This window comes from Simplicispira psychrophila DSM 11588 (assembly GCF_000688255.1).
GTDB classification, from domain to species: domain Bacteria; phylum Pseudomonadota; class Gammaproteobacteria; order Burkholderiales; family Burkholderiaceae_C; genus Simplicispira; species Simplicispira psychrophila.
Genome location: NZ_JHYS01000003.1, coordinates 1 through 115,343 on the forward strand (window position 1 = coordinate 1; position 115,343 = coordinate 115,343).

Annotated in this window: 94 protein-coding genes, 4 tRNA genes and 1 pseudogene (1 of these 99 running past the window's edge); 53 read left to right on the top strand and 46 right to left on the bottom strand. The window is 61.1% G+C overall.

The window, feature by feature from the left end; all coding sequences use genetic code 11:
* Positions 1–276: IS3 family transposase (locus Q390_RS0103860; protein WP_027994889.1), on the bottom strand; the 276-nt coding region annotated here is incomplete at its 3' end.
* Positions 277–389: 113 nt separating this feature from the next.
* Between Q390_RS0103860 and Q390_RS17435 the strand changes: the two genes are divergently transcribed.
* Positions 390–872 (top strand): hypothetical protein, encoded by a 483-nt coding sequence (locus Q390_RS17435; protein ID WP_051603021.1) that lies wholly within the window; start codon positions 390–392, stop codon positions 870–872.
* Between the two features lie 733 nt (positions 873–1,605).
* A complete protein-coding gene (locus tag Q390_RS0103870; protein ID WP_027994890.1) occupies positions 1,606–1,905 on the top strand; it encodes a hypothetical protein in 300 nt (99 codons plus the stop codon).
* A 23-nt stretch (positions 1,906–1,928) separates the two neighbouring features.
* On the opposite strand, the gene Q390_RS0103875 is transcribed toward Q390_RS0103870, so the two are convergent.
* The 6 genes from Q390_RS0103875 to earP all read right to left on the bottom strand — a co-directional run bounded on the left by Q390_RS0103875 (position 1,929) and on the right by earP (position 8,894).
* A tRNA-Thr gene (locus tag Q390_RS0103875) sits at positions 1,929–2,004 on the bottom strand.
* 12 nt (positions 2,005–2,016) lie between these two features.
* On the bottom strand, positions 2,017–3,024 hold the full coding sequence (locus Q390_RS0103880; protein WP_027994891.1) for a class 1 fructose-bisphosphatase: 1,008 nt from the start codon (positions 3,022–3,024) through the stop codon (positions 2,017–2,019).
* An 18-nt stretch (positions 3,025–3,042) separates the two neighbouring features.
* Entirely contained in the window at positions 3,043–5,775 is a 2,733-nt protein-coding gene (gene pepN / locus Q390_RS0103885; RefSeq protein ID WP_027994892.1) for an aminopeptidase N, read from the bottom strand.
* A gap of 8 nt (positions 5,776–5,783) precedes the next feature.
* Positions 5,784–6,888 (bottom strand): peptide chain release factor 2 gene (prfB, locus tag Q390_RS0103890; protein ID WP_156949822.1). Its coding sequence is split into 2 segments (ribosomal slippage): positions 5,784–6,806 and positions 6,808–6,888, totalling 1,104 coding nucleotides; the frame shifts between segments, so codons are not numbered across the junction.
* Between the two features lie 151 nt (positions 6,889–7,039).
* Entirely contained in the window at positions 7,040–7,594 is a 555-nt protein-coding gene (efp, locus tag Q390_RS0103900; protein WP_027994894.1) for an elongation factor P, read from the bottom strand.
* A 139-nt stretch (positions 7,595–7,733) separates the two neighbouring features.
* Positions 7,734–8,894, bottom strand: coding sequence for an elongation factor P maturation arginine rhamnosyltransferase EarP (gene earP / locus Q390_RS0103905; RefSeq protein ID WP_027994895.1), 1,161 nt, complete (start codon positions 8,892–8,894; stop codon positions 7,734–7,736).
* Between the two features lie 55 nt (positions 8,895–8,949).
* On the opposite strand from earP, the gene uvrC reads away from it, so the two are divergent.
* The 8 genes and pseudogenes from uvrC to Q390_RS20275 form a co-directional block, all read left to right on the top strand.
* Positions 8,950–10,926 carry an excinuclease ABC subunit UvrC gene (gene uvrC, locus Q390_RS0103910; protein WP_027994896.1) on the top strand — a complete coding sequence of 659 codons (1,977 nt, stop codon included), beginning with the start codon at positions 8,950–8,952 and terminating at the stop codon, positions 10,924–10,926.
* A 60-nt stretch (positions 10,927–10,986) separates the two neighbouring features.
* Positions 10,987–11,556, top strand: a complete 570-nt coding sequence (gene pgsA, locus Q390_RS0103915) for a CDP-diacylglycerol--glycerol-3-phosphate 3-phosphatidyltransferase (RefSeq protein WP_027994897.1) — start codon at positions 10,987–10,989, stop codon at positions 11,554–11,556.
* Positions 11,557–11,618: 62 nt separating this feature from the next.
* Positions 11,619–12,707 (top strand): tartrate dehydrogenase, encoded by a 1,089-nt coding sequence (locus tag Q390_RS0103920; protein WP_156949823.1) that lies wholly within the window; start codon positions 11,619–11,621, stop codon positions 12,705–12,707.
* A 309-nt stretch (positions 12,708–13,016) separates the two neighbouring features.
* Positions 13,017–13,289 (top strand): HU family DNA-binding protein, encoded by a 273-nt coding sequence (locus Q390_RS0103925; RefSeq protein WP_027994899.1) that lies wholly within the window; start codon positions 13,017–13,019, stop codon positions 13,287–13,289.
* Positions 13,290–13,303: 14 nt separating this feature from the next.
* Positions 13,304–13,379 (top strand) — tRNA-Val (locus Q390_RS0103930).
* Between the two features lie 61 nt (positions 13,380–13,440).
* On the top strand, positions 13,441–15,366 hold the full coding sequence (locus tag Q390_RS0103935; protein ID WP_027994900.1) for a SurA N-terminal domain-containing protein: 1,926 nt from the start codon (positions 13,441–13,443) through the stop codon (positions 15,364–15,366).
* A gap of 50 nt (positions 15,367–15,416) precedes the next feature.
* A tRNA-His gene (locus tag Q390_RS0103940) sits at positions 15,417–15,492 on the top strand.
* A gap of 108 nt (positions 15,493–15,600) precedes the next feature.
* Positions 15,601–16,434: pseudogene (locus Q390_RS20275) on the top strand (IS5 family transposase); the annotation flags it as partial.
* A 27-nt stretch (positions 16,435–16,461) separates the two neighbouring features.
* On the opposite strand, the gene Q390_RS0103955 reads toward Q390_RS20275, so the two are convergent.
* The 6 genes from Q390_RS0103955 to Q390_RS0103980 all read right to left on the bottom strand — a co-directional run bounded on the left by Q390_RS0103955 (position 16,462) and on the right by Q390_RS0103980 (position 21,952).
* Positions 16,462–16,755 carry a DUF2249 domain-containing protein gene (locus Q390_RS0103955; RefSeq protein ID WP_027994903.1) on the bottom strand — a complete coding sequence of 98 codons (294 nt, stop codon included), beginning with the start codon at positions 16,753–16,755 and terminating at the stop codon, positions 16,462–16,464.
* A 75-nt stretch (positions 16,756–16,830) separates the two neighbouring features.
* The gene (locus Q390_RS0103960) at positions 16,831–18,045 is read right to left on the bottom strand and encodes an NnrS family protein (protein ID WP_027994904.1); all 1,215 of its coding nucleotides are present in this window, start codon (positions 18,043–18,045) and stop codon (positions 16,831–16,833) included.
* Positions 18,046–18,230: 185 nt separating this feature from the next.
* Positions 18,231–18,755, bottom strand: coding sequence for a chemotaxis protein CheW (locus Q390_RS0103965; RefSeq protein WP_027994905.1), 525 nt, complete (start codon positions 18,753–18,755; stop codon positions 18,231–18,233).
* Positions 18,756–18,868: 113 nt separating this feature from the next.
* The gene (locus Q390_RS0103970; RefSeq protein WP_027994906.1) at positions 18,869–19,534 is read right to left on the bottom strand and encodes a methionine ABC transporter permease; all 666 of its coding nucleotides are present in this window, start codon (positions 19,532–19,534) and stop codon (positions 18,869–18,871) included.
* Positions 19,527–20,600, bottom strand: a complete 1,074-nt coding sequence (locus Q390_RS0103975) for a methionine ABC transporter ATP-binding protein (RefSeq protein ID WP_027994907.1) — start codon at positions 20,598–20,600, stop codon at positions 19,527–19,529. Before Q390_RS0103975 ends, Q390_RS0103970 begins: the two co-directional genes overlap by 8 nt.
* A gap of 329 nt (positions 20,601–20,929) precedes the next feature.
* Positions 20,930–21,952: a sulfate ABC transporter substrate-binding protein gene (locus tag Q390_RS0103980; protein WP_027994908.1), complete on the bottom strand. Its 1,023-nt coding sequence runs from the start codon at positions 21,950–21,952 to the stop codon at positions 20,930–20,932.
* A gap of 136 nt (positions 21,953–22,088) precedes the next feature.
* On the opposite strand from Q390_RS0103980, the gene Q390_RS0103985 reads away from it, so the two are divergent.
* From Q390_RS0103985 to Q390_RS19005, 13 genes are all read left to right on the top strand, one after another.
* The gene (locus Q390_RS0103985; protein WP_027994909.1) at positions 22,089–22,361 is read left to right on the top strand and encodes an oxidative damage protection protein; all 273 of its coding nucleotides are present in this window, start codon (positions 22,089–22,091) and stop codon (positions 22,359–22,361) included.
* 75 nt (positions 22,362–22,436) lie between these two features.
* The gene (gene mnmC / locus Q390_RS0103990; protein ID WP_027994910.1) at positions 22,437–24,353 is read left to right on the top strand and encodes a bifunctional tRNA (5-methylaminomethyl-2-thiouridine)(34)-methyltransferase MnmC2/FAD-dependent 5-carboxymethylaminomethyl-2-thiouridine(34) oxidoreductase MnmC1; all 1,917 of its coding nucleotides are present in this window, start codon (positions 22,437–22,439) and stop codon (positions 24,351–24,353) included.
* Between the two features lie 154 nt (positions 24,354–24,507).
* Positions 24,508–25,311 (top strand): sulfite exporter TauE/SafE family protein, encoded by an 804-nt coding sequence (locus tag Q390_RS0103995; protein WP_027994911.1) that lies wholly within the window; start codon positions 24,508–24,510, stop codon positions 25,309–25,311.
* A 37-nt stretch (positions 25,312–25,348) separates the two neighbouring features.
* Positions 25,349–27,145 (top strand): nitrite/sulfite reductase, encoded by a 1,797-nt coding sequence (locus Q390_RS0104000; RefSeq protein ID WP_027994912.1) that lies wholly within the window; start codon positions 25,349–25,351, stop codon positions 27,143–27,145.
* A gap of 15 nt (positions 27,146–27,160) precedes the next feature.
* Positions 27,161–27,568: a DUF934 domain-containing protein gene (locus Q390_RS0104005; protein ID WP_027994913.1), complete on the top strand. Its 408-nt coding sequence runs from the start codon at positions 27,161–27,163 to the stop codon at positions 27,566–27,568.
* Positions 27,565–28,197: a phosphoadenosine phosphosulfate reductase domain-containing protein gene (locus Q390_RS0104010; RefSeq protein WP_027994914.1), complete on the top strand. Its 633-nt coding sequence runs from the start codon at positions 27,565–27,567 to the stop codon at positions 28,195–28,197. Before Q390_RS0104005 ends, Q390_RS0104010 begins: the two co-directional genes overlap by 4 nt.
* A gap of 88 nt (positions 28,198–28,285) precedes the next feature.
* Positions 28,286–29,218, top strand: coding sequence for a sulfate adenylyltransferase subunit CysD (gene cysD, locus Q390_RS0104015; protein WP_027994915.1), 933 nt, complete (start codon positions 28,286–28,288; stop codon positions 29,216–29,218).
* Positions 29,218–30,594, top strand: coding sequence for a sulfate adenylyltransferase subunit 1 (locus Q390_RS0104020; RefSeq protein ID WP_037472156.1), 1,377 nt, complete (start codon positions 29,218–29,220; stop codon positions 30,592–30,594). The genes cysD and Q390_RS0104020 overlap by 1 nt, the downstream gene beginning before the upstream one ends.
* A gap of 85 nt (positions 30,595–30,679) precedes the next feature.
* The gene (gene fdxA, locus Q390_RS0104025; protein WP_027994917.1) at positions 30,680–31,009 is read left to right on the top strand and encodes a ferredoxin FdxA; all 330 of its coding nucleotides are present in this window, start codon (positions 30,680–30,682) and stop codon (positions 31,007–31,009) included.
* Between the two features lie 10 nt (positions 31,010–31,019).
* Positions 31,020–32,087, top strand: a complete 1,068-nt coding sequence (locus Q390_RS0104030) for an NAD(P)/FAD-dependent oxidoreductase (protein ID WP_027994918.1) — start codon at positions 31,020–31,022, stop codon at positions 32,085–32,087.
* 206 nt (positions 32,088–32,293) lie between these two features.
* Positions 32,294–35,146 carry a bifunctional diguanylate cyclase/phosphodiesterase gene (locus Q390_RS19000; RefSeq protein WP_051603022.1) on the top strand — a complete coding sequence of 951 codons (2,853 nt, stop codon included), beginning with the start codon at positions 32,294–32,296 and terminating at the stop codon, positions 35,144–35,146.
* A 214-nt stretch (positions 35,147–35,360) separates the two neighbouring features.
* Positions 35,361–36,683 carry a purine-cytosine permease family protein gene (locus Q390_RS0104040; RefSeq protein WP_027994919.1) on the top strand — a complete coding sequence of 441 codons (1,323 nt, stop codon included), beginning with the start codon at positions 35,361–35,363 and terminating at the stop codon, positions 36,681–36,683.
* 125 nt (positions 36,684–36,808) lie between these two features.
* Positions 36,809–38,410: a flagellar assembly protein A gene (locus tag Q390_RS19005; protein ID WP_084153760.1), complete on the top strand. Its 1,602-nt coding sequence runs from the start codon at positions 36,809–36,811 to the stop codon at positions 38,408–38,410.
* Between the two features lie 78 nt (positions 38,411–38,488).
* Here the strand turns inward: Q390_RS19005 and sufT are convergent, their stop codons facing one another.
* The 7 genes from sufT to Q390_RS0104080 all read right to left on the bottom strand — a co-directional run bounded on the left by sufT (position 38,489) and on the right by Q390_RS0104080 (position 45,676).
* Entirely contained in the window at positions 38,489–39,034 is a 546-nt protein-coding gene (sufT, locus tag Q390_RS0104050; protein ID WP_027994921.1) for a putative Fe-S cluster assembly protein SufT, read from the bottom strand.
* Positions 39,034–39,495, bottom strand: a complete 462-nt coding sequence (sufU, locus tag Q390_RS0104055) for a Fe-S cluster assembly sulfur transfer protein SufU (protein WP_027994922.1) — start codon at positions 39,493–39,495, stop codon at positions 39,034–39,036. Before sufU ends, sufT begins: the two co-directional genes overlap by 1 nt.
* A complete protein-coding gene (locus Q390_RS0104060) occupies positions 39,492–40,787 on the bottom strand; it encodes an aminotransferase class V-fold PLP-dependent enzyme (RefSeq protein WP_084153761.1) in 1,296 nt (431 codons plus the stop codon). Before Q390_RS0104060 ends, sufU begins: the two co-directional genes overlap by 4 nt.
* The gene (locus Q390_RS0104065; RefSeq protein WP_027994924.1) at positions 40,780–42,033 is read right to left on the bottom strand and encodes a SufD family Fe-S cluster assembly protein; all 1,254 of its coding nucleotides are present in this window, start codon (positions 42,031–42,033) and stop codon (positions 40,780–40,782) included. Before Q390_RS0104065 ends, Q390_RS0104060 begins: the two co-directional genes overlap by 8 nt.
* A 5-nt stretch (positions 42,034–42,038) precedes the next feature.
* Positions 42,039–42,809: a Fe-S cluster assembly ATPase SufC gene (gene sufC / locus Q390_RS0104070; protein WP_027994925.1), complete on the bottom strand. Its 771-nt coding sequence runs from the start codon at positions 42,807–42,809 to the stop codon at positions 42,039–42,041.
* A gap of 81 nt (positions 42,810–42,890) precedes the next feature.
* The gene (gene sufB, locus Q390_RS0104075; RefSeq protein WP_027994926.1) at positions 42,891–44,345 is read right to left on the bottom strand and encodes a Fe-S cluster assembly protein SufB; all 1,455 of its coding nucleotides are present in this window, start codon (positions 44,343–44,345) and stop codon (positions 42,891–42,893) included.
* A 140-nt stretch (positions 44,346–44,485) separates the two neighbouring features.
* Positions 44,486–45,676, bottom strand: a complete 1,191-nt coding sequence (locus Q390_RS0104080; RefSeq protein WP_027994927.1) for a GNAT family N-acetyltransferase — start codon at positions 45,674–45,676, stop codon at positions 44,486–44,488.
* 89 nt (positions 45,677–45,765) lie between these two features.
* On the opposite strand from Q390_RS0104080, the gene Q390_RS0104085 reads away from it, so the two are divergent.
* On the top strand, positions 45,766–47,433 hold the full coding sequence (locus Q390_RS0104085; RefSeq protein ID WP_027994928.1) for an NAD+ synthase: 1,668 nt from the start codon (positions 45,766–45,768) through the stop codon (positions 47,431–47,433).
* 60 nt (positions 47,434–47,493) lie between these two features.
* Positions 47,494–47,832, top strand: coding sequence for a P-II family nitrogen regulator (locus Q390_RS0104090; protein ID WP_027994929.1), 339 nt, complete (start codon positions 47,494–47,496; stop codon positions 47,830–47,832).
* Between the two features lie 19 nt (positions 47,833–47,851).
* Here the strand turns inward: Q390_RS0104090 and Q390_RS0104095 are convergent, their stop codons facing one another.
* Genes Q390_RS0104095 through Q390_RS0104120 form a run of 6 tightly spaced genes read right to left on the bottom strand, consistent with a single transcriptional unit; the run spans position 47,852 to position 51,306 of the window.
* On the bottom strand, positions 47,852–48,445 hold the full coding sequence (locus Q390_RS0104095; protein ID WP_027994930.1) for an LOG family protein: 594 nt from the start codon (positions 48,443–48,445) through the stop codon (positions 47,852–47,854).
* Positions 48,438–48,848 (bottom strand): diacylglycerol kinase, encoded by a 411-nt coding sequence (locus tag Q390_RS0104100; protein ID WP_027994931.1) that lies wholly within the window; start codon positions 48,846–48,848, stop codon positions 48,438–48,440. Before Q390_RS0104100 ends, Q390_RS0104095 begins: the two co-directional genes overlap by 8 nt.
* 45 nt (positions 48,849–48,893) lie before the next feature.
* Positions 48,894–49,442, bottom strand: coding sequence for an RDD family protein (locus tag Q390_RS0104105; protein ID WP_084153762.1), 549 nt, complete (start codon positions 49,440–49,442; stop codon positions 48,894–48,896).
* Positions 49,443–49,457: 15 nt separating this feature from the next.
* A complete protein-coding gene (locus tag Q390_RS0104110) occupies positions 49,458–50,276 on the bottom strand; it encodes a DUF3106 domain-containing protein (protein ID WP_027994933.1) in 819 nt (272 codons plus the stop codon).
* Positions 50,277–50,293: 17 nt separating this feature from the next.
* Positions 50,294–50,740 carry a DUF3619 family protein gene (locus Q390_RS0104115; protein WP_027994934.1) on the bottom strand — a complete coding sequence of 149 codons (447 nt, stop codon included), beginning with the start codon at positions 50,738–50,740 and terminating at the stop codon, positions 50,294–50,296.
* Positions 50,737–51,306 carry an RNA polymerase sigma factor gene (locus Q390_RS0104120; RefSeq protein ID WP_027994935.1) on the bottom strand — a complete coding sequence of 190 codons (570 nt, stop codon included), beginning with the start codon at positions 51,304–51,306 and terminating at the stop codon, positions 50,737–50,739. Before Q390_RS0104120 ends, Q390_RS0104115 begins: the two co-directional genes overlap by 4 nt.
* A 252-nt stretch (positions 51,307–51,558) precedes the next feature.
* Here Q390_RS0104120 and Q390_RS0104125 point away from each other — a divergent pair, with 252 nt between their 5' ends.
* The 6 genes from Q390_RS0104125 (at position 51,559) to Q390_RS0104155 (ending at position 59,121) form a co-directional block, all read left to right on the top strand.
* Positions 51,559–53,346, top strand: coding sequence for an acetolactate synthase 3 catalytic subunit (locus Q390_RS0104125; RefSeq protein WP_027994936.1), 1,788 nt, complete (start codon positions 51,559–51,561; stop codon positions 53,344–53,346).
* Positions 53,347–53,477: 131 nt separating this feature from the next.
* A complete protein-coding gene (gene ilvN, locus Q390_RS0104130; RefSeq protein WP_027994937.1) occupies positions 53,478–53,969 on the top strand; it encodes an acetolactate synthase small subunit in 492 nt (163 codons plus the stop codon).
* A 34-nt stretch (positions 53,970–54,003) separates the two neighbouring features.
* The gene (gene ilvC / locus Q390_RS0104135; protein ID WP_281174774.1) at positions 54,004–55,038 is read left to right on the top strand and encodes a ketol-acid reductoisomerase; all 1,035 of its coding nucleotides are present in this window, start codon (positions 54,004–54,006) and stop codon (positions 55,036–55,038) included.
* A gap of 201 nt (positions 55,039–55,239) precedes the next feature.
* A complete protein-coding gene (pssA, locus tag Q390_RS0104140) occupies positions 55,240–56,076 on the top strand; it encodes a CDP-diacylglycerol--serine O-phosphatidyltransferase (protein WP_027994939.1) in 837 nt (278 codons plus the stop codon).
* A gap of 211 nt (positions 56,077–56,287) precedes the next feature.
* Entirely contained in the window at positions 56,288–57,826 is a 1,539-nt protein-coding gene (locus Q390_RS0104145) for a 2-isopropylmalate synthase (protein ID WP_027994940.1), read from the top strand.
* 143 nt (positions 57,827–57,969) lie between these two features.
* A complete protein-coding gene (locus Q390_RS0104155; RefSeq protein ID WP_027994941.1) occupies positions 57,970–59,121 on the top strand; it encodes a serine hydrolase in 1,152 nt (383 codons plus the stop codon).
* A gap of 91 nt (positions 59,122–59,212) precedes the next feature.
* Here Q390_RS0104155 and Q390_RS0104160 read toward each other — a convergent pair whose 3' ends face one another.
* The 6 genes from Q390_RS0104160 to Q390_RS0104185 all read right to left on the bottom strand — a co-directional run bounded on the left by Q390_RS0104160 (position 59,213) and on the right by Q390_RS0104185 (position 65,866).
* Positions 59,213–60,004, bottom strand: a complete 792-nt coding sequence (locus Q390_RS0104160; RefSeq protein WP_027994942.1) for an IclR family transcriptional regulator — start codon at positions 60,002–60,004, stop codon at positions 59,213–59,215.
* Between the two features lie 55 nt (positions 60,005–60,059).
* Positions 60,060–60,815 (bottom strand): arginyltransferase, encoded by a 756-nt coding sequence (locus Q390_RS0104165; RefSeq protein ID WP_027994943.1) that lies wholly within the window; start codon positions 60,813–60,815, stop codon positions 60,060–60,062.
* Positions 60,812–61,567 carry a leucyl/phenylalanyl-tRNA--protein transferase gene (aat, locus tag Q390_RS0104170; RefSeq protein WP_027994944.1) on the bottom strand — a complete coding sequence of 252 codons (756 nt, stop codon included), beginning with the start codon at positions 61,565–61,567 and terminating at the stop codon, positions 60,812–60,814. The genes Q390_RS0104165 and aat overlap by 4 nt, the downstream gene beginning before the upstream one ends.
* A gap of 123 nt (positions 61,568–61,690) precedes the next feature.
* A tRNA-Arg gene (locus Q390_RS0104175) sits at positions 61,691–61,767 on the bottom strand.
* Positions 61,768–61,917: 150 nt separating this feature from the next.
* Complete coding sequence (locus tag Q390_RS0104180) at positions 61,918–63,801, bottom strand: M14 family metallopeptidase (protein ID WP_051603023.1); 1,884 nt, start codon at positions 63,799–63,801, stop codon at positions 61,918–61,920.
* A gap of 295 nt (positions 63,802–64,096) precedes the next feature.
* Positions 64,097–65,866: a DEAD/DEAH box helicase gene (locus Q390_RS0104185; protein WP_027994946.1), complete on the bottom strand. Its 1,770-nt coding sequence runs from the start codon at positions 65,864–65,866 to the stop codon at positions 64,097–64,099.
* A 252-nt stretch (positions 65,867–66,118) separates the two neighbouring features.
* Between Q390_RS0104185 and ettA the strand changes: the two genes are divergently transcribed.
* Positions 66,119–67,780: an energy-dependent translational throttle protein EttA gene (gene ettA / locus Q390_RS0104190; protein WP_027994947.1), complete on the top strand. Its 1,662-nt coding sequence runs from the start codon at positions 66,119–66,121 to the stop codon at positions 67,778–67,780.
* Between the two features lie 40 nt (positions 67,781–67,820).
* Positions 67,821–70,202, top strand: coding sequence for a DUF1631 family protein (locus Q390_RS17455; RefSeq protein WP_084153763.1), 2,382 nt, complete (start codon positions 67,821–67,823; stop codon positions 70,200–70,202).
* Between the two features lie 19 nt (positions 70,203–70,221).
* Here Q390_RS17455 and Q390_RS17460 read toward each other — a convergent pair whose 3' ends face one another.
* The 7 genes from Q390_RS17460 to Q390_RS0104230 all read right to left on the bottom strand — a co-directional run bounded on the left by Q390_RS17460 (position 70,222) and on the right by Q390_RS0104230 (position 77,163).
* A complete protein-coding gene (locus Q390_RS17460; RefSeq protein ID WP_037472160.1) occupies positions 70,222–71,565 on the bottom strand; it encodes a TAXI family TRAP transporter solute-binding subunit in 1,344 nt (447 codons plus the stop codon).
* A gap of 28 nt (positions 71,566–71,593) precedes the next feature.
* Positions 71,594–72,601 carry a P1 family peptidase gene (locus tag Q390_RS0104205; protein WP_027994948.1) on the bottom strand — a complete coding sequence of 336 codons (1,008 nt, stop codon included), beginning with the start codon at positions 72,599–72,601 and terminating at the stop codon, positions 71,594–71,596.
* Between the two features lie 37 nt (positions 72,602–72,638).
* Positions 72,639–73,169 carry a DUF411 domain-containing protein gene (locus Q390_RS0104210; RefSeq protein ID WP_084153764.1) on the bottom strand — a complete coding sequence of 177 codons (531 nt, stop codon included), beginning with the start codon at positions 73,167–73,169 and terminating at the stop codon, positions 72,639–72,641.
* A 42-nt stretch (positions 73,170–73,211) separates the two neighbouring features.
* Positions 73,212–73,379, bottom strand: coding sequence for a plastocyanin/azurin family copper-binding protein (locus tag Q390_RS20605; RefSeq protein WP_342666078.1), 168 nt, complete (start codon positions 73,377–73,379; stop codon positions 73,212–73,214).
* Positions 73,380–73,685: 306 nt separating this feature from the next.
* A complete protein-coding gene (locus Q390_RS0104220; RefSeq protein ID WP_027994950.1) occupies positions 73,686–74,114 on the bottom strand; it encodes a hypothetical protein in 429 nt (142 codons plus the stop codon).
* Positions 74,115–74,164: 50 nt separating this feature from the next.
* Entirely contained in the window at positions 74,165–74,821 is a 657-nt protein-coding gene (locus Q390_RS0104225; RefSeq protein ID WP_027994951.1) for a YitT family protein, read from the bottom strand.
* Between the two features lie 194 nt (positions 74,822–75,015).
* The gene (locus Q390_RS0104230) at positions 75,016–77,163 is read right to left on the bottom strand and encodes a heavy metal translocating P-type ATPase (protein ID WP_027994952.1); all 2,148 of its coding nucleotides are present in this window, start codon (positions 77,161–77,163) and stop codon (positions 75,016–75,018) included.
* A gap of 77 nt (positions 77,164–77,240) precedes the next feature.
* Here Q390_RS0104230 and Q390_RS0104235 point away from each other — a divergent pair, with 77 nt between their 5' ends.
* The 4 genes from Q390_RS0104235 to Q390_RS0104250 all read left to right on the top strand — a co-directional run bounded on the left by Q390_RS0104235 (position 77,241) and on the right by Q390_RS0104250 (position 80,269).
* Positions 77,241–77,702, top strand: coding sequence for a Cd(II)/Pb(II)-responsive transcriptional regulator (locus tag Q390_RS0104235; RefSeq protein ID WP_027994953.1), 462 nt, complete (start codon positions 77,241–77,243; stop codon positions 77,700–77,702).
* Positions 77,703–77,785: 83 nt separating this feature from the next.
* Complete coding sequence (locus Q390_RS0104240; RefSeq protein ID WP_027994954.1) at positions 77,786–78,586, top strand: MlaE family ABC transporter permease; 801 nt, start codon at positions 77,786–77,788, stop codon at positions 78,584–78,586.
* Positions 78,587–78,590: 4 nt separating this feature from the next.
* A complete protein-coding gene (locus tag Q390_RS0104245) occupies positions 78,591–79,589 on the top strand; it encodes an MlaD family protein (RefSeq protein ID WP_027994955.1) in 999 nt (332 codons plus the stop codon).
* Positions 79,586–80,269 (top strand): hypothetical protein, encoded by a 684-nt coding sequence (locus Q390_RS0104250; RefSeq protein ID WP_245606862.1) that lies wholly within the window; start codon positions 79,586–79,588, stop codon positions 80,267–80,269. Before Q390_RS0104245 ends, Q390_RS0104250 begins: the two co-directional genes overlap by 4 nt.
* 31 nt (positions 80,270–80,300) lie before the next feature.
* Here the strand turns inward: Q390_RS0104250 and Q390_RS19860 are convergent, their stop codons facing one another.
* Positions 80,301–80,495, bottom strand: coding sequence for a hypothetical protein (locus tag Q390_RS19860; RefSeq protein ID WP_156949824.1), 195 nt, complete (start codon positions 80,493–80,495; stop codon positions 80,301–80,303).
* Between the two features lie 214 nt (positions 80,496–80,709).
* Here Q390_RS19860 and Q390_RS17470 point away from each other — a divergent pair, with 214 nt between their 5' ends.
* Together Q390_RS17470 and Q390_RS17475 are read left to right on the top strand one after the other, a co-directional pair.
* Positions 80,710–82,122, top strand: a complete 1,413-nt coding sequence (locus tag Q390_RS17470; RefSeq protein WP_051603024.1) for a DUF2868 domain-containing protein — start codon at positions 80,710–80,712, stop codon at positions 82,120–82,122.
* The gene (locus Q390_RS17475) at positions 82,106–83,524 is read left to right on the top strand and encodes a GTPase/DUF3482 domain-containing protein (protein WP_037472162.1); all 1,419 of its coding nucleotides are present in this window, start codon (positions 82,106–82,108) and stop codon (positions 83,522–83,524) included. The genes Q390_RS17470 and Q390_RS17475 overlap by 17 nt, the downstream gene beginning before the upstream one ends.
* A gap of 128 nt (positions 83,525–83,652) precedes the next feature.
* On the opposite strand, the gene Q390_RS20100 is transcribed toward Q390_RS17475, so the two are convergent.
* Positions 83,653–84,156: a phasin family protein gene (locus Q390_RS20100; protein ID WP_037472164.1), complete on the bottom strand. Its 504-nt coding sequence runs from the start codon at positions 84,154–84,156 to the stop codon at positions 83,653–83,655.
* A 599-nt stretch (positions 84,157–84,755) separates the two neighbouring features.
* Here Q390_RS20100 and Q390_RS0104275 point away from each other — a divergent pair.
* Complete coding sequence (locus tag Q390_RS0104275; protein ID WP_027994958.1) at positions 84,756–88,232, top strand: PAS domain-containing protein; 3,477 nt, start codon at positions 84,756–84,758, stop codon at positions 88,230–88,232.
* A 142-nt stretch (positions 88,233–88,374) separates the two neighbouring features.
* Here Q390_RS0104275 and Q390_RS0104280 read toward each other — a convergent pair whose 3' ends face one another.
* The gene (locus tag Q390_RS0104280) at positions 88,375–89,463 is read right to left on the bottom strand and encodes an AI-2E family transporter (RefSeq protein WP_027994959.1); all 1,089 of its coding nucleotides are present in this window, start codon (positions 89,461–89,463) and stop codon (positions 88,375–88,377) included.
* A 243-nt stretch (positions 89,464–89,706) separates the two neighbouring features.
* Between Q390_RS0104280 and Q390_RS0104285 the strand changes: the two genes are divergently transcribed.
* The 5 genes from Q390_RS0104285 to Q390_RS17480 all read left to right on the top strand — a co-directional run bounded on the left by Q390_RS0104285 (position 89,707) and on the right by Q390_RS17480 (position 97,296).
* Positions 89,707–92,583: a 2-oxoglutarate dehydrogenase E1 component gene (locus tag Q390_RS0104285; RefSeq protein WP_027994960.1), complete on the top strand. Its 2,877-nt coding sequence runs from the start codon at positions 89,707–89,709 to the stop codon at positions 92,581–92,583.
* A 48-nt stretch (positions 92,584–92,631) separates the two neighbouring features.
* Positions 92,632–93,900 carry a 2-oxoglutarate dehydrogenase complex dihydrolipoyllysine-residue succinyltransferase gene (gene odhB / locus Q390_RS0104290; RefSeq protein WP_027994961.1) on the top strand — a complete coding sequence of 423 codons (1,269 nt, stop codon included), beginning with the start codon at positions 92,632–92,634 and terminating at the stop codon, positions 93,898–93,900.
* Positions 93,901–94,002: 102 nt separating this feature from the next.
* Positions 94,003–95,430 (top strand): dihydrolipoyl dehydrogenase, encoded by a 1,428-nt coding sequence (gene lpdA, locus Q390_RS0104295; RefSeq protein WP_027994962.1) that lies wholly within the window; start codon positions 94,003–94,005, stop codon positions 95,428–95,430.
* A gap of 91 nt (positions 95,431–95,521) precedes the next feature.
* Positions 95,522–96,625, top strand: a complete 1,104-nt coding sequence (zapE, locus tag Q390_RS0104300) for a cell division protein ZapE (RefSeq protein WP_027994963.1) — start codon at positions 95,522–95,524, stop codon at positions 96,623–96,625.
* On the top strand, positions 96,622–97,296 hold the full coding sequence (locus Q390_RS17480; RefSeq protein ID WP_051603025.1) for a hypothetical protein: 675 nt from the start codon (positions 96,622–96,624) through the stop codon (positions 97,294–97,296). Before zapE ends, Q390_RS17480 begins: the two co-directional genes overlap by 4 nt.
* Positions 97,297–97,302: 6 nt before the next feature.
* On the opposite strand, the gene Q390_RS0104310 is transcribed toward Q390_RS17480, so the two are convergent.
* Positions 97,303–98,103: a PP2C family protein-serine/threonine phosphatase gene (locus Q390_RS0104310; RefSeq protein WP_027994964.1), complete on the bottom strand. Its 801-nt coding sequence runs from the start codon at positions 98,101–98,103 to the stop codon at positions 97,303–97,305.
* A gap of 171 nt (positions 98,104–98,274) precedes the next feature.
* On the opposite strand from Q390_RS0104310, the gene yoaA reads away from it, so the two are divergent.
* Positions 98,275–100,341 (top strand): DNA repair helicase YoaA, encoded by a 2,067-nt coding sequence (yoaA, locus tag Q390_RS17485; RefSeq protein ID WP_037472167.1) that lies wholly within the window; start codon positions 98,275–98,277, stop codon positions 100,339–100,341.
* On the opposite strand, the gene Q390_RS0104320 is transcribed toward yoaA, so the two are convergent.
* Positions 100,304–101,104, bottom strand: a complete 801-nt coding sequence (locus tag Q390_RS0104320) for an outer membrane protein assembly factor BamD (protein ID WP_027994965.1) — start codon at positions 101,102–101,104, stop codon at positions 100,304–100,306. The two genes, yoaA and Q390_RS0104320, sit on opposite strands and share 38 nt — an antisense overlap.
* Positions 101,105–101,202: 98 nt before the next feature.
* Here Q390_RS0104320 and dnaE point away from each other — a divergent pair, with 98 nt between their 5' ends.
* The 4 genes from dnaE (at position 101,203) to sbcB (ending at position 109,222) form a co-directional block, all read left to right on the top strand.
* Positions 101,203–104,715 (top strand): DNA polymerase III subunit alpha, encoded by a 3,513-nt coding sequence (gene dnaE / locus Q390_RS0104325; protein WP_027994966.1) that lies wholly within the window; start codon positions 101,203–101,205, stop codon positions 104,713–104,715.
* An 83-nt stretch (positions 104,716–104,798) separates the two neighbouring features.
* Positions 104,799–105,170: an ATP-dependent Clp protease adapter ClpS gene (gene clpS, locus Q390_RS0104330; RefSeq protein WP_027994967.1), complete on the top strand. Its 372-nt coding sequence runs from the start codon at positions 104,799–104,801 to the stop codon at positions 105,168–105,170.
* A gap of 57 nt (positions 105,171–105,227) precedes the next feature.
* Complete coding sequence (gene clpA, locus Q390_RS0104335; RefSeq protein ID WP_027994968.1) at positions 105,228–107,582, top strand: ATP-dependent Clp protease ATP-binding subunit ClpA; 2,355 nt, start codon at positions 105,228–105,230, stop codon at positions 107,580–107,582.
* A 194-nt stretch (positions 107,583–107,776) separates the two neighbouring features.
* A complete protein-coding gene (sbcB, locus tag Q390_RS0104340) occupies positions 107,777–109,222 on the top strand; it encodes an exodeoxyribonuclease I (protein ID WP_027994969.1) in 1,446 nt (481 codons plus the stop codon).
* 18 nt (positions 109,223–109,240) lie between these two features.
* On the opposite strand, the gene Q390_RS0104345 is transcribed toward sbcB, so the two are convergent.
* On the bottom strand, positions 109,241–110,140 hold the full coding sequence (locus Q390_RS0104345; protein ID WP_027994970.1) for a CoA transferase: 900 nt from the start codon (positions 110,138–110,140) through the stop codon (positions 109,241–109,243).
* Between the two features lie 119 nt (positions 110,141–110,259).
* The gene (locus tag Q390_RS0104350) at positions 110,260–111,456 is read right to left on the bottom strand and encodes an amino acid aminotransferase (RefSeq protein ID WP_027994971.1); all 1,197 of its coding nucleotides are present in this window, start codon (positions 111,454–111,456) and stop codon (positions 110,260–110,262) included.
* Between the two features lie 115 nt (positions 111,457–111,571).
* On the opposite strand from Q390_RS0104350, the gene uvrB reads away from it, so the two are divergent.
* From uvrB to Q390_RS0104365, 3 genes are all read left to right on the top strand, one after another.
* The gene (gene uvrB / locus Q390_RS0104355) at positions 111,572–113,692 is read left to right on the top strand and encodes an excinuclease ABC subunit UvrB (RefSeq protein ID WP_027994972.1); all 2,121 of its coding nucleotides are present in this window, start codon (positions 111,572–111,574) and stop codon (positions 113,690–113,692) included.
* Positions 113,693–113,948: 256 nt separating this feature from the next.
* Positions 113,949–114,485, top strand: coding sequence for a Fe-S cluster assembly transcriptional regulator IscR (iscR, locus tag Q390_RS0104360; RefSeq protein WP_027994973.1), 537 nt, complete (start codon positions 113,949–113,951; stop codon positions 114,483–114,485).
* Between the two features lie 96 nt (positions 114,486–114,581).
* On the top strand, positions 114,582–115,343 hold the 5' portion of the coding sequence (locus Q390_RS0104365) for an IscS subfamily cysteine desulfurase (RefSeq protein WP_027994974.1). Its footprint extends 459 nt past the window's final position; the window shows 762 of its 1,221 coding nt (coding positions 1–762); the start codon lies at positions 114,582–114,584; the stop codon falls past the right edge of the window.

A 115,343-nucleotide genomic window follows, 5' to 3' on the forward strand; every position in this document is an offset into this window, starting at 1 on the left:
GGCCGATGCTTTTTTTAAGATATCGACGTCGCCGCGCAGTTGCTTGTTCTCGGCTTCAAGCTGGCGGATGCGTTGCTGCTCAGCGCTGAGCGGCTTGCCGATACCGGGGCGACCTGCAGCCTCTTCATCAGCCTGGGCTAGCCATCGCCGAACGGCCGTCTCGCCAAGCTTCATGTCGCGGCAGACATCGCCGACGCTCAAGCCCTGCACACGAATCATCTGCACGACCTGCAGCTTGAACTCCGCGTTGAATGTCCTTCGTTTTCTCTTGCTCATATTCCTCGTCCAGGTGGGTTGCACCTATCGAGGTGTCCAGGGAAATTAGACCAGCACATGGTGACCACCTAGCGCGAAGCACTGGCAACACGCTGGCCGCCGCGTTTGGCTCCATGAACTTTGCCGACTTGGCAGGCCATGCCAAGCGAGTGATTGACCGACAGACACGCCAGCGCGAAGCCGTGGCACGGTTTGGCAGTGAGGCGGCTATGTGGGCTGACCAAGCAACGGAGCTGTTTTGCATCGACGCGCTGATTGACTTGGAGCCGAGCGGGATGTTCGACGAGTACGACGGCGACGATGTTGTCAAAGCGTTTGAAGCGCACGCCACCTTGCGCCCTCACACGCTGGCCGACTGCTTGCACGAGCTGGGTTACTGGAGCGCCCTCTACACCCAGCGCAGCGCATGGCCCGACGCTGGCGACGGCTTGCCACAGACCCGCACCCGTGAGGATTACTTGCGCCGCTGCCTGTCCGTGCTGCGCCCCAAGAGCCGCGACGATGCCAAGGCGGTGCTGCGCCACATTGCAGATGACCGCGATTCATTCGGCAACGAGGAGGTCACAGATGCCATTCTGGAAAACCTGATCGGTTGACCCACCCAGCACCACCACCCAGCCCGGCCACTGCGCCGGGTTTTTTGTTGCTGGCGCAGGACGACACGCACGCCCACCGAGATGCCCTGAACATTCAGGACACCGCCGCCGTCCAACCAAAACCAACACCGCGTAGGTTTTCAAATGCGGGATGTTCCCGCAATTGGCCAGCCTCTACGCCCACCGAATGGAAGGGGCCAGAACCGACCTGACCCCCAAGTCGCCCGGCCAAAGATGATCCAGTTTTGGAGCATCACCCAAGGCAGCTAGATGCAGCGAAGAATTCAACCGGCTGAAAACTGAGCCGGTTGATGGCGGCATCCAGCGCGGCAGGCGTAACAGGGCGCTGTAACAGCGTGCGTAACAGCAGAACTGGTTACCAAGGGCGCGGTTACCAGACTGGTTACCAAGGAATCAGCGGTTTCCAAGAGGCAGGTTTCCAAGGGTGTTTCCACGGAAAGCGTCACCCAGTCGCTGTAAACAAGGCACTGGTTAGCGCCGGGGTTAGTGCGCAATCAGGCGGTACGCACTGCCCGGTACGCAAACTGGTACGCACGGAAAGCCCCCAAGAAGACCCGCCTGCGCCAGACGCTGAATGCGCTGCTGCCCTCCTCAGAAAACCTCAGATTGCCAGCCGAGCGAACAGGCCGGCCCTGTTATGAAATGTCATGGTTCAAGGGGGCACTGGCGACCCGTTGACGGACTTAGTAAAACTTAGCACTGCAAGCTGGATTTGAAATCCGAATGGGCTGCTGGTGCTGCTGGTGCTGCTGGTGCGCCCGTCATCACATCCGAAAAAGGAAAGCGCACCAAAACGCGACAAGCCAAGGCGCTGCTGCTGCTGCTGGCCTGCACCCGATGGCCGAGACTTTCCGCAGCAGTACGCCCGCGCACGCGAGGCGGGCAGTGGATGGCGGGCAACAATCCCGCCGCCACTGGCGCGCACGACCAGAAAACCAGCGCTGTATTTAGACAAGTTGCCTACAGATTGCCTACAGACGACCAAAAGCAAAAAACCCCGCTACCAGATTGATAGCGAGGTTTCCTTTGCTGTATTGGTGCCGGAGAGATGAATCGAACACCCGACCTTCTCATTACGAATGAGCTGCTCTACCGACTGAGCTACACCGGCGTAAGCTTTAAATTATAGCTCGGAATGGTAGCTTGTCACGCGCTCAACTTCATTTTTTGAGCCTAGGATGACGCTGACGCGCTCGTGCAGCTGGCCCGGCTGGATGTCCAGGATGCGTTGCTTGCCATTGGTGGCGGCGCCGCCGGCTTGTTCTACCAGCCAGCCCATGGGGTTGGCTTCGTACATCAGGCGCAGTTTGCCGGGCTTGTTTGGCTCGCGTTTGTCCCAGGGGTACATGAAGATGCCGCCGCGCGTCAGGATGCGGTGCACGTCGGCCACCATGCTGGCCACCCAGCGCATGTTGAAGTTCTTGCCGCGCGGGCCTTCTACGCCTTGCAGGCATTCATCGACATAGCGCTTGATGGGGGCATCCCAGTGGCGCATATTGCTCATATTGATGGCGAATTCTTTGGTGTCTTCGGGAATGCGCACATTTTCTTGCGTCAAGATGAACGAACCCTGCTCGCGGTCCAGCGTGAACATAGCCACGCCGTCGCCCACGGTGAGCACCAGCGTGGTTTGCGGGCCATAGACGCAGTAGCCGGCAGCGACCTGCTGGTGACCGGCTTGCAGAAAATCGCCGGCTTCCACACCACGGTCGCCTTCGGGCTTTTTCAGCACGCTGAAGATGGTGCCGATGCTGACGTTGACGTCGATGTTGCTGGAGCCGTCCAGGGGATCGAACAGCAGTAGGTATTCACCCTGCGGATAGCGGTTGGGTACGACGTAGATGCCGTCCATTTCTTCCGATGCCATGGCCGCCAGGTGGCCGCCCCATTCGTTGGCTTCGATCAGCACCTCGTTGGCGATGATGTCGAGCTTTTTCTGAATTTCACCCTGGACGTTTTCGCTGTCCGCGCTGCCCAGCACGCCACCCAGTGCGCCCTTGTTGACGGCGTGGCTGATGCTTTTGCAGGCGCGTGCCACCACTTCGAGCAGTAGGCGCAGTTGTCCGGGGATGAGGCCGTCCACACGTTGTTGTTCGACCAGGTAGCGGGTCAGGCTGATTCTTTTTGCCATGAAAATTCTCTTTCTTTCTTATGGGGCTGATGAAGCCAAGGCGCGGGTCACCACCTCGCGCACGTCGTTGCTTAGATCGGAGCGGGTAGCGATGCGGCCGATAGCTTCGTGTGCGGCAGTGCGCCACGGCTCGGCCAATTTTTGCCACCGGTCCAGGGCGCGCGCCAAGCGCGCGGCGACTTGCGGGTTGATGGCGTCCAGTTCGATCACCCGGTCGCTCCAGAACACGTAGCCAGCAGCATCGCTGCGGTGGAAAGCGCCGGGGTTGGCGCTGCAGTAGCTGAAGATGACGCTGCGCGCGCGGTTGGGGTTTTTCAGCGAAAAGTCCGGGTGCTGCATCAGCTGCTTGACCAGCGGCAGTACGTGGCCGTTTCGGTCAGGCGCACCGGCTTGCAGGGCAAACCATTTGTCCAATACCAAAGGCTCGTCCTTGAACAGCGCATAAAAACGCGCCAGCGCGGGTGCAGCCAAGTCGTGGCCGCTGCCGACCAAGGCACTGAGGGCGCCCATGCGATCGGTCATGTTGCCGGCGTCCTTGAAGCGCTGTAGCGCCTTGCCCGGCCAGACGCTGTCGCCACTGCGCTGCGCTGCGAGGCACAACATGGACAGTGCCAGACCGCTCAGGGCGCGTCGCCCAGCCGAGATGGCGTCGGGTTGGTAGCTGCCGCTGTCCTGGTGCTGCTCGAAAGCCCATTGCCAGTCTGTCTGCAAGGCCAGTGCCAGTTGCGCGCGCATGTGCTCGCGCACGCCGTGCACGCGCTGTGGATTGACCACCTCAAGCTGCTCGGCGATATAGGTTTCGGACGGCAGTGTCAGCAGCAGCTCTTTGTAGGACGCGTCCAGCGCCGGGTCGCGCAGCACGTTGCGCAGCGCTTGCAGCACTGGCTCTGACAAGAATTTATGCTCAAAAGCGCCTGTAACGCTTATGGGGTCTGTGGTATTGGCTATATTTTTAATAGCGCAACGCAGCAGCAGGCGCTGACCGGCTTCCCAGCGGTTGAAGGCGTCGCTGTCGTGCGCCAGCAGCGTCAGCAGGTCGGCGTCGCTGTAATCGATGTCCAGCACCACCGGGGCACTGAAGCCGCGCAGCAGTGACGGCACCGGCGCGCTGTCTACATTGACAAAGCGCAGGGTCTGGCTGGATTCGGACAGCACCACTGTACGGCTGGTGGCGCCCGGAGTGTCTTCTCCATCGAACTGCAAGGGCAGGGCGTGGCCGTCCTGCGTCAACAGGCCAAGTTCGACCGGAATGACGAACGGCTCTTTCACCGGCTGGCCGGGCGTGGCCGCGCAGCTTTGCGTCAGTGTCAGGGTGTAGCTGCGCGTCACCGCGTCGTAATGGCCAGTGGCGTGCACGCGTGGCGTGCCAGCCTGAGCGTACCAGCGCTTGAAAGGCTCTAGGCGACTGGTCAGTTCACTGTCGGGGTTGGCGTCAGCAATGGCCTGCGCAAAGTCATCGCAGGTTACTGCATGACCGTCGTGGCGCTCAAAGTACAGCTTCATGCCAAGCGCAAAGCCATCGCGCCCGACCAGGGTGTGCATCATGCGCACCACTTCGGCCCCTTTTTCGTAAATGGTGACGGTGTAGAAATTGTTGATTTCAACGTAGTGGTCGGGGCGCACCGGGTGTGCCATCGGGCCGGCGTCTTCGGGGAACTGGGCGGTGCGCAGCACGCGCACGTCCTCGATGCGCTTGACGGCGCGCGCCGATGCGCTGCCGGCCATGTCCATGCTGAATTCCTGGTCGCGGAAAACCGTCAGGCCTTCTTTCAGGCTCAGCTGGAACCAGTCGCGGCAGGTGATGCGGTTGCCGGTCCAGTTGTGGAAATATTCGTGGCCGACGACCGATTCGATGTTGGCGTAATCGACATCGGTGGCCGTGGCGGGGCTGGCCAGTACGTACTTGGTGTTGAAGACGTTCAGACCCTTGTTTTCCATTGCACCCATGTTGAAGTCGCTGGTGGCGACGATCATGAAGCGCTCCAAGTCGAGCGTCAGGCCAAAACGCGCCTCGTCCCAGGCAATGCTGGCCATGAGTGAGTGCATCGCGTGTTCGGTCTTGCCTAGGTCCCCCGGGCGCACGTAGACCTGCAGCAAGTGCGGATTGCCAGCGCGCGAGGTGATGCGTTGCTCGCGTGCCACCAGCTTGCCGGCCACCAGCGCAAACAGGTAGCTGGGTTTTTTGTGTGGATCGACCCACTTGGCAAAGTGACGGCCCGCATCCAGATCGCCGTGATCAACCAAATTACCGTTGGAAAGCAGCACCGGGTACAGCGCCTTGTCAGCACGCAGCACCACGCTGTAGCTGGCCATGACGTCGGGTCGGTCAAGAAAATAGGTGATGCGGCGAAACCCTTGGGCTTCACACTGCGTGAAAAAGGTGCCCTGGCTGACGTACAAGCCCGACAGCTGGGTGTTCTTGAGGGGGGCACAGGTGGTGAAGATTTCCAAGTCAAAGGGTGCATCGCCCTCGGGCAGGTTTTCTAGCACCAGTTGGTCACCGTCCATCTTGAACGAGGTGCCCGCGCCGTTGACCAGTACGCGTGAGAGGTTGAGCTCTTCGCCGTCCAGGCGCAGCGCCTGCGGCGCCACGTCCGGGTTGCGGCGCAGGCGCATCTTGTTGAGCACCCGTGTTTTGGCCGGGTCAAGGTCAAACGCCAGGTCCACAGTGTCGATCCACCAGGCCGGAGCCCGGTAGTCGCCGCGCTGGATCGCGGTGGCAGCAGCCTGCCCGTCACGCATTGGCAACATGGTTTTCCTTAAATGCCTTGCTTGAGCGAGGCTTCGATGAAGGCGTCGAGATCGCCGTCCAGCACTTTTTGTGTGGCCGAGATTTCAACGTTCGTGCGCAAGTCCTTGATGCGGCTGTTGTCCAGCACATACGAGCGGATCTGGTGTCCCCAGCCGACATCGGTCTTGGTGTCTTCGAGTTTTTGCGCTTCTTCCTGGCGCTTGCGCATCTCAAAGTCATACAGCTTGGAGCGCAGGCGCTGCCAAGCGATGTCGCGGTTGCCGTGCTGGCTGCGGCCGTCTTGGCACTGCACCACGATACCGGTCGGCATGTGCGTCAGCCGCACTGCCGAATCGGTCTTGTTGATGTGCTGGCCGCCGGCGCCCGAAGCGCGGTAGGTGTCGGTGCGCACGTCGGACGGGTTGATGTCGATCTGAATCGAGTCGTCAATATCGGGGTAGACAAATACGCTGGCAAAACTGGTATGGCGCCCGCCCGAGCTGTCAAACGGCGATTTGCGCACCAAGCGGTGTACGCCGGTTTCGGTGCGCAGCAGGCCATAGGCGTACTCGCCCTCAATGTGGATCGTCGCGCCCTTGATGCCGGCCACGTCGCCCGCCGTCTCATCGTCCACGCTGGTCTTGAAACCCTTGCGCTCGGCGTAACGCAAATATTGGCGCAGCAACATGCTGGCCCAGTCGCAGGCTTCGGTGCCGCCGGCGCCGGCCTGGATGTCCAGATAACAGTTGAGCGGATCGGCCTCGTGGCGGAACATGCGGCGAAACTCCAGCTCTTCGATCTGGGGCTGCAGCTTGGTGGCCTCTTTGGCAATGGCCAGCAGGTCGGCATCGTTGCCTTCTTCCGCGCTCATTTCGTAGAGCTCGGTGTTGTCGGCCAACTCGCGCGTCAGGTGCTGGAGTGTCAGCACGACGTTATCGAGTGATTTTTTTTCTTTGCCCAGCTCTTGGGCCTTTTTGGGATCGTTCCAGACCGCTGGGTCTTCGAGCGAGGCGTTTACCGTGCGCAGGCGTTCAAATTTAGCATCGTAGTCAAAGATACCCCCGTAACTCTTGCGTGCGCTCGGACAGGTCGATGAGGGTGTTGCCGATTTGGTTGATGTGTTCTGCGTCCATGGTGTTGTCCTGTGGGTAGATGGAAATAAAGGCGGATTTTCTCATGGGATGCGCTGGACAACATGCAGGCACTCCGGCATAAAAAAAGGCTTCCCGAAGGAAGCCTTTTTTGCCTGATGGCTGCGCGGTGGGCTGCGCCGCCCCACCGGCATTACACGCGCTTGCGGTATTCGCCGGTGCGGGTGTCGATTTCGATCTTGTCGCCTTGCGCGACGAACAACGGCACGGGCACTTCAAAGCCGGTAGCGATTTTGGCAGGCTTCAAAACCTTGCCGGAGGTGTCGCCCTTGACGGCTGGCTCGGTCCAGGTGATTTCGCGCTCGACGTTGGTGGGCAGTTCGACGGAGATGGCCTTGCCGTCGTAGAACACCACTTCCAGAGTCATGCCATCTTCAAGGTAGTTCAGCGCATCGCCCATATTGCTGGCTTCGACTTCGTACTGGTTGTACTCGGTGTCCATGCAGACATACATCGGGTCGGCAAAGTAGGAGTAAGTGCAATCCTTTTTGTCCAGGATCACGTTGTCGATTTTGTCGTCGGCCTTATAGACGTTTTCGGTGCCGAAGTTGCCGATCAGGCTCTTGAGCTTCATGCGCACGGTAGCTGCACCGCGGCCGCCGCGGGCGTATTCGGTCTTGAGGACGACCATAGGGTCTTTGCCGTGCATGATGACGTTACCGGCGCGGATTTCTTGAGCGATTTTCATAGCATGTTTGCCTGTGGTGAAGCCGCTCAATGCAGGGACGGGCAGCTGTTGGGCGACCACGCCGATGCATGTTCCGCGGCGAGGATGCGCAGTGCCAGTACAAAGATCTGACCGGCAGTTTTGCGCAAAGCCTGAGATTTTAGCGTTTTCCCAGGCAAAACCCGAGTAGTTGTGTCAACAAGTCGTTTTGTGTCCAGAGTTGTGCGCGTGCACGGCGCACGCAGTCGCCCCATGCACGCAGTGTGTCCTGGTCCAAGACGGGCAGGCGTGCGGTGCTGATGCCATTCCAGACGGCATGGAATTGGCGCAGCGAAGGGGGGGCTTGCAGCCAATCCAGAAAGGCGTGCAGCTTGGCGTGGTGTGCGTTGTCATGCTGTGGGTAGATGTGCCACACCAACGGCTTGCCGGCCCACAGCGCCCGCACCAGGGAGTCTTCGCCGCGCACCAGGTTAAGGTCGCAGGCCCACAGCAGCTCGTCAAACGCGCTTTGCGTGCACGGCTCCAAGTATGAAAAAGAGAGCTGACTGCGCACGTCCAGTAAGGGCTTGAGGCCATTTTTATACTCAATCTCGTGTTCTATGCCGTCCCAGGCGCTACGCACCGCTGCCGCCGCCCGGCCCGGTGTCACCAGCAGCTGCGTTGGCGCGCTGGCATGGGCGCATTGCGCCAGCAACTGCGCCAGTGCCGGCGGCTCGTAGCAAAACAGAGAGATCCAGCGCTCCCCCGATGTGGGGTTTACGCCAGTGCCTGCTTGGTGCGCATTGCGCCAGGCAGCAATGTCAAAGCGGGTCTGGCGTGTTTGTAAATCCGGCTCGCGCAGCACACCACCAGTGGCCGGGGTGAAGCCGGGGTAAAAAAACCACTTGATCCAGCCCGCTGCCGGGCCGTGCTGCACCGGCGAGGGCAGGGCGTGGCAGCGCTCGACATAGCGTTCTGCAGACAAGTATTCGAGGTTGATCCATACGGGTTTTTGGCCTCTAACGCTTGCCTGGTGTGCGCAAATAGCTATTGTTTCAGGAGTTATTTCGCAACCGAAGGCTTCGATCAGCACATCTGTGGGCGCGGCGTGTGCTGGCAGAGTGCTGCCCCAAGGCCACACCTGCACGCCAGCGCAGCCGTGGGGCGCCATCCATTGCAAGGCGCTGGTGTCGTCGATCCACAGGCGCACGCACTGGCCGCGCTGCGCCAAGTCGCAGGCCAGGCGCCAGCACACGCCGATGTCGCCAAAGTTGTCGATCACTTGGCAGAAGATGTCCCATTGCAGGGTAGGTGTGGGTATAGGAATGAGTGCGGCAGTCATGGCGCGCATTGTCCCCGGCGTGCCATGTGCTGGCCGGAATTTGCACAATAGCGCCATGTCCCTAATGCATTCTCCCGAACTGCTGGCGCAGGTCGCCGCGCTGCCGCCCTTGCCCGGTGTGTACCGTTATTTCGACGTCCAAGACGCGCTCTTGTACGTGGGCAAGGCGCTGAACCTCAAGCGCCGCGTATCGAGCTATTTTCAGAAAAACCATGGCGGTACGCGCACCGGCCACATGGTCAGCAAAATTGTGCGGCTGGAGACCACGGTGGTGCGCTCGGAGGCCGAGGCGCTGCTGCTGGAGAACAATCTCATCAAGTCGCTGCAGCCCAAATACAACATCTTGTTTCGCGATGACAAGAGCTATCCGTACCTGAAGATCACCGGCGTGGCCGCCAAAGACGGCACCGGGGATGCGCCTGCCCAGGCTTTTGCACGCCTGTCCTATTACCGTGGCAGCATCGATAAAAAGCACCGCTACTTTGGCCCGTATCCCACCGCCTGGGCGATCAAGGAAACCATCTTGTTGCTGCAGAAGGTGTTTCGCCTGCGCACCTGTGAAGACACGGTGTTTGTCAACCGCACGCGCCCATGTCTGCTGTACCAGATCAAGCGCTGCACCGCGCCGTGCGTCGGCTTGATCTCGCGCGAGGCTTATGCGCAGGCCGTGGCACACGCCGAGGCGCTACTGCGCGGTGATACGCAAGAGCTGCTGGAGCAATTGCAACTGCGCATGATGGCGTACGCTGACCAACTTGAATTCGAGCAAGCCGCCGAACTGCGCAACCAGATGACGGCCTTGTCGCGCGTGCTGCACCAGCAGTCGATTGAAACGGTGTCTGACAAGGACGTGGACATCTTGGCCGTCAAAGTGCAGGGCGGGCGTGCCTGCGTCAATCTGGCCATGGTGCGTGGGGGTCGCCACGTAGGGGATCGCGCCTACTTTCCGGCGCATGTCGAGGACGCGGCAGCGGTGTTTGTGCCCGAAGGCGCAGCGGATACGCCGGAGGGGGTAGGGACGGAAGTTGAAGCCACACCAGCGCGCAGTGTCGAGTCGCTGGTGCTGCACGCCTTTATCGCTCAGCACTACATCGCTGTGCCGGTGCCGCCGACGCTGGTGGTGAGCGTGCCGGTGGATGCTGCGTTGCTGGATGCGCTGAGTGAGCAAAGCGGTGTGCGCATCCACAGCGTGCACCAGCCGCGTGAGCAGCGCCGCGCCTGGCTGGATATGGCGCTCACCAACGCCAGTCTGCAACTGGCGCGTTTGCTGGCCGAAGAAGGCTCGCAGCAGGCGCGCACGCGTGCTTTGGCGCAGGCGCTGGACTTGCCGCAAGAAGACCTGGAGGCGCTGCGCATTGAATGCTTTGATGTTTCACACACCGCTGGCGAGGCCACACAGGCATCGTGTGTGGTGTTTGCGCAGCACAAGCTGCAGAGCAGCCAGTACCGGCGCTACAACATCGCAGGCATTACCGGCGGCGACGATTACGCCGCTATGCGCCAGGTGCTCCAGCGCCGCTACAGCAAGCTGGCTGAGGCGCAGCGGGAGGCCGGCGGTGCCGAGTTGCCTTCGGGCCAGGCGCGTCTGCCGGATCTGGTGTTGATCGATGGCGGTAAAGGCCAGGTCAGCATGGCGCGCGAGGTATTCACGGCGCTCGGGCTGGATATCGCGCACATCGTCGGCGTGCAAAAGGGCGAGGGCCGAAAGGTCGGCCTGGAAGATCTGGTGTTTGCCGACGGACGCGAGAAAGTCGCGCTGGGCAAAGATTCAGCCGCACTGATGCTGGTAGCGCAGATCCGCGACGAGGCACACCGCTTTGCCATCACCGGGATGCGGGCGCAGCGTGCCAAGGTACGCGTGGGCGGTGGTCAACTCGAAGAAATCGCCGGCGTTGGGCCGAAGAAACGTGCGCGCCTGCTGCAACGCTTTGGTGGCGTGCGCGGTGTGGCTTCGGCCAGCGTCGAGGATCTGATCACGGTGGAAGGCATTTCGCGCGATCTGGCCGAGGCCATTTACCGCGCGTTACGCTGAACCGCCTGCGCCAAGTCCGACCGCCTTCTGGCCCTTGTATGGCGTGACACAATCGCCGCCATGTTCTGGACCATTCCCACCATCATGACTTGGACGCGCATTGTCGCGATACCTTTGATCGTCGGGGTGTTCTACACACCCATCGCGCCAGAGATGCAAAACCTCATCGCCACGGTGATGTTCGTGGTGTTTGCGGCCACCGATTGGCTCGATGGCTTCCTCGCGCGCAAGCTAAACCAGACGTCGTCTTTTGGTGCTTTTCTGGACCCGGTGGCCGACAAATTTCTGGTCTGTGCTTCGTTGCTGGTGCTGGTCCACCTGCAGCGTGCCGATGTGTTTGTGGCGCTGATCATCATCGGGCGCGAGATTGCCATCTCGGCGCTGCGCGAATGGATGGCACAAATTGGCGCCAGTAGGAGCGTTGCCGTCCACATGATCGGCAAGCTCAAGACCACGGTGCAGATGATGGCGATGCCATTTCTGCTGTACGACGGACGGCTGTTTGACGTCATCGATACCGGCGTCTGGGGGACTTGGCTGATCTGGATCGCCGCCGTGCTCACGGTGTGGTCGATGGTCTATTACCTGCAAAAGGCAATACCCGAGATCCGGGCTCGCGTCAAACACTGAATGGGGTATTAAAAGACGCTCTGACGTCCGTAACATAAGCAGTTATAGCTATCAATAAAGGAATAAACGTGGTGCATCGTATTGCTGTGATTGCCGGAGACGGGATTGGCCAGGAAGTCATGCCCGAGGGCCTGCGCGTACTCGACGCTGTGGCGCGCAAGTTCAATATTGACTTGCACTTCGATCACTTTGATTTTTCTAGCTGGGACTATTTCGAGCGCCACGGCAAGATGCTGCCGGACGACTGGAAAGCACAAATCAGTGGTCATGATGCGATCTACTTTGGCGCCGTCGGCTGGCCTGAAAAAATTGCCGATCACGTCTCGCTGTGGGGTTCGCTGCTGCTGTTTCGGCGCGAATTTGACCAGTATGTGAACCTGCGCCCGGCGCGCCTGATGCCGGGCATCATCGCCCCGGTAGTGCGGCGCGACGGCAGCGCACGCCAGCCCGGCGAGATCGACATGCTCATCGTGCGCGAGAACACCGAAGGTGAATATTCCAGTATTGGCGGGCGCATGTACGAGGGCACGGCGCGCGAGATCGTCATGCAGGAGACGGTGATGAGCCGCCACGGCGTGGATCGCGTGCTGAAATTTGCCTTTGACCTGGCCCAGTCGCGCCCGAAAAAGCACTTGACCAGCGCCACCAAGTCCAACGGTATCGCCATCACCATGCCGTACTGGGACGAGCGCGTTGCTGAAATGGCCAAGAGCTATCCTGACGTGCGCGTGGACAAATTCCACATTGACATCCTGACGGCGCACTTTGTCCAACGCCCGGACCAGTTCGATGTCGTCGTCGCCAGTAATCTGTTTGGCGACATCCTGAGCGACCTGGGCCCGGCGTGCACCGGCACCATCGGCATCGCCCCCAGCGCCAACCTGAATCCGCAGCGCGACTTTCCCTCGTTGTTTGAACCGGTGCATGGTTCAGCCCCCGACATTGCCGGGCGCAGCATCGCCAACCCGATTGGCCAGATCTGGAGCGGTGCCTTGATGCTGGACTTTCTGGGTTACCGCGCTGCCCACGACGCCGTGCTGGCGGCCATTGAAACCGTACTCGATCCGCACAGCGGCGGTCCGCGCACGCCGGATCTGGGCGGCACTGCAACGACGCAGGATGTGGGTCTGGCAATTGTTCAGGCGCTGTGAGCGCATAAACCAAGTGGCGGGTTTGGCGGCTGTCAACTGGGATGGCGAATTTGCAGCGGTTGTGAGACAAAAGCTGTGGCCAGTGCTGGCCAAGGTTGATTTTGCGACTAGAATTGAAGGCGACGCTGCTGCAAGGCAGCGACCCATATTGACACGTTGAATGTCGATGGCTTTAATCTGAATACGCGTCCATTGACGTGTATCCTCCACTCTTAAACACCCTGTCACCGCTTTCCAGAGCGCAGTCAGCTGTGTCAGAGTCAGATGGTCAAGGGACATTCCATCAACTCCGATACCGAGAGGTTTCTTGTGAACAAAACCGAACTCATTGAGCACATTGCGAACAACGCCGACATGCCCAAGGCCGCCGCTGCCCGCGCGCTGGAAGCCACGATCGATGCGGTTAAGAAGACGCTGAAAAAAGGCGGTACAGTGTCGCTCGTCGGTTTCGGTACCTTTGCCGTAGGCAAACGCGCAGCACGCACCGGCCGCAATCCACGCACCGGCACTGCGATTAACATCAAGGCTGCTAAAGTGCCAAAATTTCGTCCAGGCAAGGCATTGAAAGATGCCTTGAACTGACAGTCAGTCAGGTAGGGTCCTTAGCTCAGTTGGTAGAGCGGCTCCTTTACACGGAGTAGGTCGGCGGTTCGAGACCGTCAGGACCCACCACCACCACCGAACAAAGGCGAACGAAAGTTCGCCTTTTGTTTTTGTCTCTGAAAGATTGAACATGTTTGAATCCATCCGCAAGCACTCCAGAGTCGTGATGCTCTTTCTGTTCTTGTTGATCATTCCCTCCTTCGTGCTGGTTGGCATCAATTCCAGCTATTTTTCAGGTGGCAGCCCCGTGGTGGCGCGGGTGGATGGCCATGACATCACCCAGGCAGATTGGGACAGCACGCATCGGACAGAGTCCGACCGGATCCGGGCACAGCAGCCGGCGATCGATGCCAAGTTGCTCGATTCGCCTAGCGCGCGTTATGCCACGCTGGAGCGTATGGTCCGTGATCGTGTTCTACAGGTGGCTGCTAAAAAAATGCACCTGATCACCAGCGATGCCAAATTGGCCAGCAGCTTGCAGGAAATTCCGCAAATTGCTGCGCTGCGGCGCGCGGACGGTACGCTCGACGCAGACGCCTACCGCGCCTTGGTCGGTACTCAAGGCATGACGCCCGAGGGTTTTGAGTCCAGCATGCGCCGGGATATGGCCGTCAACCAAGTCATGGGGGCTGTTATTGGCACCTCTTTTGCCACCAATGCCCAAGCTAACGTATCGCTCGATCCCTTGTTCCAGCGACGTGACATCCAGGTTGTTCGCTTCCAACCAAAAGATTTTTCCAGCCAAGTCCAGCCCACAGATGCAGAGTTGCAGGCATATTATCAACAACATCCGGCGCTGTTTCAGCAGGCGGAGCAGGCCAGCGTGGACTATGTCGTGCTTGATCTGGAGGGCGTTCGTGCAGGCATTACGTTAAATGAAGATGATTTGCGCACGTACTACAAAGAAAATGTCGCCCGTTTGGCCGGCAAAGAAGAGCGCCGCGCCAGCCATATTCTGATCGCCGTACCGCAGGGTGCCTCAGCGCCAGAGCGTGAAAAGGCCAAGGAACGCGCCACGCAATTACTGGAACAAGTGCGCAAGACACCGCCCAGTTTTGCCGAGGAGGCAAAAAAATCATCTGATGACACAAGTTCTGCTAATCAAGGTGGTGATCTGGGCTTTTTTGCCCGCGGTTCCATGGTCAAGCCCTTTGAGGAGGCGGCCTTTGCCCTCAAGAAGGGCGAGATCAGTGACTTGGTTGAGAGCGATTTTGGTTACCACATCCTTTTGCTGACCGACATCAAGACACCGCGTCAGCCCAGCTTTGAAGAATTGCGTCCGTCGATCGAGGTTGAACTTAAGCAGCAGCAGGCACAGCGCAAATATGCTGAGGTGGCCGAGGCCTTCACCAACGATGTCTATGAGCAGTCCGACAGTCTGCAGCCAGTGGCAGAAAAGCTCAAACTCAAGTTGCAAACTGCCAAGAGTGTGACGCGCACCCCTGCACCGGGTGCATCAGGCCCATTGGCCAATGAAAAATTCTTGCAAGCACTTTTCTCAGCCGATTCGCTGGAGCACAAACGCAACACTGAAGCGATAGAAATTGGCACCCACCAGATGGTGGCCGGACGCGTCACGCAATACATCCCAGCACGTACGCTGGCGTTTGATGAAGTGCATGCGCAGGTTAGCCAACTGTATGTGGGCGAAAAATCTGCCGAACTGGCAGGTAAGGAAGGCGAAGCCAAGCTTGCCGCCTGGATCGCCAAACCCGATAGCGCCACAGGTCTTTCAGCTTCCGTGCTCATCTCCCGCGATCAGCCGCAAAACCAGCCCCGTGCCGTGGTGGAGGCCGTCTTGCGTGCAAAGACGGATACATTGCCGGCGTGGGCTGGGGTGAGTCTGGGCTTGCAAGGCTATGCAATTGCCAAAATCAACCAAGTGATACCGGGCGCGGCTCCCGACGCCAAAGTTGCCGCACAACGCCACCAGCAATATCTGCAGTGGTTGTCTAACGCTGAAGGGTTGGCTTACTATGAAATGCTCAAAGACCGCTACAAAGTGCAGATCAAAGTCGCGCGGCCTACAGCAACCCCAGAAATGGTAGAAAAGTAATGCGATCTTATAAAAATCGCCTTTTTAATAGGCTATAATTTGAAGCTACGGTGGCTGTAGCTCAGTTGGTAGAGTCCAGGATTGTGATTCCTGTTGTCGTGGGTTCGAGCCCCATCAGCCACCCCAAGCACAGTAACGAAACCCTGCTATTTAAAAGATAGCAGGGTTTTTTGTTTTTTGCTGCCTGTAGGCAAGCTGTAGGCAACTTGCCTAAGAATTTGTCCGTAAATTAAAATCACTCCCGAGCCGAGCCGGCCCGGCGCCGGAGCGACAGATGACCAAGACCCATGCCATTCATGGGAAGTCACGGACGAGTTCTGGGAGAGGGTGGAGAAATTGGTGCCCGAGCGCGTACGCGATCCCCTCAAGCAATACCTGCGCAGCGCAGGTGCGGGGCACCCGCCCAAGCCGGCCCGACTGGTTTTTGAGGCCATCGTTTATGTGCTCAGAACAGGCTGCCAGTGGAAGGCACTGCCCTTTGAGTGCTTTGGCAGCGCCAATGCAGTGCATAGCAAATTCATGCAATGGTCCAGGGCTGGTTTCTTCGCGGCACTATGCAAGGCCGGCTTTACCGAGTATGACGAGCTCGAAGGCATTGCCTGGCGCTGGCACAGCATCGATGGAGCGATGTTCAAGGCGCCTTTGGCGCAGGAGGCCGTCGGATCCAATCCGACGGATCGGGGAAAAAATGGCAGCCAACGCCATCTTCTGGTGGACGGGCCTGGCGTCCGGTCGTCGCTGGTAGTCACAGGAGCCAACGCACACGATGTGACGCAGAGGGAGGCGGTGCTGGATGCCATCGTTGTTAAACGCCCCTCTCCCAAGCAGCGCCGCTCCAAACATTTATGTGCCGATGCGGGTTACCGGGGCAAAGGTGCCATGACCGTAATCTTGGCGCATGGCTACATCCCGCATGTGCTCAGCCGTAAAAGCGAGGCAGAGCAAAAGAAGCGTGATGCCACGAAGAAGGCCCGGCGTTGGGTCGTACAAGCGTGTCGCGGCTGGTTCAACAGGTTCAGCAAGCTGCTGGTGCGCTACGAGAAGCTGGAGCACACCTTCCTGGCTCTTTGCTGCTTAGGAAGCGTAAACAGATTCTCAGCCGCCGCAGGCACCGCCCGAGCAGCACGAGCCGCTCGACTCAGGTTTCTCGAGTTTGCTGATCAGCACGCGCCACTGGCTTGGGCCTTGTTCCAGATACGCCCACTGAAACTGGCCTGGCGAGCGTGAATCGAGTTGGCGGCGCAGCGGTTGTGGATCGTGGTCATTGACGATTTGCAGTGCCTGACCAGGCAGCAGATCGTCAAAACTGCCAAAAATTTTGGAATGACGCTCGGAGGGGGCGATTTGGCGCACGTCGATGTCGATGACGGAAGAAGCGGTAGAACCCATGACAAGACCTTTCTGAGGGGAGGTGAAAAATGCGAATAACGAAAACGATATAGGCGAGAAGCGATCAGGTGCTGCTCAGCCGTCCTTGCCGTCGGCGCGCGTCTGCAGCAGCCATGGTGTATAGATGATCAGGTAAATGGCAAAGGCCAGCGACCAAGCCAGCGCCGCCCACACCAGTGCAGCGGCATACCACTGCGGTGCGGCGATCGGGACCAGTACCCGCAGCAGTGCCGCGCTCATCACCAGTACATAGGCCAGCACTTCGGGCTGGGATACCTGCAGTGCGCGTCCGGTGTGGCCCCGCGCGGTGCGGGTGAGCATGCCGATGATCAGGCCGCCGGTAGTACCCACGGCCAGTGCATGGACTGCTGGCGACACTGCCACCCAGCCCCATTGGGCCAAGGCCAGCAGGGCAAAGCCCACCACGATCCAGGCGTAGGCCAGGTGCAGAATCCACAAGATGGGACGGTTGCGTGTGGCCCAAGGATGCCATTGTGCCAAGCGCACGGCGTGCAGCACGGCCGCCAGCGCGCAGGCCACCAGCGTCACTGGACCGGGCGGTGCCAGCACCCATAGTGCCAATGCCAATGCCGTCACTGCCAAGGTGGTCAACTCGCTCCAGCGTGGGATCTTGATCTTCAATCCCGGATTCACGCTCATGGTAAAGGCCGGTACCACGCGTCCAGCCATCACGCATTCGATCATCACGATCATCGCCAGACCAGCGTACAGCGCCTGCACTGGCGCGATAGGGAGGACGCCCAGCACACTCAGGTGAAATGCCAGATTAGCGCAGCCTAGCAGCAGCAGCACACCGATCAAGGGCAGGTTGCGGCGGTTTTTGGCGCGCAGCAGGACGCGCAGCAAGATCACCGCCACCGCCGGCAGCAGCACGACATCTAGCGCGGCATACACCACATAGGGTCCGGTCAACCCGGCGATCCGGGCTGCGGCCCATAGCACGAACAGCACACCCAGTGGGGTGCCACGCGGCGTCGCCAGTCCCGTCCAGGCTTTTACCGCCGTGAGCAAAAAACCCGCAATGACACCAGCAGCGAAGCCAAACAACATTTCATGGGCATGCCACAGCAAAGGCGTCACCGGCAGTTGCAGAGGGATCCAGCCTAGAAAAATAGCAATCCACAGGGGCACGGTCAGACAAGCCACCAGTGCGGTGCCAATATAAAAAGGTCGAAAGCCCAAGCGCAGAACGGGCCAGTTTTTCAGCGCTGCGGGGGGGGTAGAGGCCGCCTTGACAGAAGGCGCTATGGGCAATTCGGAGGATTTCATTCGTTATGTCTCACGGGCATGGCGATTTATAACATTCATTCTAAATGAATATTAAATCTCGGCCCAAGCTGTAGCAAAAAAACAGACACAACTGGCATTGGCAACATGTCCACGCTGCAACAACAGACGCTGCGCTGTTTAACGCGTGAACGTCGGTATCCCCAGCAGCGTTAGCGCCTTGCTTTTTATTGCCGGGTGATTTGTGCCAACAAGCCCATTTCGGTGCTGTCCAGGAGAGACTCGATATCCATCATGATCAACATGCGTTCACCCAGGCGGGCAATGCCGGTGACAAAGGCGGCATCAAGTTGGGATTGAAACTGGGGCGCTGGCTTGATGGCGTCGCTTGTCAGGGCTACCACGTCGGCCACCGCATCTACCACCACGCCCATCACCGTACCGCGCACATTGAGGATGATGACTACGGTGAAATCGGTGTAGTCGGCTTTGGCGCATTGCAGCTTCAAGCGCAGGTCAATGATGGGAACAATGACGCCTCGCAGATCAATGATGCCCTTGATAAAACTGGGGGCCTGCGCCATACGGGTGGGCTGCTCGTAGGAGCGGATTTCCTGCACCTTCAGGATATCAATACCGTATTCTTCCTGGCCCAATTGGAGCGTCAGATATTCAGCTGCAGGCGCCTTTTTGGCTGTCGCTGCCTTGGTCGCGGCAGGCTGGAGGGCGTCGTTGGAATTGTCAGAATGCATCGTATCGGTCTCTTTCCTTGCGTCAATTCAAGCCATCTTACGGCTTGCAATGCGAGCCACCACCCACAGGGGTATCAGCGTTGGCGTTTCGTTTTGTCACATCCGGCGCCGCCTCAACGGTGGCTCAGGCGGCGCACGGCCCAGTCGCCCAGGCTTTGGATGGCCTGAACAAAAAAGATCAGTAGGACCACCACCGCCAGCATGACATCGGGCAAAAAGCGCTGATAACCATAGCGAATGCCCAAATCTCCCAGCCCGCCGCCGCCGACGGCGCCGGCCATGGCGGAGTAACCGGTCAGGCTGACAAAGCTGATGGTCAGGCCCGCCACAATGCCTGGCATGGCCTCGGGCAGCAGCACCTTCCAGACAATCTGGCTGGTGGTCGCGCCCATCGCCTGCGCCGCCTCAACCAAGCCGTTATCGACCTCGCGCAGCGCAGTTTCGACCAGACGCGCGATGAAGGGCGCGGCCGCCAGGGTCAAGGGCACCACGGCCGCCGCCGTACCAATCGACGAGCCGACAATCAAGCGTGTCAGCGGAATGATGGCCACCAGCAAGATGATGAAGGGCGTGGAGCGCGCAGCATTGACGATCCAGCCGACGGTCTTGTTCAGCGAACCGTTCTCCAGCACACCGCCCCGGTCGGTCAGGCGCAAGAACACGCCCAGTGGAATGCCGATGAATGCCCCTACCACGCCTGAGATACCGACCATCACCACGGTTTCCCACAGCGAAGTGGCAAACAGCTCCAGCATCATTTCTGAAAAATTCTCAAACATCGCCCATTCCCTGCGTTGTTGGCACGTCGCCAGTTTTCACCACCTCGACCTGCACACCCTGGCTGCGCAAATAGCCAATGGCGCGGTGGATCTGTGCGCTGGCACCGCTGGCAAACACCGCCAGCGAGCCAAACGTCTGGCCTTGAATCTCGTCGATCTGGCCGTGCAAGATGCTCAAGTCCAGCCCCAGCTCACGGATCAGGTGCGACAAGATGGGCTGGTACGCGCTCTCGCCGGCATACGACAAGCGCAGCAATTGGCCGCTGGCGCCGCCTAACTGGGCTGCCAGCGCCTGCACCCGCGTCAGGACACTGGCCGGCAGTTCCTGCGGCACGATCTCGTCGATCAGGCTTTTGGTGATCGCCTGCTGTGGGCGGGTAAACACCTCCAGCACCGCGCCCATTTCGACAATGCGCCCACCGTCAATCACCGCGACGCGGTCGGCCACGTCCTTGATGACTTGCATCTGGTGCGTGATTAGCACCACCGTCAGACCCATCTCGCGGTTCACCTTGCGCAGTAAAGCCAGAATCGAGCGCGTGGTTTCCGGGTCCAGCGCTGACGTTGCTTCGTCCGACAGCAGCACCTTGGGGTGGCTGGCGAGCGCCCGCGCGATGCCGACGCGCTGCTTTTGCCCGCCACTGATCTGTGCTGGATAGCGCTTGGCGAGTGCTGTCAGGCCGACCAGTTCGAGCAGTGGCTCGATACGCTGGCGGATGGCGTCTTTGGACAGGCCGGCCAGCTCCAGCGGCAGCGCGGCGTTGTCAAACACCGTGCGCGACGACAGCAAATTGAAGTGCTGAAACACCATGCCAATGTCACGCCGCGCGGCGCGCAAATCAGCATCTCCCAGTTGTGTCAGGTCGCGGCCATTGACGATGACAGCACCTTGGGTAGGGCGGTTGAGCAGGTTGATGGTGCGCACCAGCGAGCTTTTACCGGCGCCGCTTTTGCCGATGATGCCGAACACCTCGCCCGGTTGGATATGCAGGTCGATGCCGCGCAGCGCCTCGACCGGGCCGTGTGCGCCCTGGTAAATCTGGGAAAGTCCCCGAATCTCGATCATGGAAAAAAGGGGCCGTTACACGCTGGCTGCGCTGCCCCGGCCGGTCTGAAAAAGAGTGAAGAAAGGACAGAAAGAAAAGTCCATTTGCGCTGCACGCTAGACGGGGCGCCGCTTGAAACTATTATTTCAATAGCTAAAAGCGTACGTCCCTGTTGCGTTACAGGCTGATTTGGCCTTGATTATGACGCAGCACAGTAATGCCCGTACGGCCTGCGCGGCGCATACGGATCGAGCCTAGGCGCCAAGCAGCGGCTGTCACCACCAGAACGCGCTGGTGCGGAGTTAGCAGCGCTGCAGTTGGTGAGCGGCGCGTACCGCCAGATGGAGTGTTATTTTTTGGCATAGATCTGGTCAAAAAATCCGTGGTCACCAAAATGTGCTTTGCTCACGTGGGCCCAGCCGCCAAAGGCTTCAGCGATGGTGAACAGCTTGAGCTGGGGAAACTGCGCCGCGTATTTCGCCTGGGCCTTGGCACCAGTGGGCCGGTAATAGTTGCGTCCAGCAATGTCCTGCCCTTCGTCGGAATACAAATACTCCAAGTACGCCTGCGCCACCTTGCGCGTACCCTTTTTATCGACGTTCTTATCAACCAGCGCCACCGTGGGCTCGGCCAGGATGCTCAGAGACGGCACAACGATCTCGAACTTGTCGGCGCCAAACTCCTTCAGTGCCAGAAACGCCTCGTTCTCCCAGGCCAGCAGCACATCGCCCATGGCGCGCTGCGCAAAGGTGACTGTTGAGCCGCGCGCCCCGGTGTCCAGCACCGGCACGTTCTGGTACAGGCGGGCGACAAAGTTTTTGGCCGCCGCCTCGCCGCCGCCCTTGCGCTTGCCGTATTCCCAGGCGGCCAGGTAATTCCACTGCGCCCCGGCAGAGGTCTTGGGGTTGGGTGTGATCACCGCCACGCCGGGCTTGATCAAATCGTCCCAGTCCCTGATGCCTTTGGGATTGCCCTTGCGCACCAAAAAAATGATGGTCGAGGTATAGGGCGCGGCATTGTGTGGCAGGCGTTTTTGCCAGTCTGGTGCCACCAGACCACCGTTTTTTACCAGCGCATCGATGTCGGGCGCCAAGCCCAGCGTCACGACATCGGCGCTGATGCCGTCGATGACCGAACGGGCCTGTTTGCCCGAGCCGCCATGCGACTGCTGGATGGTCACGTCCTGCCCGTTCGTGGCCTTCCAGTGGCGTGCAAACGCCTGGTTGAACTGCACATACAGCTCGCGTGTCGGGTCGTAAGAGACATTGAGCAAGGTCACACCTTGCGCAAACGACGGCAATGTGCTCAGGGCCAAGCTGGCAGCCAGAGCTGAGGCCAAAGGAAACTTGATAAAGTGACGGCGAAGTTGCATGGGGTGCTTTCTGAAATAAAAAACGGTGTCAATCACCGCTGCAATGCATTCTGAAAGCCACTTATTAAAACTGGAACGAATAAGAATTTACTTCTTAATATTCAAATCCATATAAAACCACCTTACAAGGATTTTCATGGCACGTACTGTCCACTGCATCAAACTCAACAAAGACGCTGAGGGCCTCGACTTTGCGCCTTACCCAGGCGAACTGGGTAAACGCCTGTGGGAAAACGTCAGCAAGGAAGCCTGGGCCGCCTGGCTCAAGCACCAGACCATGCTGGTCAACGAAAACCGCTTGAACCTCGCTGATGCCCGCGCGCGCCAGTACTTGGCACGCCAGATGGAGCAGCACTTCTTTGGCGGCGGCGCCGACGCTGTGCAGGGTTACGTACCGCCCAGCGCCTGAGCGCACACGGGGCACACTTATCCCTCCAGGGCGCCTCTTGCGGCGCCTTTTTTATTGCTTTTTTCTTTTACCTCCATGGCCGAGCACATTCAATGGTTAGACGACGGTACGCCTTACAGCCCGCGTTTTGGCGACCGCTACCACAGCGAAGACGGTGGTTTGGCGCAGGCGCAGCAGGCATTTCTGCATGGCTGCGGTCTACCGGCGGCGTGGGCAGGCCAGCCGCAGTGGCGCATTCTGGAGACCGGTTTTGGCCTGGGACTGAATTTTTTGGTCACCTGGGCAGCCTGGCGCGCCGATCCGCAGCGCTGCCGGATGCTGCACTTTGTCTCGCTCGAAGCCTGGCCGGTGGCGCCGGCCGACCTGCTGCGCGCCGCTCGGCAATACCCTGATCTGCTGCCGCTGGCGCAGGAACTGCACGACCAATTTTGGGGATTGCTGCCCGGCGTGCACCGCCTGAGTTTCGACAATGGACAAGTACTGCTGACGTTGTGCATTGGTGATGCGCAGACGCTGCTGCGCCAGCAGGATTGGACGGCCGACAGCGTCTACCTGGATGTTTTCAGCCCCGAGCGCAACCCGGATCTGTGGAGCCTGCACACCTTGAAAGCGGTTGCACGCTGCTGCCGCCGTGGCACCCACCTTGCGACCTCGACAGTCGCAGGGGCGGTACGCGATGCGTTGGCGCAGTGCGGTTTTGAAGTGCACACGGTGCCCGGTGTGGCGCCCCAACGCGACCGCCTGCAGGTCATGTTCAACCCGCGCTGGGAGTTGCGCAAACCGCGCGCCGCCATGGCGCCCGCCACGCCCAGGCGCTGTATCGTCATCGGTGGCGGGCTGGCGGGTGCGGCTACGGCGGCCAGCCTAGCGCGGCGCGGCTGGCAGGTGCAGGTGCTGGACACTGCCGCCGCTCCAGCCAGTGGTGCCTCGGGTCTGCCGGTGGGCCTGTTTGCACCGCACTTATCGCCCGATGACAACGTGTTCTCGCGGGTCTCGCGCAGCGGCGTGCGCGCCATGCTGCAGCAGTGCGCAGCATTGCTGCACAGCGGCGTGGATTGGTGCCCCAGTGGCGTGCTGGAGCGCCGGTCGCCAGACCGCCTGGGCGTACCTGCCGACTGGGACAGTGGCCCTGGTGCGGACTGGTGCGGTTTGGCCAGCGCAGCGGTATTGCACGCCGCCGGCCTGCCGAGCGGCACCAGTGCCTGCTGGCACGCCCGCGCCGGTTGGCTGCGCCCGGCACGGCTGGTGGCGGCGCTGCTGGCGCACCCCGGTATTACCTGGTGCCCGAACGCCTGTGTCGCGCAACTCCAGCGCGCAGCTCCGGACGCTGAGCACACGGGCGACACTTGGACCGTGTGGCAGGCGCTGGACGCTCCAGGGCACCTGCTGGCTGAAGCTGAACTGGTGGTGCTGGCCGCTGGTCCGGCCTGCAATGCGCTGCTGGCGGGACTGGCAACGCCCCCTTTGCCGCTGCAGTCGGTGCGCGGTCAGTTGTCATGGGGTCTGCAGGACACCCAAGCCACGGGCTTGCCGCCGTTTCCGGTCAATGGCAGTGGCGCACTGGTGTCCCATGTACCCTTTGGCGGTGGCCACGCTTGGCACATGGGCTCGACCTTTGAGCGCGATGTGGAGCATCTGCCCCTCAGCCACGCCGAAGCCGCTGCCGCCCACGCCAGTAATTGGCAACATCTGCAGGCGCTGCTGCCCGGCACCGCACCCACGCTGCAAGCGGCGTTTGACCCAGCGGCGCCGGCCGATGCGCAGCGCGTGCAGGCCTGGGCCAGCGTGCGTTGCACCGCACACGACCGCCTGCCCATCGTTGGCCCCATCCAGGCAACGGCACTGCCCGGTCTGTGGGTCTGCACCGCCATGGGCGCGCGTGGCCTGACGCGTGCGGTGTTGTGCGGCGAATTGCTGGCGGCTCAGTTGCACGATGAGCCGCTGCCGCTGGAAGCCAAGCTGGCGCGGGCGATGTCTCCTGCAAGGCGTTAAAAAGCGCCGGGCAGTGCTCTCTTTTTAGAAATCCTGCCCCTGCGTTGCTTGTCCATAGCCCTGGCTACTGTTGTTTTAAATATATGCTTATTGGAATAAAGGAAGCATAAAAAAATCGTTTGTTTTTATAAGCGGCGCTTTTACATTCGCCGCTATGCCTGATTTCGCGTTCATCCTTGCCGGCTTCGCTGTTGGCCTTACTGTTGGTCTGACCGGTGTCGGTGGGGGCTCGCTGATGACGCCGGTGCTGATTTTTTTCTTTGGCGTCAAGCCGCACTTGGCGATTGGCACCGATTTGCTGTTTGCCGCGTTTACCAAGTTGGGCGGCACGGTCAGTCTGGCGCGCCAGCGCATCGTGCCGTGGCGCGTGGTCGGTTTGTTGTGCGCGGGTAGCATTCCGGCGGCGCTGGGTGCGCTGTGGTTGCTGCACCGCTTGGGCCCGGCGACGGCGCAGGTACAGCATTTGATGACCAGCACGCTGGGTTTTGCCCTGCTGCTGACAGCCGCTGCCATGGCTTACAAGGTGTTGGTGTTTTCGCCGCTGCGCCAAGCAGCTGAACTGGCGGCACGCAACTCCAATGCCGCCCACGCCACCCAGCCGCGCCACTGGAGTCTGCCGGTGCTGCTGGGCGCGGTGATTGGCACCTTGGTGACTTTTACCTCGGTCGGCGCGGGTGCGATTGGCGTGACGGTGCTGCTGCTGGTGTTTCCGCACCTGCCGCTGCCGCGCATCATCGCCGCCGATATTGCCTACGCCGTACCGCTGACGCTGGTGGCCGGCATGGGCCATGCCTCGCTCGGCTCGGTCGATTGGCCGCTGCTGGCGCAATTGCTGGCCGGCTCGCTGCCCGGTATCTGGATTGGCTCGCGCCTGATGTCGCGCACGCCGGAGCGCTTGATCCGCTCGGCGCTGTCGCTGCTGCTGGCTTGGGCCGGCGCCAAGCTGGTGCTGATTTGAATTTGTGGTTTTTTGAATTTGAGATGGGGGTTTCCTGATGTACCAATACACCGACTTCGACAAGCAATTTGTCCAGCTGCGCGCGGCGCAGTTTCGCGACCAGCTGGAGCGCTGGGAACGCGGTGAGCTGACGGACGAACAGCTCTTGCCGCTGCGCCTGCAAAACGGCTGGTACATCCAGCGCTATGCCCCTATGGCACGCATTGCCGTGCCTTATGGAGAAATCAGCAGCACGCAACTGCGCACACTGGCACACATTGCACGCGACTACGACCAACCTGCGCCCGAGTTGCTGGCGCACGCCCAGGCCACGCAAAACGCGCTGCAAGACGCCCAGCCCGGTGCGACGCTGGCGGCACCGCCGCTGCGCTACGGCTACGGCCACTTCACCACGCGCACCAATGTGCAGTTCAACTGGATTCCGCTGGGCCGCGCCGCCGATGTGATGGATCTGTTGGCCAGCGTGGGTATGCACGGCATCCAGACCAGCGGCAACGACATCCGCAACATCACCTGCGACGCGCTCGAAGGCATTGCCGAAGACAGCATCGTGGACTGCCGCCCGTTTGCTGAAATCACGCGCCAGTGGAGCTCGCTGCACCCTGAATTCACCTACCTGCCGCGCAAGTTCAAAATTGCCTTCAACGGCGCCAAAGAAGACCGCGCTGCCATCGGCTGGTATGACATCGGCCTGCAAGCACGCCGCGCCGACGACGGCAGTGTCGGCTTCACCATGAAGGTCGGCGGCGGCATGGGCCGCACGCCCATCATCGGCAGCGTGATCCGCGAATTTTTGCCATGGGATCAGTTGCTGAACTACATCGAAGCCGTGGTGCGCACCTACAACAGCTACGGCCGACGCGACAACAAGTGGAAGGCGCGCGTCAAAATTTTGGTCAAGAGCGAAGGACAGAAATTTATCGATGCTGTCGAGAAGGAATACCGCGACATCGTCGAGCTGGACGGCGCCCCGCACACCATCACCCAGGCCGAGTTCGACCGCGTCAGCAGCCACTTTGTCGTGCCTGAACTGAAGGCCGCCGACCTGCCCTCCAAGGTCAGTCCGCAAGGCCAGCTGTACCAGCGCTGGTTGCAGCAAAACGTGCGGGGCCACCAGTTGCCCGGCCTCAAGACCGTCACCCTGTCGTTCAAGCGCCCGGGGTTTGCCACGGGTGATGCCGACGCCGATACCCTGCATGCCCTGGCGCAACTGGCCGAGCAATTCTCTGCGTCCGAAGCGCGCCTGACACACGAGCAGAACCTGCTGCTGCCCTGGGTGCACGCCAGTGACCTGCCGGCACTCTACGAAGCCGCCCGCGCGCTGGGCTTGGCGCAGCCCAACATTGGCCTGCTGACCGACATGATCATCTGCCCCGGCGGCGATTTTTGCTCGCTGGCCAATGCCCGTTCACTGCACATTGGCGCCGCCGTGACCGAGCGCTACCAAGACCTGGACGAGTTGTTTGACCTCGGTCCCATCGACCTGCACATGAGCGGCTGCATCAACTCCTGCGGCCACCACCACAGTGGCCACATCGGCATTTTGGGCGTGGATAAAGACGGCAAGGAGTGGTACCAGATCACACTGGGCGGCTCGGATGGCAGCCATCTGTCCGGTCCGGCGATTGGCGGCAAAGTGGTCGGCCCGTCGTTCACAGCTGCCGAAATACCCGACGTGATCGAAGCGCTGTTGGGCACCTTCCGTGCGCTGCGCAAGCCGGGCGAGTTTTTCATTGATGCGTTGCGCCGCCTCGGCCATGACCCTTTCAAGCAGGCTGCCCATAGCGCCCGCCGCCCCAAGGCCGACCAAGAAGTCCTGGCTGAACAAGACTAAGAGCGATTAAATACCATGAAAATAATAGCTGCCAGCGCTGTATCCACGGGGCTTGACACCGAAAACACCCTGCAAATTACCAACGACGCCGAGCTGGCCGAACTGGCCGCCAACGGCGCGCTCGACGGCGTGCAGCGCGTGGAACTGCAGTTTCCCAAATTCACCGATGGCCGCGCCTACAGCCAGGCGCTGCTGCTGCGCCGGCGCTACCGCTTCAGCGGCGACATCCGCGCCACGGGCGATGTGCTGATCGACCAGTTGGTGCACATGCACCGCAGCGGCTTTACCAGCGCTGTACTGGCCGAGGGTGTGGATGCGGCCGCCGCCGAGCGCCAGTTTGAGCGCTTTGCCGGCTTCTATCAGGGCGATGTGCTGGAGCCGCGCCCGCTGTTTGCCCGCGATGCGGCACTGGAATCGGCATGAGCACCGCACACACGCTCGACCTCGCGCACGTCAACGCCACGCTCGGGCGCGACGCGCCCGGCCTCGTCGCCTGGGCGCTCGGCCTGGGCGAGCGCTCCATCGTCACCACCAACTTCCGCCCCTTCGAGGCGGTGATCCTGCACTTGGTCACGCAGGTGCAACCCGACGTGCCGGTGGTCTGGATGGACAACGGCTACAACACCGCAGCCACCTACCGCTTTGCCGACGAGGTGACGCAGCAGCTCGGGCTGAACCTGCAAATTTACCTGCCGCGCCGCTCACGTGCACACCGCGAAGCCGTGCACGGGCTCACCCCCGCGCTGGATGACCCGCGCCACGCAGCTTTCACCGCAGAAGTGAAGCTCGAACCCTTCACCCGCGCGCTGCGCGAGACGGCGCCTAAGGTGTGGTTCACCGCACTGCGCGCCACCGACACCGCCGTGCGCGCGCAGATGGACCCCGTGGGCATCAACCCCGACGGCCTCATCAAGGTGGCACCGCTGCTGCACTGGTCGTCCAAAGACCTGCACGAATACTGCGTGCGGCACGGCCTGCCGAACAACTTCGACTACATCGACCCCACCAAGGGCGAAGACAACCGCGAGTGCGGCCTGCACTTGGCGCACTGAACCCGCCGACCCATTTGCAAACATCAAAAACAATAGCTGCTAACGCTTTACCCATATGCGCTGCAGCCCCATTTGATAGGAAAAACGCATGAACGCCCGCACCGATCCCTCCGCGCTGAGCGCCCTCAGCAACCGCCACCTCGATGCGCTGGAAGAAGAAACCATCTTCATCCTGCGCGAAGTGGCCGCCGCTTTTGAGCGCCCGACGCTGCTGTTCTCGGGCGGCAAAGACTCGCTGGTGATGCTGAAATGTGCTGAAAAAGCCTTTGGCGCTGGGCGCATTCCGTACCCGCTGTTGATGATTGACACCGGCCACAACTTCACCGAAGTCACCGATTTCCGCGACTTTCGCGCCAACGAGCTGGGCGCGGAACTGATTGTGCGCAGCGTCGAAGACTCGATGGCGCGCGGCACGGTGCGCTTGGCCCATCCCGGCGAATCGCGCAACGTGCACCAGTCAGTGACGCTGCTGGAAGCGATTGAAGAATTCCGTTTTGACGCGCTGATTGGCGGCGCGCGGCGTGACGAAGAAAAGGCCCGCGCCAAAGAGCGCATTTTTTCGCACCGCGACAGCTTCGGCCAATGGCAACCCAAAGACCAGCGCCCCGAGCTGTGGACGCTGTTCAATCACCGCCTGCAACCGGGCGAGCATTTCCGCGTCTTTCCGATCAGCAACTGGACGGAATTGGACGTGTGGCAGTACATCGAGCGCGAGCAGATTGCGCTGCCGTCGCTGTACTACACGCACAAGCGCGACATCGTCGAGCGCAAGGGTTTGCTGGTGCCGGTGACGCCGCTGACGCCGCCGCGCGCCGGCGAAACGGTTGAACAGCGCGACGTGCGCTTTCGCACCGTCGGTGATGTGACCTGCACCTGCCCGGTGGCCAGCCTGGCCGCCACTGCCGCCGACATCGTGCTGGAAACCCTGAGCGTGGACGTGAGCGAACGCGGCGCCACCCGCATGGACGACAAAACCTCTGACGCCTCAATGGAAAAGCGCAAGAAAGACGGGTACTTCTGATGACAACGACTACTGAATTGATAGCTGCCAGCGTAGATGCAGCAAGCGCTACAGGCAAAAATGACCATTTTTCTGCGCTGCGCTTCATCACCTGCGGCAGTGTGGACGATGGCAAAAGCACGCTGATTGGCCGCTTGCTGGTCGATAGCAAGGCGGTGCTGCAAGACCACCTGGCAGGCGTGCAGCGCGCCGGCGAGACCGATCTGGCGCTGCTCACTGACGGCCTGAGCGCCGAGCGCGAGCAGGGCATCACCATCGACGTGGCCTACCGCTACTTCGCCACCGAGTCGCGCAAATTCATCATTGGCGACGCACCCGGCCACGCGCAGTACACGCGCAACATGGTGACGGCGGCGTCGCAGGCCGATGCCGCCGTGGTGCTGGTAGACGCCACCAAGCTCGACTGGAAAAACCCGCAATTGGCGCTGCTGGAGCAAACCCGCCGCCACAGCCTGCTGGTGCATTTGCTGCGTGTGCCGTCGCTGGTGTTTGCCGTCAACAAGTTGGACGCGGTGGAGAACCCTGAGTTGGCGTGGCAACACATCAGCGCCGCGCTGGCGCAGTTTGCCCAAGACGCCGGCATTGCCGTGCGCGCCACGGTGCCGGTGTCGGCGCTGAAGGGGTGGAACGTCGTTACGCCGCGCCCCGATTGGTGCGGTTATGCCGGCCCCAGCCTGCTGCAATGGCTGGAGCAGCTACCGACCATCGCCAGCGAGCGTGATCTGCCGTTGGCGTTTCCGGTGCAGTGGGTCGAAAAATTTGCGTCCTCTGCCGATACCTCGCAAGGCCGGCGCGTGTTCTGGGGCCGTGTCGCTACCGGCACGGTGGCCGTGGGCGCTGCGGTGCAGATTTTCCCCAGCGGCCAAACGGCCAGCGTGGCGCAAGTGTTAGACCATGCGCGCCGCCCCGGCACGGTCGCCGCCGGTCAAAGCGCCGGCTTGGTACTGGATAAAGAGGTCGATGTCTCGCGTGGTGACTGGATCGTGGCGACGGCATCGGCCAGCGCTGCGGTCGTGGCTGATGATGACTTTGACACCCCTGTCGCCAGCACCAGCGCCTGGCCGGCGCAGCGCGAAATCTCCGCCACGGTGGCGTGGATGGACGACGAGCCGCTGGTGGTGGGCCGCGTGTATTGGGTGCTGCATGGTCATCGCTGGGTTAAGACCAAGGTGCAGCGGGTGCTGCACCGGCTCAACGTCCACACCTTGGCTGAAGAGGATGCCGACACGCTGGCGGCCAATGCCATCGGCCAAGTGCAACTGCTGCTGCAAGAGGCGTTGCCGACGGCGCCATTTGCCCAGTCGCGCGTGCTGGGGTCGCTGATCCTGGTGGACACCGCCAGCCACCGCACCGCTGCGGCAGTGCTGGTGCAATAGTGGGGTGCTTTGGGGGAATGCGCGCCAAGCCCTTGGTGCAAACCCTTAAAATTTCATCTTTCCCACGTCTCTTCAGAAAAACGCCATGACACACGTAGTCTCCGAAAACTGCATCAAATGCAAATACACCGATTGTGTGGACGTGTGTCCCGTCGATTGCTTTGTCGAAGGCCCGAACATGCTCGTCATCAATCCCGATGAGTGCATCGACTGCGCCGTGTGCGTGCCCGAGTGCCCGGCCAACGCCATTTTTGCTGAAGAAGACCTGCCGCCCACCGAGCTGGCCTTCATCAAGATCAACGCCGATCTGACCAACGCCAAGGGATGGAAAGTCATCACCAAACGCAAGACTGCCTTGGCCGATGCCGATGAATGGAACGGCCAACCCGGCAAGGTCAAAGACCTGCAACGTTGAGTCTGGGCTGATGACCGCGGCCCCCGCCTCGCCTTCAGCAGTTGCTGATGTCGTCGTCATTGGCGCGGGCCCGGTCGGCCTGTTCCAGGTCTTTCAATTGGGCCTGCAGGGGCTGCGCGTCCACCTTATCGATGCACTGGCGCATCCTGGAGGGCAGTGCGCCGAGCTGTACGGCGATAAACCTCTCTACGATATTCCCGGCCTGGCGGTATGCACCGGATACGAGCTGGTGCAGCGCCTGCTGCAGCAGATCGCGCCGTTTGCGCCGCACTGGCACCTGGGCCAGCAAGTGGCGCAACTGACAGCGCAGCCCGATGGCAGTTTTCTGGTCGTGACCAGCGCGGGGACGCCACTGCGCGCACGCGCGGTGTGTATCGCCGCCGGTGTTGGCGCGTTTGTGCCGCGTGCGCTCAAAGTGCCTGGCTTGGAGGCCTTTGCCGGCACACAACTGCTCTACCACTGGGATGGGCAAGATGCGCCGGCGCGCCTCGCCGGTCAGCAGGTCGTGGTGCATGGCGGCGACGCCCCGGCTGTGGCGCAAGTGCTGGCCTGCGCCAGCGCTGCGCAACCGCCAGCGAGCTTGACGCTGCAGCACCGGCGCGACGTTTTTGACGCTCCGCCCGAGCAACTGGCGCAGTTGCACGACTTGCGCAGCGCCGGACGCGTACAGATTGCCGTCGGCCAAATCAGCGCCGTGGAGCAGGTGGGCGAGCGCCTGACGGCCCTGCAACTGCTGGTTTCCGATGGCAGCACACAACGCTTGCCGCTGGATCTGCTGCTGGTGCGCCTGGGTCTGTCGCCGCGGCTGGGCGCGCTGACCGATTGGGGTCTGGCGCTGGAGCGCAAACAACTGGTGGTGGACACGGCCACCTTCGCTACCAGCGTGCCGGGTGTCCACGCCGTGGGCGACATTGCCACCTATCCCGGCAAGCGCCGCCTCATCGTCTGCGGCTTTCACGAAGCCACCTTGGCCGCTTTTGCCATCGCCGAGCGCTTGGCCGGACATCCCCTGCCGCTCGAATACACCACCAGCAGTAGCCGTTTGCAGCAGCGTCTGGGCGTGTCGGCAGCGTCCTGAGCACCTGTCTGCCGTAGTGCTCCTGAAATAAGAGCTGCTATCGCTGGTGCAATAAGCCTTTCAGGGTTTTTTGTCTCTTGGGGCGGAATCGTCCTGAAAGCTCGCTTCTTGCTTGGCGCGCCTGATGGCTGTCTTTTTTGTTCAGCCAAGACCCTATTCATCACACTAGAATCCCTCTGTTTTACATTTTGAAATAACCCTCCCGCATGCGCTTGTCTGCCAACGAAACCACGATGCCGCGGCTCCACCTGATTGGCACGCTGGTATTGATACTGGTAGTGACACTGGCCATGACGGGATTTTTTTCATGGCAGAACGAGCAGGAGCAAGGCCACGCCTTCAAACGCGTCGCGCAGTTGCTGACACAGCAGCAAAAAGAACGCCTGACAGCGGAAATGCGCTCCGCCCTGGACTATGTTGATTTTGTCCACCAGCGCACCGAAGATGTCCTGCGCAGCCGGGTGATCGAGCAAGTCGATGTGGCGCTCGACATGGCGCAGGCGATCCATGCGCGTGAATCGGGACGTCGGCCAGCGGCCGAGGTGAAACAACTCATCATGGAAGCCTTGCGTCCGGTGCAGTTTTTCGACGGCCGGGGCTACCTCTTCATTGATGATATGCAAGGCCAGTTCGTGCTGCTGCCGACGGCGCCGCAATACGAAGGGCGCAGTGGCATTGACAACCAGGACGACCAAGGCACCTACATCATGCGCGGGCTGATCGCGGCCGCACACCAACCGCCGGGCGAATCATTTTTTCGCTACCGCTGGTATCGGCCAGACAACCCGCTGCAAATGGCCGAAAAATTGGCTTATGTACGCCACTTTGCTCCCTACGACTGGCTGATTGGCAGCGGCGATTACGTCTATGAATGGGAGACTCGGCAAAAGAATGAAGCCATGCAGCGCCTGCGGGCACTGCGCTTTGGCGACAGCGGTACGGTCGGCCTGATAGCGCCCGATGGGCGCTCACTGCTCAGCCCCAACGATATTGCCATTGAAGGGCTGCTGCCCGAAAAAATGCCCCCGCTGCAACGGGCCGCCCTGGACAAAATCCGTACCACCGCCCTGGCTGGAGGCGGTTTTGTCGAATATGAATGGCCCCGGGTAGGCCACCAAGACGGCCAGCAAGACCAGTTGCTGGGCCGCAAGACGGCGCTGGTCAGCGTCTACGGGCCGTGGAATTGGGTGCTGGTGACCGCGATGTTCAACGACGAGTTGCAATCAACGCTGCGCACTGAAACCCAGGCATACAGCCAGGGCAGTACGCAGCGGCGGCTGCAATTGGCGCTGCTGCTGTGCGGAGCGCTGGCGCTGGGCGTGATCGGCTCGTTTGGCTTTTCACGCTGGTCGCGCCATTTGTTCATGCGCTACCACCGCGAACTGGCTGCTGCAAACGCCAACCTGCGCGTGGCAGCCATTGCCTTTGAGTCGCAAGAGGGCATGTGCGTCACCGACCCCCAGGGTGTCATCCTGCGCGTCAACCAGTCGTTTACCCGCATCACCGGTTACAGCGCTGAAGAGGCCGTTGGCCAGACGCCTGCGCTGCTGAAATCGGGCCGGCACGATGCGCCTTTCTACGATTGCATGCACAGTGTGCTTGCCAGCACCGGTGTTTGGCAGGGCGAAATCTGGAACCGCCGCAAGGACGGCTCGGTATTTCCCGAATGGCTCACCATCACTGCCGTCAAAACCGAAGTCGGCGTTATCTCGCACTTTGTCAGCACCCTGATCGACATCACCCAGCGCAAGGAAGACGAAGAAAAAATTCGCTATCTGGCGTATTACGACCTCCTGACCCTGCTGCCCAACCGCCGTCTGCTGATGGATCGCCTGCAGCGTGCGTTGGCCACCAGCCGGCGCACACAGTACCTGGGTGCGCTGATGTTCATTGACCTGGACAATTTCAAGTTGGTCAACGACAGCCTGGGCCACGACAAGGGCGATCTGCTGCTGCATGAGATGGCACAGCGCCTGTCCGCCGCCGTACGTGAAATCGACACCGTGGCCCGGCTGGGCGGCGACGAGTTCGTGGTGGTGCTGGAAAACCTGAATACGCAAGTGCGCAAAGCCGCCCGCCAAGCCGAAGATATTGCTGAAAAAATACGCTCGGCCCTGGCCCAGCCGATGCTGCTGGCAGAGCAGTCGATACAAAGCTCTTGCAGCATTGGCGTGGTGCTGTTCACCGACGCCCACGCCAGCGCTGACGACCTGATGAAACACGCTGACCTGGCCATGTACCAGGCCAAGGAAGCCGGGCGCAACACCGTGCGCTTTTTTGACCCGCAAATGCATGCTGCCGTGCTCCATCGCGTAGCCCTGGAACAAGACCTGCGCACCGCGCTGCAGGACGGCCATCTGGTGCTTTTCTACCAGGTCCAAGTAGATGCGCTGGGTCACTGCGTGGGTGTCGAAGCGCTGGTGCGTTGGCGCCACCCGCAGCGCGGCCTGGTCTCGCCTGGGGAATTCATTCCTCTGGCCGAAGAGTGCGGACTGATTCTGCCGCTGGGCCAGTGGGTGCTGCACAGCGCCTGCGAGCAACTGGCACGCTGGGCCCACGAGCCCGCGCATACGCACCTGACGGTGGCCGTCAACGTCAGCGGCCGGCAGATGATTCAGAGCGACTTTGTGGCCCAAGTGCTGCAAACGCTGGCACGCACCGGCGCCCCGGCGCAGCGCCTGAAGCTGGAGTTGACCGAGAGTCTGCTGCTGGACAACCCGCAAGACGCCATCACCAAGATGAGCGAATTGAAAGCGAACGGCGTCGGTTTTTCGCTGGATGATTTCGGTACCGGTTATTCGTCGCTGGCCTACCTGCGCCAGTTGCCGCTGGACCAGATCAAGATTGACCAAAGTTTTGTGCACAACCTGGTGTCTGATCCGCGCGCCATGGCCATCGTGCGCACGATCGTCACCCTGGCCGATAACCTGGACCTGAGCGTGATTGCCGAAGGCGTGGAAACCGAGGCACAGCGCCAAAGCTTGGCAACCCATGGCTGCCATGCCTATCAAGGCTATCTATTTGGCCGGCCGGTGCCGATAGAAGAACTGATTTTGTAAAACATGGGCCTGCACCTGAGCGATTTCCGCGTGGAGATGGGCGTTGCCAGGGGATGGCAAGGGCGGACAGGATGGAAGACCGCGGCAACAATCCTTTTTTGATAGCTGGAAGCGCTTTATGCATAAGGGTTGCAGGTGTTTTTGACTCGAAAATTCAAGTGGCAAGTGAGCGCCCCCCTGCCTTCTACAATCACGTCCTGTCCGAAGGCATTGCATGACACCTCCTACCACCGCCGCCAACCAAGCCCTGACCCCGATTGCGCCCGAGCAGCGCGTCTTCCAGTGGCACGACCATGCCTCGCTGTGGTTCAGCCTGGGTGTGGGTCTGCTGGTGATGCAGGTGGGTGCTTACCTGATCCCGGCGATGGGCACGCAGGACGCACTGCTGGCCATTGTCTGCGGCTCCCTGCTGGGCGCAGCGCTGCTCGGCTGGGTGGCCAAAATCGGCTGCGACAGTGGCTTGGCCAGCGCCGGCCTGATGCACGCGGTGTATGGCAGCTCGTTTGCGCGCCTGCCGATCGTGCTCAACATCGTGCAGCTGCTGGGCTGGGGCACGTTTGAACTGGTGGTGATGCGCGACGCCACCGTGGCCATCGGTCGCCAGTCAGGCAGCATGGTGGACAGCTATTGGCCGCTACTGGCGACGCTGCTGTGGGGCGGCGTCATCACGCTGCTGATCAGCGGCTCCATGGTGCAACTGGTGCGCCGCATCATTGCGCGCGTGGCACTGCCGTTGGTGGTGCTGTCGCTGCTGTGGCTGTCGTGGCAATTTTTGTCGCTGGCACAAGTGCAGGGTTTAACTGAAATCTGGCAACGGCGCGGTGCAGGCGGTATGGGCGTGATGCCGGCGCTCGACCTGGTGATTGCCATGCCCATGTCCTGGCTGCCGCTGGTGGCCGACTACGCACGCCACGGCGTCAGCGGCAAATCGGCATTTCGTGGCACCTGGGCCGGTTTTGCCCTGGCCAATATCTGGTGTTATGCCCTGGGTGTGCTGGTCGCTCTGGTGCTGCCCAGCCAGGATCTGGTGACCGCCCTGCTGCTGGCGCAAGGTGGGCTGATTGCGCTGTCGCTCATCCTGATCGACGAAGTGGACAACGCTTATGGCGACGCCTATTCAGGTGCCGTCTCGGCCCACGCCCTGCAGCCGCGCTGGAGCGTGCGTCGCTGGGGCGTGGGGATCGCGGTGCTGTGCACGTTGCTGGCGCTGGTGCTGCCAATGCACAGCCTAGAGCCCTTTCTGATGCTGCTCAGTTCCATCTTCCTGCCGCTGTTTGGCGTCATCCTCGGGCGTCTGGCCTTTGCCGCCCCCGGTACGGTGCTGTTGAACCCAGTGCACGCAGCACGCCCTGTGCATGTGGCTCCTATCGCCCTGTGGTTGGCAGGCATTGGCTTTTACCATTTGGTGCCGACATTCGCCCCTGCGCTGGGCGCGGCCTTGCCGACGCTGGCGTTGTGCTTTGTGCTCGCCTATGTCAGCCGGCCGCGTACCCAGGTGGATGCCGCAGCGCTGACCAGCCACAGCCGGCAGACCTAAAAAATACCGCAGCCGACGGGCGACAAGACGGCAAATCTATTCGATGAATTGATGTATTCACGGTCATGGCAGGGCGCAAGAATGCTATGGTGACTTTCATTTCAAAATAAGAAGGACTTCAGGTCATGGAGCTTGCAGGAATGAGTTTGGTGGAGACAGATGGCCACATTTTTTTACAAGTCCAGCCGCAGGAAAAACGCCCGCCAGTGGATGCAGTCATGCTGCATACCTTGCTCACCGAGCAGGGTTATGGCGACTGCGCCTTGGACGAAGCAGCTATTACGGCAGCAGTCACCGATTGCAATACCCTGACGGAGCTTTTTTCAGTCCCTGTGGCGCAGCGGTGCAATGCTGCCATTGAGATTAATGTGTCCCGCGACGAGATGGTCGCCCATCTCACTTTGGTGGCCGCGCAGGGGGGCAAAGCCGCCACGCTGGGCGACATCCTTCAGGCGCTGAGCGATGCCGGGGTGGTTTTTGGTGTCAACGATCAAGCCCTGTTGCACGCCAGCGAATCCGGTGTGGGCCACCAAATTGTGATTGCCGAGGCCAAAAAACCTGAAAATGGACAAAACAGCCTGTTTGAAGCGCTGATTGAAAATCCGCCCAACCGAGCTCCGCTGGTCGATGAGAACGGTTTCATCGATTACCGCGAGCGTGGCGCCATCCAGACCGTCCAGCCCGACACCCCCTTGATGCGCCGCATTCCGGCGACGCCAGGAATGGACGGATGCACTGTTCGAGGGCGCATTCTGTCGCCCCGTCCAGGGCGAGACGTGCTTTTTGCCAAAAATCTGGCGGGTACCCAAATCGATCCCAACGACCCCGGCGTGCTGCTGGCAGCGGTGGCCGGGCAGGCAGTGCAGGTAGCCGATGGAATGATCGTCGAGCCGGTCCTGAAAGTGGCCGAGGTCAACATGGCTTCGGGCAATATCCACTTTGATGGCAGCGTGCATATCAAGGGCGATGTGCTCCAGGGCCTGTTGGTCAAAGCCACTGGCGACATCGTGATCCGCGGCATGGTCGATGGTGGCCGGCTGGAGGCGGGCGGCAATATCACCATTGCCGGGGGCGTTATTGCCCATGCCAGCGTGCATGCCGCCGGCTCGGTCAGTGCCCGTTTTGCGCAAGGGGTGAAAATTTCTGCCGGCACCGTCATTGAACTGCACGACATGGCACTTGATTGCCAGCTGGATGCACTCAACCAGATTCTCATCGGCACGCAAAAACCAGGGCGCGGGCGCCTGGTAGGCGGCACCGCCACCGCCATGATGCTGCTGCGGGTACCCATCCTGGGTTCTACCACCAGCCCCATCACCAAAGTCGTGCTGGGCGCCAATCCGGAACTGGACGCGAAATACGTTGCCCTGCAAGAATGTCTGCTCAAGCAAAAGCAGGCGGAAGAAAGCCTGGATCAGCTGGAAAAACAGGTCGCCGCCGCCGGCGATCCGACAGGCATGTTGCCGCGCATCAAACAGTCCAGACAACGTGCGCTGCAGGAGTGGGGGAAATTGCTGGCCGAGCGCAAAGAACTGGAAGCACAAATCGCCGCCGAAGAAACCGCCCGGCTGGAAATTAGTACTTCCGTGGACGGTGCCGTCGATATGTTGATTGACAAACAGCTGGTGCGCTTGCGCACCGAATATGGCGCTGGTGTATTTTCCAAAAACCCTGTCGGCCACATTGTGTTCACCGATGCCAAAGAGGCGAGCGTGCGCGTCGGCTAAGAAGGACAGATTTTCCGTCAATCCACCCCTCCTCCAGAACACGCCCACCAGACAGATCAATTTTTGGTGGTGGCGCGGCTATAAGCCGAGTGTCAGCTGTGCGGCTTCGGACATGCGCGAGCGATCCCAAGGTGGATCAAACACCAGATTGACGGTGATTTCGCCCACCAGCGGCAGGGCCAGCACTTTGTCGCAGACCTCTTCGGCAATCGATTCGCCCATGCCGCAGCCCGGTGCCGTCAGCGACATGTCGATCAGTACATGCATCTTTCCATCGTCCATGGCTTCCAGCTCGCAGCCGTAGATCAGCCCGAGTTCAACGATGTTCACCGGGATTTCCGGGTCATAGCAGGTGGCCAGGGTTTGCCAGAGGAGGTCTTTCAGGTCTTTCAACTCGATCTTGTCCGGCAGCACCACGCTGGCCGGGGGCGTTTTGCCGATGGCGGCGGCGTCGGCCCCTTTGAGACGCACCAGTTGCCCATGGACCACCAGCGTGAACGAGGAACCCAGCGCCTGCGTGAGCTGCGCCAGGGTGCCGGCGCGCAGTTCCATCAGTGAGCCGTCGGGAATGCATTCGACCTGTACCGTGTGCTGCACCAGCACGTCTTCGCGGTGGCGTTTCATCATGGCGTGTTCCCCGTTGGCGCGTCGGCCGGCGCTGTATCGGCCAGGGCGTGGCTGAGGGCATGCCAGCCCAGCAGCGCGCACTTGATGCGGCTGGGGTAGCGGCGCACGCCGGTCAGGCTGATGAGTTTGCCCAGATAAGCGTCGTCCGGCTCGGTCTGGCCGGTCAGCACGGCGCGAAAGTGCTGTTGCAAATTTTCCGCGTCGGCGACGGCATGGCCTTTGACGGCCTCGCTCATCATCGATGCCGAGGCGATGCAGATGGCGCAGCCCTGGCCGCTGAAGCGGATGTCGTGCACCTGGCCGTGCTGCACGTCCAGCTCGACACGCAGATCGTCGCCGCACTGCGGGTTGGTGCCGCGCGCCTGGTGCGTTGGGGCGGTTAGGTGGCCAAAGTTGCGCGGCGCGCGTTTGTGTTCCACCACTACTTCTTGGTAAAGATCGTTTTCTGCGCTGCTCATTGCAATACCTCCAGGGCGCGTGCCACGCCGGCCAGCAGGCGCTCGACCTCGGCGTGGCTGTTGTAGAGCGCAAAGGACGCGCGTGTCGTCGGCCCCAGGCCCAGGTGATCCAGCAGCGGCTGCGCACAGTGGTGGCCGGTGCGCACGGCAATGCCTTGCTCGTCAAGCAGGGTGCCGATGTCGTGCGGGTGCGCGTTATGCGCGACAAACGACACGATGGCCGAGTCGTTGGCCTGCGGCGACAGCACCGTGATGCCATCGATGGCGGCCAGGCCGCTGGCGGCATGGGCGCGCAGCGCGCTGACGTGGGCGTCGATGGCGCTGCGCCCGGTGTGCTCGATAAACGCCGCCGCCGCCGCCATGCCGATGGCGCCGGCGACATTCGGTGTGCCGCCTTCGAGGCGGCTGGGCAGGGCGGCAAATTGGGCGTCGGCATACGTCACCCACTCGACCATGTCGCCGCCGTAGCGCAGCGGTGCCAGGCGCTCCAGCGCGGCGCGCCGGCCGACCAAGGCGCCGGTGCCCATGGGGCCGTACATCTTGTGACCCGAGAAGGCCATGAAGTCGCAGTCCAGCGCCGACAGCGCGGGCACGGCGTGCGCCATGGCCTGCGCCGCGTCGAGCACGGTCAGCGCGCCGGCCTGTGCGGCCAGCGCCAGCAGGGCGGCATAGGGCGGCGTCTCGCCGATGGCGTTGGAACAGGCGGTGACGGCCAACAGCCGCGTGCGCGGCGTCAGCAGAGCCTGCAGGTCTTGCGGGTGCAAACGACCTTGGGCATCGGGCAGCAGCACGCGCAGCGTGGCGCCGCTGCGCCGCGCCGCCTGTTGCCAAGGCACCAAGTTGGCGTGGTGCTCCAGACCGCTGACGATGATCTCGTCGCCCGGCTGCAGCACGGCGCCGCCAAGCTGCGGGGCCGACAGCCCGTGCGCCACCAAGTTCAGTGACTCGGTGGTGCCCGAGGTGAACACCAGTTCGTGCCCAGCGTTCGCACCGACAAAGCGTTTCAGATCGCTGCGCGCCTGCTCGAAGGCGTCGGTGGCACGCTGGCTCAGGCGGTGCACGCCGCGGTGGATGTTGGCGCGGTCATGCTCTTCAAAGCGGCGCATGGCCTCCAGCACTGGTAGCGGCAGTTGCGTGGTAGCGGCGTTGTCCAGATAGGCCAGAGGATGGCCGTGGATGCGCTGCACCAATATCGGAAACAGCGCGCGCACGGAGGCTGGCAGATCGGTGCTGGTGCCCGTATCGGTGCCCGAGCCAGCGTCCAGCGTGGGTGCCAAAGGGGTGTCAAACATGGTGTACCTCCTGTGCATTCGCCAAGTGCTGCGCCATGGCGTGCGCCAGCTGGCCGTCCGCCATCAGCGTGGCGACCAGTTCGGGGTCGTCAAAGCCGCGCTCCAGCAGGGCAGTGGCCATGCCCTGCACGATCAGGCTGCGTGCGCTGTCCTCGTCCAGGCCACGCTGGCGGGCATAGAACAGCGCGTCTGCGGGCAGGGCGCCCCAGGTAGCGCCGTGCGCGGCTTGCACGTTGTCGTGGTGGATCTCTAGGTGCGGGCGCAGCACCAAGCGCGGCTGGCCGGTCAGCGGGATGCCGTGCAGGCGCTGGTGCACGTCGGCTGCATCGGCGCCTGCAGCGATGTGGCTGTGCGCGTTGGCCACGGCGTGCGCCTTGCCGCTGGCCAGCACCAGCATTTCGACGTGGCTGCGGCTGTGGGCGGCGTGGTGTGTGGTGTGGACTTGCTGCTCCAGCGCCGCATCGGCTGCCAGCAGCAGACCGGCGGTGCGCGCGCTGGCGTGCGCGCCTTGCAGGTCGATGGCGCTGCGCTGCAGGTGGTAGGCACTGCCCGAGGCAATCAGCGCCTGGGCGTAGTGCGCGCGCCGGCCCAGTTGCGCATGTACCTGGTGGGCTACTTGGTCGTGCGGCCCAGGTGCCACTTGGCGCAGATGTTGCAGCACGGCGCCTTGGCCCAGGCGCAGGTGGATTTGCAGGTTTTGCGTGACGCCGTGCGTGCAGGACAGGCTGCTGCGCTCATGCGTCTCCAGCAGCACGCAGCGCACGCCGTCGGCCAGCTCCAGCACTAAGAGCGGCGCTTCGACGCTGGCCGTGGGCTGGTGGCGCAGTTGCAGCCAGACGGTGGGCGCTTGGCTGGCGCCGGCTGTGCCAGCAGTGATGTGCAGGCGCAGGCCTTGCTGGCACAGCGCGCGGTGCGCCCAGCCAAAGGGTGCGGCGTCGCCCGCGCCGGGCAGTGGCAGGCCGGCGAACAGCTCGGCGCGCTGCTGCGGATCGCTGGCGTCGAGCCAGCGTGCGGTGATGTGGCTCGGGTCGGTGTGGCTGACCGGGTGCAGCGTCCAGCCCGCGCCTTGCAGCGGCGAGGCGTCACACGGCGGTGCAGTCGGTGCAGTCAGCGCGTCGGTGCTGCCCATCCAGCTGGCCAGTGGTGGCGGCCGTAGATGGCGGAAGGATTCGTTGCGTGCCGCTATCCAGCCATGCTGGTGCAGGTGGTCGCGGGCGGCCAGGATGTCGGCGCGTGCGGTGTCCATGGTGTTCAAGCCTCCACCGGTTCGGTGCTGCGGGCAAAGCCGGTGCGGGCGATGTGCCGCGCCAGTGTGATATCACCGGTCTCGGCAATACAGCCTTGGTCTAGCCGCAGCACGGCATCGGGTTGCAGCAACTCAATCAGTTGCAGGTAGTGCGAGACGATGACAAAGGCCGTGCCCTGGGCGCGCAACTGCTGCACCAGCGCCACGACAGCGTGCACGCCATCGACGTCCATGCCCGAGTCGATCTCGTCCAGCAGCGCCAAGCGCGGTTGCAGTAGCGCCAGTTGCAGCAATTCGTTGCGCTTGCGCTCGCCGCCGGAAAAGCCTTCATTCACCGGGCGGCTCAACATGGCTTCGGGCAGGCCCAGCTGGCGCGCTGCTGTGCGCGCCTGGCCAAGAAAGTCGAAGGCATCCAGCGGTTCCTGGTCGCGTGCCTGGCGCACGGCATTCAGGGCCGTGCGGATGAACAAGTTGTTTTTCACGCCGGCAATGTCGGGTGGCGACTGGAAGGACAAAAACAGGCCGGCGCGGGCACGCTCCTGCACGTTCATGGCCAGCAGGTCTTGCCCGGCAAAAGTTGCCTGGCCGCTGGTGACGTGGTAGCTGGGGTGGCCGGCCAGCGTCAGGGCGAGCGTGCTTTTGCCACTGCCGTTGGCGCCCATCAGCACCACCAGGGCGCCGGGCGCCACGTCGAGCGACACCGACTTGAGTACGTGGTGGTCGCCCACTTGAACGCGCAGGTCGCGCACTTGCAGCAAGGCAGTGGAAGTGGTCATGGAGAGTCCTTTTTAATTTTGATAGCTAATAGCGCTGGTGGAATAAGGGCTAGAGGCACTTTTTGTATAAAAACGAGTGACTCAACCCACCGCGCCTTCCAGCGACACCGCCAGCAAGGCCTTGGCCTCCAGGGCAAATTCCATCGGCAGCTCTTCCAGCACCGCTTGGCAAAAGCCGCCGACGATCAGCGCCGTCGCCTCTTCGGGGTCGATGCCGCGCTGCTGGCAATAAAACAACCGCTCCTCAGAGATGCGCGTGGTGGTGGCTTCATGCTCGACCACGGCGCTGTGGCAGGCGGTGTCGATGTACGGGTAGGTGTGGGCGCCGCAGTGCGGGCCGATCAACAGCGAGTCGCACTGCGTGTGGTTGTGCGCATGGGCGGCACCGGGCGACATGCGCACCAGGCCGCGGTAGCTGTTTTGCGCATGGCCGGCGCTGATGCCCTTGGCCACGATGCGGCTCTTGGTGTTACGCCCCAGGTGGATCATCTTGGTGCCGGTGTCGGCCTGCTGGAAGTGGTTGGAGACGGCGATGGAATAAAACTCGCCGCTCGATTCGTCGCCGCGCAGCACCACGCTGGGGTATTTCCAGGTGATGGCAGAGCCGGTCTCGATCTGCGTCCAGGCAATGCGGGAGCGCTTGCCGGCGCACAGGCCGCGCTTGGTGACAAAGTTGTAGATGCCGCCCACGCCGTTTTCGTCGCCGGGGTACCAGTTCTGCACGGTGGAATACTTGATGTAAGCATCGTCCAGCGCCACCAGCTCGACCACGGCGGCGTGCAGTTGGTGCTCGTCGCGCTGCGGCGCGGTGCAGCCTTCCAAGTAGCTCACATGGCTACCTTCTTCGGCAATGATCAGCGTGCGCTCGAACTGCCCGGTGCCCTTGGCGTTGATGCGAAAGTACGATGACAGCTCCATCGGGCAACGCACGCCTTTGGGGATGTAGACAAACGAGCCATCTGAAAACACCGCCGAATTAAGCGCCGCGTAGTAGTTGTCGCCCTGCGGCACCACGGTGCCCAGGTAGCGCTCGATCAGCTCGGGGTGGTGTTCGACGGCGTGCGAGAACGAGCAAAAAATCACGCCGACCTTGGCCAGCTGTTCACGGAAGGTGGTGCCGACCGACACCGAATCAAACACCGCATCCACCGCCACGCCGGCCAGCTTGGCGCGCTCGTGCAGCGGCACGCCGAGCTTTTCGTAGGTTTCCAGCAGTTTCGGATCCACCTCGGCCAAGCTCTTCGGGCCATCTTTGTGCGATTTGGGGGCGGAGTAATAACTCAGCGCTTGCAGATCAATGGGCGCAATCTTCAGTTGCCCCCAGTGCGGCTGCTCCATCGTCTGCCAACGCGCAAAGGCTGCCAGACGCCACTGCAGCAAAAAATCGGGCTCACGCTTGATGCGCGAAATGGCGCGGATGGTGTCCTCGTTCAAGCCGGGCGGCAGCGATTCGGATTCAATATCGGTGACAAAGCCGTGCTGATAAGGGCGCTCCAGCGCCTGGGTCAGAGGGGCTTCTTGTTCAATGCTGGACATGGCGCGTCTCCGGGGGAGGAGTAAAGATCATCGGGGGCCTCCTGCGTGGGTCTTAATAGATTCATACGATATGCATCTTTAAAGACGGCTGCAAAGTGGGACGCTGGTGTCCGCGCTGTCGGCAAGGGTATGGCGGTGATTCAGGGTTGGCGAAACGGGCTGCGCGACTGCAGTTCGTCCAAGTACTGCGCTACCCCTTCGCCTTCACGTTCCAGAAAGCGGTCCACCGCATCGGCAAACGCCGGGTGCGCCAGCCAGTGCGCGCTGTGGGCCTGCACCGGCAGCAGGGCGCGTGCCATTTTGTGCTCGCCCTGTGCGCCGCCCTCAAAGCGCTGCACGCCGTGCGCGATGCACCATTCCAGTGGCTGGTAATAGCAGGCTTCAAAGTGCAGGCAGTCCACGCGCTCCAGCGCGCCCCAGTAGCGGCCATAGGCTGTCAGGGGATAGAAATTTTGGTCTTTTTGGCCTCTAGCCCTTATGGGGTCTGCGCTGACAGCTATCAAGCTACTAGCGATGGGGCGGCCTTGGCGCTCGGCGATGAACAGCACCCAGTGCTCCGGCATGTCGCTTTCCATCTGCGCAAAGAAATTACGCGTCAGGTAGGGCGGGTTGCCGTGTTCCAGATAGGTGCGTTCGTAGCAGCGGTAGAAAAAATCCCAGTCAGAGGGCGCGATGTCGTGGCCGCGCGCCCAGCGGAAGGTCACGCCGGCTTCGGCGACACGGCGGCGTTCCTGGCGGATTTTCTTGCGCTTCTCCTGGTTCAGGCTGCCCAAAAAACCATCAAAGTCAGCGTACGGCGCATTGTTCCAATGGAATTGCACTGTGTGGCGCAGCATCAGCCCGGCGCTGGCGCAGGCGGCCATGTCCTCGTCGCTGGCAAACAGCACATGCAACGACGACACACTGGCCTCCTCGCACCACGCACGCAGCGCCTGCACCAAAGCCGCGCGCGCTGGCGCATCCCGTGCCATCAGGCGCGTGCCGGGCACGGGAGTGAAGGGCACCGCGACTACCGCCTTGGGGTAATAGTGCAGGCCGTGCTCGGCATAGGCGCGCGCCCAAGCCCAGTCAAACACGTACTCGCCATACGAATGCTCTTTCAGGTACAGCGGACAGGCGGCGATCAGCGTGTCACCCTGCCATAGCGTGAAAAAGCGCGCTGTCCAGCCGGTGGCAGGGGTGGCGCTGCCACTGTCCTGCAATGCCGCCAAATAGGCGTGGCGCATGAATGGCGTCGGCTGCGACTGGCACGCCAGCAGGGCGTTCCAAGCCTGCGCGTCCACGCCCTGCAGAGAATCGAACACGCGGGTGATAATCGCTGCCTCAGCCACGTGGCCTCCTGTCGCTGTCGCCCGCCCTCGGGCAGCGCCCAGTCGGCAAGGCGTTCTTCCATCCGGCGACAAGGGCCGTTTTCCATTCCATGACGCTCTCCATTTGCACTGCGCAGCTTAATTTTGTTGTGGGCGATCTGCCCGGGAATACGCACCAAATCATTGCCGCCGCCCACGAGGCCCATGCCGCCGGCGCGCAATTGCTGCTGACGCCCGAATTGGCCCTGTGCGGTTATGCGGCCGAAGACCTGTTCTTGCGCCCGGCTTTTTTGGCGGCCTGTGATGATGCCGTGAAAGCCGTGGCTGCTGCGTGTGCAGGGTTGAACGACCTGGCCGTGGTGCTGGGTCATCCCCAGCGTGGCGCGGCGCGCGCCGATGGCACGGTGCCGTGCTTCAACGCTGCCAGCGTATTGCGCCATGGCATGGTTGAGCAGACCTATGCCAAACACGCGCTGCCCGACTATGGGGTGTTTGACGAGACACGCTACTTCACCCCTCCTACGCCCGGCCAGTCGCCCTGTGTGTTTGAGGTTGGCGGTGTGCGCGTCGGCCTGCTGATTTGTGAAGATGCGTGGCTGGAAGCGCCAGCGCAGGCCAGTGCGCGGGCCGGCGCCCAGTTGCTGGCGGTCATCAATGCCTCGCCGTTCCATGCGGGCAAGGCTACCGAACGCGAGCAAACCATGCGCGCGCGGGTGCAGCAAACCGGCTTGCCGCTGGTGTACGCGCACTTGGTGGGCGGGCAGGATGAGCTGGTGTTTGATGGCCGCTCGTTTGCCTTGAATGCCGATGGCTCGCTGGCCGGCCGGGCGCCCGGATTTGTAGAAAAACTGGTGTTTACCCAAGTCACACAAGCGCTATCAGCTATTAAAATAGAAGCAGAAATCGCTCCCGAAGCCACGCCCGAAGCCGAGTTGTGGGAGGCACTGGTGCTGGCGGTGCGCGACTATGTTGGCAAAAACGGTTTTCCGGGCGCGCTGCTGGGCCTGTCGGGCGGTATGGACTCTGCCTTGGTATTGGCAATTGCTGTCGATGCGCTGGGTGCGAACAAAGTGCGTGCGGTGATGATGCCATCGCCCTACACCGCAGACATCAGCGGCATTGATGCGCGCGACATGGCGGCGCGTATGCATGTGCGCTGCGACGAAATCGCCATTGCGCCCACATTCGAGGCTTTCAAGTCAGCGCTGGCCCCCGACTTTGCTGGCCGCGCCGAAGACACCACCGAAGAAAACCTCCAAGCGCGCATTCGCGGCACGCTGCTGATGGCGCTGTCGAATAAATTTGGATCGGTGGTTCTGACCACCGGCAACAAGAGCGAGCTGGCGACGGGCTACTGCACGCTGTACGGCGACATGGCCGGTGGTTTTGCTGTCATCAAGGATGTGCTGAAAACCACGGTGTATGCCCTGGCGCGCTGGCGCAATGCGCACGACCCGTATGGCACCGGGCTGAACCCGATTCCTGAGCGCATCATCACGCGCCCACCCAGCGCCGAACTGCGCCCGGACCAGACCGACCAGGACAGCCTGCCGGCCTATGAGGTACTGGATGCCATCGTGGTGCGCTATATGGAAAACAACGAATCCATTGCGTCGCTGATCGCTGATGGTTTTGCCGCAGCCGATGTCGAGCGTGTCACGCGCCTCATCCAGATCAACGAATACAAGCGCCGCCAGGCCCCGCTAGGTCCGCGTTTGACGCGGCGCAGCTTTGGCAAGGATTGGCGCTATCCGGTGACCAATCGTTTTCGGGCCTAAGAACTTAGTGTTCTTGCTGTCTGTCCGTACTGTTTTTTTGTTATTCCCAGGAGTTTCCCCATGAAAATGATCACCGCCGTCATCAAGCCTTTCAAGCTCGAAGAAGTCCGCGAGGCCTTGGCCGATTGCGGCGTCACCGGCCTGACGGTCACTGAAGTCAAGGGTTTTGGTCGACAAAAAGGCCATACCGAGCTGTACCGCGGCGCCGAATACGTGGTGGATTTTTTGCCCAAAGTGAAAATTGAAGTCGTGGTCAAGACCGAAGACCTGGATCGCTGCGTCGATGCCATCGTCAATGTGGCGCGCACCGGCAAAATTGGCGACGGCAAGATTTTCATCACTGCCATCGAGCGCGTGGTGCGTATCCGCACGGGTGACCTCGACGAAGCCGCTATCTAAAACGCAATGGGTTGAGTGGTCAGATTACCGTGCGCAGCGCCGGCTGCGTTACTGCCGTAGCGGCAGCTTGTACCAGCCGGGGCAGCAGGGTGTCGATGTCGGTACTGGTCTCCATCAGGCCCATTTGCCATTCGCTCATGAAGCCGCCCGCCACGCTGCTACGCAAAAATTCGAGCATGGCGTCGTAATAGCCGGCGATATTGAGCAGCCCGATGGGCTTGTCGTGGTAGCCCAGCTGGCGCCAGGTCCAGACTTCAAACAGTTCTTCAAACGTGCCAATGCCGCCGGGCAGGGCCAGAAAAACGTTGCTGCGTTCGGCCATCATGGCTTTGCGCTCGTGCATGGTCTGCACGATGTGCAATTCGTCGCAGGCCGTGCGTGCATGCTCCTTGTCTACCAGTGTCTGTGGAATCACGCCCACCACGCGCCCACCGGCGGCTTGGGTCGCGTCGGCGACGATGCCCATCAGGCCACTGCGTCCGCCGCCATACACCAGTTGGCCGCCACGCTCGCCAATCCAGGCGCCCACGGCGCGGGCAGCGTCGGCAAACAGCGGATTTTCTCCGGGGCGTGAGCCGCAATAGACGCAGATGGAAAAACTCGGATCAGCCATGAAAAAACCTTTGAAAAAGCGCTGCGGCCCAAATGCCGGCGCACAACAACACACTGAGCAAGACGGCGGCGCTGCCCATGTCCTTGGCCTGCTTGGACAGCGGGTGCCACTCTGGACCGATGCGATCAATCACCGCTTCGATGCCGCTGTTGAGTAGTTCTACCACCATCAGCAACACCACCGAGCCGCCGAGCAGCGCCACTTCAATCCAGCTCTGGCCTAGCCATAACGACAGCGGCAGCAGTATCAAGGCGGCCAGGGCTTCCTGGCGGAAGGCGGTCTCACCCCAGCCGGCGCGCAGTCCGTCGAGAGAGTAGCGTGTGGCATGCCATACACGGTGCAGGCCGGTACGGCTTTTTTGTGCGTTGACGGGTTCGTGGGCGGGAGTCGATGGCAAGGGCATGGGGAAGGCATTTTGATGGACAAGGCGCCGCCGACGGCACTATCGCTATTTTTTGGCGGGTTCGAAATGTACCAGTCGGGTGCCCGCCCATGCGTCATGCCAGAACTGCTGCTGTGGATGAAAGCGGCTCAAAAGTGCCCACACCGCCACCCAGCCGATCAGCAGGACGGTAATTTCTGGTGCGGAGAGCGAGAATGGCGCCATGGCGACCAGCGGTGGCAAGAACCACAGCCAGCTCAGCATATAGCGCCCCAGCGCACGCGCTTGCGTTACCGGTTGGCCGGTGGCATCCACCACGCGCATGTGCCAAGTCTTCATCGCCAAAGTCTGGCCCTTGGCCCAGAACCAGGTGAAATAAATGCCAAACACGACAAACAGAAAGGCCTGTAGCGCATGGCGGTTGTCCATGGCGTTGCGGGTCTGACTCAGGGTGCCAAACAGATAGCCGGCAACAAACACCACGCCAAACATCAGGATGCCTTCGTACAACCAGCAGGCCATCCGGCGCGTCAGGCGCGGCGCTTGCAGCGGGCTAGGACAGGGAGCGACGTCAGGTGGGGATGCAGGCAAGGGATGCAGGGTAGAGGCAGGCATGCAGCAGAGGGAGGATCAGTGGGAATACTGGGCTGCAGCGTCTGGAGACATCGGTACCGCAGTCTCAGTGGAGGGCGTCAGGGGGGGCAGAGGGATTGGCACAGCCACCGGGACAATGACCGGCGCGGTTTCTACTACAGCCACTGGCTTTGTCTCGGTAGCGGTCGGAGTAACCCAATCTGCTGTAGCCGGAATTTTGGGTGGGTTGGCCGGGTTGTTGGCGGCAGCAGTCGCTGCCGGCACTTTGGCCAGTTTGCGCGTTGCGACGGGGCGCACAGCCGTGGCAGCGCCCATGGAGCGGCGTGTCGCGGCGGCGGCCAGACGATTTTTTTCTTCGGCGCTCAAGGCTTGATAAGCCTCCCATTGGGCACGTTTGCTGTCGGCGGAGAGTTTGCTGGTGACAGCGTAATTGAACCGCGCCTGGCTGCGCTGCTGGGCGCTGAGGCTGGCCCATTCAGACATGCGGGCGTGCAGCCGTTCCTGTTCTGTGGGCGGTAGCGCGGGGAAATTTTTAGCAAGAGCCAGCCAGCGACGCTTTTGCAGCTCGCTCAGAATGGCCCAGCGTGGTGCCAGGGGTTGCAACGCTATTTTTTGTGCCGCATCGAGTTGCTCCCAAGCCGGCCCAGGGGTTGGCGTGGGGTTTTTTTCTGACTGCAGGTGATGGCTGTGTGCAGTTGAGGAGGCGGCAAATGCCTCTGCTGGTACCACCGTGCCGGGCGCCATCCGCCCTTGTTGCCACACCTGAAAACCACCAAAGGTCAAGGCGCCCAGCAAGGCCAACGCCAGCACGAAGGCTGGCGTTGTACGGCGGGCGTCAGGGGAAGATGCGTACATGTAGGCGTGAAAGAAGCTTAGTTGCTTTGTGTTGCGCCGATTTTAAGAAATTGCGCAAATCCCGGATCGGCATAGGCGGCGGGCGGCAAATCATCGGTGAGCAGGGCAGCGTCCACTTCAGCCACTTCCGTCGTGCCGTGTTCATCTTGTGACAAATTGATCACCACCAAACCAGCCACCAAGGCCAGCACCGGCACTGCAGACAGCAGGGCGCGCCACCAGTTGCCACCCTCGCTACCCCACCAGCCCAGAGCGGCACTGGAGCCAGACTGGGCTACGACAGGGGCGGTGTGGGGTACGAGCAAGGTTCTTTTGCGTTTTGCCACGGCTTGGACGCGCGTGGCGCGCAGACGCTCGGAAATGTCATAAGGCAATGTGCCTGTGCCTTCAGTCAGGCGTGCAGTGATGCGGCGCGCAAAGCGTTCAGCAGCTACTTCAGGGGAGGGCAGATGCGAGGTGTTCATAGTTCAATTCCTTTGGCCTTGAGTGCTTTGCTCAGGGCCTGAACGGCACGAAAGCAGTGGGTTTTGACGCTGCCTTCAGAGCAGCCCATGGCGGCGGCCGTTTCAGCGACATCCATCTCCTCCCAATAACGCATCAAAAACGCCTCTCGTTGACGAGCTGGCAGCTGTTGGATCTCTATTTCAATATCGCGCAGTGTTTGGCCGCGCCGCGCCAGATCTTCAGCGCTTTGGGCGCGTTCGCCATTGTCGGGGCCGGCCCAGGCTTCCAGCAGGTCAAATTCGCCACCTTCGTCGCCTGGTTTTTCAAAATCGCTCAGATGCGAGAACAGTGCATTGTGCGTTTTCTGGCGCCGAAACCAGTCCAGCGTGCAGTTGGACAGGATGCGATGGAACAGCATCGGCAATTCGTTGGCGGGTTTGTCGCCGTAATGCTCGGACAGCTTCATCATGCTGTCTTGCACGATGTCCAGGGCCGATTCCTCATTGCGTACGTGGTAGAGCGAACGCTTGAAGGCGCGTTTTTCTACGCTTTTGAGGAAATCGGAGAGTTCTTGTTCAGAAGCCAAAAGTGTTCAGGCTGAAAGGAGGGCGGGCGTGGGCGCTGGATTATGGCATTGGATCAATTTTTTTCAATTAGGCGCAATTCCCTGATGGTGCGGTGCAATAATGGCGCCTGCAATTTAAAGGCAAACGGGTCACGGTCCGGCGCAGTCATCTTCTCGCCCATGTCCTTGGCCTCAAGTTCCGAGCCGGCTTCACGAGAGTCAGCGCAAGGGGCACCGAAGGTTTTTCGTTAGAGAAAATCACAAAGGTTCATCATGGAAATCAACAGGGCTGAAAACGCCTTAGCAGCGGCAGCCGCCGCAGCACAAAACCCCCCCGAATCCCAAGAGCTCATGGGCGCTGAAATTCTCGTCAAAGCCTTGCAGGCTGAAGGCGTGCAATACATCTGGGGCTATCCCGGCGGCGCGGTTCTCTACATTTACGATGCCCTGTACAAGCAGGACACCATGCAGCATGTGCTGGTGCGCCACGAGCAGGCTGCCGTGCACGCCGCCGATGGCTATGCGCGCGCCACGGGCGAGGTCGGTGTGGCCCTGGTCACTTCCGGCCCCGGCGTGACCAACGCCGTCACCGGCATTGCCACTGCCTACATGGACAGCATCCCGATGGTGATCATCACCGGCCAGGTGCCTACGGCGGCGATTGGTCTGGATGCCTTCCAAGAGTGCGACACCGTCGGCATCACCCGCCCCATCGTCAAGCACAACTTCCTCGTCAAAGACCCGCGCGACTTGGCGATGACGCTGAAAAAGGCTTTTCATATCGCCCGCACTGGCCGTCCCGGCCCGGTGGTGGTCGATATTCCGAAGGATGTGTCCTTCCAAAAAGCGACCTACACCGGCTACCCCAAGAGCGTTGAAATGCGTTCGTACAACCCCGTGCGCAAAGGCCACGGTGGGCAAATTCGCAAGGCCCTGCAATTGTTGTTGACCGCCAAGCGTCCGTTCATCTACACCGGCGGCGGTGTGTTGCTGGGCAATGCCACTGAAGAGTTGCGCACGCTGGTCAACATGCTCGGCTACCCCATCACCAATACGCTGATGGGTTTGGGCGCCTTCCCGGCCAGTGACCGCAAATACCTCGGTATGCCGGGGATGCACGGCACGGTCGAGGCCAATAACGCCATGCAGCACTGCGATGTGCTGCTGGCCGTCGGCGCGCGTTTTGACGACCGCGTGATTGGCAACCCCAAGCACTTTGCACAAAACGACCGCAAGATCATCCACGTCGATATTGACCCGTCCAGCATCTCCAAGCGCGTCAAGGTCGATATCCCGATCGTTGGCGACGTCAAAGACGTGCTGACCGAACTGATTTCGATGATCCGCGAGACCACCACCCGCGCCGACGCCGGTGCTCTGGCGGCGTGGTGGGACACGATTGAAGGCTGGCGCCAGCGCGACTGCCTCAAATACGACATGGGCAGCTCCGACGTCATCAAGCCGCAATACGTGGTCGAGACGCTGTGGAACATGACCAAGGACGCTGACGCTTACGTCACCTCCGACGTGGGCCAGCACCAGATGTGGGCGGCGCAGTACTACCGCTTTGACGAGCCACGCCGCTGGATCAACTCCGGCGGTTTGGGCACCATGGGCGTGGGCGTGCCTTACGCCATGGGCATCAAGCTGGCCAAGCCGGACTCCGAAGTGTTCTGTATCACCGGCGAAGGCTCGGTGCAGATGAACATCCAGGAGTTGTCCACCTGCTTGCAATACAACACGCCGATCAAGATTTGCGCGCTGAACAACCGCTATCTGGGCATGGTGCGCCAGTGGCAAGAGATCGAATACTCGGGCCGCTACAGCCACAGCTACATGGATGCGCTGCCCAACTTCGTCAAACTGGCCGAGGCGTATGGCCACGTCGGTATGCTGATCGAACGTCCACAAGACGTGGAGCCGGCACTGCGCGAAGCCCGCAAGCTCAAAGATCGCACCGTGTTCATGGACTTCCGCACCGACCCGACCGAAAACGTGTTCCCGATGATTCAGGCTGGTAAGGGTCTGACGGAAATGCTGCTGGGCTCGGAAGACCTTTAATTTAGGTAAAATCGGCCTCTAGCCCTTGCTAGTCAAGCGCTAGCAGCTATTATTTTTGACGAATCTATTGCCTGCCAAACCCGCGCATTACCGTGTGCAGGCGAGGGCAGCGAAATGAGGAATCTGCACTTATGAAACATATCATTGCTGTCTTGCTAGAAAACGAAGCCGGTGCGCTCTCGCGCGTGGTCGGGCTGTTCTCAGCGCGGGGCTACAACATTGAATCGCTCACCGTAGCGCCGACCGAAGATCCTTCGCTGTCGCGCATGACGATCCAAACCACCGGCTCAGACGAAGTGATTGAGCAAATCACCAAGCACCTGAACCGCCTGATTGAAGTGGTCAAGGTGGTGGACCTGACCGAAGGCGCCTACACCGAGCGCGAGCTGATGATGGTGAAAGTGCGCGCCGTTGGCAAAGAGCGCGAAGAAATGAAGCGCATGGCCGACATTTTCCGGGGCCGCATCATCGACGTCACCGACAAGAGCTACACCATCGAACTGACTGGCGACCAAGTCAAAAACGACGCTTTTTTGCAGGCGCTGGATCGCACCGCCATTCTGGAAACCGTGCGTACCGGCGCCAGTGGGATCGGTCGCGGCGAACGCGTGCTGCGCGTGTAAGACAATCCAAGCTTTTTATCCCAACCAACAACGCATACGCACTGGAGCAAAAATGAAAGTTTTCTACGACAAAGACTGTGACCTGAGCCTGATCAAGGGCAAGACTGTCGCCATCATTGGCTACGGCAGCCAAGGCCATGCACACGCGCAAAACCTGAACGAAAGCGGCGTCAAGGTCGTAGTCGGTCTGCGCAAGGGTGGCGCATCGTGGGACAAGGTCGCCAAAGCGGGCTTGAACGTGATGGAAGTGGACGAGGCCGTCAAAGCCGCCGACCTGGTCATGATGCTGTTGCCTGATGAGAACATCCCTGAGGTCTACAACAACAACGTCGCCCCGAACATGAAGCAAGGCGCCACGCTGGCCTTTGCCCACGGTTTTAACGTGCACTACAACCAAGTCATCCCGCGCGCTGACTTGGATGTGGTGATGGTTGCTCCTAAAGGCCCAGGCCACACCGTGCGCTCGGAATACCTCAAAGGCGGCGGTGTGCCCACTTTGATCGCTGTCTACCAAGACAAGTCCGGCAAAGCGCGTGACTTGGCCCTGTCCTACGCTTCGGCCAACGGCGGCGGCAAAGGCGGCATCATCGAAACCGACTTCAAAGAAGAAACCGAAACCGATCTGTTCGGCGAGCAAGCCGTGCTGTGCGGCGGTGCGGTCGAACTGGTGAAGATGGGTTTTGAAACCCTGACCGAAGCCGGCTACGCCCCCGAAATGGCCTACTTCGAGTGCTTGCACGAGCTGAAGTTGATCGTTGACCTGATGTATGAAGGCGGCATCGCCAACATGAACTACTCGATCTCGAACAACGCCGAGTACGGCGAGTACGTGACCGGTACCGAAGTCATCAACGAGCAGTCGCGCGCCGCCATGCGCAATGCCTTGAAGCGCATCCAGTCCGGTGAATACGCCAAGATGTTCATCCAGGAAGGTAAGACCAATTATCCGAGCATGACGGCCCGCCGCCGCATGAACGCTGACCACGCCATCGAAAAAGTCGGCGGCCAGCTGCGCTCCATGATGCCTTGGATCAGCAAGAATAAGCTGGTCGACCAGACCCGCAATTGATAGCACTGCCACGCGGCAGCCGCTCTTGTAAAGGCCACTTCGGTGGCCTTTGTTTTTTTGCGCCAGCGCTTTTGTTTTCTGCGAACGCCGGCTCCGGGCTGTTTCTGCGTACAGCTACACTTGAGCAGTGTATAAAATCGTAAAACACTATCGTTTTAATAGCTGCAAGCGCATACTGGATATGCGCTGGAGGTCCATTTGATGCATGACGGCAACGATTTCCGCCAAGACTCCGGCGTGGTGTTGCGCAAGCGCCGCAAGGGCATTTATATCTTGCCCAATCTGTTCACGCTGGCAGCGTTGTTCGGTGGTTTTTATTCTGTGGTGATGGCCATGAATGGGCGTTTTGATCTGGCCGCCATTGGGGTTTTTTGCGCCATGGTGCTCGACAGCCTAGATGGCCGCGTCGCGCGTATGACCAATACCCAAAGTGCGTTTGGTGAGCAGATGGATTCGCTCTCGGACATGGTGTCTTTTGGTGCTGCACCGGCGCTGATCGCTTATGAGTGGTCGCTCAAAGGCTTGGGTCGCTGGGGCTGGATTGCCGCTTTTGTGTATTGCGCTTGCGCTGCGCTGCGCTTGGCCCGCTTTAACGTCAATACCAGCGTGGTGGACAAGCGTTACTTTCAGGGCTTGCCATCGCCGGCTGCTGCGGCTCTGGTGGCCGGCTTCATCTGGTTGATGACGGAGCTGGGCGTGCATCGCGGCATGGATGCGTATTGGCTGAGCTGGGGACAAATCACCTGGATCATGTTTGGCTTTACGCTGTATGCGGGCCTGACGATGGTGACCAACGTGCCTTTTTATAGCTTCAAAGACGTGCAAATGAAAAAAAGCGTGCCTTTTGTCGTCATCGTGCTGATTGCGCTGGCCATTGCCATCATCAACATCCACCCGCCTATCGTGCTGTTCGGCATTTTTGTGCTGTATGGTTTGAGCGGCTATGCGGTCTATGCCTGGCGCAAGGCCAAAGGCCAGCACAGCAGTGTGATCAGCATTTCTACTGATGAGCCCGACGAGCGTGGTCTTCATAAATAGCATCGACGCGTCCCTTGGAGCTGTGCTACATTGCACGACATGAAAATGTTTGCCCTGGCCCTACTGCTACCCCCTCACGGGCGGAGACATTAGGGCGCGCGCGCACTCTTTTCCTCAAAGGCCCGTATGCACCCGCAACGGGCCTTTTTGTTTGGGAAACCGAAATTTTCACGTTGCAGGCACACCGTAATCAGGAATCAGGAGTAAAGACATGGCTGACCAATTGATCATTTTTGACACCACCTTGCGTGACGGCGAGCAGTCGCCCGGCGCTTCCATGACCAAGGATGAGAAACTGCGCATTGCCCGCCAGTTGGAGCGTCTCAAGGTGGACGTGATCGAAGCCGGATTTGCCGCCAGTTCGAATGGGGACTTCGATGCCGTGCAGTTGATCGCCAATTCGATCAAGGACGCGACCATCTGCTCGCTTTCGCGCGCGAACGACCGCGATATTTCCCGGGCGGCCGAAGCCTTGAAAGGTGCCAACCGCGCACGCATCCACACCTTCATTGCCACCTCAGCGCTGCACATGGAGAAAAAACTGCGCATGTCACCCGAGCAGGTGCTGGAGCAGGCCAAACAGTCGGTGCGCTTTGCTCGCAATTTGTGCGCTGACATTGAGTTCAGCCCAGAAGACGGCTATCGCAGCGATATGGACTTTTTGTGCCGTGTGATTGAGGCGGTAATTAACGAAGGCGCCACCACCATCAATGTGCCCGATACCGTCGGTTACGCCATTCCTGAGTTGTACGGCAATTTCATCAAAACACTGCGCGAGCGTGTGCCCAACAGTGACAAGGCGATCTGGTCGGTGCATTGCCACAACGACCTGGGCATGGCGGTGGCGAACTCGTTGGCTGGTGTGAAGATCGGTGGCGCGCGGCAGATCGAGTGCACCATCAATGGCCTGGGCGAGCGCGCGGGCAACTGCGCCCTGGAAGAAGTCGTCATGGCGGTCAAGACGCGGCGTGATTATTTCAATTTGGATCTGAACATTGATGCACAGCACATCCTTGCCGCCAGCCGCATGGTCAGCCAAATCACCGGTTTTGTGGTGCAGCCCAACAAGGCTGTGGTCGGTGCCAATGCTTTCGCCCACGCCAGTGGCATTCACCAGGATGGTGTGCTCAAGGCGCGCGATACCTACGAAATCATGCGCGCTGAGGACGTTGGCTGGAGCGCCAACAAGATCGTGCTGGGCAAACTGAGCGGTCGCAACGCCTTTAAGCAGCGCTTGCAAGAGTTGGGTGTCAGTTTGGAGAGCGAAGTCGAAACCAATGCCGCGTTTGCCCGTTTCAAGGAGCTGGCTGACCGTAAAAGCGAGATTTTTGACGAAGACATTCTGGCGTTGGTTAATGATGAGAGCTTGGCCAATGTGCAAGAACAATACGGCTTTGTGTCGTTGGTGCAGCACAGCGAAACTGGCGAACGGCCTTACGCGCGCGTGGTGTTTACCGTCGATGGCAAAGAAGTGACCAGCGAGGCCGAAGGCAATGGCCCGGTGGACGCATCGCTCAAGGCGATTGAGGCGCACGCCCAAAGTGGTGCCGAGATGGTGCTGTATTCGGTCAACGCCATCAGTGGCTCCACTGAAAGTCAGGGCGAAGTCACGGTACGTTTACAAAACAGCGGCCGGGTTGTCAATGGTGTGGGCGCAGATCCGGACATTGTGGTCGCATCTGCCAAAGCCTATCTCCATGCACTGAACAAGCTGCACAGCAAGGCCGAGCGGGTGGCTGCCCAGGGCTGAATTGTGTCGAAAAAGTGACTGCAGGAAGAGTAGCCAACTTATAATCTCACCTAGATTATGGAAGAGTCGCGCAAGTTGTTGATCTTGCGCGATTTTTTCACTTTGCTACACTGGCAGACAATTTTTCGTTTGGAGATATTTTGATGCATCGCCCTTCCCGGACTGCGTTACGCTCGTTTTTTAAGGTGCTGAGCGTGGTGGCTCTGGGCGTTGCCCTGGCTGCACCAGGCGCCCACGCCGCAGAGCGCAAAAAATCACCTGTCAAAAAGCATCAGGTCAGTTCGGTCAGTGTCAAGCGCTCGACGTCGCGCGCTGCGCCGCGTAAAGTTGTTACTCGTGCCAAGGTGGCACGTGCTGCTTCAGTGTCGATTGCCAAGGGCGGGCGTGCTGTTCCCTCTTCAGCGGTCAAGGTGTCACGTGCTACGGCAGCTTCTGTTCGTGCTCCGATACGTGCGGTTTATGACGCCCCCGCTAAACTGTCGTTTGGCGAAATGGCCGGGCTGCACGCACTGAGCGATCCGTTAGACCTCAAGTCCAGCGTGGCCCTGATCATCGATCAGGATACGAAAGAGATCTTGCTGAGTAAAAACGACCATGCGGTGTTGCCCATTGCATCGCTCACCAAACTGATGACAGGCCACCTCATCAGCAAGGCGCGTCTGCCCATGGATGAGCCCATCACCATCACGCAGGACGATGTGGATACCGAAAAGGGCAGCCGCTCACGCCTGATGGTGGGTACCACTTTGACCCGGCGCGAAATGCTGCATCTGGCACTGATGTCGAGCGAAAACCGCGCTGCCAATGCGCTGGGTCGCACTTACCCTGGTGGTCTAGTTGCCTTTGTGGCGCAAATGAATGCTACAGCGCGTACGTTGGGGATGGTCGATACGCGCTACGTCGAACCCACCGGGTTGTCCAGCAAGAACCAGTCTAGCGCACGAGATCTGGCTATTTTGGTCAACGTGGCACACAGCGATCCGGTGCTGCGCGAGTTCTCCACGTCACCCGGCTATGAGGTGGCCGTCGGCAAACGTACCTTGCAATACAACAACACCAACCGCTTGGTCCGCAGTCCATCTTGGGATATTGGCTTGCAAAAAACCGGCTATATCTCAGAGGCTGGGCGTTGCTTGGTGATGCAAACGCAAATTGCTGGGCGCAAGCTGATCATGGTGTTCCTAGATTCGGCTGGAAAATTCAGCCGTCTGGCTGATGCCGAACGGGTGCGCCACTGGGTTGAATCCAAGCCGGCGCTGCGCTCTGCAGCGCCACAGATAGCGGCTGCCCGTTGATGGGCCACTCTGATCACCCATCGATTTGTATCCCAGTGGGCGACGCGCACTGACAGGCCTGTGCTTGGTATGGCAGGGCGTGCACCTATTCTCAGAAGCTGGCTGGCGTGCCCTTGTAGCCCAGGGCCACTGAAATGCCATTGGCCGTAGACTGCAATTTGGGCAACCACTCTTCTTCGAGCCGACTGGCCGGCGCTGAAATGGACAAACCGGCTACCAGTTTGCCTTGGTCGTCATACACGCCGGCAGCAATGCAGCGCACTCCCAATTCCAGTTCTTCGTTATCGCGGGCCACGCCGTATTGCCGTGCCTTGGCCAGTTCACGTTCCAGGGTCAGTAGTTGCGTGATGCTGTTACGCGTCTGTCCGGGCAAGCCGGTGCGCGTGGCGTAAGCACGCACGCGCTGTGGATCGTCTGCCGCCAAAAACAATTTTCCAGTGGAGGTCAGATGCAGTGGCGCCCGGCCACCAATGGCGCGTACGACCTGCATCCCTGAGCGCTCGCTGTACGCGCGTTCTACATAGATGATCTCATCGCCCTGGCGCATGCTCAGATTGACGGGTTGCTGTATCAGTTTGTGCAGGTCGCGCATGGGCACCAGCGCAGCATCACGCACGTTCAAACGCCCTTTAACCAAGTTACCCAGTTCCAGCAACCGCATGCCCAGCCGGTAGCTGCCGGATTCTGGCCGGTCAACAAACCGTCCTGTGGCCAAATCGTTGAGGATGCGGTGGGTGGTCGAAGGGTGTAGTCCTGTTTTTTCGCTGATTTCTTTCAGGGAAATGGCTTCTTCGCGCGAGGCGAGAACATCGATCAGCGCAAACATGCGTTCGATCACCTGAACACTGGGCTTGACGGGTATTGCAGGATCGATTTTTTTCATGGTAGCAAACTCTTGGAAGGAGTCGTGAATTTTACCATGTGAAATTGAATGGCGCTCAGACTGCGTCTTTGTGCCGTTCCATACGTTGCCACTGCTCTTGCACGCGGACTTCGTGGGGTAAAAAAAGTGCCTTGTAGTTCATTTTGCTGCTGGCCTCAATCCAGTAACCCAGGTACACATGGGCCAGTTCCATCTGACGTGCCTGTTCGATTTGCCACAGTACGTTATAGGTGCCATAGCTGCAGTTGGCCTCGGGTTCGTAAAACGTGTAAACCGCTGACAGACCATCATCAAGCACATCCAGAATTGACACCATCTTGAGCGTGCCATCGGCGCTGTGGCCATTGGGCTGGCGAAACTCCACCAGACGCGAATCGACGCGGCTTTGCAATAAAAATTGCGTGTATTGGTCCACGCTGTCGTGGTCCATGCCGCCACCGGCATGGCGGCCGCTCTGGTAGCGCAGATAAAGCTGGTAATGCTCGGGCACAAAGCTTGGATGCAGCACGCGCGTTTGCAGGTCGGCATGGCGCTTGCCGGCACGGCGTTGGCTGCGGTCAGGCACAAATTCCTGCGCCAGCACGCGCAGGGGTGTGCAGGCTTGGCAACCGTCGCAGTACGGGCGATACGTGAAAAGGCCGCTGCGCCGAAATCCCTGTGCGACCAAGGCGGAGTAAGCCTCGCTGCGCACCAGGTGGGCGGGTGTGGCGACTTGTGAGCGTGCTTGCCGATCGGGCAAATAGCTGCAGGCATACGCCGCTGTGGCGTAGAACTGCAATGTTTGAAAAGGAAGCTCGTGGAGTTGCGTCATGGCGTCAGTGCCGCAGAGGGCACCAGCTCGTTCCAAAGCAGGGAATCAAAACTCCAGTCGATGCTCGGTTGGGTGTGGGCTTGTTGCAAGTGTTGCAGAAACTGTGCGCGGGCAATTTCATGGGCACCGAGGGAGGCCAGGTGCGGCGTGTTTTGCTGACAATCGATGAGTGCTACGCCCCCACGCCGGCACAGGCATACCAAGGCAGCGAGGGCGATTTTGGAGGCATCGGTGGTGTGTGCAAACATCGATTCGCCAAAAACGGCGTGTCCCAAGCTGACGCAATAGAGGCCACCTGCCAGTTTGTCATCGATCCATGTTTCCACACTGTGGGCGTGGCCGGCAGCATGGAAAGCTTCATAAGCCGCCACCATTTCGGGCAGGATCCAGGTGCCGTGCTGGTTGTGGCGAACGGCATTGGCACAGGCATGCATGACAGCGCCAAAGCCATGGTCGATGCGAATCTCGCAGCGTGGATTGGCGCGGAATTTTTGCAAGGTCTTGCGCAGGGAGTGGTGCAAACGAAAGGTGCCGGGTTGCAACACCATGCGTGGGTCGGGGGACCACCACAATACCGGCTGGCCCGCGCTGAACCACGGAAAAGTACCCTGGCGATAGGCACTGAGCAGATGTGCTACATCCAGTACGCCGCCGGCGGCCAGCAGGCCGGGTGCCGGAGCGTCTCTTCCCCAGGCATGGTGGGGTGGAGGAAATGGATCTTGTGGCTCCAGCCAGGGCAGGGTAGAGGACATCGGGCAATGGTGTGATGGGGCGACTTTGATTGTCGCAGCAGTTCACTATTTTTGCGCCAGTACCTGTACCAGGTAGATGCGCCTCCCGCAATTGCCAAGGCCTTCAGCTAGGAGGCTGGACGATGGCGCGGCGTGAGGGACTCGAACCCCCGACAGCCCGGGTAGAAGCCGGGTACTCTATCCAGCTGAGTTAACGCCGCGAGCCGCTGATTCTAAGGGCTATTGGCCGGAGTTTTGGATGCTGGCGCCGCTGGCGCCGTTCCATGCTGCCAGGTCACCGCAGCATGGATTGATTCAACTATTAAAATAATAGCTGTTAGCGCTTGATGGTTAAGCGTTTGAGGCTATTTTCATTCACTTTCTTCAAAGACCAGGGCCGGGGTGGACATGATGCGGGCGGTGTCGGAGAGATCACCAATCAGCCGGTTGGCAAAGTAGCTGCTTTGCGTGTCTGGCTCCAGAGCGGCGACGACCAGCGCGGCCAGGGGCTGGTTCATGGGCACGTAGTAGCTGCCTGCCGTGACGTCGATGGCGCTGCGCACCAGGGCCACTTGCACCCGCTGCGGACTGGTCTGGCCATTCAAGGTGGCGAGCGCTTCTTGGGGGGTGGGCGCAGAGTTGCCGGTCTGGTGGTATGTATCGGCCAGCAAGGAGCCTTGTTCGGCCACCCGCAGCACCTGGACGCCCAGCAGTTTGAGCCGCTCGATGGCGGTTTCGGCGCTTGCCGCCAGCCAGTAGCCGCAAGGGCGTGGGCGCGATACCAGCGTGCGCAGCTTGAGCGAGGAATTCCAGTCCACTTGCACCGTTTTGTCGGCGCCTGTATCGGGATCGAGCATCGTGATGTCATGCTGCTCGGGTGTACTGCCCGCTTCGACGATGACCTGATCGCGGCAGGCTTGGGCGCTGATATCGCGCACCACGAATGAGCGCACTTGTTCGAGGCTTTCTGCCCGCTCCACGCTGCTGTGCAATGCGCTGGTGATGGCGGTGACGTGGGTGTGTACGCGGCGCTGGATGTGGGTATGACCCAGACCGATGCCGCGCGATTCGACAACCAGGCTGACCGCGTTTTTCAGGCCGTTCACGTTGCGTGCGCTGTCAACTTGTGCGTCTCCCATGGACAGCTGTACATCATTGGGTTCGTTGGAGAGGGTGTAGAGCCACTCGCTGGTGAGGTTTTGTTCCTTGAGCGCTTTCACCATCGGCTGGTGGTACCACTCCTTGGATGCCTTGGTGATGAAGGGCTGTATGTTGGCGGGGGTGGCGTATTCCAGCAAGGCGTCGTAGTACTGCAACGCCTTGAATTTTTCCAGATACGGTCCAGCCACGGTGAATTCATGGGCGTCCAGTACCAGGATGGGACGGTAATTGCGCACCAGAACCGCCAGCGCGCGTGCCTCCGGGGTGTTCAGTACCAAGTGGTCGCGGTCCATGTCGATGCCGTTCGCTGTCGCACGGGTCCCCACTTCTGCGCCGTCGGGGTTGGCGCGCGGCACGACGATGACGTTGAGGCGCTCCAGCAGAGGTTCGAGCAGGCCCTGGGCAAGTTCTTGCGCCACCACCAGCAAAGCTTCGCTGCTGGCGGGTTCATCGCCATGCTGCTGGCCTATCAGTACCACGGTTGGGCGATGGGTGGCGTCCAGGCTGTCGGGATTGATGTCTTGGGCGCGTGTCACCACCAGCGCCTCGATAGGTGTGCCTTGCTGTGAGTGTCCCAGTTCCAGTAGTGTGGCTTTCGTGCCCTTGGGTGAGGGCGCGTTGGTCAGGTTGCGCAGCCATTGATCGAGTTCAGCGTTGGTCGTGAAAGCGCGTCGATCCGTGGCCAGTCCCGGCGTGGCATAGCGCGTGCCGGGGTCTGGAAACCGTGCTGCTACTGCGCCGCTGTAAGGCAGTTCACCAATCTCGCGGATCTGCACGGGTGCGGTCACGGCGCCGGATGGAATTTCTGGCGTGGGTGCCGGTGCGGGTGTGAGCGTTGGCGTGGTGACGACGCCGGCTAGCGCTGGAGCGGTCCACGGGGGTACGCCGCCGATCGGGCGTTGCTTGGGTGGCATGGGCGCCTTGGCCGCCGACCAGGGAGGCAAAGGGGTACTGCCGCAGGCGGACAGCAGTGCTGCGGTGGCCACTACCGCTGCAAGATGCCAGCCATGGCTGTGTGATGCAGACGGTAAAGCAGCCAGTGCAGCGGGTCGGCAGGCGCGAAATGCTGCGCCAAAGTACGAAGGCAGGGTCATGGGTGTGATCGGCGGGGGGAGCTGAAGGGGCGGAGCGAGGGGGCTTGTCGGCACACGGGGAATGCAATGGTAGCGGGCTCTGCCACAGCGTGCGTGGCCGCACGTCTGACTTCAGCATGCCCGACGTGCGACTGGATCGATATAGTCCGTTACTGGGGTTGATTGATATTAAATAGATAGCGGATTACGCTTGACCCATAAGGGCTACAAGCCATTTAAATAAAAAAATACCAGGCGCTGTCAGGGGCCTGGTATTTTTGCGAAAACTGGCTAGGCAGTGCGCGGGTGCAGGGCCTTAACGGCTGAACGAACCACCGCGTGAACCGCCAGGACCACGCGATCCGCCGCCATATCCACCGCCGCCGCCACTATTACCACCGCCGCCGCCACCGCCACCGCCACTGCGGAAGCCGCCGCCGCGGCGACCGCGTTCGGCCATGCTGTCCACGCTGGTGCGCATCGGGTCGGGCTGGCCGGAGGGGCCGGAGCCGCGGCTGGATGGCATGCTGTGGCCGCCATGGGTGCCCAAATGGGCGTTATCCCGTGCCGGTTGGGCGTCGTTGAAGCGATTGACACCGGCGCCAGCAGGGCGGCCACCACGTGCCGGACCCTGGCTGCGAGGAGCGCCAGCACCCTGGCCTGGGCCGCCACGCGGTGCACTGCTGCGTGCGCCACCGCCGCCGCCACCACCACGGGGGCCATTACCGCCACCGCCAATACTGCTACGGGGGGCATTGCCGCCACCGCTGCCAGGGCGTGCGCCGCGCTCGCCCGGTGCGCCCTTGCCAGCGCGCATACGTTCCATCATCTCGCCGCGTGCCGCCTTGGCCGCTGCCTGCATCACGTCGCGGCTCGGAGGCTTGCCGGCACCGCCCCAGATGGTCTGGCGACCCATGGCGATAGGCTCGGCTTTTTCGCCGTCTTCCGGGCCGAAGCCGTCAATCATTTGTACTGGAATCGTCTGCTTGGTGAAGCGTTCGATGTCCATCATGAAGCCCTCTTCGTCCAGGCAGACCAGGCTCACGGCTTCGCCGCTGGCGCCGGCGCGGCCGGTGCGGCCAATGCGGTGCACGTAGTCTTCGGAAACGTTGGGGATTTCGTAATTGACGACGTGCGGCAGCTCATCGATGTCGATGCCGCGTGCGGCAATGTCAGTCGCCACCAGCGCGCGCACGTCGCCGCTCTTGAAGCCGGCCAGTGCCTGCGTGCGGGCGCTTTGGCTCTTGTTGCCGTGCAGCGCCATGGCTTGCACGCCGTTCTTGGTCAGAAACTCCGCCACGTTGTTGGCGCCGAACTTGGTGCGCGTGAACACCAGTACCTGGCTCCAGTTGTGCTCCTGGATGATGTGCAGCAGCACTTGTTTTTTCTTGCCACGACCGACCGGGTGGATCACCTGGCTGATGCGCTGCACGGTGGTGTTGCTGGGCGTGACCTGGATGCTTTGCGGGTTCTTCAGCAGCGTGGCGGCCAGGTCGCGAATCTCGTCGCTGAAGGTGGCGGAGAACAGCAGACTTTGCTTGTCCTTGGGCACCAGCGCGAGGATTTTCTTCACGTCATGGATGAAACCCATGTCGAGCATGCGATCGGCTTCGTCCAGTACCAGTACTTGCACTGTGGACAAGTCCAGAAAGCCCTGTTGTTGCAGGTCGAGCAGGCGGCCGGGGGTTGCGACCAGAATGTCCACGCCGCGCTTGATGCGGTCGATCTGTGGGTTCATGCCGACGCCGCCAAACACCACGGTGGAGTTCAGGTCGAGGTACTTGCCGTACTGGCGCACCGACTCTTCGACCTGGGCTGCCAGCTCGCGTGTCGGGGTCAGCACTAGGGCGCGCAGGCCCTTGCCGCCAAATTTGTTTTTAGGCGCAGCTTCCAGCGACAGGCGGTGCAGCAGCGGCAGCGTGAAAGCGGCTGTTTTACCCGTGCCAGTCTGTGCGCCGGCGAGCAAATCCTGACCCGCCAGTACGGCTGGAATGGCCTGTGCCTGAATGGGTGTAGGAGTGTCGTAGCCTTGCTCGTGCACGGCCTTCATGATGGCCGGAGCCAGGTTCAGTTCGTCAAATGTCATGTGTGAAGTGCGCCCATCCGGGCGCTGGGTGTCGGCCTGTCGAGGCAACCCGTGTTGGGTTGCCGAGCCAGTGTCAGGCAGATCTGGTTCAAATGAGGGAGACCGCAATGTGTTTTGCATCGTCCCCAGCAGAGAGCTGTATTGCGCACAACTGGAGTGCGCAACAGGGGATATTGTCGCATGAGTCGATAATCGGGGTTTGCACGCGCAGCTGCGCGCCTGTTTTTGCTTTTTGAGGTTTGACTACTACCGATGGCCCAATACGTCTATTCCATGAACCGCGTCAGCAAGACGGTGCCCCCGAAGCGCCAGCTCTTGAAAGACATTTCGCTCTCGTTTTTTCCGGGTGCCAAGATCGGCGTGCTGGGCCTCAATGGCTCGGGCAAGTCCACGCTGCTCAAGATCATGGCTGGGGTCGATAAAGAGTTTGAGGGCGAAGCACTGCCCATGCCGGGGCTGACCATCGGTTACCTGGAGCAGGAACCCAAGCTGAACGACGAGCACACGGTGCGCGAGTCGGTGGAAGAATCGATGGGCGCGGTGTTTGCCGCCAAGGCGCGTCTGGAAGAGGTGTACATCGCCTACGGTGAGGAAGACGCCGACTTTGATGCGCTCGCCGCCGAACAGGCCCAGTTGGAAGCCATCATCGCCACCGCTGGCACCGACTCCGAGCACCAGTTAGAGATCGCTGCCGACGCACTGCGCCTGCCGCCATGGGACGCCAAGATCGGTCTGCTGTCCGGTGGTGAAAAACGCCGCGTGGCGCTGTGCCGCCTGCTGTTGTCCAAGCCCGACATGCTGCTGCTCGACGAGCCGACCAACCACCTGGACGCCGAGTCGGTCGAGTGGCTGGAAGTGTTTCTCAAGCGCTTTGTCGGTACTGTGGTGGCCATTACCCACGACCGTTATTTCCTCGACAACGCCGCTGAATGGATTCTGGAAATGGACCGCGGTCGCGGCATTCCATGGAAGGGCAACTACAGCACTTGGCTGGAGCAAAAGGGTGAGCGCCTGGCGCAAGAGCAAAAGGGCGAAGAAGCCCATGCCAAGGCCCTGAAGAAAGAGCTGGAGTGGTCGCGCCAGAACCCCAAGGCGCGCCAGGCCAAGAGCAAGTCGCGCCTCGCCCGCTTTGAAGAGTTGAGCGACATGGAATACCAGAAGCGCAACGAAACGCTGGAAATCTTCATCCCCGTGGCCGAGCGTCTGGGCCAGCAGGTGTTTGAGTTCCACAACGTCAGCAAGTCGTTTGGCGACCGGATGTTGATCGACAACCTGAGCTTCACCATTCCGGCTGGTGCCATCGTCGGCATCATCGGCCCCAACGGCGCCGGTAAATCGACGCTGTTCAAGCTGCTGGCCGGCAAAGAGCAGCCCGACAGCGGTACGGTAGTAATCGGCTCCACGGTCAATATGGCCTTTGTCGATCAGCACCGCGACGTGCTGGCGAACGAAAAAACGGTGTGGGAAGACGTCTCCGGTGGCCTAGACATCCTGAACGTCGGCAAATTCCAGATGGCCAGCCGCGCTTATTGCGGGCGCTTCAACTTCAACGGCGCCGACCAGCAAAAGCGTGTCGGCAGCCTGTCGGGTGGTGAGCGGGGGCGCTTGCATTTGGCCAAGACCTTGATTGCCGGCGGCAATGTACTGCTGCTGGATGAGCCGTCGAACGATCTGGACGTGGAAACCCTGCGTGCCCTGGAAGATGCGCTGCTCGAGTTTGCCGGCAGCGTGCTGGTCATCAGCCACGACCGCTGGTTCCTCGACCGTATTGCCACGCACATCCTGGCCGCCGAAGGCGACAGCCAGTGGACGTTCTTTGATGGCAACTACCAGGAGTACGAAGCTGACAAGAAGAAGCGCTTGGGTGAGGATGGCGCGCGGCCACACCGTATGCGCTTCAAGGCACTCAAGTAAATTTGGCGACTCACCGCTCTTTGCCTGGAGTCGCTTCACCATGTCGCCATCTGCGCCTGTTGTAAGAAACGTCTTTCGCGCCTGTGTCGTTACCGCCGTGCGCGAGAGCGAGGTCCTGATGGTGCAACTGATCGAAGCCACGCGCACTGCCTTGATCAGCGAAGAAGCGGAGACACGCAACGTCGTGCAGCGCGACACCGCCAGCGACGCGCTGCGCCTGCTCGGCCAACATGAGGTCGGGCTGGTCAAGGCCTACCCCATGGCCCTGCTGGAAATTTTTGCCGAAGGGCCGGTCAGCACCAAAACCCGCCAGACCGACCCCACCGGCATGGATTTTGGTGAGCTGTCGCTGGTGGATGACGCCCAGGTGCAGGCGCAGGTGGAGTTGTCGCGCGCGCAGCAAGTGGCGTTGCACGCGACCGACGTTTCACTGACCGAACTCAATGCTCTGGTCAGTTCCGCCCAAGGCTTGCAGCGCGTGCAGCCTGAACGCAACCCTCTGCGTCCTGAAAATTACATCCGCGCATTGCAGCAAGTAGTGACAGAAACCGGCGTGCCGACGCCGGTGCGCGAGGCCTGGATGCAGCACATGCGCGCGCTGCTGGGGCCGCAATTGATAACGGTGTACCAACGCGCCGCACAAGAATTGCGCGAGCATGGCATTGAACCTGTCGGTTATGGCGTGGTGCCGCTGGCTGGTGCAGGTGGGCGCTCGGGATCGCCTGCAGAGGCGGCCAGTTACGGCGGTGCTTACGCCGACAGTGTGCAGGGCAGCTATGGCCCAGGGCATGGGCCCGGGTATGGCGCACTGCCCGTGTATGGGCGTGCAGGTGGGGCGAGCAACTGGACCGGTGATCCTGGGATGGACGCAGGCGTGCAAGAGGCGCTGCTCACGGTTGACATCCTGCGCCAGATGCTGGCGGGCGGTGGTGATCCTTATGACACGGCGCGCAGCGGGCAGGTCACCAGTGGGCCGTTGCCTGTCGGAGCGCGTTCTTCGGTCTGGGCCACTCCCTACGGCGCAATACCCAGCGCACATGTCGGCCAAGTGGGCGGGCATTACCCCGTGGCCGTGGCCGAGGCGCTGGAAGACATTAACCACTTGGAGCGGCTGGTCGGGCGTCTGGCCCAGACCCAGCCCGAGCAGGTCTCGCGCAGCGCCTTGCTGGGAGCGCAGCGCAGCATCTATGGCGCCCTTTACGCGGGCGCAGCAGAGTCGTCGTCTGCCGCAGGGGCGGAAGTGGTGGCGCGGATGGTGGAGAACATTGCGCAAGACTCACGTCTGCTGCCGCCAGTGCAGCGTGCCGTGCAAGATCTGGAGCCGGCGATTTGCCAGCTGGTGCGCCATGACCCACGTTTTTTCAGCGACAGCAACCATCCGGCGCGCCGTTTGCTCGATGAGCTGACGCAGCGCAGCCTAGCGTTCACGGCAGAGGACGCGCCGGGCTTTAGCCGCTTCATGCGCCTGACCAACGAGGTGGTCAGCCACTTGACGGGTCTTGAAATCACCAGCGCTGCGCCGTTTGAAGCCGTACTCAAGGCCTTGCAGACAGCCTGGGCTGCGCAAGAAAAAAAACTCCAGGCCCTGCGCCAGGCACAAGAAGAACAACTGCTGCAGACCGAGCAGCGCCAGATGCTGGCCGAGAAAATTGCCACTGGTATTCGCGCCTTGGCTGGCGTGGCGCAGGTGCCGCCCGATGTGATGGACTTTGCCGCCGGCCCCTGGGCCGATGTGGTAGCACTGGCACAGACCAGCGATGTCGGCAAAAGCATGGACGACCCGGGCGGTTATGTCGCCCTGGTGTCCGATTTGTTCTGGAGCGTGCAGCCCGACCTAGCGCGTGCCGACCCGGCGCGGCTCAAAGCCCTGATTCCGGTGTTGCTGGAAACCTTGCGCACCGGGCTGCATAGCATCGACTACCCGCAAGCCGGTAGCAGTGCTTTTTTGGCCCGCCTAGTGGCTTTGCACCGGCCTCTGCTGGCAGCGCCAGAGAAACCCCGGGCCGCACCGCCATCCGCAGCCCCCGCAGCGCCGATATCCGCACAGCCGCAGCCGCTGGCAGTCGCCGCCATGCCCATGCCTATGCCGGTCGATGGGGTGCTGGCGCCGGAGCAGCAGCTTCCCGAGATGGAGACAAAATTTGTCGTCGGCGCGTGGATTGAGTTGACCACCAACCGCCGCAAAGTGCGCACGCAGTTGACGTGGGCCAGCCCGCACCACACGCTGTTTTTATTCACCGCTGCTGATGGCAGCACCCAGTCCATGACGCGGCGCATGCGCGACAAGCTGGCGGCTGAAGGCACGCTGCGCGTGATCTCGGCCCAGCCGGTGGTGGCGCGCGCGATCGACGCGTTGGGTGCATCGACCCAGGCGACTTCGTCCACTGGATCCAAGCGGCGCGCTCCGCCGACGAACGACTGAAGACGCTGCAAAACTTTGCTCAGCGCGTGCCTGGCGCGCCTTTGTCTGGCAAGAATTTTTGCCGGACCAGCTCAATCTGGTTGCGCAGCGCATACAGCTCGTCGGCATACGATAGCGGCACACTCACTTTTTCGACCTGGGCTTGCAGCGTATCAAGCGCTTGCAACAGCGCCGACGTCGGCAGATGCTGCGATTGCCTATCGCGCTCAATATCGCGCAGCCGCCCATACCAGCGAAACACCCGCGAGCGCACACGAAACTGGTAGAGCGGCGGCACGATGCGCGACAGCGGCAGCATCACTGCGACCAGCAGACCCAGCACCAGCGCCATGCGCTGTACCAGATTGGCCAGCCAAAACGGCATGTAGCGCTGCAGCAGCGGCACCGGTTCGTTGATGGCACGCTCAGCCTCGGCGGCAATCGGTAGTTCGGTGTGGTGCGTATTGGGGAATTCGCGGGCCCGGTTGAACCAGCCGGCGCCGCTGTGCAGCTTCTGGGCGTTTTGGGCCAGCAACTGCAGCAGCGCCGGATGGGTGCCTTCCCGTGCCAGCAAGGCGGTGGTTGGGGCGATCAGCCGCACGTCTTGCGCTGGCAGATTGCCAGCCAGATCGACCACACCGCGCGGCAGCGTCACCGGGGTAAGAAAGGCAAAGCGCCGGCCATAGGCTTCGTGCTGGGGAAAATCCATCAGGCCCACGCCTGGCGTCTGCAGCAGCATCTGCACCATCGATGACTCGGGCGCCGAGGCAAACACCAGCGCGTCCAGCTGGCCCGCCAGAAAGGCGACAGTGGCCGGTGTCTGCTCCAGTTGAGACAGCTGCAGCTCGTTGGTTTCGATGTGGTTGGCGTCCAGCAGCTTCGCCATCAACGTGGGCACGCCACTGCCCACGGTGCCGACATTCACCCGCAGTCCGCGCAGTTGCGGCAAGGCGTCCAGCACGCCCGAGGGACGGCGTTGGTGCAGTGCCTTGGTGTGATAAAAAATCCATACCGGCTCGACAAACAGACTGCCCAGTGAGGTCAGTTTCTCCTGGTCGGCGGCTTGCAGCTCCGAAGTTCCGCCTTGGACAAACGCCACATCAGCGCGGCCGTCGCGCAGCAATTGCAGGTTGGCTGAAGAGCCTTCGCTGGGCAGCAGTTGCACCTCGATGCCCTCAGTCGCCAGCACTTGCTGGTAGTGCCGGCCAAACGCCTCATAGGCACTTTGCGCCGGCCCGGTGGCCAGCGTTACTTGTTGGGGTGGTGTCGGGTTGAGCCACCAGTACGCCAAGGCCAGCAGCCCCACCGCCAGCAAAGCCAGCGGACCGGCGGACACCAGCAAGTCGCGCAGTGACAGCAGGGAGCTGCGAAAAGCCTGGGCCATCGGAGTTTCAGGGGGTGATCAAGGCAGATCAGGTCAGATCGACCATCGCCGGCAAGACCAGGCCTTCAGCCGTGGTGATCGTGCGTGCGGCCTGCACCGCGCGCAGCGTGGCGCGGGCGGTGGCCTCAGCTGCCATGGTGGCCAGGAGCAACATGCCGGGGTGTTGGCCCGACGCGCCGGTGCCGAGCGTGAACAGCGTGTCGCCATCGAGCTGCGTGTGTACCGGGTTGATGGCGCGCGCCAGGCCATCGTGGGCCGCCACCGCCAAGCGTTGTGCCTGCGTTTTGCTGATGACAGCATCGGTGGCAATCACACCAATGGTGGTGTTGGTGCCCGGCAGCACCGATTGGGCCAGCTCGCCGCGCAGCAGGGCGCGCCGGGTATCGAGCAAGTGCAAGCCGTCGGCGGTGCGTGCGCCGGCCACCACCTGCCCGCTGTCCGGATCCAGCACATCGCCGACGGCATTGCAGGCAATCAGCGCGCCGACCGTGACACCACCGACCGTGACCGAGGCCGTGCCGACGCCGCCTTTCATGGCGCGCACCATGCCAAACAGCTTGCCGACGCTGGCCCCGGCGCCGGCGCCGACATTGCCCTCGGCCGGGTCGGCGCTCGACGCGGCGGCGCAGGCAGCGTAGCCCGCAGCAGCGTCCGGGCGCACGCGCATGTCGCCGACCAGCAGATCAAACAGCACCGCCGCCGGCACCAGCGGCAGCCGGCCTACGCCGACGTCCAGCCCCACGCCTTGTTGTTCCAACCAGCGCATGGCGCCGGTCGCCGCCTCCAGCCCCCAGGCGCTGCCACCGGCGAGCACGATGGCGTGCACTTTTTCTACCAAGTTACAGGGGTCGAGCAGATCGGTCTCGCGCGTACCGGGCGCGGCGCCGCGCACATCGACACCGCCCACCGCGCCAGCGCGCGCCATGACCACGGTGCAGCCGGTGGGACGCCGGTTGTCGGTGCAGTGGCCGACTTCAATGCCGGCCACGCGGGTGATGCTGCCAGCGTCGCTGGCGGAAGGGGGGAGAGCGGACATGCGGCCGATTATGGTGCTCGGCAGAGGTGTCCGGGTGTCAGCTGGCGCTTTGGGTGCGGTAGCTTTTGAAGACGCGGGTGCCGCCGCCATGCGCCACCAGCAGCACGTCGTAAGGGTCGCGGCGGTTGCCGTAGACCGGGCCATCCATGCCGGGCGAACCGACCGGCATTCCCGGTACCGCCAACCCCAGCGCCTTGGGTTTTTGCTGCAGCAGGGCGCGCACATCGCTGGCCGGGACATGGCCCTCGATCAGGTAGCCACCGACCAGGGCGGTATGGCAGGAACCGAGCTTTTGCGGCAGCCCCAGCTGGGCGCGCACGCCGTTGTTGCCGGTGTCGTGCACGGTGAAGCTGAAACCATTGGCCTGCATGTGCTCCATCCAGTCGTGGCAGCAGCCGCAGCTGGGGTCTTTCCATATCTCGACTGGGGTGGCGGTGGCGGCACGCACCAGGCGCGGCGCGACCAGTGCGGCGCCCAGCAGTGCCAGGGCGGCCAGCGCATGGCGCCGGTGCAGCAGGCTGTGCGTTGCAGTCTGGGGATGCGGTCGAGTGGCGGTAGTGGTGTGCATGGTAAATTTTGTTGTACAGAAAGAAAAAGGGACGAAGAGGTGTTAGTGGCCGCTGGCGAGCACGGTGATACTGCCGGTCATGCCCGCTTGGTAGTGGCCGGGGATCAGGCAGGCAAAGTCAAACTGGCCGGCTCGCTTGAAGTTCCACACCATATCGCCCTGGCAGCCGGGTAACACATGCGCCATGTGCAGTGCATCGTCGTGTGCCATGCCGGGGTGTATTGCTGCATTTTTTGGGCGTGTGCCTGGAGCGTGGCTGGTGTGCCCAGCACGATCTCGTGCATGGCTTGTCCTTGGTTGACGACGTGCAGGCGCACGGTTTCGTCCATCTGAACTTGGATGGTGTGGCCTATTTTGGTGGCCAAAAGCGGTGCTAACGCTTGCCAGTAAAGCGCAAGCAGCTATTAATTTAATATTTTTCATGGCAAAAAATTCAGAAGGCGTGCGCACGGTGCGCACTGAGTGTGCGTCTGGCTCTGGCCAAACGCGACGGCCTCGCAGGAGGCAAACCAGTGCTCAGGCGATGGGCGGTTTGATGGCCAGTGCTGCCGGTGCGCTGGCAAACCGCGTGGCTGTGCGGGCTGTTTTTTCGCTGGTGGGGTGCGCGCTGTAGGCATACAGTGCGGGCGGTGCCAGCATCGCCGCATGGCACCCCGCGCAGGTGGTGCAATCCGGTTGACCTGTGTGGTCGGCATGGCCCGCGCATCCGGGGCTGCCAGTGTCTGGGCCGGCATTGTCGGCGTTATCGGGCAGAGGAGGCCGTGCGCCGTGATCGTGCGCTGCGCTGCCCGTGGCGCCCACCAAGAGCGGCGCTGGCGCTGGCTGCGCCGTGTGCTGCATTGCCGGAGTCGGCAGACTGGGCAGCGGCCCCGACGCCATGGCGCTGCCCATCAGGCTGCGCAAAAGCAGCAGGACGATAAACAGCACAGAAACAAGGCGATGCATAGGAGGTTGAGGTGCGCGCTGTGCTGAAAAGGTTCCGCAGGACAAGCCGCTCAGGTGGACATATACCGTCCGGGCCGGTGGTTCATGGTCAGCACCAGGTTCAGCGCCACGGCGCCGACGATGGACCACAGCACGCGCAGCGGCTCCACGGTCCAGAGCGCCAGCAGCACGATGGCGCAGTCCACGGCCATTTGCACCTTGCCGGCGCGCCAGCCGTAACGCTCTTGCAGGTATAGCGCCAAAATGCCCACGCCGCCCAGGCTGCAGCGGTGGCGAAACAGCACCAGAAAGCCGGTGCCAGTGATAAAGCCACCGGCAATGGCGGCGTACAGCGGCTGGATTTGCGCAAACTGCAAAAACTGCGACTGCAGCTCGGTCAGCAGCGACAACAGCAGCACGGCCATGAAAGTTTTGAGGGTGAAGGCCCGCCCCAGCTTGCGCAGCGCCAGCCAGTAAAACGGCAGATTGAGGACAAAAAATAGCTTGCCAAAACCGATGCCGGTGCCGTAGTGCAGCAAGAAAGCCAGCCCCGCCGTGCCGCCGGTCAGCAAACCCGCGCTGGTGAAAAACGCCACGCCGACCGAGATTAGCAGCACGCCGGTGCATACCGCGATGGCATCTTCCGTCAGGGTGTGGGGCAGGGCGGTGGCGCCAGAAGGTGCAGGAGGGGCGGCAGGGGCAGCGAGCGCGGCAGACGGGCTGGTCATAGAAAAATGACTCCGGGGTAAGGAGGTAGGGTGGTTGGGGGCGCAGCCACGGGGATGAGTGGATGCTCCTCAATGAATAGCTGATAGCGCTTTATATATAAGCGTTTGAGGCTGTTTTGGCTTGAAATTGATCAGGAAAAACACCGCGCGCCAGTGTAATCGGCGCCAGAGGCTGCAAGGCCGATGGGGGCATGTCAGCGTGGTGGCTGTTGTGGCTGTGGTAACCGCAGCATCCGCAGTCCGTTGGCCACTACCAGCAAGCTGGCGCCCATGTCGGCAAACACCGCCATCCACATGGTGGCCTGTCCGGCCAGTGCCAAGCCAAAGAACACCAGTTTGATACCCAATGCCAGCGTGATGTTTTGCAGCAGTATGGCGTGCGTGCGCCGTGACAGGCGCACTGTTTCGGCGATGCGGCGCAGGTCGTCGTTCATGATCACCACGTCGGCGGTTTCCAGTGCCACATCGGTGCCGGTGCCGCCCATGGCAAAGCCGATGTCGGCCTGGGCCAGTGCCGGGGCGTCGTTGATGCCGTCGCCGACCATGGCCGCCATACCGTATTTCTTTTGCAGTGCGGCGATGGCGACCAGCTTGTCGGTGGGCAGCAAACTGGCCTGCACTTCGTCGATACCGGCCGCACGCGCTGCGGCCTGGGCGGGCGCAGCGTGGTCGCCGCTGAGCAGGGCGGTGGCGATGCCCAGCGCATGCAGTTCAGCCACGGCCTGGGTCGCCTCGGGGCGCACGGTGTCGGCTACGGCAAAGGCGGCGCGCACGGCGTGCTCGTCGGCCAGCAGCGTCACGCTGTGGCCTTGGGCTTCGTAGGCGGCGGCGCAGTCTTCGGCGGCGGGCGTCCACAGGCCGCGCTCCTGCATCAAGCGGCGGTTGCCCAGTTGCCAGGTGGCGCCGGCAATGCGCGCCTGCACGCCGCGCCCGGGCAGGACGCTGAAGTCGTGTACCTCCAGCACCGGGCCGGGTGCTCTCAGCGTGGCAGGCGCCAGCCCGGCGGCCACGGCGCCTGAGACGGGGTGGTCAGATCGACCGGCCAGCGCGGCGGCGACGGCGTACACCTGCGTATCGGTTGCGGCGGCATGGCCCGCATCGGCGCCAGCGCCCCTGCCCGTGGGCTCGATCAGCCGCTGCCCGACCAACACCGGGCGCCCGCAGGTCACGGTGCCGGTCTTGTCCAGCGCCACGACACGGATCTCGCGTGCCTGCTCCAACCACTGGCCGCCCTTGATGACGATGCCGCGCCGCGCTGCTGCCGCCAGCGCGCTGACCACCGTCACCGGTGTGGACAGCACCAGAGCGCACGGGCAGGCAATCACCAGCAGCACCAGCGCGCGGTACAGGGCGTCCATCCAGGTCCACGGCAGCAGCAGCGGGGCGCCCAGGGCGACCAGCAGCGCTAGCACAAACACCGCCGGCGTGTAGATGGCGGCAAAGCGGTTCACCAGACGCTGCGTCGGCGCGCGCACCGCTTGGGCTTGTTCGACGGCGTGGATGATGCGGTCCAGCGTGGTCTGGCCGGCAGCCGCAGTGACGCGCAATTGCAGCTCCGATTGGGCGTTGAGCGTGCCGGCGTACAGCACGTCGCCCGGCGCCTTGTCCACGGCGCGGCTCTCGCCGCTGACACTAGACTCGTCCACGGCACTGTGGCCGGCGGTGACCACGCCGTCCAGCGGCACGCGGCCACCGGGGCGGACACGCAGTGTGCTGCCTAGCGCGATCTGCGCTACCGGTGCGCTGCGCCACTGACCCTGCGGGGTTTGTTCATCGGCCTGGTCGGGGGTCAGCGCCAGCAGGGCGCCAATGGCGTTGCGCGCACGGCCTACGGCGCCTTCTTCGATGCGTTCGGCCAGCGCATACAGCGCCATCACCATTGCGGCTTCAGGCCATTGGCCGATGGCAAAGGCGCCGGTGACGGCGACCGCCATCAGCGCGTTCACACCCAATTGCCCGCGCAGTAGCGCGCGCACGCCACTGCGGTAAATGCCCAGGCCGGCCAGCACGATCGCTACCGCCGCCAGCGCCATGCCCGCGCCATGCCACAGCGGCATATCGGGTCCGAGCAGGTGTAATAGTTCAGCGCCGGTGGCCGCCAGCAGGGCGGTGGCAATACGGGCCGGACTGGGCAGGTGGCTGTGGTCGTGGCCGGCGTGGTCATCGTGGCTATCGTGATCGTCGTGGCTATCGTGGTCTTTGGCTGCCGCTGCACTGGCGGGGTCCGGGCTGTCGGGCGCAGCGCAGCTGCTGTCTGCGCCGCAGCATGAAATGTTCAGGCGCGGGCCGCTGTGTGCCGGTGCGCGGGCGCTGTGCTCAGGGTGGGCGAGGGGATTTGACATACATATTCCGGTAAAAAAGCAGACATTGATCCGCCATGCCATGATTGGAATCCTTAAAGTCACTTGAAGGTCAAGCCATGGCCCATGAAATCCCTGCATGGCGCATTGGTGATGCTGCGCGGCGCTCGGGTGTGAACGCCGCCAACATCCGCTATTACGAGAAAGAAATGCTGCTCAAGCCTTGTAGTAGAAGCGCTAATAGCTATCGTTTATATAGCGATGAGGATATCCACCGGCTGCGCTTCATTCGCCTGTGCCGGGCCATGGACATGTCGCTGGACGAGGTGCGCACCCTGCTGGCGCTAAACAGCGACTTGCCGGCGGATGTACACACTGCCTGCCACACGCTGGACCAGCACCTGGAGCATGTGCGCGCGCGCTTGCAAGAATTGCAGGCCCTGGAGCAGGATTTGCGTGCGCTGCGCAGCCGCTGCGATGGCACGGATGACCATTGCCACGTCATTGACGCTTTGCACGCGCAGGCAGATGCGCAGACGGACGCGCTAGAGCGCACGGGCGGAGCCAAACGCCACGTATGACTTACTATTAAAATAGTAGCTATAAGCGCAATGCAGTAAAGCGTTTATGGCTGTTTTGACCATAATTTTAGTATGATGCGTCCATGATTTCGCACCTGTCCGAATCTTCAGTGCCCGAGCGCGTGTGGCACACGGCACAGCGTTGGGCGCTGGCCTGGGGCCGCATCATTTACCTGGGTGCGGTGGTGCTGGTGCTGGTGTTGTCGCCATCCAGTTACAGCCGCATGGCGCGGCGCAGTCTGACGCGCCACATCTACCACGACACGGCGCCCAATCTGCTGGGCTTTACGGTGCTGGCAGCGCTGCTGTGTCTGGTCATCACGCACATCGTCGTCGTCACGGCGCTGAGCTACGGCCTGTCGCGCTATGCGCTGGAGATGGTGATCCGTGTGTTGGTGCTCGAACTGATTCCCCTCACCGCCACACTGTTTGTGGCTATGCGCTGCACCATTCCCCATGGCGCGCAGCTGGCGCAATTGCGCCAGTCCGGGCACCTGGCCGCACTGCGCCGCCAGGGGGGCGATCCGGTACGCATGGAGTTGCTGCCGCGCGTGGTAGCCGGCGTGTTTGCCAGCATTACGCTGGCGGCGTTGTCGTGCGTGGTGGCGCTGGTGATGGCGTATCTGAGCGTGTATGGCTTCAATCTGGCCGGCTTGCCGTCGTACACGCGCATGTTCGGCCATGTGTTTGCCCCGGCGGTGACACTGGTGTTTGCACTCAAAACCCTGTTTTCCAGCTTGGCCGTGGCCCTGATTCCGACCACGGCGGGCTTGTACGACACCGGCGAGCGTATGCAGCCCGACTCCGAACTCGGTGGCTTGGCGCGCATGTTTGCCGTGCTGCTGTTGATCGAAGTGGTTTCCCTTGTCGGCAATTACTATTGATGCCATGACCGATCCTGCTTCCCTGGCCTCTGCCTCGCCTGACCCGTCGGCACCGCCGCTGGAAACGCTGCGCCCGGTGGCCCATCTGCACCTCAAAGCCACAGCGCTGTTGCTGTTCACGCTGACGCTGATTCTCGGCTCGGCCCTGTACCTGCTCTATGCGCGCGGTGCCTTTGAGCCGACGCAAACGCTGGTGCTGACCGCCGACGACTCGGAGGGCGTGGTGGTCGGCATGGACATGACCTTTTCCGGCTTTCCGATTGGCCGTGTGCGCCGCATCGAGCTGACCGATGACGGTAACGCCCGCATCATCGTGGACGTGCCGCGCAAAGACGCACACTGGCTGCGCCAGTCCAGCATCTTCACGTTGGTGCGCGGCATCGTCGGCGGTACCAACATCCGCGCTTACAGCGGCATGCTGGCGGATCCGCAGTTGCCCGCAGGGGCGGTGCGCCCGGTGCTGCGCGGCGATGCCACGGCGGACATCCCGGTACTGATGGCCTCGGCGCGCGAGCTGCTCACCCACCTGAACGCCCTTACCGGGGAGGACTCGGCGCTGGGCACGAGCATGGCCAATGTGCAGGTGCTGACTGAGCGCCTGAAAACCCCCGGCGGCGTGCTGCAAGTACTGATGGGCAGTGACGTCGATGCCAAAAAACTGGTCGCCACGCTGGACCGCGCCAACGCCTTGCTGGCGCGCCTTGACGGGATGGCCGCCAAGGCCGATACGCAGGTGTTTGGCCCCGGCGGCGTGATGCCCGAGGTGCGCGCCACGGTGGTGCAACTCAATGGTCTACTGGCTGATACGCGCGGCAGCCTGAAAAAAGTCGATGCCGTACTGGCCGAAGCACAAGCCGTGGGTGCCAACGTGCGCGAGGGTACCGCCGATCTGGGCGGCCTGCGCGCCGAGGTCGAAAGCAACCTGGTCAAGATCGAAAGCCTGATCAACGACCTCAACCGCAAGTGGCCATTTGCCCGCGACCGTGCGGTGATGCTGCCATGAAGCTGCTTGAAAAGGTGCGTATGAAGCTGCTGGGCGCCGCGTTGGGCGGGGGGCTGGGGCTGCTCGGCTGCTCCAGCCAGCCGCCGGTGCCGGACTGGCAGATGACGGCCCACGACTCGGCACAGCGTGCGGTGGTGGCCTTGTTGCAGGGCAACCCCCGCTTAGAAAAACTCGAATTTGACCGCGCGCGCGCCGCCACGGCGCGCACCGGCGATCCGGCACTGCTGGCACGTATTGAGCTGCTGCGCTGCGCCGCGCAGGTGGCCAGTTTGGATATTGAACCGTGTGCGGCTTTTGAAGCCCTGCGGTTAGATGCTGCTGCTGCAGAAAAAGCCTATGCCGATTACCTGCTGGGCCGCGTGGAGGCCACCCAACTGGTATGGCTGCCGGCTGCCCAACAACGCGTGGCCACATCCGCCAACCCCGCCGCCGCGCTGCAAGCGGTTTCCGATCCGCTCTCGCGTCTGGTGGCTGCCGCCGTGCTGCTGCAAACGGGGCGTGCCGACCCGGCTGTCATGGCGCTGGCCACCGACACTGCCTCTGTCCAAGGCTGGAGCCGGCCTTTGCTGGCCTGGTTATTGGTGCAGATGCGGCGTGCTGAAGCAGCGGGCGAGCCGTCTGAAGCTGCCCGTCTGCAGCGGCGCATCGCTATTGTTGAGTCGGCTGGGACCGCACCTTGAAGGCGCCCGCACCAGCCAGTAGCCACTGCAGTCAGTTAAAAATGCCGCCGGCAAACCAAGGTTCAAAATCGCTGAGAACGCGTGTCAGCGCATCGGCAGAATTTGCTGTGGTGTCGGGCAACATGAGCAGCACGGTGGCCATGACTGCCAAGGCTACCGTCGCCGCAAAAGCAGCCAGCGCGCGCGCAGGGTGTGTTTTTCTCGGAGGAAGGGTACGGCGTTTCATGGCGAAATCTCCTGTCAATACACAGTGGACGCGGTCGGTGCCTTGGATCAGTCGCTGGCGCGCGGACGACAGGGCAGTGGATAGCTGTCATCAGAGCATCCAGCGGCCGTTGTGTCTGTCAGACAGCAGCGCCTTGCAACCCATGCAACACTTTTTTCATGGCACTTGCACCGTTCGCTCATATGTCTTTCTTTTGTCCTGCTAAAGGTGCGTTGTGACTGCCGCCGTCGCCAAAACAGCGTTGACCCAGGTCTGGATGGCGCTGGCCGTGCGCGAGATCGAGCGCACCGGGCCGCTGGACGACGCCCATGCGATGGCCGAGGCCGTGCGCCTGCACGCCAACCCGCAAGAGCGCCTGGGCGAGCGCGCTTGGCTGCTGGGCCAGCGTCTGGGGCTGGAGGTGCAGCTGGCCCATTGGCGTGACGCGTCCTGGCTGCTGGGGGCGGCTTTGACCGTGGCCGTGCTGCTGCTGGCCAATGGCATCGTGTTTGCCATGCTGAGCGACGCGCGCACCATCAATGCCGGCAGTGCCTTCGTTGCGGCGCTGGGCGTGCACGCGCTGACCTTGTTGCTGTGGCTGGCAGGACTGCTGCTGGTAGGGCAGCTGCCGGGCGCCGGTACCCGCCTGTCGCTGGGCCGGCTGCTGCTGCAGTTGCTGGCGCGCTGGCCGCTGGCGCAGCGCCCCCATGCGCTGGCGCTGGTGGCGGCGGCGAACCAGTTGCTGCGTTCGTCGCGCCTGGCGCCGTGGGCGTTCGGGCTGGTCAGCCACTTGGTCTGGACGGCCTCGTTTGTACTGGTGTTGCTGGGGCTGCTGCTGGCTTTTGCCTTTCGCCAATACCAGCTGACCTGGGAGAGCACCATCCTCAGTCCGGCATTTTTTGAGACCTTTGTGCAGGCCACCGGCTGGTTGCCGCGCTGGCTGGGTTTTGCCGTGCCGGAAGGCCTGGCTTCCCTCAGTGCCTATGCCGTCCCGGGGCCACTGACCATCCCGGCCCGCACTGGTGCGCTGTGGCTGATGGGCTGCGTGCTGGTGTATGGCTTGCTGCCGCGCCTGTTGTGCGCGGCTCTGTGTGCAGCGGTATGGCAGCGGCGCAAAGGCCGTCTTGCACTGGACACGGCTGACCCCTATTTCAGGCAGTTGCTGGCGCGTTTTGATGCTTTGCAGCCGTCCTGCATTACAGATCTGGAGCACGCCCAGCCCCGTTCTGCGCCTACACCGGTACTGCCTGCCGGAACCTACCAGCCGGTGTGGGCGGTGGTGGGATTTGAGTTGGCACAGGCACCCGACTGGCCGCCGCAGCTGCTGGCCGAGCCGGCTGCGCTGATCGAGCGCATTGCCGGCAGCATCGAAGAGCGCAGCACTGTGCTGGCCGCCCTGGCGCAACTGCGCCCGCAGGCGCTGGTGCTGGTATGCAACGCCGCCACCACCTCGGACCGGGGCACGGAGCGGTTTTTGCGCGACGCCTGCCGCCATGCCGAGCACTGTGCGTTGTGGCTGGACAGTGCCACGCCGCCCCCGCGCTGGCACGATTGGCTCGACGCCCTGGACTGGCCGCAACTGGCCCGTGTGCACCACCTCACCGAAGCCCAAGCCTGGGCTGAAAAACACCATGGCCATACCGATTGACATTGCCGTGGTGGGACATACCAATGTCGGCAAGACCTCGCTGCTGCGCACGTTGGTACGCCAGCGTGATTTTGGTGTGGTGTCGGACCGCCCCGGCACTACGCGCCATGTGGAAAGCATCGAGCTGAAAATCGATGGCGCCAGTGCCGTGCGCTACCACGACACGCCGGGCCTGGAAGACTCTGCCGCGCTGCTGCAATACCTGAAAATGCTGGCGCCCGAGGCCACGCCGGTGGAGCGCGTGCGCGCTTTTTTGCGTGGCCCCGAGGCGCAGGCGGCGTTCGAACAAGAGGCCAAGGTGCTGCGCAAATTGCTGGAATGTGATGCCGCCATCTACGTCATCGACTGCCGCGAAGCGGTGCTGCCCAAATACCGCTATGAGATTGAAATTTTGTCGGCCTGCGCCAAGCCGGTGATGCCGGTGCTGAACTTCAGCCAAGGCGCTGTCAGTCATGCACAAGCATGGCGCGACACCCTGACCGCCTATCACCTGCATACCTGCGTGCAGTTCGATGCCGTAGCACCTTTCATGGGTGCCGAGCGCCAGTTGTATGAAGATCTGGGCGTGCTGCTGCGCGAGCGCCGGCCCCAGCTGCAGGACATCATGGAGCACTTGGACTGGCAAGGCTTGGAGCGCCGCCGCGCCGCCAGTCAGCTGGTCGCTAGTTTGCTGGTCAGCGCTGCCGCCATGCGCCGTGCTATTTCGCCTGCCGATCTGGCTGAGCCGGCGCGCAAGGCAGCGCTGCTGCGCCACTTCAAAAAAGACCTGGCTGCCCAAGTGGCGGCGTGCGTGCAAGACCTGCTGGCGGTGTATGGCTTTCGTGCCGGCGATGCTGAAGTCGATTTGGCACCGTGGGCCGATGGGCGCTGGGAGGCCGACCTGTTCAGCGCTCAAACTCTCAAAGACGCCAGCCAGAAGCTGGGCACCGGTGCCGCCGTGGGCGCGGCGGTGGGTTTGATGGCCGATGTGGCGCTGGCCGGGCTGTCGCTGGGCGCCGCGACAGCGCTCGGCGCTGCCGTGGGGGGACTGGCCAGCCAGGGCTGGAGCCAGGTGCCGCGCAAAATCGCCAACCGCGTGCGCGGCATTGAAGAACTGACCTTGGAAAATGAGGTGCTGTTGGCGTTGGCGGGCAGCATGGTCAGGCTGTTGGCCGCACTGGAGCAGCGTGGCCATGCGGCGTGGGCCAAAGTACAGGTGGCATCAGCCCCGGCCGAAGAAGGCGACAACGCCAGCCTGCATGGGCTGGTCGCCAGTCTGGCAGCCGCACGCAGCTATTCGCAATGGGAGATGGTACCCGGCAGCCAAGCCAGCGCTGATGCCCGTCGCACTGCCCTGGTAGAGCGCACCGCGCAACGCCTGCGAACTGCAGCAGAGCAGCCAAAACTTCTTCAAGAAACGTGACCCGGTTCCAAGACCCCGCTTTGATGTCACCAAGGCTTCGAACAAAAATACCTATCAAATATGCCTATAACCTTTTAGATATAAGCGCTTCATGCTATTTTATAAATAGCGTTTGCGTGCTGGTTGTTTCAGGGCTGGTGGGGGTGTTCGTGCGCCCCGTCAACAAAGAAACTGCTCGCCAGCGGTGGCATGGTCGCCTGAACCACTTCCTGGATTGAACTGACACTGGAACGGTTTTCGTTGTTGAACATGTGGCAGATGCTGTTCATCATTTCGGCTTGCGCCTGGAAGGTGGCGGCTGCCAGTTGGTTCCAGTATTTTTGAACTCCTTCCATATCCACGCGCAGGGGGGTTGACAGCAGGGCCATCAAATCGGCCGTTGGTTCGGGGCTGCGCAATTGCTGCGTGGCAGTGGCATGGTGTGCCGACGCCTGGTGCGCTGCCTCCTGCTGGATTTTTCGCATGGATTCAACCCCGCGAAATACGGCGCTTGCGCATTCGGTGGCCAAGGCGAGTTGCTGGCGCTGCAAGTCGGCCAAATGGCTCCACGGCAAGGCGCCAGAGGTCGATTTTTCGGTTGTCTGTTGTAGAGCCGAGGCAGAGCCGGGAGCGCTGGCGGACTGTGGATGCATTGGTACTTCCAGTAGATGGGATGGGCCTTGCGAATGGAGTAAATTTTCTTGTTGGTGCGATGGCTGGTGTGTGCTGGATGGGGTTTTACTGAAACGGGGCTTGGCATGGTTCATGGGAGCATCCTTTGGAGGGAGAGGGGTGAAGCAACCGACAGCGTTTAACCCGCTTGACAGGCTCTGTACCACGAAGTCGTCGCCAGAGGCGGGGCGTGACTGTTTCTTGACAACTTTGGCAATCGACCATGGTGTATCCATCTTCTTGCGCTGAGGCTGTGCCATCAAGGGCTCAACCTGTAAAGAACTCAACATGTCTTGACAGCGGCTATAGGAAACCGGACAACTCGTAACTCCTTATCGTTGTTTGGTATTTTTTAGTCTATGCAAAGTGCAAGCGTGGGCCTGCCGTGCGGTCTGCCGACTTTGTCTGACTAGCGGCGCTGCGCCGTTATTTGTGTGCATGACTAGGCAAAACAAAGAAAGGCTGCAAATTGTCAATATGCTTTTGAAACAATATGTTCCAATTTTTCGGCTTCGGATTGAAGCCTGAAATGAACGCTCTTTCCAAGCATTGGTTCAATTACTGATTTCATCCTCACACCATGGTTTTTTTCTCTGCACCCAGCCAGGATTTGGCGCTTAAAAAGAGCGTCTTGGCGGTGCTGCGTAAGAACCTGCTGGTAGGGGGGATCTGGTTGGTACTGCTGTGCGCCTTGGCGGCTTATTGGGCGCTGTTGCTGGCATCGCACCAGGCGCAACGGGATCACGTGCAGATGCAGACCCGGCAACGTGCGGCCCAGACCGCCCACGCTTTGTCGCTGCAGGTGGGCACGTTGCTCAAGACGATTGACTACATTTCCCGCAACCTGGGTGAGCTGTGGTTGAACAAGAACACCGTGGTGGTGCAGCAAGCCGTCGGGGTAGCGAAGACGGTGCTGCCTGAGGGAGCCTTGACGCAGGTGTCGGTAGCCAATGCGCAGGGAGAGATCGTTTTTTCGAGTCTTGCATCCCAGGTGCCCCTGTCTCTGGCCGAAATCACGCGCGTCTCGATTGCCGATCGTGCCCATTTTCAGGCCCACCTGGGCGGTGTTGCACCGCATTTGTTCATCAGCCAGCCCTTGCTGGGTCGGCTGTCGCAACAATGGATGGTACAGTTTTCAGCGCCATTGATGACCGACGGAAAACTGGCCGGCGTGATCGTCCTGTCTGTGCCTGCCGAGTATTTGTCACGTTCCTTGAGTGATATTTTTTCGAATGCGGCAGACGTGCAGGATGTGGCCATTTTGCTGATGAATGATGGCTTTTATCTGGCTCGGTCGCACGGTTTGAACAACGTGTTGGGCAAGGCGGTGCCGCTGTGGTGGGAGTTTTTGCATTTGCCACATGAGCAGAGCGGTGCCTACCAGGCCACCCCGCCCATCGATGGCATAGAGCGTTATTACGCTTGGCACCGTGCTGCCGATTACCCGGTGCTGGTCAACGTCGGCCTGGGTAAAGTCAAGGCACTGGCCGAGATGGACAGCCTGGTGCGAAAAAGCCATCTGCACAATCTGCTGGGCAGTGTGTTGTTGTTGCTGGCGGCCGCCTGGATTACCTGGCTGTGGCTCAAGCAGCGCGCCCAGTCCGTTGCACTGGCTGTCAGTGGCGAGCGTTTTGAATTGGCCTTGCGCGGTGGCGACCTGGGTTCTTGGGACTACCACAGCGATACCCGCATGGTCGATTGCAGTCAGCGTTGGGCCTCAATGTTTGGCTATGGGCAAACTGCCATCGTGCTGGATTTTTTTGTTTTGAGCGAAAGCATCCACCCGGACGAGCTGGCGCAGGTGAAGTCGGCATTGAAAACGCATTTCAGAGGCCAGACGGAGCAATATGAAGCCCGCTATCGTCGGCGCCACCGCAGCGGCCATTGGGTGTGGGTGCTCGATCGGGGTCGGGTGGTCGAGCGGCACGCTAATAGTGCGCCCCAGCGCATGGTGGGTACGACGATGGACATTACCGTGCACAAGCTGGCTGAAGCGGCCGAGCAGGTGTACCACGAGCGCATCACTAAACTCATGGCACAGGTGCCCGGCGTGGTCTATCAATACCTGCGCCGCGTCGACAAGACGGATTGCTTTCCCTACGCCAGCCCGGGGCTGCTGACGCTGTTTGGCGTGACGCCTGAAGAGGCGCTGGTGTCGGCGCACAAGGTATTTGCCCGCATCCACCCAGCCGATATCGAGCGCATCACTGAGGGCGCGCGTGCGTCAGAGCTGCAAGTGACGGGCTGGAGCGACGAGTTTCGTGTGTTGCAACAGGACGGTTCGGTCCGCTGGGTATTGGCGCAGGCCCGGCCCGAGCGCGTGGCTGAAGGCTGCCTTCACTGGTACGGCTACGCCAACGACATCACCCTCGACCATGAAGCGGCTGAAAAGCTCAAACTCAGCGAAGAACACCTGCGCAGCACCCTGCAGGCGGTGCGCGATGGTCTGTGGGGCTGGGACGTGGACAGTGGCGCTGTGCAGTGGGATCTGCGCATCAGCGAAATGCTGGGCTATGCCGAGCCGCTGGGTCCATTGAATTACGCGCAGTGGATCGAGAGGCTGCATCCGCTTGACCGCGAGCGTATCCAAAGCGAATGGCAGGCGCAGTTGCACGGTCACCGCGACCAAGTGGCCTCGGCCCAGTACCGGATGCGCACCGCCAAGTGCGACTGGCTGTGGGTCGAGGCGCGGGGCCGGGTGGTCGCCTGGGGCGAAAATGATTTGCCCGTACGCATGATCGGCACCCTCTCCGACATCAGCTCCAGCGTGGCCGAAAGCCAGTTGCGCCGTGCCGTACTGGACCAAAGTACGGCCGGTATAGCCATGGTGAGTAAAGACCATCGGCTGGTGTATGCCAACGAGCGTGCATTGGAGATTTTTGCAGAATTGGGCATCTATCCGGATCCGCGGAGCCAGAATGCCGTGTCTTTGAGCGGTGCGCACCTGCGCGGCCTGGGGCCTTATGTCCGGACGCTGCGATTGCATGGCGAGGTGCGCTTTGAATACAAATTGCGCACCGGACAGGTCCCGGCACGCTGGTTTGACATCCATGCCGTACTGCGCGACCCGGAAGACATGGACAGTGATGGTGTCTGGACGCTGATCGATATCTCGCAAAAAAATGCCTCGGAGGAAGCCCTGGCCACTGAGCATCTGCGCTTGACGACACTGTTGCACCGCTTTCCCGGGGGGGTACTGATGCAGGATGCTGTCGGCGTCGTGGCCATGATCAACCAGAACATGTGCGATTTTTTCGATCTGACAGAGACGCCCGGTAGCTTGCAGGGAATGCACCACAGCCAACTGTGCCTGCGTCTGGGCGATTTGCGTGCGTCATGGCTGCACGTGCCCAGTGGCGCGCTGGAAAGCGAAAAACGCCGCACCACCGAGGTCCACAGTCTCAGTGGCCGCGTTCTGGAAATCAACTGGGTGCCCATCACCCGCGGCGAACAGGAACTGGGTCGCGTCTGGCTGGTACACGACATTTCCGAGCGCTGCCAGCGCGAAGAAGCGCTGGTCACCCTGGCATCTACGGACATGCTCACTGGCTTACCGAATCGGCGCAGCTTCATGGCCGCACTGGAGGATGCCTTGGTGGATGTTCGCAAACACCCGGCGCAGCGGGGTATTTTGCTGATGGCCGACATTGACCATTTCAAACGGGTGAATGACACCTATGGGCATCTGGTGGGGGATGTCGTGCTACAGCATGTGGCCCAAATGATGCGCCAGGGACTGCGCCAAAACGACTCTGCCGGACGCATTGGAGGGGAAGAGTTCACTGTCTTGCTCTATCGCATCAGCCTGGCGGATGGTCTGACGCTGGCCAACCGCATTCGCCAATCCCTGGCTGACACCCCGGCTATCACGTCTGCCGGCAGCATTGCTGTCACCATCAGCATGGGCCTGGTGGTGCTCGAAGGCAGCGACGCTACCCGGGCACTCAGTTGTGCCGACGAAGCACTGTATGCCGCCAAAAATGCCGGGCGCAATTGCGTCTGCGTATGGCAAGTGTCAGAACAAGGGGCGTCCGCTGGAAGTCTGTTGAAAATATAAAGCCGCCCAGATCGTCGCCCGGCAAGCCGCAAACCCCAGCCCTGGCCACCATAGCATCTATTTAGCATCAAATATGCCCGTAATGCTTGCTGTTAAAGCGCTTGCAGCTATTAAAAAGAGAGTGTTTGTGCTGTGCCAAGAATCAAAGATTCTGCTTGTCTCTTCGCGTTTTTGCGTTGGGATGGAAGGGTTTTTCTGAGGCGAAAAGATCCCAGGTGGCGATAAACAGGGCCGCTATGACGGGGCCGATCACAAAACCGGTCAAGCCAAAAATAGACATGCCGCCGAGTGTTGAAATCAGCACCACGTAATCTGGCATCTTGGTGTCTTTGCCGACCAGAATCGGCCGCAGAACGTTGTCGACCAAGCCGATGACGCCGACGCCAAAAACGGTCAGCGTGACCGCTTGCCAGATGGCACCGGTAGCAAAAAAATAAATCGCCACTGGTATCCATATCAAGCCGGCACCAATGGCGGGCAGCAGCGACAGGAAGGCCATCAATACCCCCCACAGCACTGGTCCCTGGATGCTGAGCGCCCAAAAAATAAACCCGCCCAGCATGCCTTGCGTCGCCGCCACCACGATATTGCCTTTGACGGTAGCGCGAGTGACCGTGGTGAATTTGTGGCTGAGATTGCGCTTGTGGTGGTCTTCCAGAGGAATGGCATCACGGATGCGCTGGGCCAATGCCGAACCGTCGCGCAGCAAGAAAAACAGCAAATACAGCATGATGCCGAAGCCGATCACAAACTGGAAGGTGTTCTGACCAATATTGAGGGCCCGGGTGGCAACGAACTGGCTGCCTTGCACTGCAATCGAAGAGAGTTTTTGCTGCAGTTCCGTAACGCTGGACAACCCCAGGCGATCAAGCAGGCCCACCGTCCACGAAGGCATCGCTGCAACGATTTGCTGAAAATAGCTCCCGATGTCAAGTTGGCCCGTGCGCAGCCGATCGTAAATATGGCTGGCCTCCTGAGCCAACGAAATACCCAGCAATACCATCGGCAAAATGGCGACCACGAGACACAAGCTCAAGGTGGCGAGGGCGGCCAGATTGGGATGCAACGGCATTCGGCGCAGCAAGATTTTGTGCAGTGGCGAAAAAATGATGGCCAGTGTGACGCCCCAAAAAATCGCCTCATAAAACGGCCACAAAATGGCAGCAAAAGCCAGGGAGACTGCCACCAAAAGCCATAAAAAAACTTTACTTTGGAGTGAAGAGGACATCATGGTGTAGGGTGACAAAAATGGTGTCAATGTACGACAATCAGGCTATTTTTTATGATGTCAGTTATTTGGCGGGTTCAGGTAAAAAAGAGATTTTGTAGCGTTCGGGCCTGTGTTCAATGGCACAATTGCGCCCGTAACAGGCCCTTCCCAGCCACAGTCGCATCCGCCAACCGGTTCAGCCGTGCCGCGGAAGGTTTCTAAACCAGCTAATGCTTTCCAGAGGAAAGCGGAGGTCAGCGGTATATGAGCGAGACAACGTCCGTCTATCAAGCCTATCAAGGCAACACCTATCTCTTTGGCGGCAATGCGCCGTATGTCGAAGAGATGTATGAGAACTACCTGGAAAATCCAGGCAGCGTTCCAGATACTTGGCGCGATTATTTTGATGCATTGCAGCATGTGCCTGCCGCCGATGGCAGCGACGCCAAAGACGTGCCCCACCTGCCCGTCATCAGCGCTTTCGCCGAGCGCGCCAAACAAGGTGGGACCCAGGTCGTTGTCGCCAGTGTAGATGCTGAAATGGGCCGCAAGCGCACCGCAGTGCAGCAGCTGATTGCTGCCTACCGTAACGTGGGACAGCGCTGGGCCGACCTCGATCCGCTCAAGCGCACCGAGCGCCCGGCCATCCCGGAACTGGAACTCTCGTTCTACGGTTTCAGCGATGCCGATCAGGAAACCGTATTCAACACCAGCAACACGTTCTTTGGCAAAGAGGCGATGCCACTGCGCGAGTTGATGAATGCACTGCGCGAGACCTATTGCGGCACCTTGGGCGCCGAGTACATGTATGCCACCGACCAGAACCAAAAGCGCTGGTGGCAACAAAAGCTCGAAACCATCCGCTCCAAGCCGGTTTACAACGCCGAGCAGAAAAAGCACATCCTCGATCGCCTGACGGCTGCCGAGGGTCTGGAGCGCTTCCTGCATACCAAATACGTCGGGCAAAAGCGTTTCTCGCTGGAGGGCGGTGAAAGCTTCATCGTCGCCATGGATGCGCTGATCCAATCCGCTGGTCTCACGGGCGTACAAGAAATCGTCATCGGCATGGCCCACCGTGGTCGCTTGAACGTTCTCGTCAACTCCCTGGGCAAAATGCCCAAAGACCTGTTTGCCGAGTTCGATCACACCGCCCCCGAAGACCTGCCATCGGGCGACGTCAAATACCACCAAGGTTTCAGTTCGGATGTCTCCACGGCCGGCGGCCCGGTGCACCTGACTCTGGCCTTCAACCCCTCGCACCTTGAAATTGTCAACCCAGTGGTTGAAGGCTCGGTGCGCGCCCGTATGGACCGCCGCGGCGACCCGCATGGCAAGCAGGTGCTGCCTTTGCTGGTGCATGGCGACGCGGCTTTTGCTGGTCAGGGTGTCAATCAGGAAACGCTGGCACTGGCCCAGACCCGTGGTTATTCCACGGGCGGCACGGTGCACATCATCATCAACAACCAGATTGGTTTCACCACCTCGGATCCGCGCGACAGCCGTTCCACGCTGTACTGCACCGATGTGGTCAAGATGATCGAGTCCCCGGTGCTGCACGTCAACGCGGATGATCCAGAAACCGTGGCGCTGGCTATGCAGTTGGCGCTCGAGTTCCGCATGGAATTCCGCAAGGACATCGTGGTGGACATCATCTGCTTCCGCAAGCTGGGCCACAACGAGCAGGACACGCCCGCGCTGACGCAGCCGCTGATGTACAAGAAAATTGGCGCCCACCCCGGCACGCGCAAGCTGTATGCCGACAAGCTGGCCGCGCAAGGCCTGGGTGAGACGCTGGGCGACGATATGGTCAAGGCTTACCGCGCCGCCATGGATGCCGGCAAGCACACGGTCGATCCGGTGCTGACCAACTTCAAGAGCAAATATGCCGTCGATTGGACCCCTTTCCTGGGCAACAAGTGGACGGATGCCGGTGACACCGCCATTCCACTGAGCGAATGGAAGCGCTTGGCCGAGAAGATCACCACCATTCCTGACAGCGTCACGCCGCACCAATTGGTGAAAAAGGTGTATGACGACCGCGCTGCCATGGGCCGTGGCGATGTTCCCGTGGACTGGGGCATGGGCGAACACATGGCTTTTGCTTCGCTGGTGGCTAGTGGCTTCCCGGTGCGTCTGTCGGGCGAAGACTGCGGTCGGGGCACCTTCACGCACCGCCACTCAGTCATCCATGACCAGAAGCGCGAAAAATGGGACATCGGTACCTATATTCCGTTGCAGAACGTCGCCGAGAGCCAAGCGCCGTTTGTCGTTATCGACTCTATCCTGTCCGAAGAAGCGGTGCTGGCCTTTGAATACGGCTACGCCTCTAACGACCCGAACACACTGGTGATCTGGGAAGCGCAGTTTGGTGACTTTGCCAATGGTGCACAGGTCGTGATCGACCAGTTCATCGCTTCGGGTGAAGTCAAGTGGGGACGCGTCAACGGCATCACGCTGATGCTGCCGCATGGCTACGAAGGCCAGGGCCCTGAGCACAGCTCGGCGCGCTTGGAGCGCTTCATGCAGCTGTCGGCCGATGCGAACATGCAAGTGGTGCAGCCGACCACGGCCAGCCAGATCTTTCACATCTTGCGTCGTCAGATGGTGCGCAATTTGCGCAAGCCGCTGATCATCATGACGCCCAAGTCGCTGCTGCGCAACAAGGATGCAGCGTCGCCCCTGTCCGAGTTCACCAAGGGTGGCTTCCAGACCATCATTCCAGAGCAGAACCAGGACGTGGTGCGCAACGCCGCCAAGGTCAAGCGTATCGTGGTCTGCTCCGGCAAGGTGTATTACGACCTGGTGAAAAAGCGCACCGAGAACGCCGACAACAGCGTCGCCATCATTCGCGCCGAGCAGCTCTATCCGTTCCCGCACAAGGCCTTTGCCGCTGAAATCAAGCGCTACCCCAACGCCAATGAAGTGGTGTGGTGCCAGGACGAGCCGCAAAACCAGGGCGCCTGGTTCTTCGTGCAGCATTACATCCACGAGAACATGCGCGATGGCCAAAAGCTCGGTTACTCCGGCCGCGCGGCATCCGCTTCGCCTGCCGTGGGTTATTCGCACCTGCACCAGGAACAGCAAAAGGCGTTGATTGAAGGCGCCTTCGGCAAACTCAAGGGTTTTGTCCTGACCAAGTAAGGCCGGCGAACCGACACTAGAACAGAACCCCTCCCGAAAGAAATCAATATGGCTATCGTAGAAGTCAAAGTCCCCGAGTTGTCCGAGTCCATTGCCGAGGCCTCGATGCTGACATGGAAGAAAAAGGCCGGTGAAGCCGTCGCCATCGACGAAATCCTGATCGAAATCGAAACCGACAAAGTGGTGCTGGAAGTTCCTGCGCCCTCCGCTGGCGTGCTCGTTGAAATCGTTCAAGGTGACGGCGCCACGGTGGTGTCAGGTCAGGTCATTGCACGCATTGACTCGGCAGGCGTCGCCGGTGCTGCGGCGCCTGCCGCTGCGCCTGCAGCCGCAGCGGCGGCTCCAGTGGCAGCAGCGCCTGTTGCGCCTGCTGCCACCGGTGGCTCCAAGGCTGGCGTGGCGATGCCCGCCGCTGCCAAGCTGCTGTCAGAAAACAATCTGTCGGCTTCGACTGTCGCCGGTAGCGGCAAAGATGGCCGCGTCACCAAGGGCGATGTCTTGGGTGCTGTGGCTGGCGGTGCTGCAAAACCAGTAGCTGCCAGCGCAATCCCGACGGGCGTTCCGACCAAGTCTTTGCCACAAGTGGCAGCCCCTGCGTCGAGCATGAACTTGGGCGACCGTCCTGAGCAGCGCGTGCCCATGAGCCGGCTGCGCGCACGGGTGGCCGAGCGTCTGCTGCAGTCGCAATCGACCAACGCCATCCTGACCACGTTCAACGAAGTGAACATGGCGCCCGTGATGGAAATGCGCAAGAAGTTCCAGGACAGCTTCAGCAAAGAGCACGGCGTGAAGATCGGCTTTATGAGCTTCTTCGTCAAAGCGGCAGTGCACGCGCTGAAGAAGTTCCCAGTCATCAACGCCAGCGTGGACGGTACCGATATCGTTTACCACGGCTACTTTGACATCGGTATCGCTGTGGGCAGCCCGCGCGGTTTGGTGGTGCCCATTTTGCGCAACGCCGACCAGATGAGCTTTGCCGACATCGAGAAGAAAATTGCCGAGTTCGGTGCTAAGGCCGCTGCAGGCAAGCTAGGCATGGACGAAATGACCGGCGGCACCTTCTCCATCAGCAACGGTGGCACCTTTGGCTCGATGATGTCTACCCCCATCATCAACCCACCTCAGTCGGCCATTTTGGGCGTCCACGCGACCAAAGACCGTGCGGTGGTGGAAAACGGCCAAATCGTCATCCGCCCCATGAACTACCTCGCTATGTCGTATGACCACCGCATCATCGATGGCCGCGAAGCCGTGTTGGGCTTGGTCGCGATGAAGGATGCACTGGAAGACCCTGCGCGCCTGCTGTTTGACATTTAAGCGCGTGTTTTCTTAAGAAATTTTGCAGACCCACCCGTGTGGCCCGGCCTTGAGCCTCGCCCGCCGGTGGGTTTTTTTCACACTGGATAGGGAAGTATTGGTATGAGCAAGCAATTTGATGTGGTGGTAATTGGTGCTGGCCCTGGCGGCTATATCGCGGCCATCCGCGCGGCGCAACTGGGTTTTAGCGTCGCCTGTATTGACGAGTGGAAGAACGACAAGGGCGGCCCGGCACCCGGTGGCACCTGCACCAACATCGGCTGCATTCCATCGAAAGCGCTGCTGCAGTCGTCTGAGCACTTTGACCATGCCAACCACCACTTTGCCGAGCACGGCATCACCGCCACCGGCGTGAAGATGGACGTGGCCAAAATGGTGGCGCGCAAAGACGCCGTGGTGAAACAAAACAACGATGGCATCTTGTACTTGCTCAAAAAGAACAAGGTCAGCTTTTTCCATGGCCGGGGTGCGTTCTCCAAAGCCGTCGAAGGCGGCTACGAAGTCCAGATCACTGGCGCAGCCAACGAAACCGTGACTGGCAAGCAAATCATCGTTGCCACCGGCTCCAACGCCCGCGCGTTGCCCGGCACGCCGTTTGATGAAGAGCGTGTGCTGTCCAACGACGGTGCGCTGCGCATCGGCGCCGTGCCCAAGAAATTGGCGCTGATCGGTTCGGGCGTGATTGGCCTGGAAATGGGCTCAGTCTGGCGCCGCCTGGGTGCGGACGTGACTATTCTGGAAGGCCTGCCAACTTTCCTCGGCGCGGTGGACGAGCAGATTGCCAAAGAAGCCAAAAAGGCGTTTGACAAGCAGGGCTTGAAGATTGAGCTGGGCGTCACCGTCGGCCAGATCAAGACCGGCAAAAAGGGCGTGAACATCGCCTACACCAATGCCAAGGGCGAAGCCGTCACGCTGGACGCGGACAAGCTGATCGTTTCCATTGGCCGCGTACCCAACACCATCGGCCTGAACGCCGAAGCCGTCGGTCTGCAGCTGGACGAGCGCGGCGCCATTGTGGTGGACGCCGAGTGCAAGACCAACCTGCCCGGCGTGTGGGCGGTCGGTGACGTGGTGCGTGGCCCGATGCTGGCGCACAAAGCGGAAGAGGAAGGCGTAGCGGTGGCCGAGCGCATCGCCGGCCAACACGGCCATGTCAACTTCAACACCGTGCCGTGGGTGATTTACACCAGCCCTGAAATCGCGTGGGTCGGCCGCACCGAGCAGCAGCTCAAGGCCGATGGCGTTAAGTACAAGGCCGGCACCTTTCCGTTCCTCGCCAATGGCCGTGCACGTGCGCTGGGCGATACCACCGGTATGGTGAAGTTCTTGGCCGATGCCACCACCGACGAAATTCTGGGTGTACACATGGTCGGCCCGATGGTCAGCGAGCTGATTTCTGAAGCCGTGGTCGCCATGGAATTCAAGGCCAGCGCCGAAGACATCGCACGCATCTGCCACGCCCACCCTTCGCTGTCGGAAGCCACCAAGGAAGCGGCACTCGCTGTGGACAAGCGCACGCTGAACTTCTGATTTGCATCGCCCGTTTAAGGGTCAAATAGGCTACTAACGCTTACTGGGTAAGCGCTATTAGCTATTGAATTAACAGTAAAGAGGTGCTGCCCTGTCTGACTCTGTTATCCGGGCCTATGAGGCCGAACTGGTGGCCAAAGGGTACCAAAGCGATCCGGCGCAGCGCCGTGCCATCGAGGCATTGCAGCGCTGCGCAGATGAGTGGACGGTGTACAAATCGCGCCGCTCCAGTGCCTTGAAAAAGCTGATCAATCGCCCGGACATTCCGCGCGGTGTCTACATGTATGGCGGCGTGGGGCGCGGCAAGAGCTTTCTGATGGACTGCTTTTTCAATGCGGTGCCGCTCAAGCGCAAGGCGCGTCTGCATTTTCATGAGTTCATGCGCGAGGTGCACCGCGAACTGGCCGGTCTGCAGGGCACGGTGAATCCGCTCGATGTGCTGGGCGCGCGCATGGCCAAGCGCTACAAGCTGATCTGCTTTGATGAGTTCCATGTTGCCGACATTACCGATGCGATGATCTTGCACCGCCTGCTGATGGCCTTGTTTCACAACGGCGTGGGTTTTGTCACCACCTCGAACTTCAAACCCGACGATTTGTACCCGGATGGCTTGCACCGTGACCGGATTTTGCCGGCCATTGCCCTGCTCAATGAGCGCCTGGAAGTGCTCAACGTGGACAACGGCACCGACTACCGCAGTCGTACCCTAGAGCAGGTCAAGCTGTACCACATGCCGCTCGGCGCCGAGGCCGATGCGCAGATGACACACGCTTTCGAGCAGTTGGCTGCAGTGCCCGACGAAGACCCGCTGTTGCACATTGAGGCGCGTGAGATCCAGGCCTTGCGCAAGGCCGGTGACGTCGTCTGGTTCGATTTCAGGCAACTGTGTGGCGGGCCACGCTCGCAAAACGACTACCTTGAATTGGCGCAGCAGTTTCATACCGTGCTGCTGTCCAACGTGCCATATATGCCAGTCAGCATGGCGTCGCCAGCGCGGCGCTTTACCTGGCTGGTGGATGTGCTGTATGACCGGCGCGTCAAGCTCATCATGTCCGCTGCTGTGCCGCCAGAAGCGCTGTATACCGAAGGGCCGCTGGCGCACGAGTTTGTGCGCACGGTCTCGCGCCTGAACGAAATGCAGTCAAAAGAATTCCTGGCGCTGGAGCGGCGCATGGTGGATACCGGGTTGACATGAAGCTGCTGCACTGCTGTGTTGGCTTACTGCTGTGTGGGGCAGGGTGGGTCCACGCCCAGACAAGGCCAGAAAAATCTGCCGATCTGGATGCACGCACGCGCATCCATCACCAGCGCCAAGCTATTGGCAAAGGGTTGCTGCAGGCAGAAACTGCGTGCTATCAGCGCTTTGCCGTAGAAGACTGCCTGCGCCAGGAGCGCCAAAGCGTCCACAAGGAACAGGCCCGCCTGCGCCAGCAGGAGGCGGTGCTGGACCAGGCCGAGCGCCATGAGCGCGCCACCCAGCGCCTACAGTCGATTGCCGAGCGCGAGAGCACGCAACCAGCACCGGCACCGGCGCGGGCGGCACCGATAGCACCAGCGACATCACCAATGAAAGATGCCATCCGCGCCGAAGCAGAAAAGGGGCAAAAAGCGACCCGCTCGGATCCCGCGAACCGGGATCAGCAAGCCCGGCAGCGTGCTCGCCAGCAGCAGGAAAAGCGCAGGGCGCACCAAGCCAGCCAAGCTGGAGTGGTATCCAGTCAGGCAGCCCAGGCGTCAAAAGCGCGTCAGCGGCTAGAAGAAAAAAACGCAGCGGCAGCGCAGCACAAGGCGCAGGTCTTGCGGTCGCAGGCGGACAAAGCCGCTACAGGACGCACGCCAGCCGCGCCGCTCGCGCCCAGTCCTTGATTTGCGTTAGCGGATACCTTGCATGTCAGGAAATTCGGTTTTCTTTTCTGGCAGCGGCGCTTCAATTTTGACGATGATGAGCGACAGGTTGTCGCCACCGCCATGCGCCCGCGAACGGGCTTTTTCAATCAGAAACTCTGTGGCTTCACGCGGTGTCAAGGCCTCGACCACCGAGGCCAGCTCGGGTGGGGAAAAGTAATGCCACACGCCATCGCTGCACGCCATCAGGACGTCACCTGGCTGCACCTGCGCAATCATGTGGGTGGCCAGGGGCGGGTCGCTTTCGGTGCCCAGACAGCCCACCAGAATATTCGAGCGCGGATGGGTGTTGGCCTCACTCTCGGTCAATTCGCCCCGGTCCACCAGTGCCTGCACATAAGAGTGGTCGCTGCTGCGGTGCAGCATCCGACCACCGTGAAAATGGTAGATGCGCGAATCTCCGGCATGAATCCAATGGCAGTCGCCGCGCGGGTTGATCAAAAAGGCTGCTACCGTGCTGTGTGGCTCTTGCTCGGAGGTGATGGCGGTCAGGCGGATGACGATATGCGCCTCTTTAACCATATTGGCCAGGAGGGTGGCCGGGTCGTCTATTTCGGGTGAGTAGCGCTCAAACAATTGGCGCGCCGTCATCATCACCTGGTCAGACGCTTTGCGTCCGCCGCTGCGTCCACCCATGCCATCTGCCAGCACGCTGAGCACGCAGCCGTTGTAGCGCTGGTGCGACAGCAAAGCTACCTGGTCTTGCTGGTATTCGCGGTCACCTTTGTGGATGCCGGTGGAAGCAGTAAGACGAAATGGTTTGGACATGCTGGCGATGGTGGGGATAAGAATGCACCGCGCTGGCGCGCAGCAGGGCAGCCCGTATTATCAGTACTCGTACCGCGCCTTTCCTGACATTCTGTTTTTGTTGCCAGGACGACGGCGCTTTCCCGCCCCCGCATCCACCCCCTTTTGCCCCATTGGAAGAAAGTGCCGACTATGGACTTGTCTGAGGCTGTCGCGCAAGCGTTTGCTCCCGATGGCGTGTTGTCGCACACGCAGGCGCGTTTTCAGCCGCGCGCTGGGCAAACCGAGATGGCGCTGGCAGTGGCCCGAACCATCGAGCAGGGCGGCGCACTGGTGGTCGAGGCGGGCACCGGCATTGGTAAGACTTTTGCTTATCTGGTGCCGGCGTTGCTCAGTGGTGAGCGTGCATTGCTGTCCACCGCGACCAAGGCGCTGCAGGACCAGCTGTTTGGGCGCGACTTGCCTGCACTGGTGCAGGCCATGGGCTTGCCCTTGCGCACGGCCTTGCTGAAGGGGCGCGGCAGCTATTTGTGTCTGCACCGTATGGAGCAGGCGCGCCAGCAGCCGCAGGCCCAGGACAGCGTGGTGCAGCGTGCTTTGGCCGTGGTCGAACAATGGGCGCAGGGTACGCGCAGCGGAGATCTGGCCGAACTGCCTGGGCTGGACGAGCGCTCGCCGGTGATTCCTTTGGTCACTTCCAGTCGCGATAACTGCCTGGGAGCCTCCTGTCCGCGTTTTCGGCCATGCCATGTCAACTTGGCGCGGCGCGAGGCGTTGGCGGCGGATGTCGTGGTCATCAACCACCATCTGTTCTTTGCCGATGTAGCGCTGCGCGAGACCGGTTTGGCCGAGCTGTTGCCCACGGTGCGTGTGGTGGTGTTTGACGAGGCACACCAGCTCAATGAAACCGGTGTGCTGTTTCTGGGCACGCAACTGACCACTGGGCAGTTGCTGGACTATGTGCGTGACCTACTTGTTACCGGCTTGGAGCGGGCGCGTGGTTTTGCCGATTGGCAGGGCTTGGCTGGGCGTGCTGAGCGCGCTGCGCGCGACCTGCGCCTGAGCGCTGGCAACGCTTGGCCGGGCAGCAAGCTGCGCTGGGCCGGTAGTGCGCCGGATGGGGTGTCGGTATCGGCTTGGCAGGGGGCCTTGGCGCAGATGTCGGGCGCACTGGCGGACACGCTGGCCGCGCTGGAGGTGGTGGCCGAAAGCGCGCCCGATTTTGTCCGCCTGCACGAGCGCGGCACCGATCTGCAAACCCGCGTTGACCAGTTTGCCGGGCCGTGCGCGCAAGGGGCGGTGCGCTGGCTGGATGTTGGTACGCAGCTGCGCCTGGTCGAGTCACCGCTGGACATTGCCGAAGCCATGCATACGCGACTGCTGGCGCCGCAGGAGGCACTGTCCCGCCCTGTCGCAGAAGAGGCGGCAATAGTCGCCACCGCCGAGGTACCCCCGCGTGCCTGGATATTTACTTCCGCCACGCTGGGCGACGACCCCCAATTGCGCTGGTTTACCGAGCCGTGCGGACTGCAGAGCGCTGAAATATTGCGCGTGCCCAGCCCGTTTGACTATGCCGTGCAGGCCGCGCTGTATGTTCCCAGCCATTTACCTAAGCCGGCCGATCCCAGCCACAGTGTGCAGTTGGCGCGCTGGGTGGGCGATGCTGCTGAGCGTCTGGGTGGGCGCACCCTGGTGCTGACGACGACGCTAAAGGCTTTGCGCGCCATCGGTGATGTGCTGCAGGTGCGCTTTCAAGATGCTCATTCCATGGGTGCTATCGAGGTATTGGTGCAAGGCCAGGGCCCCAAACGACGTTTGATGGAGCGCTTTCGCTCCGGCGCGCACGGTGGTCAGCCGGGTTGCATCCTGGTGGCATCAGCGACATTCTGGGAGGGCTTTGATGTACCCGGTGATGCGCTGCAGTTGGTGGTGATAGACAAGCTGCCATTTCCGCCGCCGGGCGACCCGTTGGTCGAGGCGCGTTCGCGGCGGCTGGAGAGCACGGGGCGCAGCGCATTCAAGGACTATTCAATTCCCGAGGCCACCGTGGCGCTGCAGCAAGGGGCCGGGCGCCTGATCCGCAGCGAATCCGATACCGGTCTGCTGGTGGTGGGCGATACCCGGCTGACCAGCATGGGCTATGGGCGACGCTTGTTGGCGGCTTTGCCGCCGATGCGTCGCTTGCAGACGGCGCAGGATTTTGACGCGGCGTTGGCGCTGCTTACCAGACCTTCCACCACGGTTCTGCCTTGCCCTTGATACCGTTGGCACCAAAAGCACTTTTCGGATAGCTGGCGTCCATGATGCGCTGGGTATCGTCGCGCAGCTGGGTCATGCCCAGGGCGTCATACGACCGGGTGAGGATGTACAGCGCTTCTTCCTGGGCCGGCACGTTCTGGTAATCGGCCAGTGCCGCCTGGGCCCGGCTGATGGCCGCGACGTAGGCGCCGCGCTGGTAGTAGTAGCGCGCCACATGCACCTCGTACTGCGCCAGCGAGTTGACGATGTAGGTCATGCGCTGGCGTGCGTCCTGTGCATAGCGCGAATCAGGAAAACGCGTGCTCAGTTCGCGGAACGCTTCAAACGAGTCCTTGGCCGCCTTCTGGTCGCGCTCGGACAAGTCCTGGCGTGACAGCCAGGCAAACATGCCCAAATCATCATTGAAGTTGACCAGACCTTTGAGGTACAGCGCGTAATCGAGCGCCGGGCTGGCCGGGTGCAGTTTCATGAAGCGATCGAGCGTGGCAATGGCCTGGGCCTTGTCACCGCTCTTGTACTGTGCATAGGCCTTGTCCAGCTGGGCTTGCTGGGCCAGCGGCGTGCCGGCGGCGCGGCCTTCCAGTTTTTCCAGCAGTGGCACCGCCTTGTCGTAGCTGCCGCCGGTGAGCTCTTCGCGTGCTTCGGAGTAAATGCGCTCGGTGGTCCAGCTGGCAGTTTTGTCTTCGGGGGTGCTGGAGCAGCCTGCTGCGAGCACGCAGGCGGCCAGCACGGCAGGATAAATCGCAAAGGGCGCACGCAGCATGGCAGGCAGCTTTCTGGCAATAAAGGGCATGGGGAGTGTGTCGGGACGGGCGAAAGCCGAAAAATCGATTGTAGCGGTGGCCTTTCTACAATGGCGGGATGTTTGTTCACCTGCGCCTGCACACCGAGTTTTCCGTCGTTGACGGTACCAATCGCATCGACGATACCGCCCAAGCGGCTGCGGCCGATGGCCAGCCGGCCTTGGCCATCACCGATTTCAATAACCTGTTTGGTGCCATCAAATTTTATAAAGCAGCCCGTGGCAAAGGCCTCAAGCCGCTGCTGGGCGCCGAAATTTTGCTCGACAGCGAGAGCGCTGCTGCCCCGTCGCGCCTGATCGTGCTGGTACAGAACACGCAGGGTTACCTGAACCTGTCTGAACTGCTGGCGCGTGCCTGGACGCGCAACCTGATCAAGGTGCAAGCGGTGTGCGCCTGGGAGTGGCTGCAAGAGCTGGGCGAGGGGCTGATCGTGCTGGCCGGCGCGCAAGCTGGGCCGGTGGGCCAAGCGCTGGTGCGTGGCGACACGGCTGGTGCCGATGCGCTGGCGCAGCGTTTGGCCGGTCTGTTTCCACAGCGCTTTTATATCGAGCTGCAGCGCGCCGGGCGCCCGGACGACGAAAGCCATGTGGTGGCTGCGGTGCAACTGGCGGCGCGACTGAACTTGCCGGTGGTTGCTACGCACCCGGTGCAGTTCGCGACCGAAGACGACTACGAGGCGCACGAGGCGCGCGTGTGCATTTCTGAGGGCGAAATTCTGGGCAACCAGCGCCGGGTGCGCCGCTTCACGCGCGAGCAGTATTTCAAGTCCAGCGCGCAAATGCAAACCCTGTTTGCCGACGTGCCGACCGCATTGGCTAATACGGTGGAAATCGCGCGGCGTTGCAACTTGACGCTGGTGCTGGGCAAGCCGCAACTGCCCAATTTTCCGATTCCTCCGGTCAATGGCGTGGTGTTGTCGGTGGACGACTACTTTCGCCATGTGTCGCTGGAAGGATTGGAAGATCGCTTGCGCCACTTGTACCCGAATGAAGACAAGCGCAACGCGCAGCGCCCGCGCTATCTGGAGCGTCTGGAGTTCGAGCTCATCACCATTTTGAAGATGGGCTTTCCGGGTTATTTTTTGATCGTGGGCGACTTCATCCAGTGGGCTAAAAACAATGGCTGTCCGGTGGGGCCAGGCCGGGGCTCGGGGGCCGGCTCGTTGGTGGCGTATGCACTGAAGATCACCGACCTCGATCCCCTCGAATACCACCTGCTGTTCGAGCGCTTTTTGAACCCCGAGCGGGTGTCGATGCCCGACTTTGACATCGATTTTTGCCAGTCCAACCGTGATCGCGTGATTGACTACGTCAAGGACAAGTACGGCAAAAACGCTGTTAGCCAGATCGCCACCTTCGGCACCATGGCCGCGCGCGCGGCGATCCGCGACGTCGGTCGGGTGCTGGACATGAGCTACAACTTTTGCGACGGCATCAGCAAACTGATTCCGAACAAACCCGGTCAGCACATCACGATTGCTGGCGCGATCGAAGTCGAGCCGATATTGGCCGAGCGGCTGGAAAAAGAAGACGAGGTCAAAACCCTGCTGGCGCTGGCGCAAAAGCTCGAAGGCATGACGCGCAACATCGGTATGCATGCTGGCGGCGTGCTGATTGCCCCCGGCAAGCTGACCGACTTTTGTCCGCTTTACCAGCAGCCCGGTAGCGAATCGGCCGTGAGCCAGTACGACAAGGATGACGTTGAAGCCATTGGCTTGGTCAAGTTCGATTTTTTGGGCTTGGCCACGTTGACCATTCTGGAAATTGCGCGCCAATTCATCATCCAGCGCCACCCAGGGCAAGAAAATTTTGCTTTCGAGGACATTGGGCTCGACGACAACGCCACCTACCGGCTGTTTTCTGAAGGCAAAACCGAAGCAGTTTTCCAGTTTGAAAGCCGGGGGATGCAGGGGATGCTCAAGGAGGCCCGGCCCTCGCGGCTGGAAGACCTGATTGCGCTCAACGCCCTGTACCGCCCCGGGCCTATGGATTTGATTCCGAGCTTTGTCAACCGCAAGCACGGCAAAGAGGTGGTCGAGTACCCGCACCCGCTGGTGGCCGACATGTTGTCTGAGACCTACGGCATCATGGTGTACCAAGAGCAGGTGATGCAGACGGCGCAGATTCTGGGCGGCTATTCGCTCGGCGGTGCCGACATGCTGCGCCGCGCCATGGGCAAGAAGAAGGCCGAGGAGATGGCCGAGCACCGCAGCATCTTCCGCGACGGGGCGGCCAAGAATGGCCTGTCCACCGAAAAGGCCGACGAAGTTTTTGACCTGATGGAAAAATTTGCAGGCTACGGCTTCAACAAGTCGCATGCCGCCGCCTATTCGTTGCTGGCGTATCACACCGGCTGGCTCAAGGTGCACTACACGGCTGAGTTCTTCTGCGCCAACATGACGGTGGAAATGGACGACACCGACAAGCTCAGGGTGTTGCTGGAAGACGCACAAAAAAACTTTCGCATTACCTTCGATCCGCCAGACGTGAACACTGGTCGCTACCGCTTCGAGCCTATCACCGACAGAAGCATCCGTTATGGCCTGGGCGCCGTCAAAGGCACGGGCCAGGCGGCCATTGAGGCCATCGTGGCGGCGCGCGAAGGGCGTGGCGACGGCCCGCAAGGCTCCACCCAAGGGCCGTTTAAGAGCCTGTTTGATTTTTGCCTGCGTGTCGAGCGCAACAAGATCAACAAACGCACGGTGGATGCGCTGATCAAGGCCGGTGCGTTTGACTCGGTCCACACCAACCGCGCTGCGCTGGCGGCGTCGATTGACCGCGCCTTTGATTTTTCTGCCGCCGCACTGGCCAACGTCAACCAGGGGGGGCTGTTTGACATGATGGGCGACGATGCACAGGGCTCCAGCACCCAAGAGCCCGCGCTGGTGGATGTGGCGCCGTGGGGCGTGAAAGAGCGCCTCACCTTCGAAAAGCCGGCGCTGGGTTTTTATCTTTCCGGTCATCTGTTCGACGAAGTGGCCCGCGAGGTGGGACGTTTTGTCCGCACGCGCATCAGCGAATTGACCGACAGCCGCGAGACGCAAACTGTGGCCGGCATTGTCAGCGGTTTTCGGGTGGTCAACGGCATGCGTGGCAAGCAGGGCATTTTTGTGTTGGACGACACCTCGGCGCAGGTCGAAGCTTCGGCCAGCGAGGCCGTTATCAATACTTACCGCGATCTGCTGCAAGAGGATGAGTTGGTCATCGTCGGCGGACGCCTGCAACCGGGGCGCAATGGTTTTGAGGCACGCTTTATTGTCCAGCAGGTGTGGGATTTGCCGACGGCGCGCAGCCGTTTTGGCAAATACCTGTATCTGACAGCAGGAGACAAAGCCCCTGATATCGCTCGGATGCTGCGTGAATACCCTTGCCGGCGTGAGGCGAATGAGCACGGCGAGGCGCAGCTGCATGGCCTCAAGGTGCGCCTGGGCGTACGCTGCCCGGGACCAGACGGCAGCGTGGCGGCGGAATTGCAGTTGGGTGAGGGGCATCGCACCTATCCCAGCGACGCGGCGCTGCTGGCCTGGGCCACGCAGGCCGGAGACGGTCGGGCGACGATCGTCTATGACTGATGGCCCTGGGTGGGCCAGTATCTTGAAAAAACGCCAGCCATGCCCAGATTCCACTCCAGCATCTGTAAGCGCGCATGGCTAGAATGAATTTCATGGCAACAAAACCACCTTCTCTTCCCCGCGTGCCGGTTGTGCAACGGCCTAGTACCCCAGAGGGCGATGCTTCGGTCGTCTTGGAAAGACGCACCGAAAAAACCAAGCCACCGCAGATGTACCAGGTGCTCATGTTGAACGACGACTTCACTCCGATGGAGTTTGTGGTAGTTGTCTTGCAAGAGTTTTTTAACAAGGACCGGGAGGCGGCAACACAAATCATGCTGAAGATCCATCTCGATGGCAAAGCCGTGTGCGGCGTGTATTCACGTGATATTGCCGCCACCAAAGTAGACCAGGTGCTCGACGCTGCCCACAAGGCCGGACATCCGTTGCAATGTGTGAGTGAGCCGGTTGAATAAACCGCTCGCCACCCCGAAATACAGTCATCCCTTCCCCGCAAGCACAAAGGAGTTCACATGATTGCCCAGGAACTGGAAGTAAGCTTGCACATGGCTTTTGTAGAGGCCCGTCAGCAGCGCCACGAGTTCATTACCGTGGAGCATCTGTTGCTTGCATTGCTTGATAACCCAAGCGCCGCAGAGGTGTTGCGCGCTTGCTCTGCCAATATTGATGATTTGCGCACGTCCCTGGCCAACTTCATCAAGGACAACACCCCGCAAGTGGCGGGTACCGATGAGGTGGATACGCAGCCCACGCTGGGTTTTCAGCGCGTCATTCAGCGCGCCATCATGCACGTGCAATCAACGGGCAACGGCAAAAAGGAAGTCAATGGCGCCAACGTGCTGGTGGCCATTTTTGGCGAAAAAGACTCGCACGCCGTGTATTACCTGCACCAGCAGGGCGTAACGCGCTTGGACGTGGTCAACTTCATTGCCCATGGCATCAAGAAAGGCGAGCCGCCAGAGCCAACCAAGGGCGCTGAAGGCGCCGCCGAAGGCGAAGAGGGCGCGGGGGGCAGCGAAAAGAACGAAAAATCCTCGCCTCTGGAACAGTTCACGCAAAACCTGAACCAGTTGGCCAAGGACGGCAAGATCGATCCGCTGATCGGCCGTTATTTCGAGGTCGAGCGCACCATCCAGATTCTGTGCCGTCGACGCAAGAACAACCCGCTGTTGGTGGGCGAGGCTGGTGTCGGTAAAACAGCGATTGCCGAGGGCTTGGCCTGGCGCATCACGCAGGGCGATGTGCCCGAGATCTTGTCCGAGGCCGTGGTCTATTCGCTGGACATGGGCGCGTTGCTGGCGGGTACCAAGTACCGCGGCGATTTTGAGCAGCGCCTGAAAGGCGTGCTCAAGTCGCTCAAGGACAAGCCCAACGCCATCTTGTTCATTGACGAAATCCACACGTTGATTGGCGCCGGTGCGGCTTCGGGCGGCACCATGGATGCGTCCAATCTGCTCAAACCTGCGCTGTCCAACGGCACACTCAAGTGCATTGGCGCCACCACCTTCACCGAGTACCGGGGCATTTTTGAAAAAGACGCCGCCCTGTCGCGCCGCTTCCAAAAGGTCGATGTGGTCGAGCCGACGGTGCAAGAAACCGTGGACATTCTCAAAGGCTTGAAGTCGCGCTTTGAAGAGCACCACAGCGTCAAATATTCGGCCTCTGCCCTGCAAGCGGCGGCGGAGTTGTCTGCCAAGTACATCAACGACCGCCACTTGCCTGACAAGGCCATCGACGTCATCGACGAGGCCGGTGCGGCCCAGCGCATCCTGGTCGCTAGCAAGCGCAAGAAGACCATCGGCAAGACCGAGATCGAGGAAATCGTTGCCAAAATCGCCCGCATTCCCCCAGCCAACGTCTCCAACGACGACCGGGGCAAGCTGCAAGTGCTGGAGCGCGACCTCAAAAGCGTGGTGTTCGGCCAGGACAAGGCGCTTGAAGTGTTGTCCAGCGCCGTCAAGATGGCGCGCTCGGGCCTGGGTAAGCCAGACAAGCCGATTGGCTCGTTCCTGTTCAGCGGCCCCACCGGCGTCGGCAAGACCGAGGCTGCCAAGCAGCTGGCCTACATCCTGGGCATTGAGTTGATCCGCTTTGACATGTCCGAGTACATGGAGCGCCATGCCGTCAGCCGGATGATTGGCGCGCCGCCCGGCTACGTCGGCTTTGACCAGGGTGGCCTGCTGACCGAGGCCATCACCAAGAAGCCGCATGCGGTATTGCTGCTGGATGAAATCGAGAAGGCGCACCCGGACATCTTCAATGTACTGCTGCAGGTGATGGACCACGGCACGCTGACTGACAACAACGGGCGCAAGGCCGACTTCCGCAACGTCATCATCATCATGACGACCAACGCCGGTGCCGAGACCATGAACAAGGCGACCATCGGCTTCAACAACCCGCGCCAAGTGGGCGATGAGATGGTGGACATCAAGCGCCTGTTCACGCCCGAGTTCCGCAATCGGCTGGACGCCATTGTCAACTTCAAATCGTTGGACGAGAACGTCATCCTGCGTGTGGTGGACAAGTTCTTGCTGGAGCTGGAGCAGCAACTGGCGGAGAAGAAAGTGGAAGTCACCTTTACTGACCATTTGCGCAAGCACTTGGCCAAGAAGGGCTTCGATCCGCTGATGGGCGCACGTCCGATGCAGCGTCTGATCCAGGACATGATTCGCCGCGCCCTGGCCGACGAATTGCTGTTTGGCCGACTGACCGATGGTGGGCGCCTGACGGTGGACATCGAGGTCAAGGCCGACGAGAAGGGGGTGGACACGTCGCAAGTGCTGCTCGATATCCAGCCGCTGACGAAAAAGGAACGTGCCGCCAAGGCGGAGCCGACCGAGCCACAAGAGGCGACGGCAGACTGATACGAACGCGGACTGTTCTGCACACAGGCCGGCAACCTCTGGGTTGCTGGCCTTTTTTTACTCTGTTTTTAATAGCTGATTGCGCTTGCTGCATAACGCTTTGAGGCCTTAATCATACTGATTGAGTGGCTTTGGCGTCCGCTGCGGTTACATTGTTCTCCTCGCTGTTTTATGACGCCCTCGGGCACTGCGCCATGTCCTATTCCTTTCTTTGGCACGACTACGAAACCTTTGGTGCCGATACCCGGCGCGACCGCCCGGCGCAGTTTGCCGCCATCCGCACCGATGCGCAGCTGAACGAGATCGGCGAGCCGCTGATGCTGTATTGCCAGCCGACCAACGACTATCTGCCCGACCCGGTGTCGTGCCTGATCACCGGCATCACACCGCAAATGGCCTGGCAACGGGGCATCCCTGAGCGCGAGTTTGCCCAGCGCATCGAGGCCGAAATGGCCCAGCCCGGCACCATCAGCGTCGGCTACAACAGCATCCGGTTTGACGACGAGATCACCCGCTTTATGTTGTGGCGCAATCTCGCCGACCCATATGCGCGCGAGTGGCAGAACAATTGCGGCCGCTGGGACTTGATGGACGTGGTGCGGATGGTGTTCGCCCTGCGCCCGGACGGCATCGTCTGGCCGACCAAAGAAGATGGCACAGCCAGCTTCAAGCTGGAAGATCTGACTCGCGCCAACGGCCTAGTACACGAAGCGGCGCACGACGCGCTGTCGGATGTGCGCGCCACGATTGCACTGGCGCGTTTGGTGCGCCAGCAGCAGCCTAAATTGTTTGACTTTGCGCTGGCGCTGCACAAAAAAGACCGCGTCGCTGACGAACTGCACCTGCCGGCGACGGCGCAAACCGCGCGACCGTTTTTGCACGTCTCAGGCATGTTCGGCGTTGAGCGCGGCTGCTTGGCGGTGATGTGGCCGCTGGCCAGTCACCCGACCAATAAGAACGAAATCATCGCCTGGGATTTGGCGCAAGACCCGAGCGAGTTGGCCACCTTGAGCGTCGAGCAACTGCGTCTGCGGATGTTCACCCGCACGGCAGATTTGCCCGAGGGCGTGAAGCGCCTGCCGATTAAAACCATCCACCTGAACAAATCGCCGATGGTGGTGAGTAACCTGAAAACGCTCAATCCAGCGATGGCGCAGCGCTGGGGCATCGACATGGATGCCGCCATGGCCCACGCCGCCGTGGCGCGTGATTTGCCGGATATGACGCTGCTCTGGAAAGCGGTGTTTGCCCGCCAGCCAGAGCCGGGCGCGCCCACCGACCCCGAGCAGGATTTGTACGCCGGCTTTGTCGGCAATGGTGACCGCCACCGGCTCAATGAGCTGCGCACGATGGGCGCAGCGCAGTTGGCACAAGCCAAAACCAGCTTTGACGACCCGCGCCTGACCGAGTTGCTGTGGCGCTACCGGGCGCGCAATTTTGCCGACACGCTCTCGCCCGAGGAGCAACAGCGCTGGGAGGCGCACCGCAAGGCCCGTTTGATTGACGGCGCGGGTGGCGCGCGCACCGCAGAGCAGTTGCTGGCGCAGATCGATGCGCTGTCAGAAAGCGCCGACGAGCGCGGCCAGGACATCCTGGGCGAGCTGTACGACTACGCCTCAGAGATTGCGCCGGAGCGTTGATTTCGGTTTGCGCTGGTTTTAGGCCAGTGTGAACAGCGGAATGTCCTTGTCTGCAGCCAGCGCATCCAATTGCGCGCGGGTTTGGTCACGCAAAAAATCGGCGATGGCGGCGTGCGTGGCCGGGGTGCGCAACACCGCTGCGTCGCCGGTGGTGTCTTCCAACTTGGCCGCAAGGCACAGGCGCGCAGCAAAGTGCGGCTCCAGTGCGGCGACCGCCACCCGGCCATCGGCGCACGGGTAAACGCGGTAGCCAGCGTGGGCGCCGCCAATGTCGCTGCTCGGCTGGGTCAGTCCCCACGCGTGCGGCAAAGCCAGCCACTGCGCGGCTTCGGCCAGACCCACTTCAATGCATACACCGCGCCCGTCTTGCGCGCGCGCCAGCAGGGCTTGCAACACCGCTTCGCTGGCCATCAACGAGCCGCCCATGTCGGCATACAGTGTCGGCGGCAGGTCGGTGCCGGGCAGCAGCCCGGCTTCGGCCAGATAGGTCAGGTCGTGGCCGGCTTCATCGGCGCGCGGGCCGCAGGCACCGACGATGCGCACCAGCGACAGGCGCGGGTAACGCGCTTGCAGCAGCGGCCAGTCCAGTCCTAATTTAGCCAAGGCACTGGGACGAAACGAGGTGAGGAGTACGTCGGTTTGCGCCAGTTCGGCGTGCAGCATGGCTTGGCCGGCTTCGGTTTTGAGCTGCGCTTGCAGCACGCGCAGGCCAGGGTGCAGCGCGGCGTAGGCCTGCGGGCTGTACCAACTCATCGGGTCGGCGCTGGCGCTGTTTTCCGATGCCAGCGGTTCGAGTTTGGTGCACTGCGCACCCATTTGGGCGCAGCGCAGCAGGGCGGCGGGGCCGGGCAGGTTGAGCGCCAAACTCAGGATGCGGACGTTGCGCAGGGCTTGCAGGGGTGCTGTAGGTGTGCTCATGATAGAATAATTTACTATAAATTTAATAGCTGCTAGCGCACGCATCTAAAGGGCTAGAGGCCTAAAGGGCTATAAAAAAACCGCCCAAAGGCGGTTGTGAGGCTGAGAAAGTAGTTTCTTTAGACCACTTTGGCAATCGACTGGCAAACGTAGTCGATGTTCTGGCTGTTCAGCGCGGCCACGCACATGCGGCCGGTGTCGGTGCCGTAGACGCCAAACTCAGTGCGCAGGCGTACCATTTGGTCTTTGCTCAGGCCTGAGTAGCTGAACATGCCGATTTGGCTGGTGATGAACGACATATCTTGCTGCACGCCAGCGGCTTTGAGGCCATCGACCAGCTTTTGCCGCATGGCTTTGATGCGCACGCGCATTTCGCCCAATTCGGTTTCCCACAGGGCGCGCAGTTCGGGGTTGTTCAGTACCGCTGCGACCACTGCGCCGCCGTGGGTCGGTGGGTTGCTGTAGTTGGTGCGGATGACGATTTTGAGTTGGCTCAGCACGCGGCTGGCTTCTTCTTTGTCGCTGCACAGCACCGACAGGCCGCCGACGCGCTCGCCGTACAGGCTAAAGCTCTTGCTGAACGAGGTCGAGACAAAGAAGTTCAGGCCGGCAGCGACAAATTGGTCGATGACCGCGCCGTCCTCTTGGATGCCGTAGCCAAAGCCTTGGTAGGCCATGTCGAGAAACGGCGTCAAATGCGCTTCACGGACGACAGCGATGACCTGTGCCCACTGCGCGGGCGTGATGTCGTAGCCGGTCGGGTTGTGGCAGCAAGCGTGCAGCACCACGATGGTGCCGGGCGTGGCGGCTTTCAGGCTGTCCAACATGGCGGCAAAGTTGACGCCGCGCTGCTCTGCGTCGTAGTAGGCGTAGGTATCGACCGTGAAGCCAGCGTTGGTGAACAGCGCGCGGTGGTTTTCCCAGCTGGGGTCAGAGATCAGTACGGTGGCATTGGGGCTGAGCCTTTTCAGGAAGTCAGCGCCAATTTTCAAGCCACCGGTGCCGCCAATGGCCTGCACCGTGGCGACACGGCCAGACTTGACTGGCTCGGAGTCGGCACCAAACACCAGGCCTTTGACGGCGCTGTCGTAGGCGGCAATGCCGTCGATAGGCAGATAGCCGCGTGCGCTGGGCGTGGCCATCAGGGTTTTTTCAGCGGCTTGCACGCATTGCAGCAGCGGCAGCTTGCCGTTGTCGTCGAAATACACACCCACACCGAGGTTCACCTTGCGGGGATTGGTATCAGCGTTGAATTGTTCGTTAAGACCCAAGATTGGGTCGCGGGGGGCCATCTCGACGGCGGAGAACAGAGACATGAAAAGTCCTTGGAGGGGTGGAAATTTGGCAGTCAACCCCCAGCTACGTTAGCCTTTGGGGTTAACCCCTGCAGATTTTAGCGGCGCCGCGCAAGCTGCGTTGCCTCACCACGCCATGCACGAAGTTTCTGCCACCGCCGCGCCCGCGCCCACGCCTGCTATTGCCGCTACCGGACAGTGGCTGCGCTTTCCCGATTCGCCGTTCGAGCTGTACCAGCCCTATCCGCCGGCGGGTGACCAGCCGCAGGCCATTGATCAGTTGGTCCAAGGGCTGCGTGATGGCGAGGTCTACCAGACGCTGCTGGGTGTGACCGGCTCGGGCAAGACTTTCACCATGGCCAATGTGATTGCGCGCATGGGACGGCCAGCGATGGTGTTTGCACCGAACAAGACGCTGGCGGCGCAGTTGTATTCGGAATTTAGGGAGTTTTTTCCGAAAAACGCCGTCGAGTATTTTGTCAGCTATTACGACTACTACCAGCCCGAAGCCTATGTGCCGCAGCGCGATTTGTTCATTGAAAAAGACAGCGCCATCAACGAGCACATCGAGCAGATGCGCCTGTCGTGTACCAAAAGCATTCTGGAGCGGCGCGATGTGATCATCGTCGCCACGGTGTCGGCCATCTACGGCATTGGCAACCCTGAGAGCTACCACCGCATGGTGATGCTGCTGCGCGTCGGCGACAAAATCGGCCAGCGCGACACCATTGCGCAGCTGGTACGGATGCAGTACCAGCGCAACGACGCGGATTTTTCGCGCGGCACTTTTCGCGTGCGCGGCGACACCATCGACGTGTTTCCAGCGGAACATTCGGAGCTAGCAGTGCGGATTGAGTTGTTTGACGATGAAGTCGAAAGCCTGCAGCTGTTTGATCCGCTCACTGGCCGGGTGCGCCAGAGCCTGGCGCGCTTTACTGTCTACCCGAGCAGCCACTACGTCACACCACGCGACCAGGTACTGGTGGCAGTCGAGGCTATCAAAACCGAGCTGGCCGAGCGGCTCAAGCAACTGGTGGGCGATGGCAAGCTGGTCGAAGCGCAGCGGCTGGAGCAGCGCACGCGCTTTGATCTGGAGATGCTCACCGAAGTCGGCCACTGCAAGGGCATCGAGAACTACTCGCGCCACCTGTCGGGCAGCGCACCCGGCGATCCGCCCAGCACCCTGACCGATTACATGCCCAAAGACGCGCTGATGTTTTTGGACGAAAGCCACCAGATGATTGGCCAGCTCAGCGCCATGTACAACGGCGACCGTTCGCGCAAGACCACGCTGGTCGAATATGGTTTTCGCCTGCCCAGCGCGCTGGACAATCGGCCGCTCAAATTTGAAGAATTTGAGCAGCGTATGCGCCAGGTGGTGTTTGTCTCGGCCACGCCCGCCGACTATGAAAAGACCCACGCCGGGCAGGTGGTGGAGCAATTGGTGCGGCCCACCGGGCTGGTCGATCCGCTGATCGAGGTGCGCCCAGCTACCCACCAGGTTGATGATGTGTTGCAGGAAATTCGCCTGCGTGCCGCTCTGGGTGAGCGCGTACTCATTACTACGCTAACCAAGCGCATGGCCGAGCAATTGACGGAATATCTGAGTGAGAACGGTGTCAAGGTGCGCTATCTGCACAGCGACATCGACACCGTCGAGCGGGTGGAAATCATCCGCGACCTGCGCCTGGGGGCGTTTGATGTGCTGGTCGGTATCAACCTGTTGCGGGAGGGTCTGGATATTCCAGAGGTGTCTTTGGTCGCCATTCTGGATGCCGATAAGGAAGGATTTTTGCGCTCGGAGCGCAGCCTGATCCAGACTATTGGCCGAGCGGCACGCAACCTCTCGGGCAAGGCCATCCTGTATGCCGACCGGGTGACCGATTCCATGCGCCGAGCCATTGGCGAGACCGAGCGCCGCCGCGCACGCCAGATAGAACACAACCTTGTCCAAGGCATCACGCCACGCAGCATTGTCAAGCAGGTGCGCGACCTGATCGATGGCGTCTATAGCGAAAAAGCCGGTAAAGACGCCGAGCGTCTGGAGTACGCCGCTTTGCAGCGCGCCAAGATCGAAGACATGTCAGAAAAAGACATCGCGCGCGAGATCAAGCGGCTGGAAAAACAAATGATGGAGCACGCGCGCAATCTGGAGTTTGAACAGGCCGCACAGGTGCGCGATCAATTGGGTCGGCTCAAAGACCAGGCCTTTGGCGCCCACGGCAGCGACAACGTGCTGCCGTTACCCGCAGGCTGAAGGGTTTTTGCATCTCGCTTCGAAGGGGCTTTGTGACCAATCTGACAGTAATGTGACTGGTGAGTTTTTTTATCCGACAAATTTAATAGGATTAGTGCTATACTCCTGTTAAATACTCAACAAATACCCCCGCGATGAACGGCTTTGCTTTGGGATAAACCAAGGCGAGGTAGAGGGTAGAGACAGGTTCCCTGTGCTGGCCATCAGCTTGCAACAGGGGCTTTTTGAACCAACAAGCCTAAAAAAGGAGCTTGCGATGCGTCTCACTACCAAAGGCCGGTTTGCGGTCACTGCCATGATTGATCTGGCCTTGCGCCAAAACAATGGCCCCGTCACTTTGGCTGCCATTAGCCAGCGTCAGCGTATTTCGCTGTCGTACTTGGAGCAGCTGTTTGGCAAGCTACGCCGCCACGAACTGGTCGAATCGACCCGGGGACCGGGGGGCGGCTATACCCTGGCGCGCAAGGCGGCCGATATCACAGTGGCCGACATCATTGTTTCGGTGGACGAGCCGATTGACTCCACCCAATGTGGCGGTAAAGAAAACTGCCTGGGCGACGCCGGTCGTTGCATGACACACGACCTGTGGGCGGCGCTGAACACGCGCATGGTCGAATTTTTGGACTCTGTCACGCTGCAAAAGCTGGTGGACGAGCAATTGGCCAAGGGGGTGCAGATCGAAGACCGTCCGGCCGTGCGCCGCGCCATCTCGACCACTCCGGTAATCAAGCCGATCCGCGTCAACGCGCCCAATTCGGTGTTTGCCTTGGGCAACGTTTTCGCCAAATCTTGAGTGGTGCCAGCGCCTGCCTCGGCATCGGTGGCCGGGCGGGTGCCTGAGTTTTCACCTATTTTTGTTTTGCCAGCCAAAACCCTTTACTGAGCAGCCATGGATATGACTCCACATTTCCCTATCTACCTTGATTACGGCGCCACGACGCCGGTTGATCAGCGCGTGGTAGACGCCATGATTCCCTGGTTGCGCGAGCATTTCGGTAATGCCGCTTCGCGCAGCCATGCCTGGGGCTGGGAAGCTGAAGAAGCCATTGAAAAAGCCCGCACCCAGGTGGCAGATTTGATCCATGCCGACCCGCGCGAAATTGTCTGGACCAGTGGCGCCACCGAGTCGATCAACTTGGCCTTGAAGGGCGCTGCCCAGTTCTACAAAGGCAAGGGCAAGCACCTGATTACGCTGAAAACCGAGCACAAAGCCGTGCTTGACACGATGCGCGAACTGGAGCGGCAAGGCTTTGAGGTGACGTATCTAGACGTCCAAGCCGACGGCCTGGTGAATATGGATGCGCTCAAGGCCGCTATTCGCCCCGACACCATTTTGATCAGCGTGCTGTTCGTTAACAACGAAATTGGCGTGATCCAAGACGTGGTTGCCATTGGTGCGCTGTGCCGTGAAAAAGCCATTTTGTTCCACGTTGATGCCGCCCAAGCCACCGGCCGGGTCGAGATCGACATGGCTACTTTGCCGATCGACTTGATGAGCATGACAGCGCATAAAACCTACGGTCCCAAGGGCGTGGGTGCGTTGTATGTGCGGCGCAAACCGCGCGTCCGCCTGGAGGCGCAAATCCACGGCGGTGGCCACGAGCGCGGTATGCGTTCGGGCACACTGCCGACGCACCAGATCGTCGGTATG

Bases quoted from the DNA above. Each gene is read 5' to 3' on its own strand.
- Q390_RS17435 (WP_051603021.1), top strand. From the start codon at position 390: ATGAACTTTGCCGACTTGGCAGGCCATGCCAAGCGAGTGATTGACCGA.
- Q390_RS0103880 (WP_027994891.1), bottom strand. From the start codon at position 3,024: ATGGCAAAAAGAATCAGCCTGACCCGCTACCTGGTCGAACAACAACGT.
- pepN (WP_027994892.1), bottom strand. From the start codon at position 5,775: ATGTTGCCAATGCGTGACGGGCAGGCTGCTGCCACCGCGATCCAGCGC.
- efp (WP_027994894.1), bottom strand. From the start codon at position 7,594: ATGAAAATCGCTCAAGAAATCCGCGCCGGTAACGTCATCATGCACGGC.
- earP (WP_027994895.1), bottom strand. From the start codon at position 8,894: ATGACTGCCGCACTCATTCCTATACCCACACCTACCCTGCAATGGGAC.
- uvrC (WP_027994896.1), top strand. From the start codon at position 8,950: ATGTCCCTAATGCATTCTCCCGAACTGCTGGCGCAGGTCGCCGCGCTG.
- pgsA (WP_027994897.1), top strand. From the start codon at position 10,987: ATGTTCTGGACCATTCCCACCATCATGACTTGGACGCGCATTGTCGCG.
- Q390_RS0103935 (WP_027994900.1), top strand. From the start codon at position 13,441: ATGTTTGAATCCATCCGCAAGCACTCCAGAGTCGTGATGCTCTTTCTG.
- Q390_RS0103955 (WP_027994903.1), bottom strand. From the start codon at position 16,755: ATGGGTTCTACCGCTTCTTCCGTCATCGACATCGACGTGCGCCAAATC.
- Q390_RS0103960 (WP_027994904.1), bottom strand. From the start codon at position 18,045: ATGAAATCCTCCGAATTGCCCATAGCGCCTTCTGTCAAGGCGGCCTCT.
- Q390_RS0103965 (WP_027994905.1), bottom strand. From the start codon at position 18,755: ATGCATTCTGACAATTCCAACGACGCCCTCCAGCCTGCCGCGACCAAG.
- Q390_RS0103970 (WP_027994906.1), bottom strand. From the start codon at position 19,534: ATGTTTGAGAATTTTTCAGAAATGATGCTGGAGCTGTTTGCCACTTCG.
- Q390_RS0103975 (WP_027994907.1), bottom strand. From the start codon at position 20,600: ATGATCGAGATTCGGGGACTTTCCCAGATTTACCAGGGCGCACACGGC.
- Q390_RS0103980 (WP_027994908.1), bottom strand. From the start codon at position 21,952: ATGCAACTTCGCCGTCACTTTATCAAGTTTCCTTTGGCCTCAGCTCTG.
- Q390_RS0103985 (WP_027994909.1), top strand. From the start codon at position 22,089: ATGGCACGTACTGTCCACTGCATCAAACTCAACAAAGACGCTGAGGGC.
- mnmC (WP_027994910.1), top strand. From the start codon at position 22,437: ATGGCCGAGCACATTCAATGGTTAGACGACGGTACGCCTTACAGCCCG.
- Q390_RS0103995 (WP_027994911.1), top strand. From the start codon at position 24,508: ATGCCTGATTTCGCGTTCATCCTTGCCGGCTTCGCTGTTGGCCTTACT.
- Q390_RS0104000 (WP_027994912.1), top strand. From the start codon at position 25,349: ATGTACCAATACACCGACTTCGACAAGCAATTTGTCCAGCTGCGCGCG.
- Q390_RS0104005 (WP_027994913.1), top strand. From the start codon at position 27,161: ATGAAAATAATAGCTGCCAGCGCTGTATCCACGGGGCTTGACACCGAA.
- Q390_RS0104010 (WP_027994914.1), top strand. From the start codon at position 27,565: ATGAGCACCGCACACACGCTCGACCTCGCGCACGTCAACGCCACGCTC.
- cysD (WP_027994915.1), top strand. From the start codon at position 28,286: ATGAACGCCCGCACCGATCCCTCCGCGCTGAGCGCCCTCAGCAACCGC.
- Q390_RS0104020 (WP_037472156.1), top strand. From the start codon at position 29,218: ATGACAACGACTACTGAATTGATAGCTGCCAGCGTAGATGCAGCAAGC.
- fdxA (WP_027994917.1), top strand. From the start codon at position 30,680: ATGACACACGTAGTCTCCGAAAACTGCATCAAATGCAAATACACCGAT.
- Q390_RS0104030 (WP_027994918.1), top strand. From the start codon at position 31,020: ATGACCGCGGCCCCCGCCTCGCCTTCAGCAGTTGCTGATGTCGTCGTC.
- Q390_RS19000 (WP_051603022.1), top strand. From the start codon at position 32,294: ATGCGCTTGTCTGCCAACGAAACCACGATGCCGCGGCTCCACCTGATT.
- Q390_RS0104040 (WP_027994919.1), top strand. From the start codon at position 35,361: ATGACACCTCCTACCACCGCCGCCAACCAAGCCCTGACCCCGATTGCG.
- Q390_RS19005 (WP_084153760.1), top strand. From the start codon at position 36,809: ATGGAGCTTGCAGGAATGAGTTTGGTGGAGACAGATGGCCACATTTTT.
- sufT (WP_027994921.1), bottom strand. From the start codon at position 39,034: ATGAAACGCCACCGCGAAGACGTGCTGGTGCAGCACACGGTACAGGTC.
- sufU (WP_027994922.1), bottom strand. From the start codon at position 39,495: ATGAGCAGCGCAGAAAACGATCTTTACCAAGAAGTAGTGGTGGAACAC.
- Q390_RS0104060 (WP_084153761.1), bottom strand. From the start codon at position 40,787: ATGTTTGACACCCCTTTGGCACCCACGCTGGACGCTGGCTCGGGCACC.
- Q390_RS0104065 (WP_027994924.1), bottom strand. From the start codon at position 42,033: ATGGACACCGCACGCGCCGACATCCTGGCCGCCCGCGACCACCTGCAC.
- sufC (WP_027994925.1), bottom strand. From the start codon at position 42,809: ATGACCACTTCCACTGCCTTGCTGCAAGTGCGCGACCTGCGCGTTCAA.
- sufB (WP_027994926.1), bottom strand. From the start codon at position 44,345: ATGTCCAGCATTGAACAAGAAGCCCCTCTGACCCAGGCGCTGGAGCGC.
- Q390_RS0104085 (WP_027994928.1), top strand. From the start codon at position 45,766: ATGACGCTCTCCATTTGCACTGCGCAGCTTAATTTTGTTGTGGGCGAT.
- Q390_RS0104090 (WP_027994929.1), top strand. From the start codon at position 47,494: ATGAAAATGATCACCGCCGTCATCAAGCCTTTCAAGCTCGAAGAAGTC.
- Q390_RS0104095 (WP_027994930.1), bottom strand. From the start codon at position 48,445: ATGGCTGATCCGAGTTTTTCCATCTGCGTCTATTGCGGCTCACGCCCC.
- Q390_RS0104100 (WP_027994931.1), bottom strand. From the start codon at position 48,848: ATGCCCTTGCCATCGACTCCCGCCCACGAACCCGTCAACGCACAAAAA.
- Q390_RS0104105 (WP_084153762.1), bottom strand. From the start codon at position 49,442: ATGCCTGCCTCTACCCTGCATCCCTTGCCTGCATCCCCACCTGACGTC.
- Q390_RS0104110 (WP_027994933.1), bottom strand. From the start codon at position 50,276: ATGTACGCATCTTCCCCTGACGCCCGCCGTACAACGCCAGCCTTCGTG.
- Q390_RS0104115 (WP_027994934.1), bottom strand. From the start codon at position 50,740: ATGAACACCTCGCATCTGCCCTCCCCTGAAGTAGCTGCTGAACGCTTT.
- Q390_RS0104125 (WP_027994936.1), top strand. From the start codon at position 51,559: ATGGAAATCAACAGGGCTGAAAACGCCTTAGCAGCGGCAGCCGCCGCA.
- ilvN (WP_027994937.1), top strand. From the start codon at position 53,478: ATGAAACATATCATTGCTGTCTTGCTAGAAAACGAAGCCGGTGCGCTC.
- pssA (WP_027994939.1), top strand. From the start codon at position 55,240: ATGCATGACGGCAACGATTTCCGCCAAGACTCCGGCGTGGTGTTGCGC.
- Q390_RS0104145 (WP_027994940.1), top strand. From the start codon at position 56,288: ATGGCTGACCAATTGATCATTTTTGACACCACCTTGCGTGACGGCGAG.
- Q390_RS0104155 (WP_027994941.1), top strand. From the start codon at position 57,970: ATGCATCGCCCTTCCCGGACTGCGTTACGCTCGTTTTTTAAGGTGCTG.
- Q390_RS0104160 (WP_027994942.1), bottom strand. From the start codon at position 60,004: ATGAAAAAAATCGATCCTGCAATACCCGTCAAGCCCAGTGTTCAGGTG.
- Q390_RS0104165 (WP_027994943.1), bottom strand. From the start codon at position 60,815: ATGACGCAACTCCACGAGCTTCCTTTTCAAACATTGCAGTTCTACGCC.
- aat (WP_027994944.1), bottom strand. From the start codon at position 61,567: ATGTCCTCTACCCTGCCCTGGCTGGAGCCACAAGATCCATTTCCTCCA.
- Q390_RS0104180 (WP_051603023.1), bottom strand. From the start codon at position 63,801: ATGACCCTGCCTTCGTACTTTGGCGCAGCATTTCGCGCCTGCCGACCC.
- Q390_RS0104185 (WP_027994946.1), bottom strand. From the start codon at position 65,866: ATGACATTTGACGAACTGAACCTGGCTCCGGCCATCATGAAGGCCGTG.
- ettA (WP_027994947.1), top strand. From the start codon at position 66,119: ATGGCCCAATACGTCTATTCCATGAACCGCGTCAGCAAGACGGTGCCC.
- Q390_RS17455 (WP_084153763.1), top strand. From the start codon at position 67,821: ATGTCGCCATCTGCGCCTGTTGTAAGAAACGTCTTTCGCGCCTGTGTC.
- Q390_RS17460 (WP_037472160.1), bottom strand. From the start codon at position 71,565: ATGGCCCAGGCTTTTCGCAGCTCCCTGCTGTCACTGCGCGACTTGCTG.
- Q390_RS0104205 (WP_027994948.1), bottom strand. From the start codon at position 72,601: ATGTCCGCTCTCCCCCCTTCCGCCAGCGACGCTGGCAGCATCACCCGC.
- Q390_RS0104210 (WP_084153764.1), bottom strand. From the start codon at position 73,169: ATGCACACCACTACCGCCACTCGACCGCATCCCCAGACTGCAACGCAC.
- Q390_RS20605 (WP_342666078.1), bottom strand. From the start codon at position 73,379: ATGGCACACGACGATGCACTGCACATGGCGCATGTGTTACCCGGCTGC.
- Q390_RS0104220 (WP_027994950.1), bottom strand. From the start codon at position 74,114: ATGCATCGCCTTGTTTCTGTGCTGTTTATCGTCCTGCTGCTTTTGCGC.
- Q390_RS0104225 (WP_027994951.1), bottom strand. From the start codon at position 74,821: ATGACCAGCCCGTCTGCCGCGCTCGCTGCCCCTGCCGCCCCTCCTGCA.
- Q390_RS0104230 (WP_027994952.1), bottom strand. From the start codon at position 77,163: ATGTCAAATCCCCTCGCCCACCCTGAGCACAGCGCCCGCGCACCGGCA.
- Q390_RS0104235 (WP_027994953.1), top strand. From the start codon at position 77,241: ATGGCCCATGAAATCCCTGCATGGCGCATTGGTGATGCTGCGCGGCGC.
- Q390_RS0104240 (WP_027994954.1), top strand. From the start codon at position 77,786: ATGATTTCGCACCTGTCCGAATCTTCAGTGCCCGAGCGCGTGTGGCAC.
- Q390_RS0104245 (WP_027994955.1), top strand. From the start codon at position 78,591: ATGACCGATCCTGCTTCCCTGGCCTCTGCCTCGCCTGACCCGTCGGCA.
- Q390_RS0104250 (WP_245606862.1), top strand. From the start codon at position 79,586: ATGAAGCTGCTTGAAAAGGTGCGTATGAAGCTGCTGGGCGCCGCGTTG.
- Q390_RS19860 (WP_156949824.1), bottom strand. From the start codon at position 80,495: ATGAAACGCCGTACCCTTCCTCCGAGAAAAACACACCCTGCGCGCGCG.
- Q390_RS17475 (WP_037472162.1), top strand. From the start codon at position 82,106: ATGGCCATACCGATTGACATTGCCGTGGTGGGACATACCAATGTCGGC.
- Q390_RS20100 (WP_037472164.1), bottom strand. From the start codon at position 84,156: ATGCATCCACAGTCCGCCAGCGCTCCCGGCTCTGCCTCGGCTCTACAA.
- Q390_RS0104275 (WP_027994958.1), top strand. From the start codon at position 84,756: ATGGTTTTTTTCTCTGCACCCAGCCAGGATTTGGCGCTTAAAAAGAGC.
- Q390_RS0104280 (WP_027994959.1), bottom strand. From the start codon at position 89,463: ATGATGTCCTCTTCACTCCAAAGTAAAGTTTTTTTATGGCTTTTGGTG.
- Q390_RS0104285 (WP_027994960.1), top strand. From the start codon at position 89,707: ATGAGCGAGACAACGTCCGTCTATCAAGCCTATCAAGGCAACACCTAT.
- odhB (WP_027994961.1), top strand. From the start codon at position 92,632: ATGGCTATCGTAGAAGTCAAAGTCCCCGAGTTGTCCGAGTCCATTGCC.
- lpdA (WP_027994962.1), top strand. From the start codon at position 94,003: ATGAGCAAGCAATTTGATGTGGTGGTAATTGGTGCTGGCCCTGGCGGC.
- Q390_RS17480 (WP_051603025.1), top strand. From the start codon at position 96,622: ATGAAGCTGCTGCACTGCTGTGTTGGCTTACTGCTGTGTGGGGCAGGG.
- Q390_RS0104310 (WP_027994964.1), bottom strand. From the start codon at position 98,103: ATGTCCAAACCATTTCGTCTTACTGCTTCCACCGGCATCCACAAAGGT.
- yoaA (WP_037472167.1), top strand. From the start codon at position 98,275: ATGGACTTGTCTGAGGCTGTCGCGCAAGCGTTTGCTCCCGATGGCGTG.
- Q390_RS0104320 (WP_027994965.1), bottom strand. From the start codon at position 101,104: ATGCTGCGTGCGCCCTTTGCGATTTATCCTGCCGTGCTGGCCGCCTGC.
- dnaE (WP_027994966.1), top strand. From the start codon at position 101,203: ATGTTTGTTCACCTGCGCCTGCACACCGAGTTTTCCGTCGTTGACGGT.
- clpS (WP_027994967.1), top strand. From the start codon at position 104,799: ATGAATTTCATGGCAACAAAACCACCTTCTCTTCCCCGCGTGCCGGTT.
- clpA (WP_027994968.1), top strand. From the start codon at position 105,228: ATGATTGCCCAGGAACTGGAAGTAAGCTTGCACATGGCTTTTGTAGAG.
- sbcB (WP_027994969.1), top strand. From the start codon at position 107,777: ATGTCCTATTCCTTTCTTTGGCACGACTACGAAACCTTTGGTGCCGAT.
- Q390_RS0104345 (WP_027994970.1), bottom strand. From the start codon at position 110,140: ATGAGCACACCTACAGCACCCCTGCAAGCCCTGCGCAACGTCCGCATC.
- Q390_RS0104350 (WP_027994971.1), bottom strand. From the start codon at position 111,456: ATGTCTCTGTTCTCCGCCGTCGAGATGGCCCCCCGCGACCCAATCTTG.
- uvrB (WP_027994972.1), top strand. From the start codon at position 111,572: ATGCACGAAGTTTCTGCCACCGCCGCGCCCGCGCCCACGCCTGCTATT.
- iscR (WP_027994973.1), top strand. From the start codon at position 113,949: ATGCGTCTCACTACCAAAGGCCGGTTTGCGGTCACTGCCATGATTGAT.